This is a genomic window from Microbacterium sp. Leaf179 (assembly GCF_001423785.1).
Taxonomy (GTDB): Bacteria; Actinomycetota; Actinomycetes; order Actinomycetales; family Microbacteriaceae; genus Microbacterium.
Window position 1 is genome coordinate 282,594 of the sequence record NZ_LMPH01000003.1, and the last position, 110,099, is coordinate 392,692.

105 protein-coding genes, 5 tRNA genes and 1 pseudogene (1 of these 111 only partly in view) are annotated in these 110,099 nt (G+C 70.6%); 70 read left to right on the top strand and 41 right to left on the bottom strand.

Going from position 1 to position 110,099, the window contains the following annotated elements:
- Both ASF96_RS12835 and ASF96_RS12840 read right to left on the bottom strand, forming a co-directional pair.
- A protein-coding gene (locus ASF96_RS12835) for a hypothetical protein (protein WP_055836747.1) crosses the window boundary here: on the bottom strand, positions 1 to 175 show its beginning. 239 nt of this gene lie to the left of the window's left edge; the window shows 175 of its 414 coding nt (coding positions 1–175); its start codon is at positions 173 to 175; the stop codon falls past the left edge of the window.
- A gap of 120 nt (positions 176 to 295) precedes the next feature.
- A complete protein-coding gene (locus ASF96_RS12840) occupies positions 296 to 1,975 on the bottom strand; it encodes a long-chain-fatty-acid--CoA ligase (protein WP_055939870.1) in 1,680 nt (559 codons plus the stop codon).
- Positions 1,976 to 2,120: 145 nt separating this feature from the next.
- Here ASF96_RS12840 and gatC point away from each other — a divergent pair, with 145 nt between their 5' ends.
- From gatC to ASF96_RS12870, 6 genes are all read left to right on the top strand, one after another.
- Complete coding sequence (gene gatC, locus ASF96_RS12845) at positions 2,121 to 2,420, top strand: Asp-tRNA(Asn)/Glu-tRNA(Gln) amidotransferase subunit GatC (RefSeq protein ID WP_055836752.1); 300 nt, start codon at positions 2,121 to 2,123, stop codon at positions 2,418 to 2,420.
- Positions 2,417 to 3,937 (top strand): Asp-tRNA(Asn)/Glu-tRNA(Gln) amidotransferase subunit GatA, encoded by a 1,521-nt coding sequence (gatA, locus tag ASF96_RS12850; RefSeq protein WP_055939872.1) that lies wholly within the window; start codon positions 2,417 to 2,419, stop codon positions 3,935 to 3,937. Before gatC ends, gatA begins: the two co-directional genes overlap by 4 nt.
- Positions 3,937 to 5,454, top strand: coding sequence for an Asp-tRNA(Asn)/Glu-tRNA(Gln) amidotransferase subunit GatB (gene gatB, locus ASF96_RS12855; protein ID WP_055836760.1), 1,518 nt, complete (start codon positions 3,937 to 3,939; stop codon positions 5,452 to 5,454). The genes gatA and gatB overlap by 1 nt, the downstream gene beginning before the upstream one ends.
- Before the next feature lie 124 nt (positions 5,455 to 5,578).
- Complete coding sequence (locus ASF96_RS12860; protein WP_055836763.1) at positions 5,579 to 6,835, top strand: DNA polymerase IV; 1,257 nt, start codon at positions 5,579 to 5,581, stop codon at positions 6,833 to 6,835.
- 63 nt (positions 6,836 to 6,898) lie between these two features.
- Positions 6,899 to 7,219 carry a hypothetical protein gene (locus tag ASF96_RS12865; RefSeq protein WP_055836765.1) on the top strand — a complete coding sequence of 107 codons (321 nt, stop codon included), beginning with the start codon at positions 6,899 to 6,901 and terminating at the stop codon, positions 7,217 to 7,219.
- Positions 7,194 to 7,787: an aminobenzoate synthetase gene (locus tag ASF96_RS12870; RefSeq protein ID WP_055939874.1), complete on the top strand. Its 594-nt coding sequence runs from the start codon at positions 7,194 to 7,196 to the stop codon at positions 7,785 to 7,787. The genes ASF96_RS12865 and ASF96_RS12870 overlap by 26 nt, the downstream gene beginning before the upstream one ends.
- 95 nt (positions 7,788 to 7,882) lie before the next feature.
- On the opposite strand, the gene ASF96_RS12875 is transcribed toward ASF96_RS12870, so the two are convergent.
- The 6 genes from ASF96_RS12875 to ASF96_RS12900 all read right to left on the bottom strand — a co-directional run bounded on the left by ASF96_RS12875 (position 7,883) and on the right by ASF96_RS12900 (position 10,031).
- The gene (locus ASF96_RS12875) at positions 7,883 to 8,365 is read right to left on the bottom strand and encodes a DUF2017 family protein (RefSeq protein WP_235560608.1); all 483 of its coding nucleotides are present in this window, start codon (positions 8,363 to 8,365) and stop codon (positions 7,883 to 7,885) included.
- Positions 8,362 to 8,670, bottom strand: coding sequence for an ATP-dependent Clp protease adapter ClpS (clpS, locus tag ASF96_RS12880; protein ID WP_055939876.1), 309 nt, complete (start codon positions 8,668 to 8,670; stop codon positions 8,362 to 8,364). The genes ASF96_RS12875 and clpS overlap by 4 nt, the downstream gene beginning before the upstream one ends.
- Positions 8,661 to 8,942 carry a metallopeptidase family protein gene (locus ASF96_RS12885; protein WP_442922512.1) on the bottom strand — a complete coding sequence of 94 codons (282 nt, stop codon included), beginning with the start codon at positions 8,940 to 8,942 and terminating at the stop codon, positions 8,661 to 8,663. Before ASF96_RS12885 ends, clpS begins: the two co-directional genes overlap by 10 nt.
- 239 nt (positions 8,943 to 9,181) lie before the next feature.
- Positions 9,182 to 9,257, bottom strand: a tRNA-His gene (locus ASF96_RS12890).
- A gap of 36 nt (positions 9,258 to 9,293) precedes the next feature.
- Positions 9,294 to 9,920, bottom strand: a complete 627-nt coding sequence (gene orn, locus ASF96_RS12895) for an oligoribonuclease (protein WP_055836780.1) — start codon at positions 9,918 to 9,920, stop codon at positions 9,294 to 9,296.
- 35 nt (positions 9,921 to 9,955) lie between these two features.
- Positions 9,956 to 10,031 (bottom strand) — tRNA-Arg (locus tag ASF96_RS12900).
- 101 nt (positions 10,032 to 10,132) lie between these two features.
- On the opposite strand from ASF96_RS12900, the gene ASF96_RS12905 reads away from it, so the two are divergent.
- The gene (locus ASF96_RS12905; protein ID WP_055836783.1) at positions 10,133 to 10,345 is read left to right on the top strand and encodes a hypothetical protein; all 213 of its coding nucleotides are present in this window, start codon (positions 10,133 to 10,135) and stop codon (positions 10,343 to 10,345) included.
- 10 nt (positions 10,346 to 10,355) lie between these two features.
- Here ASF96_RS12905 and yczE read toward each other — a convergent pair whose 3' ends face one another.
- A complete protein-coding gene (gene yczE, locus ASF96_RS12910; protein ID WP_055939879.1) occupies positions 10,356 to 10,964 on the bottom strand; it encodes a membrane protein YczE in 609 nt (202 codons plus the stop codon).
- Positions 10,965 to 11,025: 61 nt separating this feature from the next.
- Here yczE and yczR point away from each other — a divergent pair, with 61 nt between their 5' ends.
- Positions 11,026 to 12,444 carry a MocR-like transcription factor YczR gene (yczR, locus tag ASF96_RS12915; RefSeq protein ID WP_055939881.1) on the top strand — a complete coding sequence of 473 codons (1,419 nt, stop codon included), beginning with the start codon at positions 11,026 to 11,028 and terminating at the stop codon, positions 12,442 to 12,444.
- 139 nt (positions 12,445 to 12,583) lie between these two features.
- On the opposite strand, the gene ASF96_RS12920 is transcribed toward yczR, so the two are convergent.
- The gene (locus ASF96_RS12920) at positions 12,584 to 12,841 is read right to left on the bottom strand and encodes a hypothetical protein (RefSeq protein ID WP_191914978.1); all 258 of its coding nucleotides are present in this window, start codon (positions 12,839 to 12,841) and stop codon (positions 12,584 to 12,586) included.
- A 205-nt stretch (positions 12,842 to 13,046) separates the two neighbouring features.
- Between ASF96_RS12920 and ASF96_RS12925 the strand changes: the two genes are divergently transcribed.
- The 4 genes from ASF96_RS12925 (at position 13,047) to ASF96_RS12940 (ending at position 16,581) form a co-directional block, all read left to right on the top strand.
- On the top strand, positions 13,047 to 13,601 hold the full coding sequence (locus ASF96_RS12925; RefSeq protein ID WP_055836792.1) for a single-stranded DNA-binding protein: 555 nt from the start codon (positions 13,047 to 13,049) through the stop codon (positions 13,599 to 13,601).
- A 67-nt stretch (positions 13,602 to 13,668) separates the two neighbouring features.
- Positions 13,669 to 14,181, top strand: a complete 513-nt coding sequence (locus ASF96_RS17270; RefSeq protein WP_055836794.1) for a DUF6993 domain-containing protein — start codon at positions 13,669 to 13,671, stop codon at positions 14,179 to 14,181.
- A gap of 170 nt (positions 14,182 to 14,351) precedes the next feature.
- On the top strand, positions 14,352 to 16,031 hold the full coding sequence (ettA, locus tag ASF96_RS12935) for an energy-dependent translational throttle protein EttA (protein WP_055836803.1): 1,680 nt from the start codon (positions 14,352 to 14,354) through the stop codon (positions 16,029 to 16,031).
- 67 nt (positions 16,032 to 16,098) lie between these two features.
- The gene (locus ASF96_RS12940; protein WP_055837884.1) at positions 16,099 to 16,581 is read left to right on the top strand and encodes an acyl-CoA thioesterase; all 483 of its coding nucleotides are present in this window, start codon (positions 16,099 to 16,101) and stop codon (positions 16,579 to 16,581) included.
- 13 nt (positions 16,582 to 16,594) lie between these two features.
- Here the strand turns inward: ASF96_RS12940 and ASF96_RS12945 are convergent, their stop codons facing one another.
- Positions 16,595 to 17,464: an acyl-CoA thioesterase gene (locus ASF96_RS12945; RefSeq protein WP_055836806.1), complete on the bottom strand. Its 870-nt coding sequence runs from the start codon at positions 17,462 to 17,464 to the stop codon at positions 16,595 to 16,597.
- 53 nt (positions 17,465 to 17,517) lie between these two features.
- Between ASF96_RS12945 and ASF96_RS12950 the strand changes: the two genes are divergently transcribed.
- Both ASF96_RS12950 and ASF96_RS12955 read left to right on the top strand, forming a co-directional pair.
- A complete protein-coding gene (locus ASF96_RS12950) occupies positions 17,518 to 18,186 on the top strand; it encodes a hypothetical protein (RefSeq protein WP_055939884.1) in 669 nt (222 codons plus the stop codon).
- Between the two features lie 170 nt (positions 18,187 to 18,356).
- A complete protein-coding gene (locus ASF96_RS12955) occupies positions 18,357 to 19,229 on the top strand; it encodes a hypothetical protein (protein WP_055939886.1) in 873 nt (290 codons plus the stop codon).
- Between the two features lie 283 nt (positions 19,230 to 19,512).
- Here the strand turns inward: ASF96_RS12955 and ASF96_RS12960 are convergent, their stop codons facing one another.
- From ASF96_RS12960 to pepN, 5 genes are all read right to left on the bottom strand, one after another.
- Positions 19,513 to 19,962, bottom strand: coding sequence for a globin (locus tag ASF96_RS12960; RefSeq protein WP_082509650.1), 450 nt, complete (start codon positions 19,960 to 19,962; stop codon positions 19,513 to 19,515).
- Positions 19,959 to 21,203, bottom strand: coding sequence for a mechanosensitive ion channel family protein (locus ASF96_RS12965; protein WP_055939888.1), 1,245 nt, complete (start codon positions 21,201 to 21,203; stop codon positions 19,959 to 19,961). Before ASF96_RS12965 ends, ASF96_RS12960 begins: the two co-directional genes overlap by 4 nt.
- A 70-nt stretch (positions 21,204 to 21,273) precedes the next feature.
- Entirely contained in the window at positions 21,274 to 22,083 is an 810-nt protein-coding gene (locus ASF96_RS12970; RefSeq protein WP_055939890.1) for an ABC transporter permease, read from the bottom strand.
- Entirely contained in the window at positions 22,080 to 22,991 is a 912-nt protein-coding gene (locus tag ASF96_RS12975; RefSeq protein WP_055939891.1) for an ABC transporter ATP-binding protein, read from the bottom strand. The genes ASF96_RS12970 and ASF96_RS12975 overlap by 4 nt, the downstream gene beginning before the upstream one ends.
- Before the next feature lie 132 nt (positions 22,992 to 23,123).
- Complete coding sequence (gene pepN, locus ASF96_RS12980; RefSeq protein ID WP_055939893.1) at positions 23,124 to 25,670, bottom strand: aminopeptidase N; 2,547 nt, start codon at positions 25,668 to 25,670, stop codon at positions 23,124 to 23,126.
- A gap of 150 nt (positions 25,671 to 25,820) precedes the next feature.
- Here pepN and ASF96_RS12985 point away from each other — a divergent pair, with 150 nt between their 5' ends.
- The 5 genes from ASF96_RS12985 to ASF96_RS13005 all read left to right on the top strand — a co-directional run bounded on the left by ASF96_RS12985 (position 25,821) and on the right by ASF96_RS13005 (position 30,844).
- On the top strand, positions 25,821 to 27,008 hold the full coding sequence (locus ASF96_RS12985; RefSeq protein WP_055939895.1) for a ferrochelatase: 1,188 nt from the start codon (positions 25,821 to 25,823) through the stop codon (positions 27,006 to 27,008).
- Between the two features lie 93 nt (positions 27,009 to 27,101).
- A complete protein-coding gene (locus ASF96_RS12990) occupies positions 27,102 to 27,644 on the top strand; it encodes a ribose-5-phosphate isomerase (protein ID WP_055836828.1) in 543 nt (180 codons plus the stop codon).
- Positions 27,644 to 28,636 (top strand): Fpg/Nei family DNA glycosylase, encoded by a 993-nt coding sequence (locus ASF96_RS12995; RefSeq protein WP_055939897.1) that lies wholly within the window; start codon positions 27,644 to 27,646, stop codon positions 28,634 to 28,636. Before ASF96_RS12990 ends, ASF96_RS12995 begins: the two co-directional genes overlap by 1 nt.
- Before the next feature lie 94 nt (positions 28,637 to 28,730).
- Positions 28,731 to 29,354: an FMN-binding negative transcriptional regulator gene (locus tag ASF96_RS13000; RefSeq protein ID WP_200934104.1), complete on the top strand. Its 624-nt coding sequence runs from the start codon at positions 28,731 to 28,733 to the stop codon at positions 29,352 to 29,354.
- On the top strand, positions 29,351 to 30,844 hold the full coding sequence (locus ASF96_RS13005) for an amidohydrolase (RefSeq protein ID WP_055939899.1): 1,494 nt from the start codon (positions 29,351 to 29,353) through the stop codon (positions 30,842 to 30,844). The genes ASF96_RS13000 and ASF96_RS13005 overlap by 4 nt, the downstream gene beginning before the upstream one ends.
- Before the next feature lie 108 nt (positions 30,845 to 30,952).
- Here ASF96_RS13005 and ASF96_RS13010 read toward each other — a convergent pair whose 3' ends face one another.
- The 5 genes from ASF96_RS13010 to ASF96_RS13030 all read right to left on the bottom strand — a co-directional run bounded on the left by ASF96_RS13010 (position 30,953) and on the right by ASF96_RS13030 (position 34,373).
- Entirely contained in the window at positions 30,953 to 31,438 is a 486-nt protein-coding gene (locus ASF96_RS13010; RefSeq protein ID WP_055939900.1) for a Dps family protein, read from the bottom strand.
- 110 nt (positions 31,439 to 31,548) lie between these two features.
- Positions 31,549 to 32,766, bottom strand: coding sequence for a signal peptidase I (locus ASF96_RS13015; RefSeq protein WP_055939901.1), 1,218 nt, complete (start codon positions 32,764 to 32,766; stop codon positions 31,549 to 31,551).
- The gene (locus ASF96_RS17185; protein WP_055836845.1) at positions 32,751 to 33,251 is read right to left on the bottom strand and encodes a hypothetical protein; all 501 of its coding nucleotides are present in this window, start codon (positions 33,249 to 33,251) and stop codon (positions 32,751 to 32,753) included. Before ASF96_RS17185 ends, ASF96_RS13015 begins: the two co-directional genes overlap by 16 nt.
- Positions 33,248 to 33,763, bottom strand: coding sequence for a hypothetical protein (locus tag ASF96_RS13025; protein WP_156458860.1), 516 nt, complete (start codon positions 33,761 to 33,763; stop codon positions 33,248 to 33,250). The genes ASF96_RS17185 and ASF96_RS13025 overlap by 4 nt, the downstream gene beginning before the upstream one ends.
- 13 nt (positions 33,764 to 33,776) lie before the next feature.
- The gene (locus ASF96_RS13030; protein ID WP_055939904.1) at positions 33,777 to 34,373 is read right to left on the bottom strand and encodes an alternate-type signal peptide domain-containing protein; all 597 of its coding nucleotides are present in this window, start codon (positions 34,371 to 34,373) and stop codon (positions 33,777 to 33,779) included.
- A gap of 161 nt (positions 34,374 to 34,534) precedes the next feature.
- Between ASF96_RS13030 and ASF96_RS13035 the strand changes: the two genes are divergently transcribed.
- On the top strand, positions 34,535 to 35,107 hold the full coding sequence (locus ASF96_RS13035) for a gamma carbonic anhydrase family protein (protein WP_055939905.1): 573 nt from the start codon (positions 34,535 to 34,537) through the stop codon (positions 35,105 to 35,107).
- 338 nt (positions 35,108 to 35,445) lie between these two features.
- Complete coding sequence (locus ASF96_RS13040) at positions 35,446 to 35,832, top strand: A1S_2505 family phage non-structural protein (protein ID WP_055939907.1); 387 nt, start codon at positions 35,446 to 35,448, stop codon at positions 35,830 to 35,832.
- 12 nt (positions 35,833 to 35,844) lie between these two features.
- Here ASF96_RS13040 and ASF96_RS13045 read toward each other — a convergent pair.
- Positions 35,845 to 35,918, bottom strand: a tRNA-Gly gene (locus tag ASF96_RS13045).
- Positions 35,919 to 36,173: 255 nt separating this feature from the next.
- Here ASF96_RS13045 and ASF96_RS13050 point away from each other — a divergent pair.
- The 7 genes from ASF96_RS13050 (at position 36,174) to ASF96_RS13080 (ending at position 42,874) form a co-directional block, all read left to right on the top strand.
- Positions 36,174 to 36,247: transfer RNA gene (locus ASF96_RS13050), tRNA-Pro, on the top strand.
- Between the two features lie 73 nt (positions 36,248 to 36,320).
- Positions 36,321 to 37,790 (top strand): trigger factor, encoded by a 1,470-nt coding sequence (gene tig / locus ASF96_RS13055; protein ID WP_055939909.1) that lies wholly within the window; start codon positions 36,321 to 36,323, stop codon positions 37,788 to 37,790.
- A gap of 427 nt (positions 37,791 to 38,217) precedes the next feature.
- On the top strand, positions 38,218 to 38,706 hold the full coding sequence (locus tag ASF96_RS13060; RefSeq protein WP_055939911.1) for a tetratricopeptide repeat protein: 489 nt from the start codon (positions 38,218 to 38,220) through the stop codon (positions 38,704 to 38,706).
- Between the two features lie 78 nt (positions 38,707 to 38,784).
- Positions 38,785 to 39,369, top strand: coding sequence for an ATP-dependent Clp protease proteolytic subunit (locus tag ASF96_RS13065; protein WP_055836866.1), 585 nt, complete (start codon positions 38,785 to 38,787; stop codon positions 39,367 to 39,369).
- Positions 39,370 to 39,392: 23 nt separating this feature from the next.
- Positions 39,393 to 40,055 carry an ATP-dependent Clp protease proteolytic subunit gene (locus ASF96_RS13070; protein WP_055836869.1) on the top strand — a complete coding sequence of 221 codons (663 nt, stop codon included), beginning with the start codon at positions 39,393 to 39,395 and terminating at the stop codon, positions 40,053 to 40,055.
- A 269-nt stretch (positions 40,056 to 40,324) separates the two neighbouring features.
- Positions 40,325 to 41,593, top strand: coding sequence for an ATP-dependent Clp protease ATP-binding subunit ClpX (gene clpX / locus ASF96_RS13075; protein ID WP_055939913.1), 1,269 nt, complete (start codon positions 40,325 to 40,327; stop codon positions 41,591 to 41,593).
- Positions 41,594 to 41,752: 159 nt separating this feature from the next.
- Positions 41,753 to 42,874, top strand: coding sequence for an epoxide hydrolase family protein (locus tag ASF96_RS13080; RefSeq protein ID WP_055939915.1), 1,122 nt, complete (start codon positions 41,753 to 41,755; stop codon positions 42,872 to 42,874).
- A gap of 69 nt (positions 42,875 to 42,943) precedes the next feature.
- On the opposite strand, the gene ASF96_RS13085 is transcribed toward ASF96_RS13080, so the two are convergent.
- Positions 42,944 to 44,995: a M3 family metallopeptidase gene (locus ASF96_RS13085; protein WP_055939917.1), complete on the bottom strand. Its 2,052-nt coding sequence runs from the start codon at positions 44,993 to 44,995 to the stop codon at positions 42,944 to 42,946.
- Positions 44,996 to 45,076: 81 nt separating this feature from the next.
- Here ASF96_RS13085 and ASF96_RS13090 point away from each other — a divergent pair, with 81 nt between their 5' ends.
- The gene (locus ASF96_RS13090) at positions 45,077 to 45,670 is read left to right on the top strand and encodes a winged helix-turn-helix domain-containing protein (protein ID WP_055939919.1); all 594 of its coding nucleotides are present in this window, start codon (positions 45,077 to 45,079) and stop codon (positions 45,668 to 45,670) included.
- The gene (locus tag ASF96_RS13095; protein WP_055939921.1) at positions 45,667 to 45,879 is read left to right on the top strand and encodes a hypothetical protein; all 213 of its coding nucleotides are present in this window, start codon (positions 45,667 to 45,669) and stop codon (positions 45,877 to 45,879) included. The genes ASF96_RS13090 and ASF96_RS13095 overlap by 4 nt, the downstream gene beginning before the upstream one ends.
- A gap of 1 nt (position 45,880) precedes the next feature.
- Here the strand turns inward: ASF96_RS13095 and ASF96_RS13100 are convergent, their stop codons facing one another.
- Together ASF96_RS13100 and valS are read right to left on the bottom strand one after the other, a co-directional pair.
- A complete protein-coding gene (locus ASF96_RS13100; RefSeq protein ID WP_055939923.1) occupies positions 45,881 to 46,129 on the bottom strand; it encodes a hypothetical protein in 249 nt (82 codons plus the stop codon).
- A complete protein-coding gene (gene valS / locus ASF96_RS13105; RefSeq protein WP_055939925.1) occupies positions 46,129 to 48,696 on the bottom strand; it encodes a valine--tRNA ligase in 2,568 nt (855 codons plus the stop codon). The genes ASF96_RS13100 and valS overlap by 1 nt, the downstream gene beginning before the upstream one ends.
- 244 nt (positions 48,697 to 48,940) lie before the next feature.
- Here valS and ASF96_RS13110 point away from each other — a divergent pair, with 244 nt between their 5' ends.
- The 8 genes from ASF96_RS13110 to ndk all read left to right on the top strand — a co-directional run bounded on the left by ASF96_RS13110 (position 48,941) and on the right by ndk (position 60,395).
- Entirely contained in the window at positions 48,941 to 50,554 is a 1,614-nt protein-coding gene (locus tag ASF96_RS13110; RefSeq protein WP_055836895.1) for an ABC transporter substrate-binding protein, read from the top strand.
- Between the two features lie 14 nt (positions 50,555 to 50,568).
- The gene (locus ASF96_RS13115; protein ID WP_055939927.1) at positions 50,569 to 51,546 is read left to right on the top strand and encodes an ABC transporter permease; all 978 of its coding nucleotides are present in this window, start codon (positions 50,569 to 50,571) and stop codon (positions 51,544 to 51,546) included.
- A complete protein-coding gene (locus tag ASF96_RS13120; protein ID WP_055836902.1) occupies positions 51,543 to 52,352 on the top strand; it encodes an ABC transporter permease in 810 nt (269 codons plus the stop codon). Before ASF96_RS13115 ends, ASF96_RS13120 begins: the two co-directional genes overlap by 4 nt.
- Positions 52,349 to 53,968: a dipeptide ABC transporter ATP-binding protein gene (locus ASF96_RS13125; protein WP_235560609.1), complete on the top strand. Its 1,620-nt coding sequence runs from the start codon at positions 52,349 to 52,351 to the stop codon at positions 53,966 to 53,968. The genes ASF96_RS13120 and ASF96_RS13125 overlap by 4 nt, the downstream gene beginning before the upstream one ends.
- An 834-nt stretch (positions 53,969 to 54,802) precedes the next feature.
- On the top strand, positions 54,803 to 58,216 hold the full coding sequence (gene ileS, locus ASF96_RS13130; RefSeq protein WP_055940048.1) for an isoleucine--tRNA ligase: 3,414 nt from the start codon (positions 54,803 to 54,805) through the stop codon (positions 58,214 to 58,216).
- Positions 58,213 to 59,565: a bifunctional folylpolyglutamate synthase/dihydrofolate synthase gene (locus ASF96_RS13135; RefSeq protein ID WP_055939929.1), complete on the top strand. Its 1,353-nt coding sequence runs from the start codon at positions 58,213 to 58,215 to the stop codon at positions 59,563 to 59,565. The genes ileS and ASF96_RS13135 overlap by 4 nt, the downstream gene beginning before the upstream one ends.
- Positions 59,562 to 59,975, top strand: a complete 414-nt coding sequence (locus tag ASF96_RS13140) for a DUF4233 domain-containing protein (RefSeq protein ID WP_308447287.1) — start codon at positions 59,562 to 59,564, stop codon at positions 59,973 to 59,975. The genes ASF96_RS13135 and ASF96_RS13140 overlap by 4 nt, the downstream gene beginning before the upstream one ends.
- Before the next feature lie 3 nt (positions 59,976 to 59,978).
- Positions 59,979 to 60,395, top strand: coding sequence for a nucleoside-diphosphate kinase (ndk, locus tag ASF96_RS13145; protein ID WP_055939933.1), 417 nt, complete (start codon positions 59,979 to 59,981; stop codon positions 60,393 to 60,395).
- 111 nt (positions 60,396 to 60,506) lie between these two features.
- On the opposite strand, the gene ASF96_RS13150 is transcribed toward ndk, so the two are convergent.
- Together ASF96_RS13150 and ASF96_RS13155 are read right to left on the bottom strand one after the other, a co-directional pair.
- The gene (locus ASF96_RS13150) at positions 60,507 to 60,743 is read right to left on the bottom strand and encodes a PLDc N-terminal domain-containing protein (RefSeq protein WP_055836914.1); all 237 of its coding nucleotides are present in this window, start codon (positions 60,741 to 60,743) and stop codon (positions 60,507 to 60,509) included.
- 81 nt (positions 60,744 to 60,824) lie between these two features.
- Positions 60,825 to 61,421, bottom strand: coding sequence for a vitamin K epoxide reductase family protein (locus tag ASF96_RS13155; RefSeq protein WP_055939935.1), 597 nt, complete (start codon positions 61,419 to 61,421; stop codon positions 60,825 to 60,827).
- Between the two features lie 279 nt (positions 61,422 to 61,700).
- Between ASF96_RS13155 and ASF96_RS13160 the strand changes: the two genes are divergently transcribed.
- Positions 61,701 to 64,370 carry an Rne/Rng family ribonuclease gene (locus ASF96_RS13160; protein WP_055939937.1) on the top strand — a complete coding sequence of 890 codons (2,670 nt, stop codon included), beginning with the start codon at positions 61,701 to 61,703 and terminating at the stop codon, positions 64,368 to 64,370.
- A gap of 81 nt (positions 64,371 to 64,451) precedes the next feature.
- On the opposite strand, the gene ASF96_RS13165 is transcribed toward ASF96_RS13160, so the two are convergent.
- A complete protein-coding gene (locus ASF96_RS13165) occupies positions 64,452 to 64,718 on the bottom strand; it encodes a DUF4031 domain-containing protein (RefSeq protein WP_055939938.1) in 267 nt (88 codons plus the stop codon).
- Between the two features lie 212 nt (positions 64,719 to 64,930).
- Here ASF96_RS13165 and rplU point away from each other — a divergent pair, with 212 nt between their 5' ends.
- The 9 genes from rplU to rsfS all read left to right on the top strand — a co-directional run bounded on the left by rplU (position 64,931) and on the right by rsfS (position 71,681).
- Positions 64,931 to 65,239, top strand: a complete 309-nt coding sequence (rplU, locus tag ASF96_RS13170) for a 50S ribosomal protein L21 (RefSeq protein WP_055836929.1) — start codon at positions 64,931 to 64,933, stop codon at positions 65,237 to 65,239.
- Between the two features lie 18 nt (positions 65,240 to 65,257).
- Entirely contained in the window at positions 65,258 to 65,518 is a 261-nt protein-coding gene (rpmA, locus tag ASF96_RS13175) for a 50S ribosomal protein L27 (RefSeq protein ID WP_055836932.1), read from the top strand.
- A gap of 95 nt (positions 65,519 to 65,613) precedes the next feature.
- A complete protein-coding gene (gene obgE / locus ASF96_RS13180; RefSeq protein WP_055836935.1) occupies positions 65,614 to 67,158 on the top strand; it encodes a GTPase ObgE in 1,545 nt (514 codons plus the stop codon).
- The gene (gene proB, locus ASF96_RS13185) at positions 67,155 to 67,991 is read left to right on the top strand and encodes a glutamate 5-kinase (protein WP_055836938.1); all 837 of its coding nucleotides are present in this window, start codon (positions 67,155 to 67,157) and stop codon (positions 67,989 to 67,991) included. The genes obgE and proB overlap by 4 nt, the downstream gene beginning before the upstream one ends.
- A 4-nt stretch (positions 67,992 to 67,995) precedes the next feature.
- Entirely contained in the window at positions 67,996 to 69,255 is a 1,260-nt protein-coding gene (locus ASF96_RS13190) for a glutamate-5-semialdehyde dehydrogenase (protein ID WP_055939941.1), read from the top strand.
- Positions 69,256 to 69,306: 51 nt separating this feature from the next.
- On the top strand, positions 69,307 to 69,531 hold the full coding sequence (locus tag ASF96_RS13195) for a hypothetical protein (RefSeq protein ID WP_055836944.1): 225 nt from the start codon (positions 69,307 to 69,309) through the stop codon (positions 69,529 to 69,531).
- Positions 69,532 to 69,541: 10 nt separating this feature from the next.
- Positions 69,542 to 70,138, top strand: coding sequence for a nicotinate-nucleotide adenylyltransferase (nadD, locus tag ASF96_RS13200; protein ID WP_055836947.1), 597 nt, complete (start codon positions 69,542 to 69,544; stop codon positions 70,136 to 70,138).
- Positions 70,135 to 71,304, top strand: a complete 1,170-nt coding sequence (locus tag ASF96_RS13205) for a hypothetical protein (protein WP_055939943.1) — start codon at positions 70,135 to 70,137, stop codon at positions 71,302 to 71,304. The genes nadD and ASF96_RS13205 overlap by 4 nt, the downstream gene beginning before the upstream one ends.
- Positions 71,301 to 71,681 (top strand): ribosome silencing factor, encoded by a 381-nt coding sequence (rsfS, locus tag ASF96_RS13210; RefSeq protein WP_055836953.1) that lies wholly within the window; start codon positions 71,301 to 71,303, stop codon positions 71,679 to 71,681. The genes ASF96_RS13205 and rsfS overlap by 4 nt, the downstream gene beginning before the upstream one ends.
- A gap of 100 nt (positions 71,682 to 71,781) precedes the next feature.
- On the opposite strand, the gene ASF96_RS13215 is transcribed toward rsfS, so the two are convergent.
- The 3 genes from ASF96_RS13215 to ASF96_RS13225 are packed head-to-tail and all read right to left on the bottom strand — an operon-like array spanning position 71,782 to position 74,743.
- The gene (locus ASF96_RS13215; RefSeq protein WP_055939944.1) at positions 71,782 to 72,705 is read right to left on the bottom strand and encodes a TAXI family TRAP transporter solute-binding subunit; all 924 of its coding nucleotides are present in this window, start codon (positions 72,703 to 72,705) and stop codon (positions 71,782 to 71,784) included.
- On the bottom strand, positions 72,702 to 74,090 hold the full coding sequence (locus tag ASF96_RS13220; protein WP_055939946.1) for a sensor histidine kinase: 1,389 nt from the start codon (positions 74,088 to 74,090) through the stop codon (positions 72,702 to 72,704). The genes ASF96_RS13215 and ASF96_RS13220 overlap by 4 nt, the downstream gene beginning before the upstream one ends.
- On the bottom strand, positions 74,087 to 74,743 hold the full coding sequence (locus ASF96_RS13225) for a response regulator transcription factor (protein WP_055939947.1): 657 nt from the start codon (positions 74,741 to 74,743) through the stop codon (positions 74,087 to 74,089). Before ASF96_RS13225 ends, ASF96_RS13220 begins: the two co-directional genes overlap by 4 nt.
- A gap of 193 nt (positions 74,744 to 74,936) precedes the next feature.
- On the opposite strand from ASF96_RS13225, the gene ASF96_RS13230 reads away from it, so the two are divergent.
- The gene (locus ASF96_RS13230) at positions 74,937 to 76,301 is read left to right on the top strand and encodes an MFS transporter (protein WP_055836964.1); all 1,365 of its coding nucleotides are present in this window, start codon (positions 74,937 to 74,939) and stop codon (positions 76,299 to 76,301) included.
- A gap of 286 nt (positions 76,302 to 76,587) precedes the next feature.
- Here the strand turns inward: ASF96_RS13230 and ASF96_RS13235 are convergent, their stop codons facing one another.
- From ASF96_RS13235 to ASF96_RS13265, 7 genes are all read right to left on the bottom strand, one after another.
- Positions 76,588 to 77,385, bottom strand: a complete 798-nt coding sequence (locus ASF96_RS13235) for an AraC family transcriptional regulator (RefSeq protein WP_156458861.1) — start codon at positions 77,383 to 77,385, stop codon at positions 76,588 to 76,590.
- A gap of 93 nt (positions 77,386 to 77,478) precedes the next feature.
- Complete coding sequence (locus ASF96_RS13240; RefSeq protein WP_055939950.1) at positions 77,479 to 77,865, bottom strand: hypothetical protein; 387 nt, start codon at positions 77,863 to 77,865, stop codon at positions 77,479 to 77,481.
- A gap of 956 nt (positions 77,866 to 78,821) precedes the next feature.
- Positions 78,822 to 78,894 (bottom strand) — tRNA-Ala (locus ASF96_RS13245).
- Between the two features lie 41 nt (positions 78,895 to 78,935).
- Positions 78,936 to 79,844, bottom strand: a complete 909-nt coding sequence (locus tag ASF96_RS13250; RefSeq protein ID WP_055836967.1) for a hypothetical protein — start codon at positions 79,842 to 79,844, stop codon at positions 78,936 to 78,938.
- Positions 79,841 to 80,551 carry an SOS response-associated peptidase gene (locus ASF96_RS13255; protein WP_055836970.1) on the bottom strand — a complete coding sequence of 237 codons (711 nt, stop codon included), beginning with the start codon at positions 80,549 to 80,551 and terminating at the stop codon, positions 79,841 to 79,843. Before ASF96_RS13255 ends, ASF96_RS13250 begins: the two co-directional genes overlap by 4 nt.
- A 178-nt stretch (positions 80,552 to 80,729) precedes the next feature.
- Complete coding sequence (locus ASF96_RS13260; protein WP_055939952.1) at positions 80,730 to 81,761, bottom strand: App1 family protein; 1,032 nt, start codon at positions 81,759 to 81,761, stop codon at positions 80,730 to 80,732.
- A gap of 5 nt (positions 81,762 to 81,766) precedes the next feature.
- A complete protein-coding gene (locus ASF96_RS13265) occupies positions 81,767 to 82,447 on the bottom strand; it encodes a DedA family protein (RefSeq protein ID WP_055939954.1) in 681 nt (226 codons plus the stop codon).
- A 41-nt stretch (positions 82,448 to 82,488) separates the two neighbouring features.
- Between ASF96_RS13265 and ASF96_RS13270 the strand changes: the two genes are divergently transcribed.
- The 5 genes from ASF96_RS13270 (at position 82,489) to holA (ending at position 90,791) form a co-directional block, all read left to right on the top strand.
- Positions 82,489 to 83,739 carry an anthranilate synthase component I family protein gene (locus ASF96_RS13270; RefSeq protein ID WP_055939955.1) on the top strand — a complete coding sequence of 417 codons (1,251 nt, stop codon included), beginning with the start codon at positions 82,489 to 82,491 and terminating at the stop codon, positions 83,737 to 83,739.
- 67 nt (positions 83,740 to 83,806) lie between these two features.
- Positions 83,807 to 86,380 carry a leucine--tRNA ligase gene (leuS, locus tag ASF96_RS13275; RefSeq protein ID WP_156458862.1) on the top strand — a complete coding sequence of 858 codons (2,574 nt, stop codon included), beginning with the start codon at positions 83,807 to 83,809 and terminating at the stop codon, positions 86,378 to 86,380.
- Between the two features lie 226 nt (positions 86,381 to 86,606).
- Positions 86,607 to 87,248, top strand: a complete 642-nt coding sequence (locus ASF96_RS13280) for a helix-hairpin-helix domain-containing protein (protein ID WP_055939959.1) — start codon at positions 86,607 to 86,609, stop codon at positions 87,246 to 87,248.
- Complete coding sequence (locus ASF96_RS13285; protein ID WP_055939960.1) at positions 87,245 to 89,593, top strand: ComEC/Rec2 family competence protein; 2,349 nt, start codon at positions 87,245 to 87,247, stop codon at positions 89,591 to 89,593. Before ASF96_RS13280 ends, ASF96_RS13285 begins: the two co-directional genes overlap by 4 nt.
- Positions 89,594 to 89,753: 160 nt before the next feature.
- On the top strand, positions 89,754 to 90,791 hold the full coding sequence (gene holA / locus ASF96_RS13290; RefSeq protein ID WP_055836989.1) for a DNA polymerase III subunit delta: 1,038 nt from the start codon (positions 89,754 to 89,756) through the stop codon (positions 90,789 to 90,791).
- 420 nt (positions 90,792 to 91,211) lie between these two features.
- Here the strand turns inward: holA and rpsT are convergent, their stop codons facing one another.
- Together rpsT and ASF96_RS13300 are read right to left on the bottom strand one after the other, a co-directional pair.
- Entirely contained in the window at positions 91,212 to 91,472 is a 261-nt protein-coding gene (rpsT, locus tag ASF96_RS13295; RefSeq protein WP_055836993.1) for a 30S ribosomal protein S20, read from the bottom strand.
- 117 nt (positions 91,473 to 91,589) lie between these two features.
- Complete coding sequence (locus ASF96_RS13300) at positions 91,590 to 92,312, bottom strand: alpha/beta fold hydrolase (RefSeq protein ID WP_055939962.1); 723 nt, start codon at positions 92,310 to 92,312, stop codon at positions 91,590 to 91,592.
- Between the two features lie 180 nt (positions 92,313 to 92,492).
- Between ASF96_RS13300 and lepA the strand changes: the two genes are divergently transcribed.
- The 16 genes from lepA to ASF96_RS17275 all read left to right on the top strand — a co-directional run bounded on the left by lepA (position 92,493) and on the right by ASF96_RS17275 (position 108,609).
- Positions 92,493 to 94,337 carry a translation elongation factor 4 gene (lepA, locus tag ASF96_RS13305; protein ID WP_055837006.1) on the top strand — a complete coding sequence of 615 codons (1,845 nt, stop codon included), beginning with the start codon at positions 92,493 to 92,495 and terminating at the stop codon, positions 94,335 to 94,337.
- 22 nt (positions 94,338 to 94,359) lie between these two features.
- Positions 94,360 to 95,004, top strand: coding sequence for a DUF1990 family protein (locus ASF96_RS13310; RefSeq protein WP_055939964.1), 645 nt, complete (start codon positions 94,360 to 94,362; stop codon positions 95,002 to 95,004).
- Positions 95,004 to 96,221 carry a radical SAM family heme chaperone HemW gene (gene hemW, locus ASF96_RS13315; RefSeq protein ID WP_055939966.1) on the top strand — a complete coding sequence of 406 codons (1,218 nt, stop codon included), beginning with the start codon at positions 95,004 to 95,006 and terminating at the stop codon, positions 96,219 to 96,221. The genes ASF96_RS13310 and hemW overlap by 1 nt, the downstream gene beginning before the upstream one ends.
- Before the next feature lie 140 nt (positions 96,222 to 96,361).
- Positions 96,362 to 97,402 carry a heat-inducible transcriptional repressor HrcA gene (gene hrcA / locus ASF96_RS13320; protein ID WP_055837014.1) on the top strand — a complete coding sequence of 347 codons (1,041 nt, stop codon included), beginning with the start codon at positions 96,362 to 96,364 and terminating at the stop codon, positions 97,400 to 97,402.
- Between the two features lie 49 nt (positions 97,403 to 97,451).
- Positions 97,452 to 98,579 carry a molecular chaperone DnaJ gene (gene dnaJ / locus ASF96_RS13325; RefSeq protein ID WP_055939967.1) on the top strand — a complete coding sequence of 376 codons (1,128 nt, stop codon included), beginning with the start codon at positions 97,452 to 97,454 and terminating at the stop codon, positions 98,577 to 98,579.
- A gap of 2 nt (positions 98,580 to 98,581) precedes the next feature.
- Positions 98,582 to 99,316, top strand: coding sequence for a 16S rRNA (uracil(1498)-N(3))-methyltransferase (locus ASF96_RS13330; protein ID WP_055939968.1), 735 nt, complete (start codon positions 98,582 to 98,584; stop codon positions 99,314 to 99,316).
- A gap of 210 nt (positions 99,317 to 99,526) precedes the next feature.
- A complete protein-coding gene (locus tag ASF96_RS13335; RefSeq protein ID WP_055939969.1) occupies positions 99,527 to 99,874 on the top strand; it encodes an HIT domain-containing protein in 348 nt (115 codons plus the stop codon).
- 49 nt (positions 99,875 to 99,923) lie between these two features.
- Complete coding sequence (locus ASF96_RS13340) at positions 99,924 to 100,946, top strand: PhoH family protein (RefSeq protein WP_235560610.1); 1,023 nt, start codon at positions 99,924 to 99,926, stop codon at positions 100,944 to 100,946.
- Positions 100,943 to 101,410: an rRNA maturation RNase YbeY gene (gene ybeY, locus ASF96_RS13345; RefSeq protein WP_055939972.1), complete on the top strand. Its 468-nt coding sequence runs from the start codon at positions 100,943 to 100,945 to the stop codon at positions 101,408 to 101,410. The genes ASF96_RS13340 and ybeY overlap by 4 nt, the downstream gene beginning before the upstream one ends.
- Complete coding sequence (locus tag ASF96_RS13350) at positions 101,407 to 102,717, top strand: hemolysin family protein (protein ID WP_055939974.1); 1,311 nt, start codon at positions 101,407 to 101,409, stop codon at positions 102,715 to 102,717. The genes ybeY and ASF96_RS13350 overlap by 4 nt, the downstream gene beginning before the upstream one ends.
- The gene (era, locus tag ASF96_RS13355) at positions 102,714 to 103,607 is read left to right on the top strand and encodes a GTPase Era (protein ID WP_055837036.1); all 894 of its coding nucleotides are present in this window, start codon (positions 102,714 to 102,716) and stop codon (positions 103,605 to 103,607) included. Before ASF96_RS13350 ends, era begins: the two co-directional genes overlap by 4 nt.
- Before the next feature lie 66 nt (positions 103,608 to 103,673).
- Complete coding sequence (locus ASF96_RS13360; protein WP_055939976.1) at positions 103,674 to 104,621, top strand: quinone oxidoreductase family protein; 948 nt, start codon at positions 103,674 to 103,676, stop codon at positions 104,619 to 104,621.
- Positions 104,622 to 104,807: 186 nt separating this feature from the next.
- Complete coding sequence (leuA, locus tag ASF96_RS13365) at positions 104,808 to 106,568, top strand: 2-isopropylmalate synthase (protein ID WP_055939977.1); 1,761 nt, start codon at positions 104,808 to 104,810, stop codon at positions 106,566 to 106,568.
- Between the two features lie 23 nt (positions 106,569 to 106,591).
- Complete coding sequence (locus ASF96_RS13370; protein ID WP_055939979.1) at positions 106,592 to 107,380, top strand: methyltransferase domain-containing protein; 789 nt, start codon at positions 106,592 to 106,594, stop codon at positions 107,378 to 107,380.
- 52 nt (positions 107,381 to 107,432) lie between these two features.
- Positions 107,433 to 108,218, top strand: coding sequence for an MOSC domain-containing protein (locus tag ASF96_RS13375; protein ID WP_055939981.1), 786 nt, complete (start codon positions 107,433 to 107,435; stop codon positions 108,216 to 108,218).
- A 70-nt stretch (positions 108,219 to 108,288) separates the two neighbouring features.
- Positions 108,289 to 108,609 carry a hypothetical protein gene (locus ASF96_RS17275; protein WP_055939983.1) on the top strand — a complete coding sequence of 107 codons (321 nt, stop codon included), beginning with the start codon at positions 108,289 to 108,291 and terminating at the stop codon, positions 108,607 to 108,609.
- Between the two features lie 426 nt (positions 108,610 to 109,035).
- Here the strand turns inward: ASF96_RS17275 and ASF96_RS17650 are convergent.
- Positions 109,036 to 110,094: pseudogene (locus tag ASF96_RS17650) on the bottom strand (RCC1 domain-containing protein); the annotation flags it as partial.
- Positions 110,095 to 110,099 lie beyond the last annotated feature (5 nt).

A 110,099-nucleotide genomic window follows, 5' to 3' on the forward strand; every position in this document is an offset into this window, starting at 1 on the left:
CGGACGAGCTCATCGACGAGCCCGCCTTGCTGACCTCTTCGAACTGCGTCTTGACGATGTCGCACGCGTCGGCCTTGGACTGATCGGCCGCCGGAGCGCCGCCTCCCGAACAGCCGGCCAGCAGCAGCAATGCCGACGCCGCCAGGGCGGCGAGCGGAGTGCGCTTGATGATCATGTGATCCCCCTCTGTCTCCCCGGGCGGATCGCTCCGGGTGGGGCTCACGATATCGAGGGCACGACGAGGGGCGCCATCTTGCACCGGGGACTTGTGTCGGAGCCGCGCGGGGCCTCTCGTTCAGCCGCCGAGCAGCTGATCGCGCACCTGCCGGCGCAACACCTTGCCGATCAGCGAGCGGGGCAGCTCGTCGACGACCACGAGACGCTTGGGCACTTTGTACGGGGTCAGGATGCCGCGCGCGAACGCCCGCACCGCCTCGGCGTCGAAGTCAGCCGGGGTGGTCGGCACGACGGCGGCGACGACGTCTTCACCCGAATGTTCGCTCGGCACGCCGACCACGGCCACATCGGCGACGGACGGGTGCTGACGCAGCACGTTCTCGACCTCGGTCGGTGCGACGTTGAAGCCGCCGGTGATGATGAGTTCCTTGATGCGGTCCACGATGCGCACGAACCCGTCGTCGTCGATTGTCACGATGTCGCCCGTGCGGAACCAGCCGTCGACGAACACCGACTCGGTCTCTTCGGGTTTGCCGTAGTAGCCCGAGAACACCTGGGGACCGCGCACGAGCAGCTCGCCCCGTTCGACGTCGGTGCGGGGGTCGTCGGGGTCGACGACGCGGCACTCGGTGCCCGGCAGGGGGAGCCCCACGGTTCCGGCGACCCGGTTGCCGGCCACGGGGTTCGCCATGAGCACGGGGGAGCACTCACTGAGCCCGTATCCCTCGACGAGGTAGCCGCCGGTGGCCTTCTCGAACGGCACGACAAGGTCGTGAGGCAGTGCCATCGCCCCCGAGATCGCGACGTCCGTTCCGGCCAGCGAGATTCCCTGGGCCTCGGCGGCGACGAGCAGCCGTTCGGCGATCGGCGGAACGAGGGGCAGGAACGTCGCGGGGTGCTTCTTCGTCACGGCGAGTACGAGGTCGGGGTCGAACTTCGGGAAGAGCACGAGCCGCGCGCCCATCGACATCGCGAAGGTCAGGCACAGGGTCAGCCCGTAGGCGTGGAACATCGGCAGCACCGCGTAGACGACGCACCCCTCGCCGCGCACGATCTGCGGAACCCAGGCGCGGGCCTGGGCGGCGTTGGCGAGCAGGTTGGCGTGCGTGAGCATGGCGCCCTTGGGGGTGCCCGTTGTTCCGCTGGTGTACTGGATGATCGCGAGATCGTCGGCGGTCGGTCGCGGGTGCGACTTGGGCAGCGGCGCGTGACGGACGAGCTCGGTCCAGGGGGTGGCATCCCGCGTCTTCTCGGTGAGCGCGGCGCGGGACTCGCGGGCCTTTGCGATCGGCAGCCGGAGTGCGAGACGCGTGAGCCGAGGCATCGCCAGGGTGACGTCGACCGACACCAGTGTGCTCACCCGCAGGTCGGCGGGGAACTCCTGCACCGTGCGCACGACCTTGCTCCAGACGATGGCGTGCTTCGCGCCGTGGTCCTCGAACTGCTTGCGCAGCTCGCGCGGGGTGTAGAGCGGGTTGTGTTCGACGACCACCGCTCCGAGCCGCAGCACGGCGTAGAACGCCACGATGTGCTGAGGGCAGTTCGGCAGCACGATCGCGACGGGGTCTCCGGCGCGTACGCCGTGGGCCGCCAGAGCGGCTGCCGCCCGCGAGATCTGCGCCGACATGTCGGCGTAGGTCGTCTCGCGTCCGAAGAACTGCAGCGCCGGGGCGTCGGGATAGTCGCGCGTCGAGGCATCGACGATGTCGACGAGCGAGCCGGTCTGGGCTCCGACGTTCTCGGGGACGCCGTCGGCGTAGCTGCGGGTCCAGGGACGGGGCGGGTCGAAGCGCGTCACGCGGCCAGCCTACGGCGAGGGGCGAGCGCCGTACCGTCGCAACCGGCCCGGCGTTCCGCACAGCGGGGATACGCGCGGCACGTCACCGGTCTTCGCCCGTCCATCGCGGCCCGGCGCGCGGCGCCGCGCGAACTAGACTCGACGGGTGTCTGAAATCACTCCTGATCTCGTGCGCCATCTCGGTGTGCTCGCTCGGATCCAGTTGAGCGACGAGGAGGTCCACAGCCTCACCGGCCAGCTGGATGCCATCGTCGACAACATCGCGAAGGTGTCCGAGGTCGCAACGCCCGACGTCGTCGCCACGAGCCACCCGATCCCGCTCGAGAACGTGTTCCGCCCGGATGTCGTTCAGCAACCGCTCACGCGCGAGCAGGTGCTGCAGAACGCACCCGACCAGGCCGACGGCCGATTCCGCGTGACCGCCATCCTGGGGGAGGAACAGTGACCGACCTGACCCGCCTGAGCGCCGCCGACCTGGCCGCCGCTCTCGCCCGTAAAGAGGTGTCGAGCGTCGAGGCGACGCAAGCGCACCTCGACCGCATCGCCGCCGTCGACGGCGACGTGCACGCGTTCCTGCACGTCAGCGACCACGCCCTCGAGGTGGCGGCCGACATCGATCGCCGCCGCGCCGCGGGTGAGCAGCTCCACGAGCTCGCCGGTGTGCCCCTCGCGGTGAAGGACGTTCTCGTCACGACCGACATGCCCTCGACCAGCGGATCGAAGATCCTTGAGGGCTACATGTCGCCCTACGACGCCACCGTCGTCGCGCGCTCGCGCGCCGCGGGCCTCGTGCCCCTGGGCAAGACGAACATGGACGAGTTCGCCATGGGTTCGTCCACCGAGTTCTCGGCCTACGGTCCCACGCGCAACCCGTGGGATCTCGATCGCATCCCGGGCGGCTCCGGCGGTGGCTCCGCCGCCGCCGTGGCGGCGTTCGAAGCGCCGCTGGCCCTGGGCTCCGACACCGGCGGTTCGATCCGTCAGCCCGCGCACGTGACCGGCACGGTGGGCGTCAAGCCCACGTACGGCGGAGTCAGCCGCTACGGCGCCATCGCCCTGGCATCCAGCCTCGATCAGGTGGGGCCGGTGACCCGCACCGTTCTCGACGCCGGTCTGCTGCACGACGTCATCGGCGGACACGACGCGAACGACTCGACGTCGCTCTCCGACGCGTGGCCCTCGTTCGCCGCGGCTGCCCGAGAGGGCGCCACCGGTCAAGTGCTCAAGGGGCTCAAGGTCGGCGTCATCCGCGAACTCGACGACCAGGGCTTTCAGAAGGGGGTCTCCGACTCGTTCCGCGCCTCGCTCACCGCGATGCAGGAGCAGGGTGCCGAGATCGTCGAGATCAGCGCCCCGCACTTCGAGTACGGTGTCGCCGCGTACTACCTGATCCTCCCCGCCGAGGCGTCGAGCAACCTGGCCAAGTTCGACTCGGTGCGTTTCGGCATGCGGGTGAACCCCCAGGGCCCCGCCACGGTCGAGAACGTCATGGCCGCCACGCGCGACGCCGGTTTCGGTCCCGAGGTCAAGCGCCGGATCATCCTCGGCACCTACGCGCTGTCGGCGGGCTACTACGACGCGTACTACGGCAGCGCCCAGAAGGTGCGCACGCTCATCCAGCAGGACTTCGACGCCGCCTTCGCCGAGGTCGACGTCATCGCGACGCCGTCGGCGCCGACCACGGCATTCCGTCTCGGCGAGAAGATCGACGACCCGCTGCAGATGTACCTCAACGACATCACCACGATCCCCGCCAACCTGGCGGGTGTCCCCGGCATCTCGGTGCCGAGCGGCCTCGCCGCCGAAGACGGCCTGCCCGTCGGCATCCAGTTCCTCGCTCCCGCCCGCGAAGACGCGCGTCTGTACCGCGTCGGCGCGGCGCTCGAGGCGCTGCTGGTCGACCAGTGGGGCGGACCGCTGCTGGACAGGGCCCCCTCTCTCACGAACGGAGCGTCGAGCTGATGGCGAAAGATGCGCTGATGGACTTCGACGAGGCGCTCGAGCGATTCGAGCCCGTCCTCGGTTTCGAGGTGCACGTCGAGCTGAACACCGCGACCAAGATGTTCTCGTCCGCGCCGAACCCGGCGAACGAGGCCCACCACGGCGCCGCGCCGAACACCCTGGTCGCGCCCGTCGACATGGGACTGCCGGGTGCGCTCCCGGTCGTGAACGCCGAGGCGATCCGCTCCTCGATCAGCCTGGGGCTCGCCCTCGGCTGCTCGATCGCGCCGTCGAGCCGCTTCGCGCGGAAGAACTACTTCTACCCCGACCTCGGCAAGAACTACCAGATCTCGCAGTACGACGAGCCGATCGCCTTCGAGGGCTCGGTCGAGGTCGAGCTGGCCGACGGAACGCTCGTCACGATTCCGATCGAACGCGCCCACATGGAAGAGGACGCCGGCAAGCTCACCCACATGGGTGGCGCGACCGGTCGCATCCAGGGCGCGGAGTACTCGCTGGTCGACTACAACCGCGCGGGTGTCCCGCTGGTCGAGATCGTCACCAAGCCGATCATCGGCGCCGAGCACTCGGCTCCCGACCTGGCGAAGGCGTACGTGGCCACGATCCGCGACATCGTGCGCGGTCTCGGCATCTCCGAGGCCAAGCTCGAGCGCGGCAACCTGCGGTGCGATGCGAACGTGTCGCTGCGTCCCCGCGGGCAAGAGAAGCTGGGCACGCGCACCGAGACGAAGAACGTCAACTCGATGCGTTCGGTCGAGCGCGCCGTGCGGTACGAGATCCAGCGCCAGGCCGCGATCCTGGCCCAGGGTGGCACGATCACGCAAGAGACGCGCCACTGGCACGAGGACACCGGTCGCACCTCTCCCGGGCGCCCGAAGTCGGATGCCGACGACTACCGCTACTTCCCCGAGCCCGACCTGCTGCCCGTCGTACCGGCTCCCGAGCTGATCGAGGAGCTGCGCGCGGCTCTTCCGGAACCCCCGGCCGCTCGTCGCCGTCGTCTGAAGGCCGAGTGGGGCTTCACCGACCTCGAGTTCCAGGACGTCGCCAACGGTGGTCTGCTCGACGCCGTCGCCGAGACGATCGCCGCCGGTGCCACCCCCGCGACCGCGCGCAAGTGGTGGACGGGTGAGATCACCCGCGTCGCCAACGCGCAGGAGCGCGACGCCGCCGACCTCGTCTCGGCCGCGCACGTCGCCGCTCTGCAGCAGCTGGTCGAGGCGGGCACCCTCACCGACAAGCTCGCCCGTCAGGTGCTCGAGGGCGTCATCGCGGGCGAGGGCACCCCGCAAGAGGTCGTCGACGCCCGCGGCCTGGCCGTGGTCTCCGACGACGGAGCGCTCATCGCGGCGATCGACGACGCCCTCGCGGCTCAGCCCGACGTGCTGGCGAAGATCCGCGACGGCAAGGTGCAGGCCGCCGGCGCCGTCATCGGCGCGGTCATGAAGGCGATGAAGGGCCAGGCCGACGCCGCGCGCGTGCGCGAGCTCGTGCTGGAGCGCGCCGCCGCCCAGTAGAACGCCCCGGATGCCACGGCACCGCCGCCCCACGAGGGGCCGGTGCCGTGGCATCCGTCGTTTCCCGTCGGAGTCGACGCCTCCACTCCGCCCGATGTCGGAGGTCGGGGGGAGAATGGATGCCATGGGACGAGGCGACGGCACCGGGAGGCTCGTCTCGCGTCCCGACGCCGACGACACCGGCGCGGGCATCCTGCACGTCGACATGGACGCCTTCTTCGCCTCGGTCGCCGTGCTCGACGATCCCTCGCTCGCGGGTAAGCCCCTGATCATCGGCGGCTCCGAGGGCCGCGGCGTCGTGTCGAGTGCGTCGTACGAGGCGCGTCGGTACGGGGTCAAGTCGGCCATGCCCGTGGCGATCGCTCTGCGGCTCTGCCCGACGGCGATCGTCGTCAACCCGCCGTACCAGCGCTACACCGAGATGTCTCGGCAGGTCATGGCGATCTTCCACGACGTGACCCCGCTCGTCGAGCCCCTGTCGATCGACGAGGCCTTCCTCGACGTGCGCGGAGCGCGCCGCCTGTGGGGGAGCCCCGCCACCATCGCCCGCGATCTGCGAGCCCGGGTCAAGGCCGAGACCGGATTGACGTGCAGCATCGGTGTCGCGGCCACCAAGCACGTCGCCAAGATGGCGTCCACCATCTCGAAACCCGATGGACTGCTGGTCGTCTCGGCCGCCGACACCGAGGCGTTCCTTCGGCCGCGCTCGGTCCGCGCCCTGTGGGGTGTGGGCCCGAAGGCGGCCGAGGCGTTGGAGTCTCGGGGGATCCGCCTGGTGTCCGACATCCTCGACACGCCGCGGCACGCGCTCGACCAGGTGCTGGGCGCCGCCATGGGCGAGCGCATCTGGCACCTCTCGCGAGGGGTCGACGCGCGCGAGGTGCACACGGGGCGCGCCGAGAAGAGCGTGGGGCACGAAGAGACGTTCCACACCGACATCTCCGACACGCGCACCCTGCACGTCGAGTTCCGTCGTCTCGCCGACCGCGTCGGGGCCCGCTTGCGCGCGCAGCAGTACGAGGCGTCGACGATCGCGATCAAGGTGCGTTTCTCGGACTTCACCACGCTCAGCCGTTCGCGCACGCTCGCCGAGCCCACCTCGGTCGGACAGCGCATCGGCGACGCCGCGATCGAGCTGTTCGATTCCATCGATCGCCGCCAGGCGGTGCGTCTGGTGGGCGTGCGGGGCGAGAAGCTCAAGCCCGCGGCCATGGCGGCGACGCTCTGGGACGACGATGCCGAGTGGCGTCGCATCGAGGGAGCGCTCGACGGGGCCACGGCGCGCTTCGGGCGCGGGGCGGTGACACGGGGGTCGCTCCTCGGCCCCACGCGCGGCGGGGGCGCTCTGCCCACCAACCCCCGGCCGTCGTACGACCACTGACACGCCGTCGGCGTCGACGCAACGCCCTTGGGCCGCGGATCCCCGGGCCGGTACGGTGGGCTCATGCCCAACATCGCTCTGGAACTCGGCCAGCAGTCCACCCACTTCGGCGTCACCTCCGCCTACGGCGAGCAGCAGGACGTCGACGGCGTGCGCATCGTTCCCGTCGCCCTGGTGTGGGCCGGGTACGGCGGCGGCTCCGACGAGCAGGGCAACGGCGGCGGTGGCGGCGGTGGCTACACCCTGCCGCTCGGTGCCTACATCCGCCGCGGCGACGACCTGCGGTTCGACCCGAACCTCGTGTCGCTGCTCGCCGTCGGCATCCCGTTCGTGTGGGTCGCCGGTCGCGCGCTCAGCCGTGTCATCCGCGCCCTCAAGAAGTAGCGCAGACCCCGTCGACGACGCCCTCGCCGCGGCGACGGTGTCCATCGTGGCGCGCGTCAGCGCCCTCGGCGTGGCGAATCCGGTGATCGTCGTCGACGGCCGCAGCGGCGCGGGCAAGAGTTCTCTCGCGCGTCGGCTCGTCGCCGCGTGGCCGGGTCGCGGTCGGGTGCAGCTCGTGGCCCTCGACGACCTCTATCCCGGCTGGGGCGGGCTCGCCGCGGGGGCGGAGTACGCCCGCGAGACCGTGTTGTCACCGCACGCGCGGGGCATGGTGGGCGTCTGGCAGCGGTGGGATTGGCAGAGCGACGCGCGCGCCGAGGCGCACGCCGTCGACCCGTCTCTTCCTCTCGTCGTCGAGGGCGCCGGGGTGCTCACTCCGGAGTCGGCGCGCCTGGCCGATGTCACGGTGTGGGTCGACGCTCCATCGTCCTCCCGCAAGCACCGCGCGCTCGACCGCGACGGCGACACCTACCGACCGCACTGGGACGGCTGGGCGGCGCAAGAGGAGCAGCACCTCGTCGCGCACGATCCGGTGTCGTTGGCGTCGGTGGTCGTCCGGGTGCCGTAACGCGCCGGCGAGTCCGGCGCCTGGTCGGCACGACGTGCAGAACGCCCCGTGACCGCCCGCGCGCCAGGGGCCACGGCATCCGGAACTCTCCGCGTTCAGCGCCGATCGAGAGCGGTGACGAGGCCGTCGAGACGGTAGCCGATCCAGTCGTAGATGCCGAAGCGCGGATCGTCGGGCTGGTGGTCGTCTTCGCTCTGGATGCCGAGACGCGTGGCCAGCACGAGCCGCACGGCCGAGAGGGTGCGCATCCACGCCAGGGCCTCGGTCTCACCGAGTGCGACCGAGATCGTGGCATCCGGATCGCCCTCGGCGTCGAGGTCCCCGCCGTCCATGCCCAACGTCCGCAGCACGATCGCGGCGTCGTCGGCCCGTCGTCCGAGCAGGTCGTCGCCGGTGAGGCGGCGGAACTCGCGCGTGGCGTCGTCGTCGTCGGGATAGGCGTCGGGCAGCAGGCGTGCCACGGCGGGGTCGTCGTCGCGTCGACTGTCGGCGATCACGTCGCGGAACTGACCCACGATGCCGGCCAGGTGGAGGGCTTCGAGACCACTGATCTCGAGCACCACGATCTGCTCGCTCACGCGGGCTCCTTCCGCACGGTGGCCCAGAGTCCGAAGTCGTGCATCGCGTGCGTGTGGGCTTCCATGACTTCGCGAGGACCGCGCGCCACGACGGCGTGCCCGTCGTGGTGTACGGCGAGCATCAGTCGCTCGGCCGTGGCGGTGTCGAAGCCGAAGTAGGTGCGGAAGACGTGGCGCACGTAGCTCATCAGGTTGACGGGGTCGTTCCACACGACCGTCTGCCACGACGACGGCGGCTGCGCGCGCAGGTCGGTCTCGTCCACGACGTCGAGGTCGGGTGTCGCGAGCCCGGCCATCATGCCCATCCCAGCTCGTGCAGACGCTCGTCGTCGATGCCGTAGAAGTGCGCGATCTCGTGCACGAGCGTGGTGTGGATCTCGTCGCGCAACTCGCCCTCGTCGTCGCACGCGGCGAGGTGGGGTTCGCGGTACAGGATGATCCTGTCGGGCAGTTCGCCGACGCCGTAGCGCTCGCGCTCGGTCAGGGCCCATCCGTCGTACAGGCCCAGCAGATCGAGGGAGCCGTCTTCGGGGCGGTCTTCGACGATGAACACCACGTTGTCGAGCCCGTCGACCATGTCGTCGGGCAGGCGGTCGAGTTCATCGACGACCAGGCGTTCGAACGCTTCGGCGTCGAGGTCGAGGGCCGCGCGCGTGTCGGCGTCGTCGTTCACGGCGGGCCTCCCGGGGTCGCAAGCCGATCGATGGATGCCGAGCCGGCGACGCCGGCGGACACAGACGATTCTACGGGCGCTGCGCCCGGGAGTCCGGGACGACGAAAGCCCGGCGAGAGGTCTCGACCGGGCTTTCGTGGGTGTGGGGTGGCTAACGGGACTTGAACCCGCGACCCCCGCGACCACAACGCGGTGCTCTACCGACTGAGCTATAGCCACCATGTGTCCGCCGCAGCAGACAACTGAACGATTATGTCATAGGTCCAGCGCGAACGACGACACGGCCGAGGCCGAGACGACCTTCGCCTCGTCGCTGGTGGGACCCGGCTGCGGCACGAAGACCGCGGCGCGGTAGTAGGCGAGTTCGCGGATCGATTCGCGGATGTCGGCGAGGGCGCGGTGCCCGCCGTGCTTCGCGGGCGCCTGGAAATACGCGCGTGGGTACCAGCGGCGCGACAGCTCTTTGATGCTCGACACGTCGACGTTGCGATAGTGCAGCCAGCGGTCGACGCGCGGCATGTACTTGGCGAGGAACATGCGGTCGGTGCCGATGGTGTTGCCCGCCAGCGGGGCCTTGCCCTCGACGGGCGCGAACCGCTGGATGTACTCGAGCGCCTGGAACTCGGCGTCGGCGAGGCTGACCCCGTGGGGGATCTCGTCGAGCAGTCCCGACGAGCGATGCATGTCGGTGACGAACTCGCCCATGTTGTCCAACGCGGAGTCATCGGGCTTGATCACGATCTGGAAGCCGGGGTCGAGCACGTTGAGCTCGAAATCGGTCACGACGACGGCGATCTCGACGAGCTCGTCGACCGCGAGGTCGAGTCCCGTCATCTCGCAGTCGATCCAGACGAGACGGTCGTTCTCGGAGGCGTTCACCATCCCCTCAGTCTAGTGAGGGGCTCCGACACGGCATCTGGTCCCCCAGACACGATTCGAACGTGTGACCGGCGGATTAGAAGGCCGCTGCTCTATCCACTGAGCTACTGGGGGTCCGCTCCAGGATATCCGTCGGGCCGTTCCGTCGACACCAGCCCCTGGTGCGGCCGGACGCGCGAGCGTAATCTGCCGCCATCGAGAGCGAAGGAGCACTCATGTCTGAGACCATCACGCACCGCCGTCTCTGGGTCGCGTACGGCCCCTCCGGGGTCGTCGGCAAGATCCAGAAGGATGCCGAGGGCTACGCCGTCCACATGGCGGGCAAGGACGAGCGGCTGGGGGTCTATCCGTCGATGGAGATCGCCAAGAACGCGCTGCATTCGCACCTGAAGCCCGGCAGCGATCGCCCCGAGTTCCGGGAGCACTGAGCGTTCGAGGTCACACCCGGACCGGGCGGCGCGCGCGTCGCGACGGTTCGGGCGTGGCCAGGAGCGGAAGCGCGAGGTGGACCAGGGGTCCGATACCGAGGGCGAACACGACGGTGCCGATCCCCACCGTTCCGCCCAGCATCCACCCCAGGACGAGCACGCTGCCCTCGACCCCGAGGCGGCAGGCCCAGATGGGCCATCCGAAGCGCGCGTGCATGCCCGTCATGAGGCCGTCGCGCGGACCGGGGCCGAAGCGCGCGCCGATGTACAGACCGGATGCCACGGCCACCAGGACGACGCCCGCCACGAGCATCGCCGCCTGGACCCAGAACACGTCGGGGTGGGGGAGGACACCGAGCGCCACCTGCATGCTCGTCCCCACGAGAAGGATGTTCGCGACGGTACCCACGCCCGGCTTCTGGCCGAGGGGGATCCAGAGCAGCAGGACCCCCAGGCCCACGATGTTGGTGATCCATCCGATGCCGATCCCGGACACCCGCGAGATGCCCTGCGCGAAGACCGTCCACGGGTCGACGCCGAGGCCCGCGGCGACGGTGAACGCGCAGCCCACGCCATAGAGCGCGAGTCCGACGATGAGACGGGTGATGCGGGAGAACATGAAGGAATCCAATCACGTGATTGGCTTGGTCGAATAAGGCCAATATGGATACCGTGGCCCCATGGATTCCCGCATCTCCGCCCGCGCTCTGGCTGAAGCACTCGGGGGGTGGCGGGGGGCCGGCCCGGCGTACGAGGCTCTGGCCGACGGCGTCAGACTGCTCTGCCTCGACAACCGCCTCGCGCCCGCGACCGCGTTGCCTGCCGAACGCGAACTCGCGACGGCGCTGTCGCTGAGCCGCACGACCGTCGCCGCCGCGTATCGCAGCCTGCGGGACACCGGCCACATCGAGAGTCTCCGCGGCAGCGGGAGCGTCACCCTTCCCGTGGGGCGCAACGATCCCGGACGCTACGAGGCCGACGACACGATCATCGACCTGCAGCAGGCCAGCCCGGCGGCGTGGCCGGGGCTTCCGGCCGTCGTCTCGGAAGTGGCCCAAGACGCCCCGGCGCTGGTCGCCCGGATCGGCTACGACGTGGTCGGCGATCCGACACTGCGCTCGGCGATCGCCGAACGCTATGTGCGGCGCGGTCTGCCGACGGACCCCGATCAGATCCTCGTCACGACCGGTGCGCAGAGCGCGATCCACCTGATCGCGTCGATCCTGCTGACGCGCGCCGACCGAGTGATGATCGAGACGCCGACCTATCCGCACGCCGCGGACGCCTTCCGTCGTGTCGGCGCGCGCCTGGTCGGCGTTCCCGTCGACCCCGAGCGCGGCTGGGACCTGGAGCGGGCGGCACAGACCTTCGCGCGTGCCCTGCCGACCCTGGCGTACCTCATGCCCGACTTCCACAACCCCACCGGCCGCACCATGACCTCGCTCGAGGCGGCGACCTTCGTCGAGGGCGCCCGTCGGGTGGGGAGCGTGCTGGTGCTCGATGAGACGACGGCGGAACTCGACATCGATCGGCGCGGGACGGCCGCGCCGTTCCCGGACGACGACCGGATCATCCGTGTGGCGTCGCTCGGCAAGACCGTGTGGGGCGGGCTCCGCGTCGGATGGATCCGCGCCGCGCCCGACATCATCCGACGGCTCGCCGTCGGTCGCCCGGTGCACGACCTGGGCACACCCGAGTTCGAGCAGGCCATCGCGGCGCGTCTCGTTCCCCGGCTGGACGAGATCTCGGTCCAGCGCGGCGACCTGTTGCGCGCCGGACGGGACAGCCTGGTCGCGGCGCTTCGCCGAACCTTCCCCGAGTGGGAGGTGCCCCAACCTTCCGGTGGCGTCTCGCTGTGGGTGGGCATCGGGCACCCGCTCAGCACCCCGCTGGTGATGAACGCGCGGGCGCGCGGGCTTGCTTTGTCGGCGGGTTCGCGTTTCGCGGTCGAAGGAGGCCACGATCGCCGGCTGCGGCTGCCCTTCACCGCGGCACCCCCGACCCTCGAGCGCGCGGTCGACATTCTGCGCACCGCCTGGGACGACGTGCGCGGCGGCGGCTCCGTCGCAGCGCGCGACGAGCTCTCGACGGTCGTCTGACGTCGGTCGAGCTGCCTCTGCGCGCGGAGCGCCGCGTCGGCGCGCGGGGCGCGGTCGCGCGGCTGAGCCGGGGGAGGGCGGTGTCGGCGTCTGAGCGCGCGGAGCGCGGTGCCGGCGGCTGAGCCCGCGGGGCACCGGGTCAGCGGCTGTACCGCAGGCACTCGAAGGCCTCGGATGACGACCAGAACGCGCCGAGCTCACGAAAGCGTCCCGACGCGGCATGGAAGCGCTCGGCGGTGTACCGCCAGCCCCCCTCGGCCGCGATCGCGCGAATGTGACCCACCACGAGGCCGCGTGGGTCGGCGACGCGCCACAGACCCGCGGCGACATGGGTCGCCGCGCCCCACCCGGCCGGACGCGGAGCCGGGGCGAGGTCGTTCCAGAGTGCGGTGCTCATGCGGACACGGTAGAACCAACCTCCGACATCGCCGCGGACGGGAGATCTCACCCGTCCTCCCCACGACAGGGATCGCTCGATCCCTCCCCGGATGTGCGGTTCGGGCCCGCGCGGACCAGGCGGGTGCGGTCATTCTGGCGGGGCTCCGGCATCCGTCGGGCACACGGATGCCGGAGCGCACCACACACACCGAGAGGACTTCATCATGAGCGACCACATCACCCTGGTGGGCAACATCGTCGGCGATCTCGAGCAGCGCTCGACGCGCGGAGGCGGGACCGTCGCGGCGTTCCGTCTCGCCGTCGGCGAGCGACGTCTCGATCGGGAACGCGGCGAATGGGTCGACGGGCACACCAGCTTCTATGCCGTGTCCGTCTTCGGCGAGTTGGGGGCGCACGCGCTGCGGTCGTTTCAGAAAGGGGAGCGCATCATCCTCAACGGTCGCCTGCGGCTGCGGGAATGGGAGACCGAGAGCAAACGCGGCGTCAGCGCCGACGTCACCGCCGAGGCGATCGGCCACGATCTGCGGTGGGGGATCTCGCGCTTCGAACGCACGCCGCGGCCGGAGTCGTCGAATGCTCCCGCGGGCCCCGCGGTCGTGGCGGCGGCATCGGCCGGACGAACGGCGGCGGCGGCCCACAGCGACGCCGACGGATGGGCACTTCCGGGAGGGGAGTCGCCCGAGGCGGCGACACGCGACGAGAACGAGTCCGGCGCTGCCGCCGACTCGTCGGCCGAGCCCGTCGACGCGCCCTTCTGAGACGGTCGGCGCGGGGGCGGAGGCCGTCGAGGCTGCGGTCGCGGGCCGCGTCCGTAGGATTGACCGCGTGTCCCGCTCCCACGGTCGTCCCCTCGCCGCTCTGACTCTTCTGGCCGTGCTGTCGCTGGCCGGCTGTACGGGCGGCCAGTCGCCGACGACGCCCCAGGGGTCCGCGACGCCTGCGGCCATCGCCACCGAGGGGACGACGCCCTCCGACGCCGGTGCCGCCACCAGCGCTCCGGCGCCGGTCGCACTCGTGCCGAACGGAACAGCCGCCGAGAACCTCCCGTACTTCGCGCAGATCGTCGGTGCGGTCTGGTCCGGACCCGATCAGGTCGCCGGTCGTGCCTACATCGACGCCCTCGCCGCAGCCGGGTTCGACAAGGGGTCGATGCAGGTCACGGCCGACCAGACCACGATCGGCAACCCCGCCGAGAGCATCGAGTTCTCGGTGCGCCTCGGTGGCGACTGCCTGGTCGGTCAGGTCGGTCCCTCGATCGGCAACCCCGTGTCGACGGTGCTTCCCGGGTTGTCGGCCGGGGGCTGTCTGATCGGACAGACGCGCACGATCGACTGGTGAGCCTTCGCGCCCGATCCGGGCGAGGCCCTTGGGTGCGCGTGCCCTCCCTCGGCGCCGGCGGTCCGACCTCCCCGCGCGACGCGGACCTCGAGCGACGGGCGTCCACCGATCGGCAGCAGCGGACCCCGGGCGTCGGCGCGGAGGCTCTGCGCCCCTAGACTGGAGAGGTTATGGCGGAATACATCTACTCCATGGTCCGCGCCCGTAAGTCTGTGGGCGACAAGCTGATTCTCGACGACGTCACGATGTCGTTCCTCCCGGGTGCCAAGATCGGCATGGTCGGGCCGAACGGTGCGGGAAAGTCGACGATCCTGAAGATCATGGCCGGTCTCGACGTCCCGTCCAACGGCGAGGCGCGGCTGAGCCCGGGCTTCACCGTCGGCATCCTCATGCAGGAGCCGGAGCTCGACGACAGCAAGACCGTCCTCGAGAACATCCAGGACGGCGTGGCGATCAAGCCCAAGCTCGATCGGTTCAACGAGATCTCCGCCCTCATGGCCGATCCCGACGCCGACTTCGACGCCCTTCTCTCCGAGATGGGCACGCTGCAGGAAGAGATCGACGCCGCCGACGGGTGGGACCTCGACTCCCAGCTGGCCCAGGCGATGGACGCCCTGCGCACCCCGCCCGCCGATGCGTCGGTGGTGCCGCTGTCCGGTGGTGAGCGCCGGCGCGTCGCGCTCGCGAAGCTCCTGCTGCAGAAGCCCGACCTGCTCCTGCTCGACGAGCCCACGAACCACCTCGACGCCGAGAGCGTGCTCTGGCTCGAGCAGCACCTGAAGGCCTACAAGGGCGCCGTCATCGCGATCACTCACGACCGGTACTTCCTCGACAACGTCGCCGAGTGGATCGCCGAGGTCGACCGTGGTCACCTGTACCCCTACGAGGGCAACTACTCGACCTACCTCGAGAAGAAGGGCCAGCGCCTCGAAGTCCAGGGCAAGAAGGACGCCAAGCTCGCCAAGCGCCTCAAAGAGGAGCTGGAGTGGGTGCGCTCCAATGCCAAGGGTCGCCAGGTCAAGTCCAAGGCTCGACTCGCCCGCTACGAAGAGATGGCAGCCGAGGCCGAGCGCACGCGCAAGTTGGACTTCGACGAGATCCAGATCCCCGCGGGTCCGCGTCTGGGCGGCATCGTCATCGATGCGAAGAAGCTCGAGAAGAGCTTCGGCGACCGCTCGCTGATCAGCAACCTCAGTTTCAACCTTCCCCCCAACGGCATCGTCGGTGTCATCGGGCCCAACGGTGTGGGTAAGACCACGCTGTTCAAGACGATCGTCGGTCTCGAGCCGCTCGACGGCGGCACGCTGAAGATCGGCGAGACCGTCAAGATCAGCTACGTCGACCAGTCCCGCGCCAACATCGACCCCGAGAAGACCCTGTGGGAGGTCGTGTCCGACGGACTCGACATCATCACGGTCGGCAAGACCGAGATCCCCTCCCGCGCGTACGTGTCGAAGTTCGGCTTCAAGGGACCCGACCAGCAGAAGAAGGCCGGCGTGCTCTCCGGTGGTGAGCGAAACCGCCTCAACCTGGCGATGACGCTCAAAGAGGGCGGCAACCTGCTGTTGCTCGATGAGCCCACCAACGACCTCGACGTCGAGACGCTGAGCTCGCTCGAGAACGCGCTGTTGGAGTTCCCCGGCTGCGCCGTGGTCATCACTCACGACCGGTGGTTCCTCGACCGCATCGCGACGCACATCCTCGCCTACGAGGGCACCGAAGAGCACCCCGACCAGTGGCACTGGTTCGAGGGCAACTTCGAGGCCTACGAGCAGAACAAGATCGAGCGCTTCGGTGCCGACGCCGCCAACCCGTCGCGGTCGTCGTACCGCAAGCTCACGCGTGACTGACGCGGCCGCCGCGTCGGCGGGCGCGGCATCCCCCGACGAGGGTCCGGTTGCGGCCGGACCCTCGCGGGTGCACGTCCCCATCCACCTGCGGTGGGGCGACCTCGATGCGCTCGGGCACGTGAACAACACCGCGATGCTGAAACTGCTCGAAGAGGCGCGCCTGCGGGCCTTCTGGTACAGCGACGGCGACGAAGAGCCCCTGCCGACCGCGGTGTTCGACATGGACGTCCTCGCCAGCGGCGGGGAACGCGCAACCCTCATCGCGCGGCAGGAGATCGAGTACTTCCGACCGACGCCGTACACCCAGCGCCCCTTGGACGTGCGGATGTGGATCGGCGCGATGGGCGGCTCGAGCGCCGACATCTGCTTCGAGGTCTACAGTCCGGTCGGCGATCCCGAGCGCGTGCTCTACGCGCGCGCCACGGCCGTCGTCGTGCTCGTCGACACCTCGACCGGTCGCCCGATCCGATGGACCGATGCGGAGCGCGCGGCATGGGCGCCCTACACGGGCGATCCGATCGAGTACCGGCGGCGAGCCGCCCGCGCCTGAGCCTTCGGCGCCGTCAGTCGTTCGGCACCCGCACCATGACCTCCTGGGCCACGCTCGCGACCAGCACGCCGTCGCGTGAGTAGATGCGCCCGGTCGACAGGCCTCGGCCGCCGCGGGCGTTGGGGGACTCCTGCACGTACAGCAGCCAGTCGTCGACGCGACCCGGACGGTGCCACCACATGGCGTGGTCGAGGCTGGCGACCTTCAGGTTCGGGACGTTCCACGCGACGCCGTGCGCGCGCATGATGGACTCCTGGATCGTGAGGTCGCTGAGATACGCCAGCGCCGCGCGGTGCACCGCCGGGTCGTCGGGCAGTGCGCGGCGTGTGCGCATCCACACGGCCTGTCGCGGCACCCGCGGGCCCTCGACCGAGGTGTAGATGGGCGACGGGACGTGCAGCACGTCGACCGGTCGCTCCGAGAACATCCGGCGGCTGAGCGGGTGGAGTCCCTCGGCGTCGAACGGCGCGAGGTCTTCGGGCTGAGGGATGCCGTCGGGCATCGGTTCGGCGTGCTCCAGGCCCGGGTGCTCGTCCTGGAACGAGGCGATCATCGAGAAGATCGGGACGCCGGCCTGGTAGGCCTGCGTGCGCCGGGTCGAGAACGAGCGTCCGTCGTGGATGCGGTCGACCGAGAAGGTGATGCCGTCGGCCGGGTCGCCCGGGCGGAGGAAGTACCCGTGCATCGAGTGCACCGCGCGTTCGGGCGGGAGCGTGCGCGACGCGGCCACGACCGACTGGGCCAGCACCTGGCCGCCGTACACCCGCCCGAACGGCATGGGCTGCGAGACACCGGTGAAGATGTCCTCGGTGGTGCGGGCGCCGGCGTCGCGCAGGTCGAGCACCGCGAGGAGCGAAGCCACGGGATCGAGGGCATCGGTCATGGCGACTCGCTTTCCGGCGCAGCGAGCCCGCGCCGCTTGATAGTTTAGGGCGGGTGTCCGCGCGCCTGTTGTTCCCCGACCCCCAGGCGGCAGCCGACCTGCTGACCTTCGCCTCCCGCACGATCCGTCTGGGTGACGGCACCGTGCGCTTGCGTGCCGACGGGGGAGTGCTCGTCGCCACCGCCGCCCCCCTCGCTCCCCGCGGGTTGCTCGACGCCACCCCGACGGTGCTGGGCCTGCGCGTCTCGGCGATCGATCCCGAGCTCGAGTGCGACCTCGTGGTCGACGCCTCCGCGCTGCTCCCGGCCCCCGACGACGCCTCAGCGGTCGTCCTTCCGGAGACCGCCACCTCGCCCGCGTGGGCGGGGATCTCGCCCCCGCGCAGCGGATGGGAGCAGAAGGATGCCATCGACGCCGCCGTTCTGGCATCCCGAGCCCAGTACGGGGTCGCCGCCGTCGCCGACGCGCTCCCCGCCGATGCGGGTGAGGACATCGTGCGGGTGATCCGCGCGCAGGTGTGGGGTCAGCCCGACGACGCCCTCGGGGGTCTTCCGCTCGGCACTGCCTTCGCGGCCTTCGCGCTGGGCTTCATCGCCGGCAGCGAGATGGCGCCCGTCCGCACGAGCGGCCCGTGGACGCGCGTGAGCCTCACTCGCGGTCACGTGCTCGTTCGAGGCCCCGTGCGCTCGGGGCTGACCGCCGTGCGCGCGACCGGGAGCTGATCCAGCCCGCGCATAGGTGGCCGCTTTACGCTGAGGGAAGCAAGGGGAGTACTCCCGTCGCGATGCATCCGTCATCACGAGCCCACCGTTGGGCTCCGGGTGCGTCGGTCCCGTCCGGGGCGGAGGAGACCTTGACGTCGCAGTTTCCGCTGCCCGTCGAGAGGTACCCCATGGTCTCGTTCTCCCGTCTGTTCGATCTCGCTTCGAAGGCCGTCGACAAGGCGTCTTCCTCCTCGTCCTCGCGGGACGGCTCCGCTCCCCACCCCTCGTCGGGTGCCTCCCGCGACTGGCGCACCATGGTGCGCTCCGCCGCCGATACCGTCACCGGTGACCGCCGGGCGGACTCCGCGCCCGCTCCCGCGCCCGTCGCCGATTCGCGCCGAGACACCGGCGTCGCCGGCCGATACGCTCCGCCGCCCGCGTCGGGCTCGGCCCCGGCGCTCTCGTCCGACGACCGCGCGGCGATCGCGCGGTACGACTACCTGCTGCGCACGGCCGACCCCGATCGCGTGGAGCAGATGCATCGCGAAGCCTTCGCGCGACTGACGCCCGAGCAGCGCGCGCACGTGCGCGAGCGCATGGATGCCGAGCTGCACCCGCACGAGCGTCCGCGCTCGGACGCCCCCGACGACCTCGCCCGCACGGCCGCACGCGCCGAGGCCACGCGTCCGGGTCGCATGTCGCAGATGCTGTCCCGCGCGGGCCGCGGCGGGCTGATCGGCGCGGGAGTGGTGGGTGCGGGCGGGCTGCTCGCCGCCGTGGCCGGCGGAGCGATCGTCAGTGCGGTCGCGGGGCCCCTGCTCGCCCAGGCGGGTCAGCTGGGCGTCGACTTCGCCGGGCTCGCCGAGGGCGTCGACCTCGACGCTCTGGCATCCGGTGTCGACCTCGAGACACTCGCGGGCGGCGTCGATCTGGGGGCGGCGGGCGACTGGGCCGGCGGCGCGCAGGACGCGGTGTCGGGTCTGGGCGATCAGGTCGGCGGGCTCGGCGAACGTCTGTCGAATTTCGACATCCCGGGCTTCGGCGACTTCCTCGGGCGCTGAGCGGCCCGACGACCCGCTGCGCCGCGTGAACGCGCGACGGTGCGCGGGCGGCCGGCTTCGGGCCAGCTGACGTGGAGCCGGTCGAGGTTGCGCCGGTCGACGTTGCGCCGGTCGACGCGGCAGGCCGGGCGACGCGGCAGGCCGGGCGACGCGGCAAGCCGGGCGACGCAGCAAGTCGGTCGACGCGGCAAGCCGGACGGCGCGGCCAACCCGACGGCGCGCGGGCCGGTCGACAACCGCGTCGAAGCGGCGGTGATCGGCACCCGCCGCCCCGTGACGTCGCTCAGTCGGCAGCGCGTACCGGCAGACCCGTGTCGGGGCGCTCGTTCTGCTGCGGCCCGATGCCGCGGGGCTCGAACGTGTTGACCATCGCGTAGGCGGCGCGCTCGAGGTAGTCCCAGAGGGGTGCCTCGAACGCGGGCGGCAGCGCGATCTCGTCGACGGCGGCGCGCATGTGCCGAAGCCACCGGTCGCGGGCGTCGGGGTCGACGTGGAACGGCATGTGCCGCATGCGCAGCCGTGGATGACCTCGGGTCTCGCCGTAGGTAGCCGGACCACCCCAGTACTGGGCGAGGAAGAGCGTCAGACGTTCGGCCGCCGGCCCGAGGTCTTCTTCGGGGTACATGGGCTTGAGCACCTCGTCGCCGGCCACGCCGCGGTAGAACGCATCGACCAGGCGACGGAAGGTGTCCATACCGCCGACCTGGTCGTAGAAGCTGATGGGCTCGGTCACGACTGCTCCTCGTGGTCGGCACGGACGGCCGGAGGCGTCGGCTTGGCGACGTCGGCCCCGGGCACCTCGGCGCCCGGGAGATCCAGGGTCGCCGTCGGGGTCTCGTCGCGCAGGGTCTTCTTCTTCGTCTTCGCGGGGACGGCGTCGTTGTGGTCGTCGGCGGTGTCGGACGCCTCGATGCGGCGCCCGCGGGGTTTCCAGCGGGGTCGGTCGGCGCCCGGCGCCACCGGCGTCTCTTTGGTCTTCGGCGGGTGCGCACCCCGCACGCTCTGCGCGCCCTCGGGCCCGCTGAGCATGATGGAGTTCAGCTGGGGCAGGGCGATGCCCATCGCGTCGATCGCGCGCTTGAGGCGCGCGCGCAGCTCGCGGGCGACGTCGTCCTTGGCGCTCGAGCGCGTCTTCATGACCAGGCGGATGACGAGAGCGTCACCGCTGATGGATTCGAGACCCCAGATCTCGGGCTGCTCGATGATGCGCGAGCGCCACTTGGACTCCTTCGACATCGTCTTCGCCGCGGCGAGCATCGCCGTCTCGACGTCGTCGATGTCGGCATCGGTGGGAACGGCGAGGTCGATGATGACGCGCGACCAGCCCTGCGACATGTTGCCGATGCGGGTGATCTCGCCGTTGCGCACGTACCAGAGCGTGCCGTTGACGTCACGGACGTGGGTGATGCGCACGCTGACGAACTCCACGATGCCGGTCGCCAGGCCCAGGTCGACGACGTCGCCGATACCGATCTGGTCTTCAGCGACGATGAAGATGCCGTTCAGCACGTCTTTGACGATGTTCTGCGCGCCGAAACCGAGGCCGGCGCCGATGGCGGCCGTGAGCAGGGTGAGCGAGGCCAGCGCGTTCGGCGCCACGATCGTGGCGATCCACACGAGCGCCACGATCACCAGGATGACGTTGACGATGTTCTGCAGGATCGTGCCGAGGGTGCGCGTGCGCTGCACGAGTCGCACCGCGCTGAGCGGGGACCGGTCGAGGGCCTGGGTGTCATCGACGCGCGCCTTGCTCTTCGCGCCGTTGACGATGCGGTCGACCACACGACGGATGATGACGCGCAGGATCCACGCCGCTATGGCGATCCCGACGACGATGCCGAGAATCTGCAGCAGCACGCCACCAAAGCCGAGCAGTTGGCCGCCGACCCAGGTCCAGAAATCGAGGCTGCCGATGTCGGCCGGGGGCGCGGTGGAAGACGGGCTCGGTTCGGGGACTTCGGCGAGAACAGACATCCGTCACAGCGTAACGACGGATGCCTCGGCGCTGGCTGAGCGTCGAGGCATCCGTGGTGGGGAGAAGGGGTCAGACGTCGCGCGACCGCAGGGCGATCCAGCCCAGCACCAGCGGCGCGAGGGCCCATGCCGCCAGGGTGAGGGCGCCTTGGCCGAGCTCCGTTCCGCCGGGGGTGGTGAGCTGCACCGCGGCGTTGACCGGCAGGTAGTCGGCCGCGTCGAGGATCCACTGCCAGCTCGGTCCCGCGAACGAGAACAGGCTGAACACGATGGGCAGGACGAAGAGCACCCCGACCGTAGCCGCGATGGCGCCGGCGCCGCTGCGGATGACGAAGCCGAAGCCGAGACCGATCAGCGTGAAGGCCGCCATCGACACGACCCCCAACGCGAGAGGGACCAGGGACTCCGAGGGCGTCGACCAGTCGAGGCCCGTGCTGACCAGCGGCGCGGTCACGGCGATCGCCACCGCGTAGATGACGACGGTGGTCACGGCCATGACGAGTGCGACGATGAGGGCCTTGGCCACCAGCACCGCCCCCCGACGGGGTTCGGCGGTGAGCGTCGAACGGATCATGCCGGTGGAGTACTCGCCCGTGATGACGATCGCACCGAGGATGCCGGCGACCAGCATCGTGAACTGCGTCGGCGCCAGGATCACGTTCGCCGCGGGGAAGCCGCCGCCGATGTCGCTCGAGGCCGCAGCGATCAGCAACGAGATCCCGACCGACAGGGCGGCGGTGACGCCGAGCGACCACCAGGTGGAGCGCAGGGTGAGCATCTTGATGCTCTCGCTCTTCATCAGGTGGATGAAGCTGAGGCGGTGCGCGGTCGAGGCGTGGGCGTGGGCCCGCGTGGTCGGCGCGGAAGCGACGGCGGTCATGCGATCTCCTTGGTCTTGTACTCGACCGAGTCGTCGGTGAGGGCGAGGTAGGCGTCCTCGAGCGAGCCCGCTCGCGGGGTCAGTTCATAGAGGGGGATGCCGCGAGCGGCGGCCAGGTCGCCGACCGTCTGCGCCGTGACGCCGGTGATCTGGGCGGCACCGGGCTCGGTGGCCGTCACCGTGGCATCCGGGATCTGCAGGGCCGAGACGAGGTCGGCCAGGCGCGGGGAGCGCACGAGCAGGGTCGTGGTGGTCCAGGTGCCGACGAGGTCGGCGAGCGGCGCATCGGCCAGGACGCGTCCGCGGCCGAGCACGATGACGTGGTCGGCGGTCTGCGCCATCTCGCTCATCAGATGGCTCGACAGCAGCACGGTGCGACCCTCGCTCGCCAGATGGCGGACGAACTGGCGCACCCACCGCACGCCCTCGGGATCGAGGCCGTTGACCGGCTCGTCGAGGATGAGGGTGTGGGGGTCGCCGAGGAGAGCGGCGGCGATTCCGAGACGCTGGCCCATACCGAGCGAGAACTTGCCCGCCCGCTTGCCGGCGACCGAGCCGATGCCGGTGAGCTCGATCACCTCGTCGACGCGGCTGCGCCCGATGCCGTGCGTCGCGGCCATGGCACGCAGGTGGTTGCGCGCCGAGCGCCCGGTGTGGATCGCCTTGGCGTCGAGCAGCACGCCGACCTCGGTGAGGGGGGAGCGCAGACGGCGGTAGTCCTGCCCGCCGACGGTGACCGAACCCGTCGAGGGACGGTCGAGACCGACGATCATGCGCATGGTGGTCGACTTGCCCGCGCCGTTGGGGCCGAGGAAGCCGGTGACGCGGCCAGGAGCCACGGTGAACGAGACGTCGTCGACGGCGGTCTTGTCGCCGTAACGCTTGGTGAGGTGCTCTGCAACGATCATGCCTTCACGCTACGGAGGCGCCCCGGGCGGGGGCATCCTCCCAGGGGATGATCCGGGTCCACCCGGGGATGACCCACGAATGACGAATGCCCCCTCCCGGTGAGGGAGGGGGCATTCTGAGGAGCTCGATTACTACGAGTCGCGCTCCTGGACCGACAGCGCACGCTCCACGCCGGCGAGGTTCTCGCCGACGAGGCGGCGCAGCGCCGGGGCGGCGTCGGCGTTCTGCGTCAGCCAGGCGCGGGTCGCATCGCGCAGGGCGGTGTTCGCGAGGGCGGCGGGGTACAGACCCACGATCAGGTACTGCGCGATCTGGTAGCTGCGCGACTCCCAGATCGGCAGCAGCATCGCGAAGTACGGCTCGACGAAGTCGGCCAGCACGTCGACCGTCGCCGGGTGCGTGAAGCCGAGGGCGGTCGAACGCACGATCGTGTTCGGCGCGTCGGCGTTGTCGATGAGCGAGTTCCACGCCTGCTGCTTCGCCTCGTGCGTGGGCAGCGAGGCCTTCGCCTGGGCGGCGAGCTCCCCACCCTTCGAGGTGTTGTCGGCCGCGCGGGCCGCGTCGATGTCGTCGGCCGACACCGCGCCGGCCGTGGCCAGCGAGATGAGCAACTGCCACGACAGGTCGGTGTCGATCTCGAGGCCGTCGAGCACCGTCTCGCCCGAGCGCAGGGCCCGCACCGTCTCGGCGTGCGCCGGAGTCGAGGCCGCCGAGGCGAACGCGGTGACGAACTGCAGCTGGCTGTCGCTGCCGGCCTCGGCGGCCTGGGCGAGCGCCCAGAGGCCGTCGGCGACGCGGGCGCGAGCCGCCTCACGCGACGCGGGCGTCACGTACGAGTTGGCGGCGAGCTGCAGCTGACCGAGCGTCGTGCGCACCGTCGTGGACTCGGTCTCGGAACCGATGTTGCGCAGCACGAGATCCAGGTAGTCGGTGGCCGAGGACTCGGCATCCCGGGTCTGATCCCAGGCCGCACCCCAGACGAGCGAGCGGGCCAGCGGGTCGGAGATGTCCTTGAGGTGGGCGATCGCCGTGGCGAGCGAGCGCTCGTCGCGGCGGATCTTCGCGTAGGCCAGGTCGTCGTCGTTGAGCAGCACGAGATCGGGACGACGGATGCCGCGGAGCTCGGCGACCTCGGTGCGGTCACCGTCGACGTCGATCTCGACGCGGTGCACGCGCTCGAGCGCTCCGGCGTCGTTGAGCGAGTAGAAGCCGACGCCGAGGCGGTGCGGACGGATGGTGGGGTAGTCGGCGGGCGCCGTCTGCACGATCGCGAAGCGCGAGATGGTGCCGTCGGAGCCTTCTTCGATGAGCGGCGAGAGCGTGTTGACGCCCGCCGTCTCGAGCCACTTCTTCGCCCAGTCGCCCAGGTCGCGGCCGCTGGTGGCCTCGAGCTCGACGAGCAGGTCGCCGACCTCGGTGTTCGACCACTGGTGCTTCTGGAAGTACGCGCCGACCCCGGCGAAGAACTGCTCGATCCCGACCCAGGCGGCGAGCTGCTTGAGCACCGACCCGCCCTTGGCGTAGGTGATGCCGTCGAAGTTGACCTGCACGTCTTCGAGGTCGGTGATCTCTGCGACGACCGGGTGGGTCGAGGGGAGCTGGTCCTGACGGTAGGCCCAGGTCTTCTCCATCGCGTTGAAGGTGGTCCAGGCGGCTTTCCACTCGGTGGCCTCGGCGGTGGCGATCGTCGACGCCCATTCGGCGAACGACTCGTTGAGCCAGAGGTCGTTCCACCACTTCATGGTGACGAGGTCGCCGAACCACATGTGGGCGAGCTCGTGCAGGATCGTCACGACGCGGCGTTCCTTGACCGCGTCGGTGACCTTGCTGCGGAAGACGTAGGTCTCGGTGAAGGTCACCGCGCCGGCGTTCTCCATCGCGCCGGCATTGAACTCGGGCACGAAGAGCTGGTCGTACTTGGCGAACGGGTACGGGAACCCGAACTTCTCCTCGAAGTACGCGAAGCCCTGGCGCGTCTTGTCGAAGACGTAGTCGGCGTCGAGGTGCTGCCAGAGGCTCTTGCGGGCGAAGACGCCGAGGGGGATGACGCGGCCGTCGGCGCTGGTCAGCTCCGAGAAGGTCGCCTCGTACGGACCCGCCACGAGCGCGGTGATGTACGACGAGATGCGGGGCGTCGGGGGGAAGTCCCAGCGGGCGGTGTCGTCGCCGACGGCGACGGGCTCGGGCGTGGGGGAGTTGGAGACGACCTTCCAGCGCGCGGGGGCGGTCACCGAGAACGTGAAGGCGGCCTTGAGATCGGGCTGCTCGAACACCGTGTACATGCGGCGGGAGTCGGGAACCTCGAACTGCGAGTAGAGGTAGACCTCGCCGTCGACGGGATCGACGAAGCGGTGCAGGCCCTCGCCGGTGTTCGTGTACTCGCAGTCGGCCTCGACGACGAGCTCGTTCTCGGATGCCAGCTCGTCGAGCGCGATGCGCGAGTCGACGAACACGGCGGCCGGGTCGAGGGATCGGCCGTTCAGCGTGACGGAGTGCACGGTGCGCGCGATGAGATCGATGAACGTCGATGCGCCCTCGGTGGCGGCGAAGGTGACGACGGTGCGCGAGGAGAAGACCTCGTCGCCGCGGGTGAGATCGAGCTGCACGTCGTAGGCGTGCGTGTCGACGACGGCGCGGCGTTCCTGCGCTTCGATGCGGGTGAGGTTCTCTCCTGGCACTGGCGTACTCCCTGGGATGAGGGTGGATCGTCGCAGATCGAGCGCTCTCGCGGGTGACGACGGACGCCGTCGGCGACGATGACAACCAGATAAGCCTAGTCACGAGATAACCCGCGCCCGGGCTCGCCATGCAGGTGCGAGGATGTCTGCGTGAGCACGACCGACACGGACACCACCCCTGAACCCGTCCTCTATGCCTCGCCCGCCGCGGCGTCGGGGCCCAAGTGGGTCGAGACGCCCGTCGCATACGACGGCATCCTCCTCGCCGGATTCGGCGGCCCGGAGGGGCAGGACGACGTCATCCCCTTCCTCCGCAATGTCACGCGCGGACGCGGCATCCCCGACGAGCGCCTCGAAGAGGTCGCCCATCACTACCGCCACTTCGGCGGGGTCAGCCCCATCAACGAGCACAACCGCGAGTTGAAGGCGGCTCTGGAGGCGGAGATCGCTGCGCGCGGGCTGGGCCTGCCCGTCTACTGGGGCAACCGCAACTGGGCGCCCTACCTCGAAGAGGCCGTGACCGAGGCCGCCGAGGCCGGCCACACCACTCTTCTGGCGATCGCCACGAGCGCGTACAGCTCGTTCTCGAGCTGCCGGCAGTACCGCGAGGACTACGCCCGCGTGCTCGAGTCGACGGGGCTCGGCGGGACCGTGACGATCGACAAGGTGCGCCAGTTCTTCGACCACCCCGGCTTCGTCGACACGTTCCTGCGCGGAGTGACGGATGCCGTGGCCGGCTTCGTCGCCGACGGGATCGCGCCCGAGAAGATCCGCGTGCTGTTCTCGACCCACTCCATTCCGATGGCCGACGCCCAGCGCTCGGGCCCCCGTGACGTCGAGTTCGGCGAGGGGGGCGCGTACGAGGCCCAGCACAAGGCCGTCGCCGAGGTCGTCATGGCCGCTGTCGCCGACGCCGTCGCCGAGGTCGAGTGGGAGCTCGTCTACCAGTCGCGCTCCGGCCCGCCCACGCAGCCCTGGCTCGAGCCCGACGTCAACGACGTGATCGCCGAACTCCCCGGCCGCGGGGTCGAGGCCGTCGCGATCGTGCCGCTCGGCTTCGTCAGCGACCACATGGAGGTGCTCTGGGACCTCGACACCGAGGCCATGGAGGCCGCCGAGGAGGCCGGCATCCGCGCAGTCCGCACGCCCACGCCCGGCGTCGACCCGGCCTACGTCTCGGGCCTCGTCGACCTCGTCGAGGAGCGACTGAACGGCACTCCGAAATCGGAACGCCCGCACCTGACCGACCTGGGGCCGTGGTACGACGTGTGCCGCCCCGGCTGCTGCGAGAACATCCGCGCCGGGTTCAAGCCCGTCGCCGCGGGCGTTCGCCCCTGACCCGATCCGACGCCGCCCGCTCTCTCTTCCGGGGAGCGGGCGGCGTCGTCGCGTCCGCCCCCTGATGTCGGCGGCCGTCAATAAGATGAGCGCATGCGCATCCACATCGGCACCGATCACGCCGGTCTCGAGTTCTCGACCCAGATCCAGCACCACCTCGCCGCCCAGGGGCACGAGGTCGTCGACCACGGCCCCCTCGAGTACGACCCGCTCGACGACTACCCGGCCTTCTGCATCCGCGCCGCTCAAGCGGTCGTGCGTGATCAGGCCGATGGCGTCGACGCGCTCGGCGTCGTCTTCGGCGGCTCGGGCAACGGCGAGCAGATCGCCGCGAACAAGGTGCTGGGCGTGCGCGCCGCGCTGGTGTGGAACGTGTCGACCGCCGAGCTCGCGCGCGAGCACAACGACGCCAACGTCATCTCGATCGGCGCGCGTCAGCACACGTTCGACGAGGCCGCATCGTTCATCGACCGCTTCATCGCGACACCGTTCTCGGGCGAAGAGCGCCACGCGCGCCGGATCGGCCAGCTCGCGGCGTACGAGCAAGACGGCGTGCTGCTGCCCGACCCGCGGGCGGCTCGCGGCGAGAACACCCTGACCGACGCCAGCGACTCGTTCGACCCCGAGGCAGGCTGATGCCCGAAGGGCATTCCGTCCACCGCATCGCGCGGCAGTTCGACCGCAACATCGTGGGGCGCGTCGTGGCGGCATCCAGCCCCCAGGGTCGTTTCGTCGAGGGAGCGTCGGTGCTCGACGGGCGCGAAGCGGTCGAGGTGCGGGCCGTCGCCAAGCAGATGTTCCTGCGGTTCGACGGTGACGTGTGGCTTCGCGTGCACCTGGGCATGTACGGCGCGTGGGACTTCTCGGGCGAAGTGGCGCTCGACGCGACGATCGCCTCGGCGAACGGCCGCATGGGGCACACCAACCAGCGCGGCACGACGTTCGACGACGCGCCGATCCTCGACGCCGCGGGCGAGAACTCCCTGAGCTCGATCGGCGCCCCGCGGCGCGCGCGGGTGCGCATGTCGGAGCAGACGACCGGTCTCGACGAACAGGTCGAGTGGCCGCCGCCGGTGGTCGGCGCCGTGCGGCTGCGTCTTCTCACCGAGACGACGTGCGCCGATCTGCGCGGCCCCACGGCCTGCGTGCTGCAGACGCCCGACGAGGTGGCGGCGACGATCGCGAAGCTCGGCCCCGACCCCCTCGTCGACGACGTCGCCGAGGGCGAGGAACGCTTCACCGCGACCGTCAAGAAGAAGCCCACCGCCATCGGCCTGCTCCTGATGGATCAGGCCGTGGTCAGCGGAATCGGCAACGTCTACCGCGCCGAGATCCTCTTCCGCGCCCGGCAGAACCCGCACACGCCTGGCCGCGACGTGCCCGAAGAGGTCGTCCGCGGCATGTGGCGCGACTGGGTGCGACTGCTGTCGATCGGCGTCGAGACCGGCCAGATGATGACGATGGACGACCTCGACCCCGAGGCGTATCGCCGTGCCATGGCCCATCGCGACGACCGGCACTGGGTCTACCACCGCGCGGGTCTGCCGTGCCGCGTATGCGGCACCGACATCGTGATGGAAGAGGCAGCGGGGCGCAAGCTGTACTGGTGCCCACGCTGCCAGGCCTGATCTGCCGGGGACGGTCCCGTCGACGAGCCCGGTGCCTCGCGCGCCGCGTGGGCGGATGAGCCTGGTGGAGCCCGCCGCGTTCTAGGCTGATCCGGTGCGCCAGAACCCCAGCTTCGCGATGACCGACGTCGGTGAGATCCGGCGTCTCATCGACCGCCACCCGTGGGTCACCCTCGTCGGTCAGGGCGACGACGGTCTCGTCGCCTCGCACTATGCGGTCATGCTCGACGACCAGCGCGACGACCTGACCATCGTCGGGCACGTCGGCAAGCCCGACGACGCGATCCTCGGTCTCGGCGACCGCGAGCTGCTCGTGGTGGTGCAGGGCCCGCACGGATACATCACTCCCCGGTGGTACGGCGACGTGCCCGCCGTCCCCACCTGGAACTTCGTGTCGGCGCACCTCTCCGGCATCCCGGAGATCCTGACGCTCGACGAGAACCTCCGCGTACTCGAACGTCTCGTCGAGCGGTTCGAGGGCGACGCCGACGACGCGCGGACCCTGTACGCCCTGCCGAACGACGCGACGTTCGTCGAACGCCTCGAGCGCGGCACCGTCGGCTTCCGCCTGACACCCACGCGGGTCACGGCCAAACGCAAGCTGAGCCAGAACAAGAGCGCCGAGGTGGTCGAGACCGTCATCGCGGGGCTGTCCGCGCAGCACCCCGAGCTCGCCGGCGAGATGCGCCGCGCCGAAGACGCCCGGGGACGCGCGTGATCGGCGAGCACGTCGGATTCGTCCGCGCCGTGCGGGTGGCGGGGCCGGGTCGTGAGTTCCTCCCCACCTCGGAGCCCGTCGACCTCGTCATCGCCGACGGAGTGATCGCCGACATCGCCCCCACGGGGAACCTCCGGCCCACCGGCGTGGTGGTGGACGGGGAGGGCGGCTGGCTGCTGCCCGGCCTCTGGGACCACCACGTGCACGTGCTGCAGTGGGCCCTGGTCGCCGAGCGCGTGCCGCTCGGCGAGGTCGCCTCGGCGCGCGATGCCGCATCGATCATGGCGTTCGCCCCCGAGAGCGACGGACGCCGCATCGGCGTCGGCTTCCGCGACGGGCTGTGGCCCGACGAGCCGAGTCTCGCCCTGCTCGACGCCGCGACCGGAGACGGGGCGACGTACCTCGTCAACGCCGACGTGCACAGCGTCTGGATGAACAGCGCCGCGTTCCGTCGCGAGGGCTTCGAGCCCGTGGCATCCGGGATGCTGCGCGAAGAGGACGCCTTCGAGATCTCGCGCCGACTCAACGCCATGGAGCCGGACCGTGCCGACGACGCCGTCGAGCGCATGGCTCGCGCCGCCGCGGCACGCGGGATCGTCGGACTCGTCGACCTCGACATGACGTGGAACGACGAGCCCTGGCAGCGGCGGGTCGCGCGGGGCTTCGATACGCTCCGCGTCTCGTACGGCACCTACCCGCAGCACCTCGACCGCGCGATCGCCGAGGGCCTGCGCACCGGCGACCGGGTGCGCGGGGCGGCGCACGACCTCGTGCGCGTCGGACCGCTGAAGGCCATCACCGACGGGTCGCTCGGAACCCGCACGGCGGCGTGCGCCCACCACTACCCGGGTGAGATCGGCAACCACGGACTGCTCACCGTGCCCCCCGACGCGCTCGTCGACATGATGACGCGGGCGACCGCCGCGGGGCTCGAGTGCGCGATCCACGCCATCGGCGACGTCGCGAACGCGCACGCTCTCGACGCGTATGCACGCACCGGCGCGGTGGGCACCATCGAGCACGCACAGCTCGTCGCGCACGCCGACATTCCGCGTTTCGCCCGGTTGGGCGTCGCGGCGAGCGTGCAACCCGAGCACGCGCTCGACGATCGCGACATGACGGATGCCATCTGGGCCGAGCAATCCGCGCAGCCCTACCCCCTGCGCGCCCTGGTCGACAGCGGGGCGAACGTGCGGTTCGGCTCCGACGCGCCCGTGGCGTCGCTGGATCCCTGGGCGGCGATGGCGTCGGCCGTGTTCCGCACGCGCGACGGGCGCGACGCCTGGCACCCGCACCAGCGGATCGACATCGACACCGCCATCGCGGCATCCACCGCCGGAGGATCGACGGCGCCGGCGCAGATCAGCCCCGGGGCCCTGGCGGATCTCGTCATCGTGGGCGACGATCCGCACGCCGCCGACGAGCGGGGCCTGCGCGCCATGCCGGTGCGAACGACGCTGCTCGCGGGGCGCGTGACGCACGGCGCGTGACGCACACGTCCTCGCCGCTTCGGATTCGCGCGCGACGACAGCCCCGGCGTTTCGCGCGGGGAACGACGAAGGGGGCGGTGCCGAAGCACCGCCCCCTTCGTGGAGGAATTACGCCGCGAGGTGCGCGAACAGGAACCAGCGGTCCTTGTCGAGACCGCGCTTGATCTCGATGGCGACGTCCTGGCTCGTCATGTCGAGCTCGTCGAGGCCCTCGATGGCGGCTTCGATGTCGAGCAGCACGGCGTCGATGTCGGCGATGACGGCGCGGATGACGACGTCGGACTGCGCGAAGCCGGCGGGGACCTCGGTGGCCTTCGCCTTGGCCGCGACCGTCGACAGGCGCGCGTCGATGGGCAGGCCCAGGGCGACGATGCGCTCGGCGGCCAGGTCGGCCCAATCCTGCGCGTGAGCCACGACGGTGTCGAGCAGCTCGTGCACGCCGATGAAGTTGGATCCGCGGACGTGCCAGTGCGCCTGCTTGCCGTTGACGACGAGCGCCTCGAGGCCGATCACGACGGGGGACAGGAACTGCGCGGTGCCGGACGCCATGGTGGAGTCGACGGTGGTGGCGGCGGGGGTGTGAACGGTGCTCATGTTTGCTCCTTAGGCGACGTTCGAAGTCTCGATGGATGCAACGCTACTCACTCGCGGACATTCCGCAAGCAAGATGAGGCTCGGCTAAATACCTGATGAATAGGCAATCCTCACCTATGCTCCCGCCTTCTCGTCGCGAGCGCGAGCCCCGCTCCCACGGCTCCGGCCGCGACGAGCGCGACGGCGGCGAGCGGGTCCGTGCCACGCCCCGTCCGGGGCAGAGCATCGCCGGGCGATCGGGGCGAGTCCGGGTCGGCGCCCTCGACGTGCTCGCTGAGCCGCACGACGGGCGTGGCGCTCGTCGCCGCCCGTCGCATGTCGTTGCCCGCCGCGGCATCCATCCGCACGCCGATCGCGATGCGCACCGTGCCGCCGGCCGGGATGACGGCGCTGCGCCATTCGGCGCCCGGCGCGACCGTCTGATCGTCGACGGCGAGTCGCAGGGCCCCCGCCAAGGTGGGGCGCGTCCCGTCGGCGCCCGGGAGGTCGAGGCGAACCGCAGCGCGAGCGGGATCACCGCTGACGTTGCGGATCCACACGGGCGTGGTGAGCGTGATTCCCGGTGCGAGACGGCCGAGGTCGTCGATCGGGTCGAGCGAGCCGTCGGAGACGAATCGGATGCCATCGGCGCTGAGCTGCAGGTTCGCCTCCGCCGCGTCGCGGGACGCGGCCGCCGGCTCCCCGGCTCTCGCGGGCGCTGGAGCGACGAAGGGGGTGAGAGCCGCGACGGCGACGAGCACGGCGAGCGTCGCCGCGGCAGCCCGCCGACGCCGGGTCCGCACCAGGTCGATGGCCAGCAGCGCGACGCCGTACCCGACGATGAGGACCCCGACCACGGCGACGATCGCCCCTCGGTCGTGCCCGCCCAGCAGCACACCCGGATACCCGAGGTACGGCACCGCCATGATCACCGTGCCGCGCAGTTGCTCGCGCTGCACGGGGGGATCGTCGACATCGTTGGCGTCGCCGCGTGTCACGAGCAGCCGGTCTCCGCCGGTGCTGCTCGTCGTCCCGACGACCCGGTGCGTGACGACCGCGGGGTCGCCCGAGCGGATCTGGTACGTCACGACGTCGCCGATCTGCACGTCGTCGATCGACGCGGCGCGCACCGCGATCATGGTGCCGGGCGGCATCCCGGGCTGCATGCTCCCGGTGAGCACGGTATACGTCTGAGCGCCGAGGAGGTGGGGGATGACGATCGTCAGCAGGGCGAACAGGGAGAGGACCAGGATGACGACCGTGCCGACGACCGAACGCAGACGGGGCCCGCGGGAGCGCGGGCGGGGGTGGGCCTCGCGCGTGGAGCGTCGGGTCAGGTTCCCTGACACTTCAGCCCTCCGGTCAGCAGACCACCGAGCAGGCTCGACAGCACGACGGGCTGTGCGTTGCCGGCCGCGGATTCCCACGCACCGACGCGGGCTTTGACGGTCACGAGGACCGACCCCCCGGTGAGGAGGGAACCGAGGGCCAGACCGAGGTTCTCGAGCAGCGAGCCGCGCACCTCGAAGAACAGGTTCGTCTGGTTCTGGCTGAGCGATGTTGTGCTGCTGTTGACGGTGTTCCCGAGCGTCACGTCGTAACCGGTCGCGCCCTCGACGCTCGCCCATTCGATGCGCGCGGCGCGGGGGCTCGACGTCACGTTCTTGCACTGCGTCACGGGTGCGGCGAGCGAGCCCGTCGACAGCGAGAACGCGGGCGCCGCGGCGGTCGACTGCCAGGCGGCCTCTGCGGGCGGAGCGGTCAGACCCCAGAGGAACGACAGGGCGACGGCGCCGGCGATCACCGACCGGCCCCCCGGCGACAGCCCCGTCACGAGAGCACCTGATCGGCCGTCACCGTCATCGACGGCGAGATGGCTGTGTTCTGCGCGGTAGACGGCGCGTCTGCGCGCAGCGTCACCCGCAGGCACAGGTCGACCGACTGTCCCGTCTTCAACCCTCCCGCCGGGGCGTAAGAACCCCCCGGCGGGATCACGGTGCCGCTCCCGCACGCTCCGACGAACACCTGCGTGGTGACCCACGTCGACTGGGTCGTCGGCGTCGCGCTGAGCTTCCAGCGGAGCGTCGTCCCGCTCCCCGTCGCGGTGACTCGCAGCGTCGCGGTGTCGCTCACGCCGCTCGGGTACAGCGGCTCCCACGCCGACCAGGAACCCGTCCACTGCGTCGCGAGGGCCAGGTCACCGGATGCCACGACCCCCGCGGCGAGGGGCACACGGCTCTGCCAGAACGCCTGTGCCGCGGTGGTCCCCCCACCGAGCACGAGGACCGTCGCCAGCATCGCTCCCCAGCGCAGCCTTCGCGGGACGCCGTCGTCACGCTGCGACATGCCGAGGCCCGTGTCAGGAGGTCGCCTGCGACAGTGCGAAGGCCACACCGTTGAGGTCGACGGTGCTGTTGACGCCGTTTCGCTGGTCGGTGGTGGAGCGGAATGTGATGGTGAGGGTGGCGGTCACCGTCGCGTCGGTGTCGCCCGTAATGCGGTAGGTGTTCGGGGTGGTTTCGGCGCCGAGGCCCGGCACGGTCAGGTCCACGTCGAGATAGGCCGCGAGCGCACCCGTGGTGAAGTCGTCGCCGAGGGCTGCCGTGAGGTCCGCGGCGATGGTGTCCCCCTCGAGCGTCACGGTGAGAGGCTGCGACAGCGTGAGCACGTCGCCCGGAACCAGTCGCACATCGCCCAGGTCTGCCTCGTCGACGGCCGTGGCCGGCTGCAGTGCGCCCGCCAGGGTCCACGAGCCCGCCCCCAACGTCAGGTCGAGGTCTCCCGACTCCACGGTGCCGGCGCTCAACGCGGTCTCGGTCGACCAGTACGCGTACGTGCCGGCGCCACCGAGCAGGAGGGCGGTGCCGGCGGCGATCGCGAGGATCGCGACGCCTCGAGGGTGGCGCCGAACCGAACGGGTGCGGGTGGCGGGGGATGTTTCAACGGTGCGGGACATGATGTTCTCCAGGGCGGGATGCGGCTGCGGTGCGGGACCGAACCTATGAGCGCCGCCCGTCCGCGGCGCTACCGGTTTCGCCTTCCCGGTAGGCGAAGCGGCGCTCGCCGGTAGTCGGGCCGTGCATGCGGCCAGTAGTCGCGGGTCGTTAGGGTCGGGCCATGACCATCGCTCGCGACGCCGTCGTGCTCGCCCTTCCCGATGCCGCTCCCGAGATCGACGACACCGCGTTCGTGGCATCCGGAGCCCGAGTCGTGGGGGACGTGCGACTGTCGACGAATGCGAGCGTCTGGTACAACGCGGTTCTGCGGGGCGACAGCGCGTCGATCACCGTCGGCGCCCGGAGCAACGTGCAGGACAACGTCTCGGTCCACGTCGACGCCGGACGCCCCGTCGTCATCGGCGCCGACGTCTCGGTCGGACACAACGTCGTCGTGCACGGGTGCACCATCGGCGACGGTTCGCTGATCGGCATGGGGAGCGTGATTCTGTCGGGTGCCGATATCGGTCCCGGCTGCCTCATCGCCGGGGGAGCGGTCGTGCTCGAGGGCACCGTCGTGCCGGCGGGATCGCTCGTCGCAGGCGTTCCGGCCCAGGTGCGTCGCGCGCTGACCGACGAGGAGCGCTCGAAGATTCTGCGGAACGCCCAGACGTACGTGGCGCACACGGCTCGGCATCGCGCCGCGTCGCCGGTCACGGACCTCGACCGAGACCTCGACGGGTGGACGGACTGACCCGGGGGAGCGAATCGACGCGTCCGACGGGTGAAGTTCCGCGGCTCTGACGGGGGTCCGCACCGGGACTGTGGTGTCGTGGCGAGCGGTGTCGCTGTCGGCGATGCCGTCGCCGCCCGGGAGCCGCCATCTGCGCAACCGCCTCGTCGATCCGCCGTGAGTGGGTCCGTCTCGCAGCGGCGCGCGGATCGTGGCCGCGCGGGTCGTGGCGGCGATCAGCGCTCTACGCCGCCTGCGGATTCGACGTACCCACGGAGGCGCAGGCGGGCCTCGAGCTCGATCTGTCGCTGGGCGGGTGGGCCGGCCCCGAGCAGCAGCGCGACGCGTAGTCTCGCGAGATGCACATCACGACGCTCGGCCCCGACGAGGTCTTCGTCTTCGGATCGAACGCGTCCGGGGCGCACGGCGGGGGAGCCGCGCGGTTCGCCCTCGACCGTTTCGGAGCGGTCTGGGGCCAGAGCGAGGGGCTGCAGGGGCAGGCCTACGGCATCGACACGATGTCGGGACTCACGGTGTTCGAGGAGCAGGCACGGCGATTCGTCGCTTTCGCGGCGGATCACCCGCATCTGCGGTTCCTCGTCACCGAGGTCGGGTGCGGGATCGCGGGATATCGACCCGCGCAGGTGGCGGGGTTCTTCGCGGGAGCCGGGCAGAACGTCGTGCTGCCGGAATCGTTCCGCGGAGAGGGTCGTCGGCGATCGGATGCCGATGCGGAGAATCCCTAGGCGCGGGACGGGTGGAGGGGCTGACGAGAATCGAACTCGCATCATCTGTTTGGAAGACAGAGGCTTTACCACTAAGCTACAGCCCCGAAATCCGGCGACTCGAGGAGCCGTGGAATCGGACTCCTCTACTCTACGACACCCGTGGGAGTGCCTCCGACACCATGCGGGGACACTCGTGCGCGGGCGGGTGGCTCCTCGGCATCCGTAGGACCGGCAGGAGGTGCCGCCCGCGGACGCATCCTGAGCGGATCGGACAACCCCGCCGCAGAGAAACCGGCGTGCCCAGGCCGATCGACTAGACTTTCCTCGGTCGTTTCGTCGGCGCGTGCCGCGCGTCGCCCCGGGGCGTAGCTCAGCTTGGTAGAGCGCCCGCTTTGGGAGCGGGAGGCCGCAGGTTCAAATCCTGTCGCCCCGACGTCACGGCCCCACAGACCACAGGCCCAATCGGCCCCCGCGTGCGCGCGGGCCACACGAGGAGAACGAACCGCATGGTCAACAGCACCGTCGAGAAGCTCAGCCCCACCCGGGTCAAGCTCCACATCACGGTCTCGCCCGACGAGCTCAAGCCGAGCATCGCTCACGCCTACGAGCACATCGCGCGCGACGTGCAGATCCCCGGCTTCCGCAAGGGCAAGGTCCCCGCCCCGATCATCGATCAGCGCATGGGCCGCGGCGCGGTCATCGAGCACGCCGTCAACGAGGGCCTCGACGGTTTCTACCGCGCGGCCGTCGACGACCAGGAACTGCGCGTCATCGGTCGCCCCAACGCCGAGATCATCGAGCTCCCCGAGCTCAAGGACTTCTCCGGTGACCTGGTCATCGACGTCGAGGTCGACGTTCGCCCCGAGTTCGACCTCCCCGCCTACGACACCCTCACGGTGACCGTCGACGCGGTCGAGGCCGATGAGGCCGGCATCGACGCCGAGCTCGACCGCCTTCGTGCGCGCTTCGGCACGCTCGTCACGGTCGACCGCCCCGCGACCACCGGTGACTTCGTCGAGCTCGACCTGGTGGCCACCATCGACGGCGCCGAGATCGACCGCGCCGAGGGCGTCTCGTACGAGGTCGGCTCGGGCGAGCTGCTCGAGGGCATCGACGAGGCCATCGAATCGCTCACCGCCGACGAGCAGACCACGTTCCGCTCGAAGCTGGTCGGCGGAGACCACGCGGGCGAAGAGGCCGAGGTCGCGGTGACCATCACCGCCGTCAAGGAGCGCGAGCTCCCCGACGCCGACGACGACTTCGCGCAGATGGCGTCGGAGTTCGACACGCTCGCGGAGCTCCGCGAGTCGCTGAGCGAGCGCGTGTCGCAGCAGGCCGTGTTCACGCAGGGCTCCGCCGCGCGTGACAAGTTCATCGAGGCCCTGCTCGAGGCCGTCGACATCCCGGTTCCGCCGGCGCTCATCGAAGACGAGGTGCACACGCACCTCGAGGGCGAGAACCGCCTCGAAGACGACGAGCACCGCGCCGAGGTCACCGAGGCGAGCGAGAAGCAGTTCCGCACGCAGATGGTGCTCGACAAGATCGCCGAAGACGCCAACGTGCAGGTGTCGCAGGACGAGCTCACGCAGTACCTGATCCAGTCGGCCGCGCAGTACAACATGGCGCCGCAGGACTTCGTCAACGCGCTCCAGCAGGGCAACCAGCTGCCCGCGCTCGTCGGTGAGGTCGCCCGCAACAAGGCCCTCGCGATCGCGCTCGGCAAGGTGTCCGTCGTCGACACCAACGGCAAGGCCGTCGACCTGACCGGCTTCGTCGCCGTCGAGGGCGAAGAGCCCACCGAGGGTGACGACGAGGTCGTCGAAGAGGCGCAGGAGATCGCGGATGCCGCGGCCGACGCCGACGCCATCGTCGAGGCCGAAGAGGCTCCCGCCGCGGAGGCTCCGAAGAAGGCTCCCGCCAAGAAGCGCGCGCCCGCCAAGAAGAAGGCAGACGACAAGGCCGCCGAGAGCGAGTAAGTCGTGACGAGGGGGCGGGTGCTACGGCATCCGCCCCCTTTCCCGTTCCCGCACTCTCTGTTGAGTGTCCAAGACACGCCGCGCGCCGCGCGCTCTGAGCGGCGAGTCTTGGACACTCAACAGGGGGTTTGCGCCCCGGAGGGATACGCGCGGGACGGCGCGCGGGCCGCGGGCCGAAACCCGGGAGTGCGCACGCGGGGCGTAAACCCGCGGACAAGCGGGCGTGCGGTGCGCCGCGCCGCGAGCCGGAGACCGGGGGTGCGCACCCTGCCCCGAACCCGGGGGTGCGCGCACGCGCGGGGCGGCGCGCCGGGCGCCGACGCCGAATGCTGTTGAGTGTGCAGGACACGCCGCGCCAGCTTCGGCGATGCGGCGTGTGGTGGACACTCGAGTGAGAAGGACGACGCCGAGAGGGCGGAGCGACGACATGGACGACTGGCAGAACCGCGTGGATGCCGTGTGGGCAGACGAGACGCTCGAACCCACGGCGGTGATCGCACGCATCGACGAGCTGGCCGCGGAGCGGCCCGACGAGGACGCCGTCGCGCTGTTCGAGCGGGCCGGCGCACGGGACTCCGCGGGCGTCGAGAACGAGGCGGAGGTGCTGTACCGCCGCGCGCTCGCCCTCGGCCTCGACGACGAGCGACGCACCCGCGCCACCATCCAGCTGGCGAGCACGATCCGCAACCTCGGCAAGACCGAGGAGGCCCTGGCACTGCTCCGCGCCGAGTACGAGCGCGAACCGCGCGGACCGCTGCACGATGCCGCTGCGGCGTTCTACGCCCTCGCGCTGGTGTCGACCGGTGCGCCCGAGCAGGCGGCATCCATCGCCCTCCGGGCCCTCGCGCCGCACCTGCCGCGCTATACCCGCTCGGTGATCGGGTACGCGCAAGAAATCGCCGACGGATCCCGCTGATCCGCCCGCGGCGAACACGGCATCCCGGCCCGCGGCCCGCCGGTAGATTCGTTGCAGATCACCGGAAGAGGAGCACACATGCCCGAACCCCTTATGGCAACGAGCGTCTTCGACAGGCTGCTGAAGGACCGCATCATCTGGCTCGGTTCCGAGGTGCGCGACGATAACGCCAACGAGATCTGCGCCAAGATCCTGCTGCTGGCCGCAGAGGACTCGCAGAAGGACATCTACCTCTACATCAACTCGCCCGGCGGCTCCATCACCGCCGGCATGGCCATCTACGACACGATGCAGTTCGTCCCGAACGACATCGTGACCGTCGGTATCGGCATGGCGGCGTCGATGGGTCAGCTGCTGCTGACCAGCGGCACCAAGGGCAAGCGCTACATCACGCCCAACGCGCGCGTTCTGCTGCACCAGCCGCACGGCGGCTTCGGCGGAACGTCGAGCGACATCCAGACGCAGGCGCAGCTCATCCTCGACATGAAGCGTCGTCTGGCAGAGATCACCGCCGCGCAGACGGGCAAGAGCGTCGAGCAGATCAACGCCGACGGCGACCGCGACCGCTGGTTCAGCGCCGCCGAGGCTCTCGAGTACGGCTTCGTCGACCACATGCGCGAGCACGCCACCGACGTCACCGGCGGCGGCGGGACCGCGGCCTGAGGCCGAGAGGAAAGGACACCGACATGAACATCCCCACTTTCGGCGGCGCAGCGTCGCACATGCCCAGCAGCCGCTACGTTCTTCCTCAGTTCGAGGAGCGCACGGCCTACGGCTACAAGCGCCAGGACCCATACAACAAGCTGTTCGAAGACCGCGTGATCTTCCTCGGCGTGCAGGTCGACGACGCGTCGGCCGACGACGTGATGGCCCAGCTTCTCGTTCTCGAGTCGCAGGACCCCGACCGCGACATCATCATGTACATCAACTCGCCCGGTGGCTCGTTCACGGCCATGACGGCGATCTACGACACGATGCAGTACGTCTCGCCGCAGATCCAGACCGTCGTGCTCGGTCAGGCCGCATCGGCAGCCTCGGTGCTGCTGGCCGCCGGTGCCCCGGGCAAGCGCCTGGCGCTGCCGAACGCCCGCATCCTGATCCACCAGCCCGCCATGGGCGAAGCGGGTCACGGGCAGGCGTCCGACATCGAGATCCAGGCGCAGGAGATCCTGCGCATGCGCACCTGGCTCGAGCACACGATGGCTCACCACACCGGCCAGGACGTCGCGAAGATCAACAAGGACATCGACCGCGACAAGATCCTGTCGGCGCAGGAGGCCCTCGAGTACGGCCTCGTCGACCAGGTGCTGACCACGCGCAAGCGCATGCCCGCGGCTCTCACCGCCTGACGCGCTTCTCGTCTCGAAGCCCCGCAGACCCGTTTCGGTCTGCGGGGCTTCGTCGTTCCTCGCGCGACTCGCCAAGAGTCGTCGCTCGAGGGTGGTCCGCAGCGACATATCTCGGCGACTCACGCGCGGGAAACGGGGGAGAGAACGGATGCCGGCGTCCGCCCTGGGCGATCACGACACCGCCGCGGGCCCAAATGCCCTTGGTTCGTACGGGCACGGGTTAGGCTCGGGTACACACCGGCGGGGGCCGGGTGACAGGAGGAACCGGCATGGTACGTATCGGTGAAAGCGCCGACCTGTTCAAATGCTCCTTCTGCGGCAAGAGCCAGAAGCAGGTGCAGCAGCTCATCGCCGGTCCCGGCGTGTACATCTGCGACGAGTGCGTCGAGTTGTGCAACGAGATCATCGAAGAGCGCATGGCCGAGTCCTCGGCGGGAGAAGTCGCCGAGTTCGACCTCCCCAAGCCCCGCGAGATCTTCTCGTTCCTCGAGGAGTACGTCGTCGGTCAGGAGGCCGCCAAGCGTGCCCTCGCCGTCGCCGTCTACAACCACTACAAGCGCGTGCGCTCGCACGGCACCCTGCAGCCCGCCGAGGCGCGTGCCGAAGAGATCGACATCGCCAAGAGCAACATCCTGCTGCTCGGTCCCACCGGCTGCGGAAAGACCTACCTCGCGCAGACCCTGGCCAAGCGTCTCAACGTGCCGTTCGCGGTCGCGGATGCCACGGCGCTCACCGAAGCGGGATACGTCGGCGAAGACGTCGAGAACATCCTGCTGAAGCTGCTGCAGGCCGCCGACTTCGACGTCAAGCGCGCCGAGACCGGCATCATCTACATCGACGAGGTCGACAAGATCGCCCGCAAGGCCGAGAACCCCTCGATCACGCGCGACGTGTCGGGCGAGGGCGTGCAGCAGGCCCTGCTGAAGATCCTCGAGGGCACCGTCGCGTCGGTTCCCCCGCAGGGCGGGCGCAAGCACCCGCACCAGGAGTTCATCCAGATCGACACGACGAACGTGCTGTTCATCGTGGCCGGCGCCTTCGCGGGGCTGGAAGAGATCATCTCCGCCCGCGTCGGCAAGCACGGCGTCGGTTTCGGCGCCCCGCTCCAGCGGAAAGAAGATGCGCCCGACCTCTTCAGCGAGGCGCTTCCCGAAGACCTGCACAAGTTCGGTCTCATCCCCGAGTTCATCGGTCGCCTTCCCGTCGTGGCATCGGTCTCGCCCCTCGACCAGGACGCGCTGATGGAGATCCTCACCGCCCCGCGCAACGCCCTGGTCAAGCAGTACCAGCGCATGTTCGAGCTCGACGGCGTCCAGCTGGAGTTTGACGAAGACGCGCTGCGCGCCATCGCCGACCTCGCGGTGCTGCGCAAGACGGGTGCCCGCGGTCTGCGCGCCATCCTCGAAGACGTGCTCGGACCGATCATGTTCGATGTGCCCTCGGCCGATGACATCGCCAAGGTGGTCATCACGCGGGCGTCGGTCGAAGACCGTGTGCCGCCGACGATCGTGCTCGCGCAGAAGCGCCGGAGCGCCTGAGCGCGAACGCCCGGCTCGTCTCGCCTGAGAAGATCGGGACGTTTCGAACGACGGCGGCGCCGTAGCGCGAGCGTCCGCACACGCGGTCCTGCACCGGCGGTGACCAGACGAGCCGCAGCGTCGGCGAGCGATGTCGGAGGTGGCCGCTAACCTCGCGACATGGTCAGCGTCACACCCTTTCGAATCTCCGTTCCCGAGCACGACCTCGTCGACCTCCGAGAGCGTCTGCGCCGTTCCCGGCTGCTCCCGGATTCCCCGGGCCGACCGGCCTCGGGCATGACGGCCGACTACCTCGCCGAGCTGGTGGAGTCCTGGGCCGACTTCGACTGGCGCGCCCGCGAGGAGTGGCTGAACGCGCACCCGCAGGTGCTCGTCGACGTCGAGGGGGCGACGTTGCACGCCGTCCACCTCCGCGCGCCCGACCCCGAGGCGCCGGCCCTGCTCGTCATGCACGGGTGGCCGCACACCTTCGCCCTGCAGCTCGACTTCGCGGAACGCCTGCAGTCTCGCATGCATGTCGTGGTCGTCAGCCTGCCCGGGTTCGGTTTCTCGACGCCCTATCGGGAGGGGCCGATGACCGATGAACGGCTGGTGCGGTCCGTGCACGAACTCATGACCGAGCATCTCGGATACGAGACCTACGTCACCTACGGCGAAGACGTCTCGGCGTCGATCAACGACCTTCTGGCGGTGCGGTATCCGAATCAGGTGACCGGCATCATCGCGACGCACCCCCACTTCGCCGCGCCGAGTGACGCAACCCTGTCCGCGGTCCCCGAGGTGCAGGAGTTCCAGGCTCACCTGGAGCGCGAGCGCGCATCGGGCGGTGCGTACAGCCACGCGCAGGCGACACGGCCCGACACCCTGGCGGTCGGCCTGAATGACTCGCCCGCGGCCCTGCTGGCGTGGATCGTCGAGAAGTTCGTCGAGTGGGCCGACGTCGACACCGACGATCCGCGCTCGCTCGAGACACGTATCTCGCGCGAGAGGATCCTCACCGAGGTGACCCTCTACTGGGTCACGCAGACGATCGCGACGTCGTTCCGGCCCTACTTCGACCATCACTCCGCCGACGCCGAGCCCGCCGCGACGACGACCGTGCCGGCTGCGGTCTTCATCCAGCGCCATGAGGCCGACTACCCCGAGGTGATGGCTCGGGCGTTCTATCGCGACCTGCGGGTGTTCGAGCGCCTGTCCGAGGGTGGGCATTTCACCGCGGCCGAGGTGCCGGAGGCGTTGGCGCAGCGCGTCGGCGACTTCGTCGAGTCGCTCGCCAGCTGAGCGTGCTCGATCACGTCCCGCCGTGGCCCCGCACACGCCCGTCGGCGGCGAGGGCCACGGCGGGACGCCTCAGCCCGTGAGACCGCGGCGCTCCAGCAGCGGCTGGATGTCGGCGTCGCGCCCGCGGAAGTCGCGGTAGGCCGCCAGCGGATCGGCCGAGCCGCCGACGCCGAGCAGGCGCTGCCGGAACCGATCGCCGTTCTCGCGGCGCACGCCACCGTTGGCGCGGAACCACTCGACCGTGTCGGCGTCGAGCACCTCGCTCCAGATGTACGAGTAGTAGCCCGCGCTGTACCCGCCCGAGAACACGTGGGCGAAGTACGTCGACGAGTACCGGGTCGGCACCGCCGGGATGTCGAGGCCGATGTCCGCCAGAGCGGCGGCCTCGAACTCGGCGACGTCGATCTCGGCCGCCGCCTCGTCGACGGACAGGCCGTGCCAGGCCTGGTCGATCCACGAAGCCGCCAGGTACTCGCTCGTGGCGAAGCCCTGGTTGAACGCCTCCGACGCGTGCAGGCGTTCGACGACGTCAGCGGGGAGGGGCTCGTCGGTGTCGATGTGGCGGGCGTAGTTCGTCAAGATCTCGGGCCAGAGGATCCACATCTCGTTCACCTGGCTGGGGAACTCCACGAAGTCGCGGTGCACGGCGGTACCGGCGAAGTGCGGGTACGTGACCGTCGCGAAGAGCCCGTGCAGAGCGTGGCCGAACTCATGGAACAGCGTGGTGACCTCGTCGAGGGTCAGCAGCGTCGGCGTACCGGGCGCGGGCTTGTTGACGTTGAGGTTGTTCACCACCACGGGCGCGGTGCCACGCAGCGCCGACTGCGTGACGATCGAGTTCATCCACGCGCCGCCCCGCTTGGTGTCGCGGGTGTACAGGTCGAGCAGGAACAGGCCCAGCTCGCTGCCGTCGGCGTTGTGCACCTCGAACACGCGCACGTCGGGGTGATAGCCCTGCAGGTCGTGTCGCTCGCTCACGCGGATGCCGTACAGCTGCTCCGCGGCGAAGAACACGCCGTCGCGCAGCACGCGCTCCGCCTCGAACCAGGGCCGGAGTGCCGCACGATCGAGGTCGTACTCGGCTGCCCGAACCCTCTCGGTGAAGAACGCCCAGTCGTGCGCCTCGATCTCGATACCGTCGGCGTCGGCGATGCGCTGGAGCGCGGCCTGCTCGGCGCGGGCGTTCGCCGCGGCGGGGGCGGCCAGGCGTCGCAGCAGCTCGTGCACGGCGGTGGGGGAGCCGGCCGTCTGGTCGGCGAGGATGGCCGCGGCGTGCGACGGGTACCCCAGCAGGGCGGCACGCTCGGCGCGCAGTCGCACGATGTCGCGCAGCACCGCACGGTTGTCGTGCGCGTTGCCGCGGGTCCCGCGCGAGCGGGAGGCCTCGAGCAGGCGTCGGCGACTCTCACGGTTGGTGAGCGACGCCAGGTAGGGGTGACCGGTGTACAGGGTCAGGGTGACGACGTAGCGGCCCTCGAGACCGCGGGCGGTCGCCGCCTGGGCTGCGGCCGACAGTTCGCCGGCGCCGAGACCGTCGAGCTCGGCGACGTCGTCGAAGACGACCGCGAGGTCGTTCGTGTCGGCGAGCAGGTTCTTCTCGAAGGCGGTGGTGAGCACCGACAGCCGCTGATTGAGGTCGGTCAGCTGGGCCTTCTGCGCATCGTCGAGACCGGCGCCGGCGAGGGCCATCTCGCGGTGGTGGCGTTCGACGAGGTACCGGCTCTCGGCATCCAGCTCGAGGTCGTCGAGGGAGGAGTGCACCGCCGCGATGCGGGCGAACAGGGCCGCGTCGAGCTGAATGGCGTCGCCGTGCGCGGCCAGGAGCGGCGCGAGTTCTTCCTCTACGGCCTGGATCTCGGGCGTTCCGTCAGCCGACGACACGGTGTAGAACGCCCTCGCGACGCGGTCGAGCAGGTCACCGCTGCGCTCGAGCGCCAGGAGCGTGTTCTCGAACGTCGGAGCATCGGTCTGCGCCGTGATGGCGTCGACCTCGGCCCGGTGGGCGTCGAACGCCGCGCGGAACGCGGGCAGGTAGTGCTCGGCGCGGATGCTGCCGTAGGGCGGCAGGTCGTAGGGGAGAGCGGGCGGTGAGAGGAGGGGATTGGTCACGGCATCCGTCATCTTTCCAGCGTAGTCACGCGTTCAGCGACCGGATGCAAAGAAGTGATTGCAAAGAAACCCCTGCAAAGGTATCTTTGCATCATGACCGAGCAGAACCGACCCCGGGAACGCGTCCTCGACGCCGGTGCCCTCCGCGCGCTCGCCCACCCGCTTCGCGTCCGCCTGTTCGACCTGCTCAGCCAGTACGGCGCCCAGACGGCGAGCGGCCTCGCGACGCTCACGGGGGAGTCCACGGGCGCGACGAGCTACCACCTGCGTGCGCTCGCGCGCCACGACCTCATCCGCGAGGTCGAGGGGCGCGGCACCGCTCGCGAGCGCTGGTGGGAACGCCCGGTGGGTGCGATCACGCTCACCAACCCCGAGCTGGCCGAGACCCCGGCCGGTCGTGCGGTGCAGGAGGCCGTCGCGAGCGAGACCCTCACCCTGCGGCAGCAGCAGCTCATGCGCTTCGTGCGCGACGGCTGGGAAGAAGCACCCGACTGGCGCGATGCCACGCTCATCGCGACCGCGAGCGCCCGACTGACGTCGGCGCAGATGGCCGACCTGAGCGCACGCCTGCAGGCGGTGATCGACGAGACGACCGACCGGTACCGCGATCAGACCGGCGACGACGTTCGCGTGGTGACCATGCGTGCCGACGTCTTCCCTCTTCCCGCCGACGGAGTCGCCTCATGACCGCCCTCACGACCACGGCGCCGCGCACGCTCGCCCCCACCGCCCTCGACCGCGCCCTGCTGGGTCTGTCCCGCATGCTCGCCCGAGCCGCGGAGTCCCGCATGCGGGCGCGGGCGATGAGGCCCGTGAACAGCGAAGCACGGCGCGCCGCCCGAGGCGAGGGGCGGTCGCCGTATGCCGAGGCGGAGTTCTACCTGCGCGTGCGCTGACTCAGGCGAACTCGTCGTCGTCGTCGTAGCGCACGACGACCTCGCCCGCGGCATCCTGGGTCACGACGACCCCGGTGTCGAGCTCGGCGACCGCACGCCCCTCGAGGAACGTGAGCGTCCACCGCGGGGCGGGGGCGCTCAGGCCGTCGGGGCTGAGTGCGGCCTCGACCGCGGCGATCTGCGCGTGCAGCGCCTCGGGCACGGCCTTCGGCGGCTGCTCGCGGGCGGTCCAACGGGTTCCGAGCTGCATCAGTCCTCCTGGGGTGCGAACACGATGTCGGTGACCGTGGTGGTCTCGGCCCCGACGAAAGAGATGGTCTCGATGCGGCCCACGGCGCGCAGATCGCCCTCGGCCAGACGCAGGGCCTCGACGTTCGGACCCGAGACGGTGAGCGAGGTGACCGCCGTCTTCTGCGAAGCCTTGGCCTCGGTCTTGGCGCGACGGATGCCGATCAGCGCGGCGCTGACGGCGGTGAGCACGGCGGGGTCGCCGTCGATGCCGAGCGGCTCCGGCCACGCGGCGGTGTGCACCGAACCCTCTTCGAACCACGACCACGTCTCTTCGGCCGCGAACGACAGCACCGGGGCGAACAGGCGCACGAGCGCCGACAGGGCCGTGCGCAGCGCGAGCGCTGCCGACGCCTGACCCACGTCGGACTGGTCGTACGCGCGTTCCTTGACCAGCTCGAGGTAGTCGTCGCAGAACGTCCAGAAGAACGACTCGGTGATCTCCAGCGCCCGCGCGTGGTCGTACGCCTCGAAGGCGGCGGTCGCGTCTCGGATGACGGCATCCAGGGTCGCGAGCATCGACGCGTCGAGGTCGTGCGTGACCTCGGCGCCCTCGGGCACGGGGAAGGACAGCACGAACTTCGCCGCGTTCAGCAGCTTGATCGCCAGGCGCCGACCGATCTTCACCTGCGTCGGGTTCTGCGGGTCGAAGGCGGCATCGGTGCCCAGGCGGCTCGACGCCGACCAGTAGCGCACGGCGTCGGAGCCGTGCTGCTTCAGGATGTCGGCGGGAGTGACGACGTTGCCCTTCGACTTCGACATCTTCTTGCGGTCGGGGTCGACGATGAAGCCCGAGATCGCGGCATCCGACCAGGGGCTCCGGTCGTCTTCGAGGGCGCTGCGCAGCATCGTCGAGAAGAGCCAGGTGCGGATGATGTCCTGACCCTGCGGTCGCAGGTCGAACGGTGCGACGAGGTTCCACAGCTCCTCGTCGCGCTGCCAGCCACCGGCCAGCTGCGGGGTGAGCGACGACGTCGCCCACGTGTCGAGGATGTCGAGCTCGGGGTCGAAGCCGCCGGCCACTCCACGCTGGCCCTCGGTGTACCCCGGGGGCACATCGACCGTCGGGTCGACCGGGAGCGCGGCGAGGTCGGGCGTCAGGACGCGCGCGTAGTCACGCTCCCCGTTCTCATCCAGCGCGTACCAGACGGGGATCGGCACCCCGAAGAAGCGCTGGCGCGAGACGAGCCAGTCGCCGGTGAGGCCGTTGGTCCAGTTCTCGAAGCGCACGCGCATGAAGTCGGGATGCCACGACATCTCGCGCCCGAGCGAGACGAGACGCTCGCGCAGCTCGGCATCCCGCGCACCGTTGCGGATGTACCACTGGCGCGTCGAGACGATCTCGAGCGGGCGGTCACCCTTCTCGAAGAACTTCACGGGGTGGGTGAAGGGCTTCGGGGCGCCCTCCATGGCACCCGCCTCCTGCAGCAGCTCGACGATGCGCTTCTTGGCGCTGAAGACCGTCTTGCCGGCGAGTTCGCCGTACGCCGCCTTTGCGGCATCCGTCACGATCACGTCGGGGGCGTCGGCGACGATGCGTCCGTCCTTACCGATGATCGTGCGGTTCGGAAGGTCGAGCTCGCGCCACCAGATGATGTCGGTCACGTCGCCGAAGGTGCAGATCATGGCGATGCCCGAGCCCTTGTCCTTCTGCGCGAGCGGGTGGGCGAGCACCGGCACCTCGACGTCGAAGAGCGGGGTGCGCACGGTCGTGCCGAAGAGGGGCTGGTAGCGCTCGTCGTCGGGGTTGGCCACGAGAGCGACGCACGCGGCGAGCAGCTCGGGGCGGGTGGTCTCGATGAACACATCGCCGGAGCCGTCGGTCTTCGCGAACCCCACGCGGTGGTAGGCGGCGGGCTGGTCGCGGTCTTCGAGCTCGGCCTGGGCGATCGCCGAGCGGAAGTCGACGTCCCACAGGGTCGGCGCCATCGACTGATACGCCTCGCCGCGCTCGATGTTGCGCAGGAACGCCAGCTGGCTCGTGCGGATCGAGTCGTCGGAGATGGTGCGGTAGGTCTGCGTCCAGTCGACGCTGAGTCCCAGCTCGCGGAAGAGCTCCTCGAACTGCTTCTCATCCTCGATCGTGAGCTGCTCGCAGAGCTCGATGAAGTTGCGGCGGCTGATCGGCACCTGGTCGGCGGCCTTGCTGCTCTTGTTGTCGCCGCCGGCGAACGGCGGGGTGAAGTCGGCGTCGTAGGGGAGCGAGGGGTCGCAGCGCACGCCGTAGTAGTTCTGCACACGGCGCTCGGTGGGCAGGCCGTTGTCGTCCCAGCCCATCGGGTAGAACACGGTCTTGCCGCGCATGCGCTCGAAGCGCACCTTCACGTCGGTGTGCGTGAACGAGAACACGTGACCGATGTGCAGGCTCCCGGATGCCGTCGGCGGCGGGGTGTCGACCGAGTAGACGCCCTGCCGGCCGCTCTCGGCGGCGCGCAGGCGGTCGAAGACGTACGTGCCGCGTTCTTTCCACGCGGCGTCCCACTTCTGCTCGAGGCCTTCCAGGGCGGGCTTGTCGGGAATCGTGGCCATGGGAGTACTCCTCGAGCGATATGGGCGGCACTGTGTGAGCGTGCCTGAAGGGTGTGGACTCCAGGATACCGGGGTCGCCGTGCGCGCGTGGCGCGGGCATGCGCGGGCTCGGCGATGTGCGCAAAGTCCGTGGGGTGGGGTGGATGCCGAGGTGCGCAACGGCCCACGGCGTCGAGGTTTCCGCACCGCGTCCAGGAACCCGGGTAGTCTGAAACCTCCCCATCGAAAACTCTGAGGTTCGTCCATGCCTTCTTCGCTCTCCCGTCGCGTGCTGTCGGCGGTCGCCGTCGCCGCGGTCGCCGCCCTTTCCCTGTCGGCGTGCTCCGGCTCCGACCCGGGCGCCTCGGGCGACGGCGAGATCGTCTGGGCGATCGAGGGCGCGAACCTCTCGGCCGGGCACATGGACCCGCAGACGAGCCAGCTCGACGTGTCGGCCATGGTGCAGCGCGCGGTACTCGACTCGCTCGTGTTCCAGGAGGCCGACGGTTCGTTCTCGCCGTGGCTCGCCGAGTCGTGGGACGTCGAAGACGGCGGCGCGAGCTACCTCTTCCGCCTCCGCACCGACGTCACCTTCCACGACGGCACGCCCTTCGACGCGGCGGCCGTGAAGGCGAACTTCGACCGCATCGTCGATCCCGACACGGCGTCGGCGCAGGCGGCATCCATGCTCGGCGGCGACCTGTACGCCGGCACCGACGTGGTCGACGAGCACACGGTGCGCGTGCGTTTCTCGCAGCCCTACGCCCCGTTCCTGCAGGCCGCGAGCACGGCGCTGCTCGGGTTCTACTCCCCGGCCGTGCTCGAGACGAAGGCCGACCAGCTCAAGGCCGGCGGCCCTGGCGTCACGGTCGGCACCGGCCCCTTCGAGCTCACCGAGTACACGCCCGATCAGGACATCGTCTACACCCGCAACGACGACTACACGTGGGGCCCCGACGGGGGCGGCAAGCCCGCGTTCCAGACCCTGCGCGTCGACATCCTGCCCGAGGCCTCGGTGCGCGTCGGCGCGCTGTCGAGCGGCCAGGCCGACGTCGTGACCAACCTGCCCCCGAACCTCGTCAGCCAGGTCCCCGCCGACGACACCGTGGAGTCGATCGAGTACCCCGGCCTGCCCTACTCGCTGTTCCTCAACGAGAAGTACGGCGTCTTCGCCGACGAGAAGGTGCGCCAGGCCTTCACGCGGGCCATCGACGTCGACACCGCCGTGCAGGAGATCTTCTTCGGCCAGTACCCGCGCGCCTGGAGCATCCTCGGCTCCACGACCCCCGGCTACGACGCGAGCCTCGAGAACTCGTGGCCCTTCGACGCGGCAGCCGCGGGCGCCCTGCTCGACGAGGCCGGATGGACCGGACGGGATGCCGATGGCATCCGCACCAAGGACGGCCAGCGCCTCACGGCCCGCTGGATCGCCTGGACCCCCGTGCCCGACGACCGCGCCGCACTCGCCAACGCCGTGCAGAGCGACCTCAAGGCGGTCGGATTCGACCTGCAGCGCGAGGTGCTGGAGCCCGGTGCGTACAACGAGCAGTACGGCCCGAAGACCTACGACGTCACCGACTGGGGCTTCTCGGGCGTCGACGCCGATCTGCTGCGCAGCCACCTCGCCACCGACGGCTTCCAGAACGCCTCGCAGGTGAGCGACCCCAGCGTCGACGCGCTGCTCGCCGAGGGCGCGTCGACCACCGACCCCACCGCGCGCGCCGAGATCTACGCCCAGGTGCAGCAGTGGAACGCCCAGCACGCCGCGATCGTGCCCCTGTACAGCCCCGCGCTCATCAGCGCCGTCCGTCCCGACGTGACCGGCCTGACGTTCGACCTCTACGGTCGGCCGCTGTTCGCCACGGCCGCCGTCGGCTGAGACACGGACCCGGAATGCCACGATCTCGCTCGCGCGCCCTGCTGAGGCGCATCGGCGGGATCGTGGCATCCGTCGTCGTGGTGCTGTGGGGGGCCGCGACGCTGGCGTTCGTGGCGTTCCGCATCATCCCCGGCGATCCCGTCGACGTCATGCTCGGCCCGCAGGCGCAGGTGGGCGACGCGGTGAAGGACGGGATCCGCAGCGAGCTGGGCCTCGACCGCCCGGTCTTCGAGCAGTACGGCGCCTTCCTCGGCCGGCTGCTGCGCGGCGACCTGGGGGAGTCGTACCAGTTGCGCCAGCCCGTGACCGAGGTGATCGGGCGTCAGCTCGGACCCACGCTGCAGCTCTCGGCCCTCGCACTCGTGATCGCGGTGCTGCTGGCCCTGGCCAGCGCCCTGCTCGTGCGCGGGCGGACGGGCCGAGCCTTGGCATCCGGGATCGAACTCGTCGTGCTCTCCTCGCCGGTGTTCTGGACGGGACTCGTGCTGCTGTCGGTCTTCTCCTTCCAGCTCGGGTGGTTCCCCGTGTCGGGGGCGAGGGATGCCGCGGCCCTCGTGCTGCCCGCGGTGACCCTCGCGCTGCCGGTCGCCGCGCTGCTGTCGCAGGTGCTGCGTGACGGCGTGGAGTCGGCCGAACGGGAACCGTTCCTCACGACCGTCCGTGCCCGCGGGGCGACGCCACTGCGCGAGAGCGTGCACCACACCCTGCGCCACGCGAGCGTCGGCGGCGTGACGCTCGCGGCCTACCTCGTCGGCTCGCTGCTGGGGGGTGCGGTGCTGGTCGAGACGGTGTTCGCGCGTCCCGGAATCGGCCGCGTGACCCTCACCGCGATCACCGATCGCGACCTGCCCGTCATCACGGGAGTCATCCTGCTGAGCGCCCTCGTCTTCGTCGTCGTGAACACGGTGGTCGACCTCGTCGTGCCCGTGCTCGACCCGCGGCTGCGGCGGGCCGACGCCGCCCTGCGCGCCCGGGTGGGGGTGCCGGGGTGAGGGGCCGCGTCGTCGCACTGAGCACGGCGGGCGCCGTTCTCGCCGTCGTCGCCCTCGCCGCCTTCGCGCCGGGGCTGCTGGCCACCCACGACCCGCTGCTGACCGACGTGCGGGCGGCGCTCCAGCCGCCGAGTGGCGCCCACTGGTTCGGCACCGACCAGAGCGGACGCGACGTCTATTCGCGCGTGGTCTTCGGCGCGGGACGCTCGGTGGGCATCGGACTGCTCGCGACGGGGCTCGCGCTGGTCGTGGGCGTGATCGTCGGGTCGCTGTCGGCGATGGCACCGCGCCTGGTCGACGCCGCGGCGATGCGCGTCGTCGACGTGCTGCTAGCGTTCCCCGAGTTCCTCGTGGCGCTGCTGGTCGTCGCCGTTCTCGGTCCCGGGCCGGTCAACGTCGCGGTGGCCGTCACGATCGCCGCCGTCCCCGTGTACGTGCGCCTGGCGCGCGCGCAGACGCGCACCTCGGCCGCCGCCGAGCACGTCGAAGCGGCGCGGATCGTGGGGGTTCCGGCGGTCACCGTGCACGTGCGGCACGTGCTGCCGGGGGTCCTCGGCGCGGTGAGCGTGCTGGGCACCATCGGCATCGGCACGAGCATCCTCGCCGCCGCGGGCCTGAGCTTCCTGGGCCTCGGACCGACCGAACCGACACCGGAGTGGGGACTCATGCTCTCGGCCGGACGCAACCTGCTGCTGCAGGCGCCCTGGGTCGCCGTGTTCCCGGGCCTCGCCATCACCGCGACGGTGGTCAGCGTGAGCGTCGTCGGTCGTATCCTGCGCGCGCGGGCCGAGGAGCGCGGCGCGTGAACGGGCGAGAGGGGCGGGGCGCGGCGGCGGCGGGTGTGAGCGGCGCGGGCGGGAACGGCGCGGGCGGCGTGCACGTGCGCGGGCTGCGCATCGCCGCCGGCGACACCGAGCTCGTCCGCGGACTCGACCTCGACGTCGCGCCGGGGGAGTGCGTCGCGATCGTGGGGGAATCGGGCACGGGCAAGTCGCTGAGCGCTCGCGCCCTGCTCGGACTGCTCCCGCGCACGCTGTCGTGGAGCGCCGACGCCCTGCGCATCGACGGCGTCGACGCGCGCGCGCTCGGCGAGCGGGCCTGGCGCGGGCTCCGGGGACGTCGCATCGCCCTCGTGTCGCAGGACGCCCTGGTCTCGCTCGACCCCCTGCGCCGGATCGGCGCCGAGGTCGCCGAACCCCTGCGCATCCACGAACCCGCCGTGCGCGGCGACGCCCTGCGCGATCGGGTGCGCGCGGTGCTGGAACGCGTGGCCCTGCCCGAACCCGACCGTCGCGTGCGGCAGTACCCGCACGAGCTGTCGGGCGGCCTGCGCCAACGCGCGCTGCTCGCCTCGGCACTGGCGGCGGATCCCGGCATCCTGGTCGCCGACGAGCCCACGACGGCACTGGATGCCACCGTGCAGGCGCGCGTGCTCGATCAGGTGCGCGCGATCGCCGACAGCGGCGTGGCCGTGGTGTTCATCAGCCACGACCTCGCTGCCGTCCGCCGTGTCGCCGACCGGGTGATCGTGCTGCACGACGGACGCGCGATCGAGACGGGGACCACGGCCGAGGTGATGGCCGCCCCCCGAGACCCCCACACCCGTGCGCTGGTCGATGCCACCCGGCATCCGCCGTTGCATCGCGCCCCCCGCACCGACGCGCCGCTGGCCTCGGGCACCTCTCTGACGAAGCGGTTCGGCGACCGCGCGGCGGTCGACGACGTCTCGTTCGCCGTGCGGCGCGGCCGCACGCTCGCCGTCGTCGGGGAGTCGGGCTCGGGCAAGACGACCCTCGCGCGCATGATCGTCGGCGTCGCCGAACCGGATGCCGGGACCCTGACCTTCGACGGCCGCCCGTGGTCGCCCCGCGCGGCGAAGGGCGTCGCCCGTCGTCGCGTGCAGCTCGTGCAGCAGAACCCCTGGGGCGCCCTCGACCCGCGTTGGAGCGTCGGACGCACGCTCGGCGAGGCGGTCGCCGCCGCGGGTGTGCCGCGGGCCAGCCGTCGGGCCGCGGTCGGCGACCTGCTCGACGAGGTGGGTCTCGGCCCGGCGTTCGGCCGACGGCTTCCGGCCCAGCTGTCGGGCGGTCAGCGCCAGCGCGTCGCGATCGCTCGCGCCCTCGCCGCCGACCCCGACCTGCTCGTGCTCGACGAGCCGGTGTCGGCGCTCGACGCGACGGTGCGCGAGCGGATCCTCGAACGGTTGCTCGCCCTCCAGCGCGAGCGCGACCTCGCGATGGTGTTCATCACGCACGACCTCGACGTCGTGGCCTCGATCGCCGACGACGTCATCGTGATGAAGGACGGCCGCGTGGTGGATTCGGGCACGGTGTCGTGCGTCTTCGCCGATCCCCGGCATCCGTTCACGAGGGAGTTGCTCGCCGCCGCGGGCGTGGGTACCGGCCCGTCCGCCGGCGGGTGAGCTGCGCGCGCCCGCCCGCACGCGCGACTGCGCGACTGCCGGCCGTCGGCAGCGGGCGGCCGACCGCGCGGGCGCAGCCCCGTTGAGTGTCCAGGACACGCCGCACCCGCAGAGCCTCACGCGGCGTGTCCTGGACACTCAACGCCTCTGGAGGCCCGCACGCGCCTGCCCGGCCCGCACGCGCCTGCCCGGCCCGCACGCGCCTGCCCGGCCCGCGCGCGCCACCGTCCGGCCCGCGCGCGCCACCGTCCGGCCCGCGGCATCGGGCGCCCGACCGCGCGGGCGCAGCCCCGTTGAGTGTCCAGGACACGCCGTGCCCGCACCGCTCCATGCGGCGTGTCTTGGACACTCAACGCCTCTGCCGACTCGGTCGCGCGCCCGCCCGGCCCGCGCCCGCCCGGCCCGCGCCCGCGCCCGCCCGGCCCGCGGCACCGGGTGCCGACCGCGCGGGCGCAGCCCCGTTGAGTGTCCAGGACACGCCGAACCCGCACCGCCACACGCGGCGTGTCTCGGACACTCAACGCCCTTGCTGCCCCACGCCCGCAACCGCCGCCCCACGCCCGCACCACCCCCCCCCCGACGCAACCTCAAGCCCCGCCGCACCCCACCGCACCGCACAACAGCCCGAGCGCGTAGACTGGGCGCATCAGCACCGATCCGGCCATCACCGGGGAGCTCTCGGAAGAAACGGGTCACGGCCCGCGGTAGAACCGAGCGGGGCAGGCCCGTCATCGCCGCAGTGAGAGAGGCGTCCTCGCGAGAGGGCGCAACGCAGGGTGGTACCGCGGTCCGCAAGGATCGTCCCGGCGAGTGAACCTCGACCCGCGGAGTGACATGACCTACCCACGCCCCTCATCCTTCGGCCCCGCCGCCGACGCGTCCGCGAGCCCGGATGCCATCACCCCGGCGTCCGCGGCATCGGTCGTCCCGAGCCCTCGCTTCCCGGCGATCGAGAACGACACCCTCGCGTTCTGGGAGGCCGACGACACCTTCCGCGCGTCGATCGCGAACCGCGACGGCGGCGAGGAGTGGGTGTTCTACGACGGCCCGCCCTTCGCCAACGGCCTGCCGCACTACGGGCACCTGCTCACCGGCTACGCCAAGGACGTCTTCCCGCGCTTCCAGACCATGCGCGGCAAGAAGGTCGACCGCGTCTTCGGGTGGGACACCCACGGTCTCCCGGCCGAGCTCGAGGCCATGAAGCAGCTCGGGATCACCGAGAAGGACGAGATCGAGCGCATGGGGGTCGCCACCTTCAACGCCAAGGCCCGCGAGTCGGTGCTGGAGTACACGCGCGACTGGCAGGACTACGTCACCCGCCAGGCCCGCTGGGTCGACTTCGACCGCGGGTACAAGACGCTCGACACGACCTACATGGAGAGCGTGCTCTGGGCCTTCAAGACCCTGCACGACAAGGGCCTCGCGTACGAGGGCTACCGCGTGCTGCCCTACTGCTGGCGCGATGAGACCCCCTTGTCGACGCACGAACTGCGCATGGACGACGACGTCTACAAGATGCGCCAGGACCCCTCGGTCACCGTGACCTTCCCGCTCGTCGGTGCGGAGGCCGAGGCGCTCGGGCTCACCGGCGTGCGGGCGCTGGCGTGGACGACGACGCCGTGGACCCTGCCGACGAACCTCGCTCTCGCCGTGGGTCCCGGCATCCGGTACGCGGTGATCGAGGGCGGTCCCCACGGTGCCGCCGACGTGCACCGCGCCCCAGACGGCACCCCCGACGAAGCGATCGAGGCCACCGCCCACCGCTATCTGCTCGCCGAAGACCTGCTGCCGGGCTACGCGAAGGACCTGGGGTACGAGACCCCGGATGCCGCCCGCCAGGCCGTGCAGACCACGCTCACCGGCTCCGAGCTCGAGGGAGTGTCGTACGACCGCCTCTTCGACTACTACGCCGACGCCGAGACGTGGGGGACCGGCAACGCCTGGAAGATCCTCGTCGACGACTACGTCACCGTCAGCGACGGCACGGGCATCGTGCACCAGGCGCCCGCGTACGGTGAGGACGACAAGCGCCTCGCCGACGCCGCGGGCCTGCCGACGATCATCTCGCTCGACGACGGCGGCCGGTTCCTCTCGGCCGTGACCGACGTGGCCGGCGAGCTGTGGATGGAGGCCAACCGGCCCCTCATCCGCCTGCTCACGCAGCAGGGCCGTCTGCTTCGCGAGGCGTCGTACGAGCACTCGTACCCGCACTGCTGGCGCTGCCGGAACCCCCTGATCTACAAGGCCGTGTCGAGCTGGTTCGTGCGGGTCACCGAGATCAAGGACGACCTGCTGGCGAACAACCAGCAGATCACCTGGGTGCCCGAGAACGTCAAGGAAGGTCAGTTCGGCAAGTGGCTCGAGGGCGCACGCGACTGGTCGATCAGCCGCAACCGCTACTGGGGCTCGCCGATCCCGGTGTGGAAGAGCGACGACGCGAACTATCCGCGCGTCGACGTGTACGGCTCTCTCGCCGACATCGAGGCCGACTTCGGCCGCCTGCCGGTGAACGGCGACGGTGAGGTCGACCTGCACCGCCCCTACATCGACGACCTCACGCGCCCGAACCCCGACGACCCGACGGGACGCTCGACGATGCGACGCATCGAAGACGTGCTCGACGTCTGGTTCGACTCGGGCTCCATGCCGTTCGCGCAGGTGCACTACCCGTTCGAGAACCACGAGTGGTTCGACGAGCACGCCCCCGCCGACTTCATCGTCGAGTACATCGGGCAGACGCGCGGCTGGTTCTACGTCATGCACGTTCTCTCGACCGCGCTCTTCGACCGCCCGGCCTTCACGGGTGTGTCGTGCCACGGCATCGTGCTGGGCAACGACGGGCAGAAGATGTCGAAGTCGCTGCGCAACTACCCCGACGTGCGCGAGGTGTTCGACCGCGACGGCTCGGACGCCATGCGCTGGTTCCTCATGTCGTCGAGCGTGCTGCGCGGCGGCAACCTCGTCGTGACCGAGGAGGGCATCCGCTCGGGGGTGCGCGAGTTCCTGCTGCCGATGTGGAACGCGTGGTACTTCTTCGCCACCTACGCGAACGCGTCGGGGGAGGGCTACACGGCCGAGTGGCGCACCGACTCCACCGACGTGCTCGACCGCTACATCCTCGCCCTCACCGGTGACCTGGTGAAGGGCGTCGCCGCCGACCTCGAGGGGCTCGACTCCACGACCGCGGCCGAGCGTCTGCGCGACTTCGCCGAGGTGCTGACCAACTGGTACATCCGTCGCTCGCGTGACCGTTTCTGGGTGGGCGTGACCGACGACCCGACCAGCCGTGAGGCCTTCGACACGCTCTACACCGTGCTCGAGACACTCACCCGCGTCGCCGCCCCGCTGCTGCCGCTGGTGACCGAGCGCGTGTGGCAGGGCCTGACGGGTGGGCGCAGCGTGCACCTGACCGACTGGCCCGACGCCGACGCGTTCCCCGCGGCCGCCGACATCCGCACGGCGATGGACACCGTCCGCGACGTCTCCAGCGTCGCCAACGCGCTCCGCAAGCGCGAGGGCAAGCGCGTGCGCCTGCCGCTGCCGCGCCTGACGGTGGTGACTCCGGATGCCACCGGCTTGGCGCAGTTCGACGACATCCTGCGCGAGGAGCTCAACGTGAAGAACGTCGAGCAGGTCACCCTGCAGGCCGGTACCGCCGCCGAGTACGGCATCACGCACCGCCTGTCGGTCAACGCCCGCGCGGCGGGTCCCCGTCTGGGCAAGCAGGTGCAGCAGGCGATCAAGGCCGCTCGCGAGGGCGACTGGAACGAGGTCGACGGACGGGTCGTCGCCGGCGGCATCGCGCTGGAGCCCGCCGAGTACGATCTCGTGGTCGAGACCGCGGGTCGTCCCGAGGGCGAAGCTCTCGCCGTGCTGGCGACGGGCGGCTTCGTGCTGCTCGACACCGTCACCACCCCCGAGCTCGAAGCCGAGGGCCTGGCGCGCGACATGATCCGCGGCATCCAGGACACCCGCAAGGCCGCCGGCTTCGACGTGAGCGACCGGATCTTCCTCTCGCTCACCTTCGTCGACGACGCCGACGCGCGGGCGGTCGCCCAGGCGTTCGACGTCGCCGGCGTGGCATCCGAGACCCTCGCCGAAGCCGTCGTGCTCGCCGGCCCCGAGGGAAGGCTCATCGAACGCGGGGCCATCGCCCCCGCCGAGTACGAGACCCAGATCGCCGCGAAGACCTACGCGAACGTGGGTGCCGTCACCGTCGCCGTCGCACGCATCGGAGGGACCGCATGAGCGACCGCACCCGAGCCGACGCCGTGTACAGCGCCCTGCTGGAACGCCAGGGGGAGCAGTGGGTGCAGCCGCGCGTCGAGCGCACCCGCCGAGTGCTCGAGCTGCTCGCCGACCCGCAGCGCACCTACCGCGTCATCCACGTCACGGGCACGAACGGCAAGACCTCGACCAGCCGCATGATCGAGAGCCTGCTTCGCGGCCTGGGACTGCGCACGGGCCTGTTCACGAGCCCGCACCTCGAGCGCTTCACCGAGCGGATCCTCATCGACGGCGAACCGGTGGCGGATGCCGCGATCGCCGACGCGTGGGACGAGATCACGCCGTTCGTCGACATGGTCGACGCCGAGCTCACCGCCGCCGACGATGCGCCGCTGACGTTCTTCGAGTTGCTGACGGTGCTGGCCTTCGTGGTCTGCGCCGACGCGCCGATCGACGTGCTGGTTCTCGAGGTCGGCATGGGCGGGGAGTGGGATTCCACCAACACCGCCGACGGCGACGTCGCGGTCTTCACGCCCATCGACATCGATCACACCGACCGCCTGGGCTCCACGATCACCGAGATCGCGACGGTCAAGGCGGGCATCATCAAGCCCGGCGCCGCCGTCGTCTCGGCCGCGCAGCCCGACGCGGCGCTCCGCGTCATCCGCGCACGCGCCGAGAAAGAGGGCGCGACCGTGTCGGTGGCCGGCGACGGCTTCGCGCTCGAGGCCCAGGCGCTGGCCGTCGGCGGGCAGATGCTGACGATCCGCGGGGTCGCGGGGTCGTACCCCGAGCTGTACCTGCCGCTGTACGGCGCCCACCAGGGCACCAACGCCGCCCTGGCGGTCGCGGCCGTGGAGTCGCTCATCGGCGGGGGCACGCAGCCCCTGGCCGCCGAGGTCGTGGCCGACGGCCTCGCGAACGCCACCTCGCCCGGGCGCCTTCAGCTCGTCGGGACGGCGCCGACCGTCTTCGTCGACGCGGCGCACAACCCGCACGGCGCCCGCGCGCTCGTCGCCGCCCTCGACGAGGCGTTCGACATCGACGAGTGGGGTGCCGTCGTCGGCATCCTGGACGGCAAGGACGCCCGGGGCATCATGTCGGCGCTCGTGCCCGCCGTCGCGCGCGTGTTCGCCACGGCCCCCGCGAGCGACCGCGCCAGCGACCCCGACGTGATCGCCGACGTCGCCGAGGCGGCCGACCTGCCCGTCACCGTGCACCCGACGCTCGAAGACGCCGCCGACGCGGCGCGCGCGTGGGCCGCCGAATCCGACCGGCGCGCGGTCATCATCGCCGGTTCCGTCGTGCTCGCGGGCGAGGCGCTGCGCCTGTCGGAGCTCGAGGACTGGAAGTCGGGGTGGCAGGCGTGAGCCCGCGCACCCCCCGGACCCCGCGCGTGCGGCGACGGCGCGGTGCGCTCGAGTCGCTCGGCGCCGTCGTGCTCGGCTTCGAGTCGATCGTGGTGTTCCTCGGCGGCCTGGTCGTCTACGGCCTCAAGGTGCTGCCCTTCGGCATCGAACCCTGGTGGGGCATCGTCGGCGGTGTCGTCATGGCGGTCGCCATGGTCGCCGTGGCGGGGCTCCTGCAGCACCGCGCGGCGATCGTCGTCGGCTGGGGACTGCAGATCCTGTTGCTGCTCGGCGGATTCCTCGTTCCCGCCCTCGCGGTGGTCGCCCTCATTTTCGGCGGCATGTGGGCGTATGCCACCATCAAGGGAGCGGCACTGGATCGGCAGAACGCCCGACGCGCCGCTCACCCCGACCTCTCGAACGGAGAATGACCCATGGCTACCGAAGAGACCCTCGTCCTGGTCAAGCCCGACGGCGTCGCCCGCGGACTGACCGGCGCCATCCTCGCCCGCATCGAGGCGAAGGGCTACGCGCTCGTCGACATCCGCCTCGTCGAGCCCGACCGTGACCGCCTCGCCCAGCACTACGCCGAGCACGAGGGCAAGCCTTTCTACGAGCCGCTGCTGGAGTTCATGCTCTCGGGCCCGTCCGTCGCGATCCGCCTCGCCGGGAACCGCGTGATCGAGGGCTTCCGCTCGCTGGCCGGCACCACCGACCCGACCACGGCCGCCCCCGGCACCATCCGCGGCGACTTCGGCCGCGACTGGGGCCTCAAGGTGCAGCAGAACCTCGTGCACGGCAGCGACAGCGTCGAGTCCGCCGAACGCGAACTGGCGATCTGGTTCGCCTGATCCCGGATGCCGAGATGGCCGCCGCCCCCGAGGGGGTGGCGGCCATCGTCGTCTGATCGGCCCGCGCGGCCGCGCGGTCTCTCGAATCGGACCCGTGCGGCAGCGCGTCGCTCAGCTGCGCGCCACCCCGCGCCCCGCACGACGACCGGCGGCGAGCCAGGCGACCGGTCCGAGAACGGGGACGAGCAGAATCACCACGGCCCACAGCACCACCGTCAGGGACGACAGGCGGGCCGCTCCGCGGGACAGGCTGACGATCGCCCAGACGGCGAGAGCGAACGCGACCAGTGCGACGACCGCCCACACGACGTCGTACGCGGCCGGCACCAGCGGGTTCATCGCATCCATTCCTGGAGGATAGGGCCCGCGAGGCGAGCCGCGCGACTCGGATGCCCATCGCCGGGCCGGCGGGTCGGGGCCGCCGTGGCCTCACAGCTGCGCGAGCACATCCAGCCGCAGCTGCGCGATCACCGCGATGACGGCGAAGGCCACGATGCTCATCAAGGGCACCCACACCATGAGACGGTCGGCGACCTCGCGCACCCGCGCGCCCGGAACGACGCCCTCGCGCAGCACGTGCAGGGTCACGACGAAGAACGAGGGGATGACGACCGACCACGTCACCATGCACCACGGGCAGAGAGTGGCCAGAACGAACAGGCTCTGCGCGATCAGCCAGATGACGAAGGTCAGCGCCAGAGCGAAGCCCAGCCAGAAGAGGGCCCAGAACCAGCGCGCGAATCGGGCGCCGGCCAGCAGCGCGACCCCGACCACGATGGGGGCGATCCACGCCGACAGACCGATGATCGGGTTGGGGAAGCCGAACACGCTTCCCTGCGACGACTGCAGATTGGCCGAGCACTGCACGAGGACGCTGAAGTCGCACGACGCGGCGGCCGTGGGATCCATGAGCTGGTGGAACCGCTCCATCGTCAGCGAGAACGCCGCCCACCAGCCGACGATCCCGGCGAAGATGAGCCAGACCGCCGTGACGATCGGACGACGGGTCGTGACGGTTTCGCTCATGCCGCGATTCTGCCACCGCTGACTTCTCCGCCGGCTGAAGACGGCTCGTCGTCGACCTTCTGCGGGCGAAACGCGTGGTCCGTGCGATAATGAAAGCTGATGTGACCGCGGCCGCGCCGCAGGAACATCACCCAGAAGACTTCGGGCGATGACCGCCCATCGCAGCAAGCGCCACAGGCCTGCTGCAGACCGAGTGAGTTCGCGGCCCCGCCGGGTGCGGCGCCGCATGAGATTTCGCCGGGTGACGCGCGGTGTCGCCCGCTAGGGAGTATCCCCGATATGGCCGACAAGACCGACGATCAGACCCCCGCTGACCAGGTGACGCCCGAGACCGAGGCTCCGGAATCCGAGACCCTCGCGTCCGAGACGGAGGCCGCCGCGGGATTCGTGCCCCCCGTCGACGACGAAGAGGCCGCGGTGCAGGATGCCGAGCAGGCCGCCGCCGACGACGTGGCACCCCCCGCCGTGCTCGACGAGGGATCCGGCGACGCACCGGCTCAGGCCGCTGCCGGTGACGACGTTGCCGGTGATGACGTTGCCGAGGCGAACGCCGCGAGCGTCGAGGAGCCCACCGTGGACGCCTCCGTGGCGGACCAGGGCGCCGACGCCACGGCATCCGCTGCCGAGGTCGCCGCCCCCGACGTCGCTGAGCCGGAGGCTCCGGCTCAGCCCGAGGTCGCCGGTCAGCCCGAGGCTCCCGCTCAGCCGGAGGTCTCCGCACAGCCCGAGGCCGCCACCGAGTCCGAGGCTCCCGCGCGTCCCACGGCCGTCTCGCTCGGACTGCTGCCCGAGGTCTTCGTCTCGGCCGTGTCGACGGCGCTGCACTTCTACGCCCCCGCGCTGCCGGCCTTCCCGGTGCGCGACGACGTCGATGACCGCGACGACCGTGACGAGCGCGACGACCGCGACGACGACGGCCCCCTCGAGCGCGGCTCCGCCAACGCCCGTCGCCGCAACCGCCGACGCGGCGGTGTCGACGTCGCCCCCGCCGAGCAGCACGAGGCCCCCGCAGCCCCGGTGCGACAGCGCGCGGTCGAGCTCATCACCGAGCCGCAGCGCATCAAGGGCTCCACGCGCCTCGAGGCGAAGAAGCAGCGTCGCCGCGATGGCCGCGAGGCCGGCCGTCGCCGCCCCGTCGTCACCGAAGCCGAGTTCCTCGCCCGTCGCGAGGCCGTCGACCGCGTGATGGTCGTGCGGTCCAAGGCCGGCCGCATCCAGATCGCCGTGCTCGAAGACAACGTGCTCGTCGAGCACTACGTCGCCCGCAACCAGGACGCCTCGCTCATCGGCAACGTCTACCTGGGTCGCGTGCAGAACGTGCTTCCCAGCATGGAGGCGGCGTTCGTCGACATCGGCCGCGGCCGCAACGCCGTGCTGTACTCCGGTGAAGTCGACTGGGACGGCGTCGAGACCAACAATCAGCCGCGTCGCATCGAGCTCGCGCTCAAGTCGGGCGACCGCGTCCTGGTGCAGGTCACCAAAGACCCCGTGGGACACAAGGGCGCCCGCCTGACGAGCCAGATCTCGCTGCCCGGCCGTTACCTCGTCTACGTGCCCAACGGCACGATGAACGGCATCTCGCGCAAGCTCCCCGACACCGAGCGCGCGCGCCTGAAGAAGATCCTCAAGGAGGTGCTCCCCGAATCGTCGGGCGTCATCGTCCGCACGGCCGCCGAGGGCGCCACCGAAGAGCAGCTCACGCTCGACGTGCAGCGCCTCACCTCGCAGTGGGAGCACGTCTCGAGCCAGATCAAGACCATCCAGGCCCCCGCTCTGCTGCACTCCGAGCCCGACCTGCTGGTCAAGATCGTGCGCGACGTCTTCAACGAGGACTTCACGCGCATGCTCATCCAGGGCGACGAGGCGCTGCAGACCATCTCGAGCTACCTCCAAGGCGTCGCCCCCGACCTGCTCGAGCGCGTCGAGAAGTACGAGGGCGAGCAGGACCCGTTCGACGCGTTCCGCGTCACCGAGCAGATCGAGAAGGCTCTCGACCGTAAGGTCTGGCTGCCCTCGGGCGGCTCGCTCGTGATCGACCGCACCGAGGCCATGACGGTCGTCGACGTCAACACCGGCAAGTTCGTCGGCTCGGGCGGCAACCTCGAAGAGACCGTCACCAAGAACAACCTCGAGGCGGCCGAAGAGATCGTGCGCCAGCTGCGCCTGCGCGACATCGGCGGCATCATCGTCGTCGACTTCATCGACATGGTGCTCGAATCCAACCGCGATCTCGTGCTGCGTCGCCTGATCGAATGCCTCAGCCGCGACCGCACGAAGCACCAGGTCGCCGAAGTCACCTCGCTCGGCCTCGTGCAGATGACCCGCAAGAAGCTCGGACTCGGCCTGCTCGAGACCTTCAGCGAGGCGTGCGACGTGTGCGCCGGTCGCGGCGTGGTCGTGCACCACGACCCCGTCGTCAAGCACCGCCCGGCCGGGAACGGCAGCAGCAACGGCGGCGGCAACACCGGCTCGTCGAACCGCCGCGGTCGCGGGGGCAACACTCCCGCGAACGGCAACGGATCGAACGGCCACGCCGCACACGGCGGTGGCGCGTCGGCCGGAGCTTCCTCCACCGGCAACGGGGGAGCGGCGCCGACCGGCGGCACCCACGTGATCACCGAGGGCGTGAAGTCCGCTCTCGCTCAGATCGCGGCATCCACCGTGAAGCCGACCCTCGATGACCCCGCCGTGGTCGAGGCGGCCGTGGTCGCGTCGGTGGAGGCCGTCGTCGAGGCCCAGGCCGAGGCACCCGCACCGGTCCGCGAGAAGCGTCCGCGCAAGAAGCGCGAGCCCAAGGCGCCCCGTACCGAGAAGGACGCCCTTCTCGAGTCGGTGCTCGAGGCCCTCCCCGAGCCCAAGGCGCCCGGACAGGGCCGCTCACGGCGCCGTGTGACGACCGCGGCGCTCACCGGCACCCCCGTCAACGCCCAGCCCTCCAGCGAGGCCTGAGTCCGCTCCCTCGTGCGTGTGGGGCCGCGACCCATCGTTCCCGACTTCGGTTGGGCGACGGGTCGCGGTCCCACACGCGTGTCAGCGGCGTTCGCGCGCCGTGATCCGCAGGCCCGAGGCCCGCAGGCGTCGAACGAGCTCTTTGCCGCCGACGTGCTGGGCTCCGGCGGCGACCAGGTCGGCGTGCCGCTCATCGGGGACGTCGTAGTGGTCGAGATCGAACGCGCGGCGGGGGATTCCGGCCGCGGCGGCGAAGGCGTGCAGTTCGTCGAGGTCGCTGTCGCTGACCAGGTGCGCCCACAGTCGTCCGTGCGCGGGCCACTGCGGATCGTCGATCAGAATCACCATCCCGCGATCCTAGGTCGACACGCGGGCCGAATGCTTTTGCCGGATGCCGCCCGGTGAGCTAAACTTGACCCTTGGTGCGTCGCGTCCGCCCTTACTGGAGCGTGACCCCGCGGGCTTTGCTCGCCGGATCGCACCGAGACTTGGGTCGCCAGACCCTCCCGACGTCATCAGACAACCGGAGCTCCGCGCTCCCGAACGAAAACAGGTGTGAAGTGGTTTACGCAGTTGTGCGCGCCGGCGGCCGCCAGGAGAAGGTCCAGGTCGGCACGGTCGTCGTGCTCGACCGCCAGAAGGCGAAGATCGGCGAGAGCATCCAGCTGCCCGCCGTCCTGTTCGTCGACGGCGACGCGGTCACGACCGACGCCGACAAGCTCGCGAAGGTCTCGGTCACGGCCGAGGTCCTCGGCGAGGAGCGCGGTCCGAAGATCGTGATCCAGAAGTTCAAGAACAAGACCGGCTACAAGAAGCGCCAGGGCCACCGCCAGGACCTCACGCGCGTCAAGATCACCGGCATCAAGTAAGAGCCAGGAGACGCAGAGATGGCACACAAAAAGGGCGCAAGCTCCACCCGTAACGGTCGTGACTCCAACGCACAGCGCCTCGGCGTGAAGCGCTTCGGCGGTCAGGTCGTCCTCGCCGGCGAGATCATCGTCCGCCAGCGCGGCACGCACTTCCACCCCGGCGCCAACGTCGGCCGCGGTGGCGACGACACCCTGTTCGCCCTGGCCCCCGGTGCGGTTCAGTTCGGCGCCAAGGGCGGCCGCAAGGTCGTCAACATCGTCACCGCAGCAGCGGAGTAATACCGAGCGCTCAGCGCTTCAGAGGGGGTGGGCACACAGCCCGCCCCCTCTTCTTTTCTTCCCGGCACCCGCCGGTCCGTCCTGAAAGGACACTCATGGTCACCTTCGTCGACCGCGTCACCCTGCACCTCCGTGCGGGCAAGGGCGGCAACGGCTGCGTCTCGGTGCGCCGCGAGAAGTTCAAGCCTCTGGCCGGCCCCGACGGCGGCAACGGCGGCAGCGGCGGCGACGTCGTGCTCGTCGCCGACCCCCAGGTCACCACGCTGCTGTCGTACCACCACTCGCCGCACCGCACCGCCGGCAACGGTGGTTTCGGCATGGGCGACCACCGCTCGGGCGCGATGGGCGAAGACCAGGAGCTCCCGGTGCCGCTCGGCACGGTCGTGAAGGACCCCGACGGCACCGTGCTCGTCGACATGCTCACCCCGGGCATGCGCTTCATCGTCGCCCCCGGTGGTCTCGGCGGCCTCGGCAACGCCTCGCTGTCGTCGCCCAAGCGCAAGGCCCCCGGCTTCGCCCTGCTCGGAACGCCCGGGTGGGAGGGCGACGTCGTCCTCGAGCTCAAGACCGTCGCCGACATCGCCCTCGTCGGCTTCCCGTCGGCGGGAAAGTCGAGCCTCATCGCGGCCGTCTCGGCGGCGCGACCGAAGATCGCCGACTACCCCTTCACCACGCTGCACCCCAACCTGGGCGTCGTGCAGTCGGGTGACATCCGCTTCACCATCGCCGACGTCCCGGGTCTCATCGAGGGCGCGAGCGAGGGCAAGGGCCTGGGCCTGGAGTTCCTCCGCCACGTCGAACGCTGCACGGCTCTCGTGCACGTGCTCGACTGCGCGACGCTCGACCCCGGTCGCGACCCGCTCACCGACCTCGACGTCATCCTCGCCGAGCTCGGCGCCTACCCCGTGCCCGAGGGGCAGACCCCGCTCCTCGAACGCCCGCAGATCATCGCGCTGAACAAGATCGACGTGCCCGAGGCCCGCGAGCTCGCCGACTTCGTGCGTCCCGACCTCGAGGCCCGCGGTTTCCGCGTGTTCGAGATCTCCACGGTCAGCCGCACGGGCCTGCGCGAACTCACCTTCGCCCTGGCCGACGTGGTCGAGCAGCACCGCCTGGCGTCGATCGACGAGGCTCCGGTGGAGCGCATCGTCATCCGCCCGCAGGGCACTCGCAAGGACTTCGAGATCAAGGTCGAGGGCGGTACCTACGGTCCCGTCTACCGCGTGCTCGGCGACAAGCCGGTCAAGTGGGTGCAGCAGACCGACTTCCAGAACGAAGAGGCCGTGGGCTACCTCGCCGACCGTCTCGCGCGCCTGGGCATCGAAGAGGGCCTCTTCCGCGCCGGTGCGGTCGCCGGTGCGACCGTCGTCATCGGCCCCGGCGACGGGATCGTCTTCGACTGGGAGCCCACGCTCACCTCGGCGGCCGAGCTCATGACGGCCCCCCGCGGCACCGACCCCCGTCTCGTGCAGAACCCGCGCCGCACCTCGTCGGAGCGCCGCGAGCGGTACCACGAGCGCATGGATGCCAAGGCCGAGGCCCGCGCCGAGCTCGAGACCGAGCGGCGTGCCGCCCGGGCCGTGGGCATCGGCGCCGACGGGGATCCCTCGTTGTCGTCCGCCGAGGACGAGGAGCGGTGAGCGCGACCTCGCGCTCCGCGATCCCGGGAGCCGGCCGCGTCGTGGTGAAGGTGGGCTCGTCGTCGATCAGCGGCGACGGGGCGCACCGGATCGACACGATCGTCGAGGCTCTCGCCCACGCGCGCGGCGCGGGGACCGAGGTGGTGCTCGTCTCGTCCGGGGCGATCGCGACGGCCCTGCCGTTGCTCGACCTCGGCGGCCGACCCAACGACCTGGCGACGCAGCAGGCCGCGGCCGCCGTCGGTCAGAACGTGCTCATGTGGCGCTACCAGACCTCGCTCGACCGCTTCGGCCTGCTCGCCGGGCAGGTCCTGCTCACGGCGGGCGACCTCGAGAACGCCACGCACCGTTCGAACGCGCGCCGGGCGATGGAACGGCTGCTGGGTCTCGGCATCCTGCCCATCGTCAACGAGAACGACACCGTCGCGACCCACGAGATCCGTTTCGGCGACAACGACCGGCTCGCCGCTCTCGTGGCGCAGCTGATCGGTGCCGACGCACTCGTGCTGTTGAGTGACATCGAGTGCCTGTACACGCTGCCGCCGAGCGAGCCCGGAGCGCGCCCGATCGTCGATGTGGCGTGGGGCGACGACCTGTCGCAGTTCGAGTTCGGCGCCGGCGTCGTCAACGGCGTGGGGACCGGGGGAGCGGCGACCAAGGCGTCGGCCGCGAAGCTGGCCTCCACCGCCGGCGTCGGGGTGCTCGTCACCAGCGCCGACCTCGTCTCATCCGCTCTCGCGGGCGATGCGGTGGGCACCTGGTTCGCCCCGAATCCCGACCCCGTCACCCTCGCCACCGGCCCGGTGGGCGCCGTGGGCGCGCCGGTACACTGAGCGCATGACCACGATCGCCGCCTCCGTCGATGAGCGCTTGCGTCTGGCCAAAGACGCCGCGCGCGAGATCGGTCTGCTCGATTCCGAGCGCAAGACCGCTCTGCTGAACGCGGTCGCCGACGCGATCGAAGCGGCGTCGGCCGAGATCGTCGCGGCCAACGCCGACGACCTCGAACGCGGACGAGCGGATGCCATCGGCGACGCCCTCCTCGACCGCCTGCGCCTCGATGCCGGACGCATCGCAGCCCTGGCGGCGGCGGTGCGCGATGTCGCCGGCCTGCCCGACCCCGTCGGCCGCGTGCTCGACAGCCGAACGCTCGCCAACGGACTCGCCCTCGAGAAGGTGGCGGTACCGTTCGGGGTCGTCGGGTCGATCTACGAGGCGCGCCCGAACGTCACGGTCGACATCGCCTCTCTCGCCCTGCGTTCCGGAAATGCGGTCGTGCTGCGCGGTGGTTCCGCGGCGCAGAGCACCAACGCGACCCTCGTCTCGGTCATGCGCGCGGCGCTGCAGGCCCAGGGCGTCAGCCCCGAGGCCGTGCAGAGCGTCGACGACTTCGGCCGTGACGGCGCGCGTGCGCTCATGAACGCGCGCGGACTGGTCGACGTGCTCGTGCCACGCGGAAGCGCGTCGCTGATCGAGACGGTCGTGACCGAGTCGACCGTTCCGGTCATCGAGACCGGGGCCGGCGTGGTCCACGTCTTCCTCGACGCCACGGCCCGTGACGACTGGGCGCGCGACATCGTGCTCAACGCCAAGACCCAGCGGCCGAGCGTGTGCAACGCCGTCGAGACGGTGCTCGTCCACCGCGACGCGGCCGATCGCCTGCTGCCCGAGCTGCTGGCGTCACTGTCCGATGCCGGGGTGACCGTGCACGGCGACGACGTCACGCGGGCACACGACGCGCGCGTCGTCACCGCGACCGAAGACGACTGGGCGCGTGAGTACGGGACGCTCGACCTCGCCGTGCGTGTCGTCGACGACCTCGACGACGCCCTCGCCCACATCCGCCGTTACTCGACCCACCACACCGAGTCGATCATCACGGCCGATCAGGCCTCGGCCGACCGGTTCCTCGCCGAGGTCGACTCGGCCGTCGTCATGGTCAACGCCTCCACCCGCTTCACCGACGGGGGAGAGTTCGGCTTCGGCGCCGAAGTCGGCATCTCGACCCAGAAGCTGCACGCCCGCGGTCCCATGGGCCTCGCCGAACTCACGAGCACCAAGTGGCTCGGGCGCGGCGACGGCCAGGTCCGCGCCTGACCGCCTAAAATGGGCTGCGCGCCCCGCGCAGACCTCTCGAACGGAGCACAGATGACTTTCGTCTCACTTCTCGCCCACGCTGCAGAAGAAGGCGCCCACCACGGCGGCAACGTGCAGGCCCAGACCTTCTGGTTCGGCGCCGTCGCGTTCGTCGTGTTCGTGTCGCTGAGCCTGGTCACGCTGTCGTACCGCAACGTCGCCAACCGCCACGCGCACAAGGCCGACGCTTACACGAAGAAGCACGGGACGCCCACCCCCGAGGCGCACGGCCACTGAGGCCCACCGTATGTCGGTGACGCGCGCCCCTCGGATCGGGGTCATGGGTGGGACGTTCGATCCCATCCATCATGGTCACCTCGTCGCGGCCAGCGAGGTGGCGCAGTCGTTCGACCTCGACGAGGTCGTCTTCGTGCCCACGGGTCGCCCGTGGCAGAAGGACGACGTCACCGAGAGCGAGCACCGCTACCTCATGACGGTGATCGCGACGGCCTCGAACCCCCAGTTCACGGTGAGCCGCGTCGACATCGATCGGGAAGGCCCCACCTACACGATCGACACGCTGCGCGATCTGCAGGAGCAGCGCCCGGGAGCCGAGCTGTTCTTCATCACCGGCGCCGACGCCGTGGCGCAGATCCTGGGGTGGCGAAACCACCAGCAGCTGTGGGATCTCGCGCATTTCGTGGCCGTCTCGCGGCCCGGACACGTGCTCACCACCGAAGGCCTGCCCACCGAAAACGTGAGCCAGCTGGAGATCCCGGCGCTGTCGATCTCGTCCACAGACTGCCGCGCCCGTGTGCGCCGAGGACACCCCGTGTGGTACCTCGTGCCCGACGGCGTCGTGCAGTACATCGCGAAGCACCACCTCTACCGGAGCAATGCATGAGCACTTCCGAGAACCCCGAGACCCCCGCGCTGACCCGCCGTCAGCTGCGCGAGCTCCGTCACACCGGCGCGACGCCGATCATCGCGCCCGAGACGGATGCCGAGTCCTCGGCGCCCGCGACCGACAGCACCGCCGAGACCACGGCGTCGAGTGCACCGGTCGTCGACGATGCCGCCGCGTCCGACGCCACGGTGGACGATGCCTCTGCCGACGTCGCGGCTGCCGACGTGCCTGCTGCCGAGACCCCGGCGGTCGACGATGCGGCCCCGACCGCGTTGTTCCCCGCGGCGAAGTCCTCCGACGAGCCCGCGCCCGCGGCATCCGGTGCCGACGACACCGCACGTGAAGACAGCGCACGCGAAGACACCGCGCGCGACGACACTCCGGCCGCCGCGCGCCCCTCGGCCTTCGAGCCTCCGTTCGGCGACCACGGCGCCGACTTCGGCGTTCCGGGACTCACGCGCCGCCAGGCGCGCGCGCAGGAGAAGATCCGCACTGCCGCGGTTCCGGTCATCACGCCCGACCTCGAGCCCGCCCTGCCGCGCCAGAACTCCCCGTTCGCTCCTCTGCCCCAGGCCGAGCCGACGCGTCCGGCGATCTTCCGCCCGTCGGCGCCCGACACCGCCGAGACGCCCGCCGCGGCCGATGACGCCCCCGGCGCGTCGGTGGTGAACCCGGCGCTCGGTTCCGAGCTGCTCGACGGCGCCAAGCCCGACGTCACCCTGCCCGACTCGTTCGACCAGCTCATTGCGCGCAACGCCTCGGCGAGCGGCGCGGTGTCGACGCCGAACGCGCTGATCCTCTCGCAGACGCCCTCGGGCGTGCCGCTGGTCGGCCCCGTCACCGCGACGGGCGAGGTCATGATCACCGGCACGTTCGAGCTGCCCGAGGGCCTCGGCTCCGTCGGTCACGCCCCGGGCACGACCGACGGTCGCGACGCCGATGCCGTTCTTCTCGACGGCGAGCTCCCGCCCGCCTCGTCTCCCACCCCGATCGCGGCCAGTGCCGCCATCAGCACCGTCAAACAGCCCGGCGAAATCATTCGCCCCCCGGCGCCCGAGAAGGGGAGCAAGCTCCTCATCGGCCTCATCATCACGACCGGCGCGCTGGCGCTGGCGGTGGCCGTCACCCTCGTGCTCGCCTTCACGACAGGAGTCTTCCGATGACCGCCACCGCCAACGGACGGGAGATGGCGCAGATCGCCGCTCTCGCCGCCGACGCCAAGAGCGGCGACGACATCGTCGCCCTCGACGTCTCCGAGCCCCTTCCGCTCGTCGACATCTTCCTGCTCGTCACCGGTCGCAATGAGCGCAACGTCGCCGCGATCGCCGACGAGATCGAAGACAAGCTGCTCGAGCACGGCCACAAGCGTCTGCGCCGCGAGGGGCGTCAGGAGTCGCGCTGGGTGCTGCTCGACTTCGGCGACCTCGTGGTCCACGTCTTCCACGAGGAAGAACGTGTCTACTACGGCCTGGAGCGCCTCTGGAAGGACTGCCCCGTCGTTCCGATCGAGCTGCCGACGCCCGCGGGCGCGCCCGAGTAACGACCCCCACGACAACGCCCTCGGCCCTCACGGCCGGGGGCGTTCTGTGTGCGTGGGGCGTGTTCGCGCCGGCCTGTTCGCGCTGTGCCCGCCCGATCACTCACCCGTAGCGTTCGCGATACCGCCGCTCGGCCGCCGCGTGCAGGGCGATCGGCAGGGTGTCGATGAGGCTCGCCGGAGTCAGGTACTGGATGCCGAGGGCCCCGGGCGCCACGAGGCGCGCCGCGTCGTCGATGAGCACGTCGACGACGCGCTCCACGAGCGTGTCGTCGAGGTCGGGGCGGGCGAGCAGCAGGTTGGCGACGCCGATGGCGGGGACCGGGGAGTCCGCGCCGTACACGCCGGCGGGGATGGTCGTGGCGACGTACGCGTCGGGGTAGCGCTGCAGGAGCGTCGGCAGCACGGGCGTCGTGTCGAGCACCGCGATGGGGGTGCGGGCGGCGAGCTCCGCGATCTGGGGCGTCGGCACCCCGCCCGACCAGAACAGCGCGTCGATGCGGCCCCGCTCCAGATCGACGACGGCATCGCGGAGCGGCCGCTCGGTCGCCGACGCGGGCGAGAGTCCCGCGGCTTCCATCACCCGGCGCGCGGTCGCGGCCGCACCCGAGCCGGGGGCGCCCAGCGAGACGCGCGTTCCTGCGAGCTCCGCGAGCGAGCGCGGGCCGTCGGGTGCGCGGACGAGGCACTGCAGGTAGTTCTGGTAGACCCGCCCGATCGCGACCACCTCACCGCTCGTCGCCGCCGCCGCCGCCGAATCCGCCAGCGAGAGGGCGAGCTCCACGCGGCCCTGCGACAGCAGGGCGAGGTTGTCGACACTGCCCTCGGTCTGCAGGGCGGTGATCTCGAACGCCCCGGAACCTCGGGCGACGTCGCTCAGCAGCTGGCCGAACTGCAGGTAGCTGCCACCGGGTTCGCCGCAGCCCAGCGTCAGCACGGTCGGCGCGGTGGGCACGCACCCCGCCAGCACGACGGTGCCCGCCGCGGCACCCGCCCACAGGAAGCTGCGACGCGAGACCCCCGTCACGTTCTGTCCCAGATCAGGTGCGCCGCGAGTCCGCCCTCGCGCGAGCGGCGCAGCTCCAGCCGTCCGCCGGCGGCCCGCATCAGCTGCGCGACGATGGCGAGCCCGAGGCCGGTGCCGGTTGTGCCGCCGTCGAGACCGGCGCGCCAGAAACGCGTGCCCAGGCGCGGAAGGTGCGCGTCGTCGAGCTGCGTGCCCGAGTCCTCCACGCGCACCTCGAGGCGTCCGGCATCCTGTTCCACGCTCACCCGCACCCGCGCGCCCGCACCGGCGTATTTCGCCGCGTTGTCGAGCAGCACATCGAGCATCTCGTCGAGGTCGGCGCGGCCGCAGGGGACCACGACCGCCGGGGAGTCGTCGATGCTGAGCGTCAGTCCCGCGGCGTGCAGGCGCGCGCGGTGGCGTTTGACCAGATCGGCCGCGGTGACCGAGCATTCGCGCGGAGCGCCCTCGTCTCGGGCGTCGTCGTGACCCTGGGTTCGCGCGGCAGCGCGGTGCTCCGCGTTGGCGAGAGTCAGCATGCGCTCCACGGTGTGCTCGAGGCGATCGAGGTCGTCGTCGACGGCGGAGAGGTCGTCGGCCGCGTCACCGTCGCGGGCGAGGCCGTCCACGCGCAGTCGGATGGCGGCGAGGGGCGTCCGCAATTGGTGCGAGGCATCGGCGACGAAACCGCGCTGCTGCTCGAGGCTGTTCTCGACCTCATCGGCCATCGTTGCGAACGCCCGGCTGAGGCGGCGCAGCTCGGGCGGTCCCGAGGGACGCAGCGGTGCGGGACCGCGGTGGGCGGTGAGGTCGGCGACCGCGGAATCGAGCGCGCGCACCGGGCGCAGGATCCAGCGGGTCCACAGCAGCGAGGCGACCATGAGGGCGCTGAGCAGCAGCACCCCGATCGCGGCGATCACGGCCCACGCGCGCGAGACGTCGGATTGCGCGCCCCGCAGGTCGACCGCGAGCACCACGACGCCGGCCGACAGATCACCGGCCGCGATCACGGGCACCGCGACGAGGGCGCTGCGGGGTCCCCAGGGGGTGACCCGGGGGAGCGACAGCTGGGGAATGGCCCGCGAAGCCGCGGTGACGAGCTGATCGACGTCGGCATCGCGGTGCAGCTCGCCCGCCGAGGCGACCGGTTCCCCGCTCTCGTCGAGGACGAGCACGGACTCCGCGTAGACCGCGTGGAAGCGCTCGAGGTACGACTGCAGTCCCTCGGCGTCGGACTGCACCAGCGCCGTCCGGGCGCGCTGCACGACCTGGTCGAGCGCCGCGGTGCGCTGCAGGGCGACCTGCTGCGTGCGGGAGTCGGCGAGCGACTGCGCCACGGGGATGAGCACGGCGATCACGGCGATGAGACCGAAGACGAGCAGGGGGAGCAGCACCCGCAGCTTCACGCGGCATCCTCGAGGCGGTAGCCCAGGCCGCGGATGGTCGTGATCGTCACCTCGGGGAGCTTCTGGCGCACCTGCCCCAGGTGCACGTCGAACGATCGCGACGATGCCACGTACGCGTCTCCCCAGACTTCGTCGAGGATCTGCCGACGGCTCACCGCCTGCCCCGCGCGTCGGGCGAGGGCGTACAGGATGCCGAACTCGTTGGGCGTCAGCGCGACCTCGCGGTCGGCGGCGTGCACGCGGTGGGCGTCGATGTCGATCTCGACCGACCCGACCCGCACGCGCTGGGGCTCGTCGGGTGGGCTGTAGCGGCGGGTGACGGCCAGGAGCCGCGCCAGCAGCTCGTGCAGCCGCACCGGCTTCACGAGGTAGTCGTCGGCGCCGAGCGACAGGGCCCGGACGGTGGAGCGCTCGTCGCCGCGGGCGGTGACGACGATGACGGGGAGTTGGCTCACCTCGCGCAGTTGGCGCAGCACGTCGAGCCCGTCCATGTCTTCCAGCCCGAGATCGAGCAGCACGACCTGGGCGTCGCGATGGCGCAGCAACACGTCGCTGCCCCGCGCGACACGGGTGCACGCGTGCCCGGCGCGCGTGAGCGCCGAGACGAGCGCCGCGGCGACCGAGCCGTCGTCCTCGGCTACGAGTACGTGCATGGCCCCATCGTAGGCTCACGCGCCGGGGTCGCCCCCCGGCGGCGGGCCGGGGCCAATGTAAGGCGCATGTAAGGATCTCGGGACGGGCCCCCGCGCGCCGCCACGATAACGGGATACGACTCGTCGCCGCCGCCGGGCCCCGTCTTCGACGGCGTACGAGACGAGAACCGTCCATCGACCGATCGGATTACCCATGTCAACGACGACGACGATCCCCACGAGCCTGCGACGCTCGATATCGAACACGCTGAAAGGCTCGGCCGGCAACCTGGTCGAGTGGTACGACGTCTACGTCTACTCGGTGTTCGCGGTGTACTTCGAGTCGCAGTTCTTCGACTCCGACGACAAGAACTCCTCCCTCTACGTGTGGGCGATCTTCGCCGTCACCTTCCTCATGCGTCCGATCGGATCGTGGTTCTTCGGCCGCTTCGCCGACCGCCACGGACGCCGCCTGTCTCTCACCGTGTCGGTGTCGCTGATGGCGTTCTGCTCGCTCGTCATCGCCCTCGCCCCCACGGCCGAGGCGATCGGCGCCGGAGCCGTCGTCATCCTGGTCTTCGCCCGCCTGGTGCAGGGCTTCGCCACCGGCGGCGAGTACGGCACGAGCGCGACGTACATGTCCGAGGCCGCCATGCCCGGTCGTCGTGGCTTCCTGTCGTCGTTCCACTACGTCACGCTCGTCGGTGGGCACGTGCTCGCCCAGACGACCCTGCTCGTCATGGTCCTCACCCTCGACGACGAGGCCATCTCGGCGTGGGGCTGGCGCGTTGCCTTCGCCATCGGCGGGGTCGCCGCGGTGGCGGTGTTCTGGATGCGCCGCACGATGGACGAGTCGCTCGAGCAGAGCGTCATCACCGACAACAAGTCGGGCCGCTCGAAGGAGTCGGGCTCGATGCGCGACCTGCTCGTCAACAACTGGCGTCCGCTGCTGCTCTGCTTCGCCGTCACCGCGGGCGGGACCGTCGCGTTCTACACCTACTCGGTCACCGGACCGAACATCGTCAAGACCGCCTTCTCGGGCGGCGACGTCGTGGCCGGCACGATCATCAACCTGGTCGCCCTGACCGCACTCATGCTCATGCAGCCCATCGGCGGCTGGCTCTCCGACAAGGTCGGCCGCAAGTCGCTCCTGGTGTTCTTCGGCGTCGGCGGCGTGCTCTACACGTGGTTCCTGATCACGATGCTCCCGCAGCAGACGAACGAGTTCGCGGCGTTCGCGATCCTGCTCGGAGGCTTCATCATCCTCACCGGGTACACCTCGATCAACGCGCTGGTGAAGGCCCAGCTGTTCCCGACCCATGTGCGGGCGCTCGGAGTGGGCCTCGGCTACGCGCTGGCGAACTCGCTGTTCGGCGGCACGGCCCCCCTGCTGTACGCCGGGGCGCAGAGCGCCGAGCAGGTGCCCGTGTTCATCGTCTACGTCACGGTCATCATCGCGGCCTCGCTCGCGGTGTATATCTTCGCCCTGCGCAACAAGGCCCCGAACTGGCTCGACGATGAGCTCCTCATGCGCGAGGCCCAGCAGGCCAAGACGCGCGTACCGGTCTCGTCGCGCTGAGTCGTCTCACCGGATGCCCCTCCCGCACGGGAGGGGCATCCGTCGTGTGGCGAAGGGCCGGGAACGGATGCCGGGAGCCCGCCGACGCGGCCGGAACTCGCCACCGACCGGAGCGGGGCTCTCGTTGTCGGAGGTGAGGTGTCGCTCGTGTCTCGACAGAGGTCGCGGTGCGGGTGCCGTTGTGGTCTGGAAAGATCGTCGCGGGGCAGCTCACCGTGGCCGTAGCGGCCGAGCAGCGCGGGCGGTGGAAGCCGGGCGACCCACGAGCCCCCGTGTGACGGTGATGTCACAACCGTCTCGATTGGGAGCGAACGACGCTGGCGGGATTCGCGTGGATGCGGCTCATGTGCTCGCGGAGGTGCCCGGTCGACTCGAGTCCGACCGCGTGGGCTGCGGCCGTGAAGGTCATGTTGCTGTCTGTGACGAGCTGTTCGAATCGGCTGATCCGGAGGCGCCGCAGGTACTGCATCGGCGTCACTCCGAGGTCGCTGCGGAAAGCCCGCCGGAGGGTGGATACCGACATGTTCGCCTCCCCGGCGAGGCGGTCCATCGTCCACCTCTCCGTATACCGCGCGTGCAGGAGACGGCGCATGCGCTCGACCTCGCGCCGGGGAATGAGCCCCGTGACGGGCCCCTCGCCCGGCGCCTCCAAGACCACCCGATCTGTGGCGAGGATGTAGGGGTGCACGGCGTCGATGACGCCGAGGGCGAGACGCATGCTGGTGAAGATGGGGGTGTCTGCCGGAAGGGTGGCCACTTGCTCGATGAGGGAGCCGATCTTCGCGCGCGCGCGGCTGGGAAAGCGGATGCGTTGGACCGCGGGGGAGTGTGCACGGACATCACGCGCGAGCGCCCGTTGCCCGCCGACGATCGGATATCGCCAGTAGAGCACCTCGCTCACGAATCGTTCGTGCAGCAGGAGAGCGACGAATTCTGCGTGCGGGTCAGGACGGGCCCCGAAGGGGGTCGAGGGGCGGATCACGATGAGATCGCCGGTGCCGGCGCGGACATCGGGGAATCGTCCGACGATCGTCACGCTCCCCGACTGGACCAGGAGGAACGTGTGCCGCAGGGTCGCATCCACCGGGACGGCATTCCCCGAGTCGTGGCGCACGCCCACGACCGGGAGGGCGGACCTGGCGTGATCAGTCCGTGTGCGTTCGAACACCCGCGACCGCTAGACCGACGCTGCGCGGTGGGGGAAGTTCCTCCGGCGGGGCGAAACGACGATCGCGTCGTTCTCGTCTCGGTAGAGTCGGCCCTCGCCGTCTTGTGCGACGAAGGCGAACGACGCGATCACGCTGTCTGCGCTCGAAAGGTCGCGAGCACGGATTCGATAAGTCGCGGCGAGAACCGCACATCCGGTCCCCGCCTCCAAGCGAGTCAGTCTCCCCTGAGTGAGGGTGAGATCCGTGTCGTAGGTCAGATCGTCCATATGCCCATTCGTGAGTCGTCGAGCAATGACCGTCGCGTCGTACAGATCGACATCGGTTTCGTTCTTGATCACCACGACGAAGGTGATCGTTTCGCCCTCCTCCGCGCCGGCGACGGTGCCGTAGGCCACGAAATGGACGCGCTCCTCCGGAACGACCAGCAGTCCGCCGAGCCTCGGTACGGTGACGACGGCCTCGTTTCGGGGTCGTACCCGTCGGAGGAGGTGGGAGAGAGGGTACGTCCACTTTGCAGACCAAGAAGTGCACGTGTCGGATCTCAATTCAGGTCCTCCCGCCTTAGCTCGAGGTCTTGCGCGCTGCCTTATCGCGCGGGGTGAAAGGGACGTGTTCGGGCGTACCAGCACGGTAATGAGCGTGGTTGCGACGGCTCAAATCGCCGTACGTGGTGGGTCGAGGACGACCCCGGCCTGCCGAATGGGCGGCTCCCGACGCCGCGAAGCGCGCAGTTCCCGCATTCGTGCGGAGCCCTCCTCGCTTCGCCCGCGGACATGTCTCGCCACTACGGCCTGCAACCCGACGTGGAGGATGACGCGTGGGGGACGGATTACGACGCCGATGGAGTGGCGACATGTGCGATGTCGGCGGATTGCACGGCAACCCGTCGCGGCCGCGCGGCACGGGCATTCTCGCTGCAATAGACGGGCCTCGGCGGGGGTGCGATGAAACGCGGGAGGCGTCGATGAGATTCGCCGGAGTGAGGTACCGCATCCCGAGGGCGCCGGAGCCGTCGTCACCTTGGTCTTCGCCCGGTGATGCAGGGCTTCGCCCCCGGTGGCGAGTACGGCGTGAGCGCGACGTACATGTCCGAGGCCGCCATGCCCGGTGATCGTGGCTTCCCGTCGTCGTCTTGCGACGTCGTGTTCTGGGGGATCACGTGCTCGCCCAGACGACCCTGCTCGTCCTGGTGCTCACCCTCGAGGACGAGGCCCTCTGGGCCGGGGGCTGGCAGGTCACCTCCGCGATTGGAGGGCCGGGAACGGATGCCGTGAGCCCGCCGACGCGACCGGGATCCGCCACCGACCGGAACGACGAAAGCCCCCGCCGAAGCGGAGGCTTTCTCTCTGGGTGGACCTGAGGGGACTCGAACCCCTGACCCCCTGCATGCCATGCAGGTGCGCTACCAGCTGCGCCACAGGCCCGGATATTTTGTTTCCGCCCCCTTCGAGGCAACTCCATGAGCTTACAACACAGATCGCGGGCGTAAGAAATCGGCGCGGCCGGGCGTGTCGTCGGTGCCCGTGACCGCGCGGATGACGTCGCGCCGCAGACCCTGACCGCGCTCGCTCAGGCTCCTCTGACGGGCCACGTATTCGGCCTTGCCCTCGGCCGTTTCGATGGGGACGGGCAGGTAGCCCCAGTCGCGCAGGTCGTAGGGCGAGGCCTGCATGTCGAGGGTGCGGATGTCGCGGGCGAGCTCGAACGTCGCGAGCAGCAGGGGGCCGGGAACGAGAGGACCGAGCTTCACGGCCCACTTGTACACGTCCATGCCTGCGTGCAGACAACCGGGCTGCTCGCGCTCGGCCTGGTCGTCGCGTGAGAGGGGCGTGCGGTTCAGCGGCACCGCATCGGGCGTGAAGAAGCGGAACGCGTCGAAGTGCGTGCAGCGCAGGTCGTGGGCGTCGACCACCGCGTCGGTCCCGTCGCGGCCGAGCCGCAGCGGCACCGCGTGCCGCACCTCGTCGGCGCGGTAGGCCATGGCCCACTCGTGCAGCCCGAAGCAGCCGAACTGCGCCGGTCGGTCGGCGGTGGCCCGCAGCAGCGAGACGATGCCGCGATACAGGGATCCGCGCTCGGTGCGGAAGCTCTCGGCATCCACGCGCACGCCGTCACGGTCGCTGCGGTACCAGCGCCAGGCGGCGCGCTCGTCGGCGTCGCCGAGCACGACATCGATGCCGGGGTGCCAGCGCCGCAGGATCGCCGGCTTGTACGAGTAGTAGGTGAACAGGAAGTCTTCGACCGGGTGCTTCTCGGCCCGACTCGCCCGCGCGCGATGGTCGGCGGTCAGCGCGTCGGCGCGTGCGGCGTGCGCATCGGCGAGAACGCTCCACTCGGCGCGCGAGAGCGTCGTCGTGTCGAGGACGGCGCTCACTCGACGGCGTCGATCAGCGCGGGGGAGTCGTTGCGCACATTGCCGACGTCGGACGACACGACGTGGTCGTCGAGCGTCTCGGCGACGTCGGGTGCCGCGTCGATCGCGGCGTCGAGCACGTCGCCGACGTTCTCGGTGGTCGGGTCGAGCCAGGCGTCGGCGAAATCGGGGTCGAGGAACAGCGGCATGCGGTCGTGGATCGATCCCAGGCGGCCGATGGCGTCGCGGGTGAGGATCGTGCAGCTGAGCACCCACCGGGCGGGGTCGTCGTCGGCGAGCGAGGGGTCTTTCCACCACTCGTACAGCCCGGCGAAGAACAGCGGCGAGCCGTCGGACGGGTGGATGTAGTGGGGGGTCTTGCCCTCGTCGGTGGTCTTCCACTCGTAGTACCCGGATGCCGGGATCACCGCGCGCCGCTTGATGAGCGCCGTGCGGAACATGGGCTTGTCTTCGACCTCTTCGGCGCGGGCGTTGAACGCGCGGGCGCCGATCTTGACGTCTTTGGCCCACCCGGGCACGAGCCCCCAGCGCGCGACCTCGAGGCGTCGGACGGGGGGTTCGCTCTTGATCGAGTCGAGCACGATGCCCACGCGCGACGTGGGCGCGATGTTGTACGACGGCGGGGGCAGCTCGTCGGCCTCGACGTCGACGCGCAGCACCCCCACGAGCTGGGAGGCCACGTTGGCTACGACGAAACGACCGCACATGCTTCCACCGTACGCGCCCCCTCCGACATCGAGCCGTGTGCGGCGTCCGGAGCCGATGGCCTTCGCCCCGCGTGCGTGCGTGAGGTCAGCGATGCGCGCATCCTCCGCCCGAACGGCCCGGATGCCGCGGAGGTTGTGCGCATCGCGGAGGCTACGACCAGCGTCGCCCCGCCCGCGCTCAGCCCTCTCGCGAGATGACCCCGGCATCCTGCAGTCGCTCGAGCAGGCCCGCGCCGTCGGACTCGCTCACCCACGGCACCTCGGCGGCCGAGTGATCGTCGACCACGGTGCGCCCACCGGCCAGCACGGCCTCGGCGGGCAGCAGCCGGCGGATGGCGACGGCGGCGACACTTCGCGGATTCTCGATGGCGAAGCCGGTGTAGATGGCGTCGTCGTGTTGACCGTCGTCACCGACGAGCAGCCACTTCACCTGGGGGAACTCCCGCGCGAGACGGCGGAGGTTCTGCTCCTTGTGGTCGCGACCGCTGCGGAACCAGCGGTCGTGCGTGGGGCCCCAGTCGGTGAGCAGGAACGAGCCCGCCGGGAACAGGTGCCGACGCATGAAGCGCGTCAGGGTGGGGGCGACGTTCCACGCACCGGTCGACAGGTAGATCACCGGCGTACCGGGGTTCTCCCGCGTCAGCCGCTCGAGCATGACCGCCATCCCCGGAACGGGCTGGCGGGCGTGTTCGTCGAGCACGAAGGAGTTCCAGGCCGCGAGAAGCGGACGCGGAAGGGCGGTGACCATGACGGTGTCGTCGATGTCGCTCACGACGCCGAAGCGCACGTCGGAGCCGACGATGAACACGCGGGTCTCGGTGGGCTCGCTGCCCTCGACCGACATGGTGATGTCCTGCCAGCCGGGCGCGAGCGTCGCGGGGAGCTTGGCGTCGATCACTCCGCCACGGTCGGCGGTGACCTCGTGCGTCACCCCGTCGATGACGATGTCGACGCGCGCCATCCCCACCGGAACGGCGGCGAACGCACGCCAGCCGCGCAGGCTCGCGGACTCTCCGGTCGACGTGCGCTTGATCGGCGGGGCGATCAGCACGCGACCGAGCACGCGCACCCACTCCTCGGTTCCGTAGCCCGGGAAGCCGGTGACGACGGGACGCAGGTGGCGGGCGCGCGCCCGACGTTCGCGCCAGCGGTGGAACCGGCGCTCGAGTCGGGCGAACCAGAGCACTTTGACGCGAGAGGAGCGAGACATTCCGCTCAGTCTTTCACGTCGCCGTCCGCTGGTCCGAGGGAAGTCGTCTCCTCGGCCAGATGGCGACGTTCCGCGCGTTCGATCAGCTTCTTGGCGACGAAGACCAGCACGAGGAACGCCACGAGGATGCCGACGAAGAGGTAGCCGGCGTAGTGCAGCTGGTCGGCGAGCTCGCGGTAGGTGCCCGCGGCGGTGGCCGCGACCGAGATGTACAGGCCGGCCCAGATCAGGCACGCGGGGGTCGTCCAGGCCAGGAACCGGCGGTAGCTGTACTTGCTCATCCCCACCGTCAACGGCACGAGCGAGTGCAGCACGGGAAGGAAGCGCGAGAGGAAGATCGCCGGTCCGCCGCGTCGGCGCAGATACCGGTCGGCGCGATCCCAGTTGCGTTCGCCGAGCTTCTGACCCAGCCGCGAGGCGCGGATGCGGGGACCGAAGTACCGGCCCAGCCAGAAGCCGAGGCTCTCGCCGATCAACGCGCCCAGGACGACGGCTGCGCCCAGCAGCACTCCCTCGAGGGGAGACGCGATCGCGGTGCCCGCCACGATGACCATGGTGTCGCCGGGAACGATCAGACCGACCAGCACGCTCGTCTCGAGCACCATCGCGACACCGGCGACGATCGTGCGCAGCACGGGGTCGACGTTCTGAACGACGTCGAGCAGCCACGTGAGGATCTCGTTCACCCCGTCACCCTATGGCCGTCGGCCACGCCTAGCCTGGGAGCGTGCCGCACTCCTCCGCTCCGGTCGCCCTCCCCGCGTGGGCCGACCCCGAGGCGGTGTTCCTGCACCTTCTCGCCGACGCCGATCACGCATTCTGGCTCGATGCCGGGGTCGACGCGTCGACCGGGTGGAGCTGGATGGGAACGGGAGTTCCCGACTCGTCGTCGGCGCCGATGGATCAGGATGCCACCTCGCCCGGCCGCGCCCCCGGATCACCCGGAGAGGAAGCCGGGGCGTTCCGCGGGGGATGGGTCGGCTGGCTCACTTACGAGGGTGAGCCGGTCTGGCTGCGGGTGGAGACATTCCTCGCGTTCGACCACGCCGCACGCCGCGTGTGGGCCTTCGGCGACGCCGAGATCGCCCGGCGCGCCGCCGAGGCCCCCGTGCCGCCGCCGGTGCCCGTCGCGGAGCGTCGGGGTGCGGCATCCGGTCGCGTGACACCCACCCGCTACGCGGAACTCATCGAGGCCTGCCGCGCGCGCATCCGCGAGGGCGACGCCTACCAGCTGTGCCTCACCACGCGATTCACCGTGCCCGGAGCCGTCGACCCCGTGGCGGTGTTCCGGCGCCTCCGCCGCGCCTCGACCTCGCACCACGCCGGCTTCGTGCGCTCCGGCGACACGGCACTGGCGAGCGCGTCGCCCGAGCGCTTCCTCGAGGTGCGCGGCGGGGCCGTGCACACCCACCCCATCAAGGGCACGCGTCCGCGCTCGACCGACCCGGTGCGCGACGCCGCCCTGGCCGACGCCCTGCGGACGGATGCCAAGGAGCGTGCCGAGAACGTCATGATCGTCGACCTCATGCGCAACGACCTGTCGCGGGTGTGCGAGCCGTCGACCGTCGGCGTCGACCGTCTGCTCGAAGTCGAGAGCTACCCGCACGTGCACCAGCTCGTCAGCGAGGTGTCGGGGCGCCTGCTCCCCGGCACACGCGTCGGTGCGCTGCTCGAGGCGACCTTTCCGGCGGGCAGCATGACGGGCGCCCCCAAGCAGTCGGCGATGCAGATCCTCGCCGGCCTCGAAGAAGCCCCGCGCGGCGTCTACTCCGGCGCCTTCGGGTGGATCGGCGACGACGGCGCGGCCGATCTCGCCATGGTCATCCGCAGTGTCGTCGTCGAGGCGGATGCCGCCTGGGTCGGCGCCGGCGGGGGGATCACGTGGCGTTCGGTCGCGGCATCCGAAGTCGCGGAGGTGGGGATCAAGGCGCGGGCGCCCCTCGCCGCCCTCGGCGCCGAGGTACCGCCCGGGTGGTGACGTCCGGGTCCGATAGCCTGGACGCTGGCCCCCGCGGCCTCCCCGACCTTCACGATTGGCTTCACCCGTGTCTCAGAATTCCGCACCCGACCCCCGCGAAGGTGGCTTCGACACCCACGCCATCCAGGCGAAGTGGCAGCGAGCGTGGGCCGACAAAGATCCCTTCCGTGCCGGCGGCGACGATGACACGCGCCCCCGCAAGTACGTGCTGGCGATGTTCCCGTACCCCTCGGGCGACCTGCACATGGGTCACGCCGAGAACTACCTGTACTCCGACATCGTCGCGCGCTTCTGGCGTCACCGCGGCTACAACGTGCTCAACCCCATCGGATGGGACTCGTTCGGCCTGCCGGCCGAGAACGCCGCCATCAAGCGCGGCGCCGACCCGGTCGAGTGGACCTACGCGAACATCGCGCAGCAGAAGGAGAGCCTGAAGGACTACGGCGTCTCGTTCGACTGGAGCCGTGTGCTGCACACCAGCGACCCCGAGTACTACCGGTGGAACCAGTGGCTGTTCCAGAAGCTGTACGACAAGGGCCTCGCGTACCGCAAGGACGCCCTCGTCAACTGGGACCCGGTGGATCAGACCGTGCTCGCCAACGAGCAGGTGCTGCCCGACGGCACCAGCGAGCGCAGCGGTGCCGTCGTGGTGAAGAAGAAGCTGACGCAGTGGTTCCTGCGCATCACCGACTACGCCGACCGCCTGCTCGACGACCTGAACCAGCTCGAGGGCTTCTGGCCGAGCAAGGTCATCCAGATGCAGCGCAACTGGATCGGACGCTCGATCGGCGCCGACATCGAGTTCGAGATCGAGGGCCGCGACGAGAAGATCACCGTCTTCTCGACCCGCCCCGACACGCTGCACGGTGCGACGTTCTTCGTCGTGGCGCCCGAGTCCGACCTCGCGGCCGAGCTCGCGGCATCCGCGGATCAGGGCGTGCGCGAGAGCTTCGAGGCGTACCTCGCCCAGGTGCAGCGTGCGACCGACATCGAGCGCCAGGCCACCGACCGGCCGAAGACCGGCGTGTTCCTCGGGCATCACGCGATCAACCCGATCAACGGCGAGAAGCTGCCGATCTGGGCCGCCGACTACGTGCTCGCCGACTACGGTCACGGTGCCGTCATGGCCGTGCCCGCGCACGACCAGCGCGACCTCGACTTCGCCCGCGCCTTCGACCTGCCCGTGCGGGTCGTCGTCGACACCCTCGCGCCCGTCACCGGGGCGATCCCCGTCATCGAGCTCGACGATGACGGCGTGCCGATCGACCCGCTGGGCGACGTCGACGAGACCGACCCGGTGAAGACCGGCATCGCGCTCACCGGAGATGGCCGCATGGTCAACTCGGGTTCGCTGAACGGCCTGTCCAAGCGCCACGCCATCGCGCGCATGATCGAGGAGCTCGAGGCCAAGGGCGTCGGCCGTGCCGCCAAGACGTACCGCTTGCGCGACTGGCTCATCTCGCGCCAGCGCTACTGGGGCACGCCCATCCCCATGCTGCACGGCGAAGACGGCTCGATCACGCCGGTCCCCGCCGACCAGCTGCCCGTCACCCTGCCGTCGGTGGAGGGCCTCGACCTGAAGCCCAAGGGCACCTCGCCGCTGGGGGCCGCGACCGAGTGGGTCGAGGTCACCGACCCCGAGACCGGCCAGACGCTGCTGCGCGACCCCGACACGATGGACACCTTCGTCGACAGCTCGTGGTACTACCTGCGCTTCCTGTCGCCGGACAGCTCGACCGAGGCGTTCTCGGCTCGCGAGGCCAACAAGTGGGGCCCCGTCGACTTCTACATCGGCGGCGTCGAGCACGCCATCCTGCACCTGCTGTACGCGCGGTTCATCACCAAGGCGCTGTTCGACATGGGCCTGGTGGAGTTCACCGAGCCGTTCTCGAGCCTCATCAACCAGGGCATGGTCATTCTCGACGGCACCAAGATGTCGAAGAGCAAGGGCAACCTTGTGCTGTTCCAGGAAGAGCTCGACGCCCACGGCGCCGACGCCCTGCGTGTCGCGCTGGCCTTCGCCGGCCCGGTCGAAGACGACAAGGACTGGAACGACGTCTCGACCACCGGAGCGGCGAAGTTCCTCGCCCGCGCCCTGCGCATCGCGCACGACGTCGACAGCGACACCGACGTGGTGTGGGCCGAGGGCGACCCCTCGCTCCGCCGCGTCACGCACCGCCTTCTGGCCGAGGCGCCGAACCTCGTCGAGCAGACGAAGTTCAACGTCGTCGTCGCCCGCCTGATGGAGCTGGTCAACGCCACCCGCAAGGCGATCGACGGAAAGGCCGGCGCGAGCGACCCCGCCGTGCGCGAGGCGGCCGAGGTCATCGCGATGACCCTCGACCTGTTCGCCCCGCACACCGCCGAAGAGATGTGGCAGACGCTCGGCTACACCGGCTTCGTGGGGCTCGCGACCTGGCGCCAGGCCGACCCGACGCTGCTGGTCGAAGACACCGTCACCGCCGTCGTGCAGATCGACGGCAAGGTGCGCGCCACGCTCGAGGTGTCGGCCAAGATCGGCGGCGACGAGCTCGAAGTCCTCGCCCGGGGCGACGAGCGCGTGCTCCGCGCGCTCGGTGAGCGCGAGATCGTGCGCGCGGTCGTGCGTCCGCCGAAGGTGGTCAGCTTCTCGACGAAGTAGGTTGTCGCTCCGGATGCCACGTCCCCGGCGCTCCACGGAGCGCGGGGGCGTGGCATCCGTCGTTCCGATCCGACCGTTCGTCCGCCGGCGGCGGCCTCGGGCCGCCGTCTGCGTTCGTCAGGGCATATGAGACGCCGCTCCTCCCCAGGGAGGCTTTCCGCGCGAGCGTTCACCGATCGACGTGGGAGGGGCACGAGCGGGTGGGGGTGCTGCCTACTGTCGCGGTGTGACCGAGAACGTCGTCCTCCCCGCCGAGGACCGGCCTCCCCACGCGGGGGAGCCTCTGCCGGCGCGGGCGCGGCTGGGGGTCGGGGCGGTTGTCGTGCTGGTGCTGCTGGCGTTCGCCGTCACCATCGGGATCGGCATGGTCCGGGGCGCGACCGGGACGGAGGTCGTCGAGCCCGCCGTGTCGGCGTCACCCCCCTCCGCCGCCGACCCGCAGGTCGGTGTCTACGTGCACGTGGCGGGCGCGGTGCGCGAGGCCGGGCTCTACCGGCTCGAGGTCGGCGACCGCGTCGCCGATGCGGTCGCGCGCGCGGGCGGCTTCGCCGAAGACGCCGCACGAGACGGGGTGAATCTCGCGCGGCCCGTCGCGGACGGCGAGCAGATCGTCGTCCCGGTGACGGGGGCGGAGGTCACCGCCGGGGGAGCCGCTCCGGCCGCGGGCGCCTCGGACGGCGTCGTCGATCTGAACACGGCCACGCGCGAGCAGCTCGACACGCTCCCGCGGATCGGCCCCGCTCTGGCCGACCGCATCATCGCGTGGCGCGACGAGAACGGCCGCTTCACCAGCGTCGACGACCTGTCGTCGATACCGGGGTTCGGCGACAAGATGATCGAGGCCCTGCGCGACCTGGTGCGGGTGTGAGCGAGCGGCGTGCGCTGCGGCGACGGGCACTCCGGCCGATCTCGGTGGCCGTCACCACCTGGGGCTTCGCGGGGCTCGCCACCGGGCTCCCCGACGCCCGCGTCCTCGCTCTCGTCCTCGCCGCGGGGGCCGGTCTCGCCGCCCTCGCCTTTCTGGGCAGACGGCACGCGGTCCTCGCCGTCGCCACCATCGCCGTCGCCTGCGCCGCGGCATCCGTGTCGAGCGTGGCTTTCGTGGACGCCGTACGCGAGCAGGTCGACGCCCTGCGGGTGGAGGGCGGCCGGCAGCTCGTGCTCGAGCTCACGGTGACCGGACGCATCGACGGCGCCCCGGACGGCGGGGCGTGGTTCGACGCCGTCGCCACGGAGGTCCGCGCCGGGAGCGTGCAGCTCTCGGGAGACATCCCGGCCCGCATCGGAGTGGATGCCGAGGGGCGCCGGGTCCTCGCCGAGGCCGCGATGGGCAGCGAGGTAGAGGTCGTCGGTCGGGCTCTGCCCGCCGAGCCGGGAGAGCGGGCGGTGCTCGTCGTCCGGGCCGAGGAGGTCGCGAGAGCGGCACCGCCGGGCGGGGTCTGGGGATGGTTGGAGGGGCTCCGCAGCCGCCTCGTCGCATCGACCGACGGACTCCCGCAGCCCGGTGCCGGCCTCGTGCCGGGCCTCGCGGTGGGCGACACCTCGAGCCTCGACGCGGCGACCGAGACCGCGATGACGGTCTCGTCTCTTTCGCACCTCACGGCCGTGTCCGGTGCCAACTGCGTCATCGTGGTCGGGGCGGCCTTCGCCCTGCTCGCCCTCTGCCGCGCACCACGGGGAGCACGTATCGTCGGGGCGCTGCTCGTGCTCGCCGGCTTCGTCGCGCTGGTCACCCCCGAACCCAGCGTCGTGCGCGCCGCGGCCATGGCGTCGGTTGCGCTCCTCGCCCTGGCCCTGGGCAGACCGGCGGTCGGGATCGCCGTGCTGTCGCTGGCGACGACGGTGCTGCTGATCGTCGACCCCTGGCTCTCTCGGTCCGTGGGTTTCGCGCTCTCGGCCGCGGCCACCGCCGCCCTGCTCGTCCTCGCGCGGCCCCTCGCCGCCGGCCTCGAGCGCTGGATGCCGCGGGCTCTGGCGCTCGCGATCGCCGTGCCGGCCTCGGCGCAGCTCGTCTGCGGCCCGCTGATCGTGCTGATCGATCCGCACGTGCCGCTCCTGGGCATCGTCGCGAACCTCCTCGCCGATCCGGCGGCCGCCCCCGCCACCATCGCGGGCGCTCTCGCCGCCATCGCCCCGTTCCGCTGGCTGCAAGACGGACTCACCGCCCTGGCGTGGATCCCCGCCTCGTGGATCGCCGCTGTCGCGCACACGACCGCGGGGATCTCGGCGCAGAACATTCCGTGGCCCGACGGCCTGCTCGGCGCCGGGCTGCTCGGGCTGGTCGGTGCCGCCGTGTTCGTCGCGGTCGTCCGCCCCCGCCGTCTGCCCCGCACCGCAGCCCTCGCCGCCGTGGCCTCCGCCGTCAGTCTCGGCCTGATGCTCGGTCAGTCGGCCGTCCGCACGCTCGCGGGGCCGCTCACCGTCCCGGCGGCGTGGCAAGTGGTCATGTGCGACGTGGGGCAGGGCGATGCCACGCTCTGGCGCTCCGGAGCGGCGGTCGCGCTCGTCGACACCGGGCCCGACCCGGCGAGCCTCACCGGTTGCCTTGAGAAGTTCGGGGTGGAGCGCCTCGACCTCGTCGTGCTGACCCACTTCGACCTCGACCACATCGGCGGTGCGTCTGCGGTGCTCGGGCGCACCGACCTCGTGCTCCACGGCCCGACCGACGGGGGCGCCGACCAACGGCTGCTCGAGCGCTTCGCAGTCGCCGGTGCCTCGCTCACGCAGGCGACGGCCGGGACGACCGGCTCGCTGGGTGCCACGCACTGGCAGGCTCTGCACCCGCCGCCGCGAGCGGAGCCGGGCAACGACGCCAGCGTCGCCATCGATATCGCCGGCCCGGGCTTTCCCCGCACGACGATGCTCGGCGATCTGGGCGAGGACGCGCAGGAATCCCTGCTCCGACGCGCCGACGTGACGCCGGTGCAGGTCGTCAAAGTCGCGCACCACGGCAGCGCCGACCAGGACGCCGACCTCTACCGGCGACTCCACGCGGCGATCGGACTGATCGGCGTGGGTGCCGACAACCGCTACGGCCATCCCACGGCATCCCTCCTGTCGATCCTCGAGAGCGAAGGCACGACCGTGGGGCGCACGGATCGCGACGGCGCTCTCGCCGTGTGGATCGACGAGCAGGGCCGTCTGTCCCTCTGGCGCGAGAACGGTCCCGCCGTCGACAGCGTTCCGAGCCCGACATCGTCTGTGCCCCGGTAGTCGTGCATGCTCCGGTTCAGGTGGTGTCGGTGGCTGGCCGCACCGGGAAAAGAGCGTCGCACCGGGCCACGCGGGGCGACGCAAGTTGCCGCGTCGTCGTCACGTTCCCGCGCCTCCGCACCGCGGCTTCGATGTCGGACCCGGTCGGTAGGCTGGGGGAGTGACCCCGGCACCCCGACGCTCCGCCCCCGCGAAGACCAAGTCGGCCATTCCCCAGGTGTCCTGGCGCACCCCGCAGCCCGCGCCCGTCGTGCTGATCTCCGGTCCCGAAGAGGTGTGCGCCGAGCGCGCGACCGCCGGCATCCGGGCACTTCTCAAGAGCGAAGACCCGAGCCTCGAGGTCACCGACATCCGCGCCGACGATTACGCCGCGGGCACCTTGCTCGGCGTCACGTCTCCCTCGCTGTTCGGCGAGCCCCGCCTGGTCCGCGTGAGCGGCGTCGAGAAGTGCAGCGACACGTTTCTCAGCGAAGCCGTGTCGTACCTCTCGCAGACGCAAGAGGGCGCCACCGTCATCCTGCGCCACACCGGGGCGAGCGTGCGCGGCAAGAAGCTCCTCGACGCCATCCGTGCCGGGCAGGGCGCCGGCATCGAGATCCCGTGTGCGGCGGTGAAGCGCGACTCCGACCGCTTCGACTTCGCCGTGGGCGAGTTCAAGGCCGCGCACAAGCGCATCGCCCCCGTCGCCCTCCGCTCCCTGGTCTCGGCGTTCGCCGACGACCTCACCGAGCTCGCCGCCGCGTGCCAGCAGCTCATCGCCGACGTCCCCGGCGATATCGACGAGCGCATCGTCGAGCGGTACTACGGCGGGCGGGTCGAAACCTCGGCGTTCACGGTCGCCGACACCGCCATCGCCGGGCACTACGGCCCCGCCATGTTGGCGCTGCGGCACGCGCTGGCATCCGGAGCCGACCCCGTGCCCCTCGTCGCCGCGGTCGCCATGAAGCTCCGCACCATGGCCCGGGTCGCCGGAACCCGTGAGTCCTCGTCGGCGGCCGCTCAACGCCTCGGCATGAAGGATTGGCAGGTCGACCGTGCGCGGCGCGACCTGGTCGGGTGGACCGGCAACACCCTCGGCATGGCGATCCACGCCACCGCCCGCGCCGACGCCGAGGTGAAGGGCGCGTCGCGCGACGCGGTCTTCGCGCTCGAGCGAATGATCACGATCATCGCCACCCGCGCACCGTACGGCGGCTGACCGCGCACGGTCGTCTCGCCGGCCTTGGGCTCGCAGGGCAGATCCGTGAGCAGGGGAGGGCGTGGGCTGAGCGGAGGACCGGATCGAGGCCGCACCTCCTCCGCTCGGCCCCGCCCCTCCGCTCGCCCCCGACTCACCGACCCGCGCGCCGCACGGCGGCTGATCGCGCGAGGTCACCTCGTGGGCCGGGCGCACTCGGCGCAGATCCGTGTCGAGGGGAGGGTCCGAGCTCAGCGGAGGACCGGATCAAGGCCGCGCATCCTCCGCTCCCGCCCGCCCCCATCCATCGACCCACGGGCCCCGGCGCCGTGCGCAGTCCACAGCACCCACCCCGACGCCCCCTACGCTCTCGCGCCCCCACCCCGGAAACGACGAAGCCCGCCCCGCGTGATGCGGGACGGGCTGTCGAAAAGGTGCGACTCAGAGAGCGGCGACCGACTTCGCGATGGCCGACTTGCGGTTCGCGGCCTGGTTCTGGTGGATGACACCCTTGCTCACGGCCTTGTCGAGCTTCTTGGTCGCGGTGGCGAGCGCCTTGAGAGCGCCTTCCTTGTCACCGGCCAGCACAGCCTGCTTGGTGCGACGTACGTGCGTCTTCAGCTCGCTCTTGACGGCCTTGTTGCGCTCGTGCGCCTTGTCGTTGGTCTTGTTGCGCTTGATCTGCGACTTGATATTCGCCACGTCGACGGTCTTTCGTTTGAAGTGAATATGGAAGAGCCGGGCGAGCGGTAGAGGGACGCTGCACCGGCATCGTGGAGGTCGGGAAAAACCCCACACGCAAGCCAAGGACCAACTCTATCAGGTCGCCGCCTCGACGGTGGTGAGCGCCACGTCGACCAGCGCGTTGAACACGCGGGGCCGCATCGCCGTCACCAGGTGCGTGGTGCGGGGGACGACGATCAGCTCGGCCTCGCGCGCCACCGACACGAACAGCTTCTCGTTGGCGCGCAGTTGGTCCCACTGCCCGTTGATGAACCACAGCGGAACCTCGATGCGGCGCAGCGACGCCAGAAGGTCGAGCACCGACAGGCTCGCCAGGGCGGTGTCCTGCGCCTCGAAGGCGTATCCGCCCGCGCCGAAGTCGGGCCGCGTCTCGGGCGGGAGCGTGCGGTTGAGCACGCGGTTGGTGAGCCCCAGGCCGCGGTCGGGCAGGCTGTCGAATCGCCGCGCGAGAAAGCGGTAGGCCGCGAGGCCCACACCCCGCGGGATCGAGGTGCACGATGCGGCGATGAACGCCGCGACCGGCGGCGGGTCCTCGCGCCCGACGTACTCGATGCACAGCAACCCGCCCATCGAATGGCCCACGAGCAGCACGGGGCCGCGGGTCGCGGCATCCTGCACCGCCCGGTCGATCGTGGCGAACGCCTCGTCGAGAGTGAACTCCTCGCCGCGGCGGGTGCCGTGTCCGGGCAGGTCGACGGCGACGGCCGGGTTGCCGCGCTCCTCGAGGTGGGCGAGCTGCGCGCGCCACATGGTCGCCGAGGTGCGGATACCGTGCACGAACACGACCTGGACCGTCATGGCATCCAGGGTAGAAGCCGTCCGCTGCCGACCGGCTGTGCGTCCGCGTCCCCGACGCGCCGCGCGGCACGCTCCAGCGCGCGGAACGGGTGTTCACGACCCGCGGGGGGACCCCCGGATGCCGGACCCCGGGCACCCGCGGACGGCGATGTCGGCGCGCCACCGTAGAATCGACGGAACATGTCACCGCGCGCCCTGAAGCCCCTCGAGCCGTCTGCCACTCCGCCGGAGCAGATCCGCAACTTCTGCATCATCGCTCACATCGACCACGGCAAGTCGACGTTGGCCGACCGCATGCTGCAGATCACCGGCGTCGTCAGCGACCGCGATATGCGGGCGCAGTACCTCGACCGCATGGACATCGAGCGTGAGCGCGGCATCACGATCAAGTCGCAGGCGGTGCGGATGCCGTGGGCCACCGCCGACGGCACGTTCGCCCTCAACATGATCGACACGCCCGGTCACGTCGACTTCACGTACGAGGTCAGCCGTTCGCTCGCCGCGTGCGAGGGAGCGATCCTGCTCGTCGATGCCGCGCAGGGCATCGAGGCGCAGACGCTGGCCAACCTCTACCTCGCGCTCGAGAACGATCTGACGATCATCCCCGTGCTGAACAAGATCGATCTGCCGGCCGCCGACCCCGAGAAGTACGCGGCCGAGCTCGCCGGCCTCATCGGTGGCAAGCCCGAAGACGTGCTGCGCGTCAGCGGCAAGACCGGCATGGGCGTCGAGGAACTGCTCGACCTCATCGTCGACAAGATCCCCGCCCCGGTCGGCAAGCCCGACGCCCCGGCACGCGCCATGATCTTCGACTCGGTCTACGACGCCTACCGCGGCGTGGTCACGTACGTGCGCATGATCGACGGCTCGCTGCAGCCGCGCGAGCGCATCCAGATGATGTCGACCACCGCGACGCACGAGCTGCTCGAGATCGGTGTGTCGAGCCCGGAGCCCGTGCCCACGCGCGGTCTCGGCGTCGGCGAGGTCGGCTACCTCATCACCGGTGTGAAAGACGTGCGCCAGTCGAAGGTCGGCGACACGATCACGACGCACCGCAAGCCCGCCACCCAGGCGCTGCCCGGGTACACCGATCCGAAGCCCATGGTCTTCTCGGGTATCTACCCCATCGACGGCAGCGACTACGCCGAGCTGCGCGAAGCCCTCGACAAGCTCAAGCTGTCCGATGCGTCGCTGCAGTACGAGCCCGAGACCTCGGTCGCGCTGGGCTTCGGCTTCCGCGCCGGGTTCCTCGGCCTGCTGCACCTCGAGATCATCACCGAGCGCCTCTCGCGGGAGTTCGGTCTCGACCTCATCACCACCGCCCCGTCGGTGACCTACGAGGTCACCACCGACACGGGCGACACCGTCTCGGTCACCAACCCCAGCGAGTACCCCGACGGTCGCGTCGCCTCGGTCTCGGAGCCGATCGTCAAGGTCGGCATCCTGCTGCCCAAGGACTACGTCGGCACCGTGATGGAGCTCTGCCAGTCGCGCCGCGGAACGCTCCTGGGCATGGACTACCTCAGCGAGGACCGCGTCGAGCTGCGGTACCACATGCCCCTCGGCGAGATCGTGTTCGACTTCTTCGACCACCTCAAGTCGCGCACGCAGGGCTACGCGAGCCTCGACTACGAACCCGCCGGTCAGCAGACCGCCGACCTCGTGAAAGTCGACATCCTGCTGCAGGGCGACAAGGTCGACGCGTTCAGCTCGATCGTGCACCGCGAGAAGGCGTACGCCTACGGCACGCTCATGGCCGAGCGCCTGCGCAAACTCATTCCGCGCCAGCAGTTCGAGGTACCCATCCAGGCTGCGATCGGCGCCCGCATCATCGCGCGCGAGACGATCCGCGCCATCCGCAAGGACGTCCTCGCGAAGTGCTACGGCGGTGACATCACCCGAAAGCGCAAGCTGCTCGAGAAGCAGAAAGAGGGCAAGAAGCGCATGAAGATGGTGGGCCGCGTCGAGGTGCCGCAGGAAGCCTTCATCGCCGCCCTCTCGGGCGACGTCGAGGCCAAGAAGTAACGACCGATTCGAGAGGAAGATCATGCGCCGGCAGAACTTCACCGACGACACGGTCGACTACGCGGCGGTGGGCGCCACTCAGGCCCCCGACCTCATGCAATATCCGCCCGAGCGTTCCGTGCCCGCCGAAGATGCGTGGCGTATCGGCAGCGGCGAAGAGCGCTTCGTCGCCGCGGGCGAGTTGCTGCTCGCGTGGGCGCCGCTGCGCAGCGAAGAGTTGAGCATCACCGACGTGCGTCCCGCGTCGGGCGCCGGCTACGCGGGCGTCGGCTTCGACGCCGAGGGCGCTCCGGTCGCCCCCAGCCGCCTCGAGGCCGAGCAGCGATTCGCCGCCGACGGCACCCCGTTCGTCAGCCCCGGCACGGGTGTGCGCCTGCACGGCAAGGTCGATGGCCACCGCGCCGACGCCGAGCTGCGGGTCATCTCGGTGTTCGAGGAGCCGCGCCGCGTCGGATTCATCCTCGGCACGGTCGGACACTCCATCGTGAGCGGCGAAGAGCTGTTCTCGCTCGAGTGGCGCGACAACGACGAGGTCTGGTTCGTCGTGCGCGCGTTCGACCGCCCCACCGCGCCGTCCTACAAGCTCCTCACCAGCCGCGTGCGTCGTCGCCGCAAGGCGCTGTTCACGCGGTACCTGCGCGCGATCTCGCCGCTGTACACGTCCTGATGGGCGGACCGCTTCCCCTCGGAGACCCCGCGCCCACCGACGGTCGTCTGCCCGACGACCTGACCATCGACCCGTCGGTCGACTTCGGGGTCTACCTGCACGTGCCGTTCTGCCGCGTGCGCTGCGGCTACTGCGACTTCAACACCTACACGGCCAGCGAACTGCGCGGCGCCCGGCAAGACGACTTCGCCGACACGCTCGCCGCCGAGGTACGCCTGGCGGGTGGGGTGATGGATGCCACGGGCGGCCGCCGCACGGCATCCACGGTGTTCTTCGGCGGGGGTACGCCGACGCTCCTGCCTCCCGGCGATCTGGCGCGCATGCTCGACGCCGTGCGCGCGGAGTTCGGCATCGCCGAGGGGGCCGAGGTCACCGTCGAGGCCAATCCCGACACCGTCGACGACGCCGTGGTCGAGACGCTGGCCGCGGCGGGCGTCACGCGCGTGTCGATCGGCATGCAGTCGGCCCGCCCGCACGTGCTCGCCGCCCTCGACCGCACCCACGACCCCGCGAACGTCGCGACCGCCGTCGCCGCGGCCCGCCGCGCCGGGCTCGACGTGTCGCTCGACCTCATCTACGGCGCACCGGGGGAGTCGCTCGACGACTGGCGGTCGTCTCTCGAGACCGCCGTCTCCCTCGCTCCCGATCACATCTCGGCCTACGCGCTCATCGTCGAAGACGGTACGAAGCTCGCCCGCCAGATCCGCTCGGGCGCGGTCGTGGAGCCCTCCGACGACCTGCAGGCCGACATGTACGAGCTGGGCGACGAGCTGCTCGCCGACGCCGGGTACGACTGGTACGAGGTGTCGAACTGGTCGCGCGGCGTCGCCCACCGTTCGCGGCACAACCTCGCCTATTGGCGCGGCACGGACTGGTGGGGGTTCGGGCCGGGCGCCCACAGCCACGTCGCGGGGCTACGCTGGTGGAACGTCAAGCACCCGGCCGCCTACGCCCAGCGCCTCGCGGCGAACGAGTCGCCGGCCGCCGCGCGCGAGCGCCCCGACGAGACGGCCCGACGACTCGAGTCGGTGCTGCTGCGCAGCCGCATCCGTGAGGGTCTCGCCGTCGGCGAGCTGCACGGCGAGGGCCGCAAGGCCGTGGCGTCGCTCATCGCCGACGGGCTCATCGAGGGGGCGGATGCCATCCGGGGCCGCATCGTGCTGACCCGCCGCGGACGCCTGCTGGCGGATGCCGTGGTGCGCGCTCTCACGGTCTGATCCACGCCGCCGCACCTGGCGGCGAGACCCCCGGCACGCGCGGGGGATCCGGCATCCGCGAGCCCCCGACGGGGCACGCCGTCGATCGGCGTAGAATTGGCACTCAGTCAAGTCGAGTGCCAGACGGGGAGGAGCAGCGCATGGTGTCGGAACGCGGCCTCCAAGTACTCCGCGCGATCGTGCAGGACTACGTCGACACGCGTGAACCCGTCGGCAGCAAAGCGATCGTCGACCGGCACGCGTTCGGTGTGTCGGCGGCGACCATCCGCAACGACATGGCGCTGCTCGAAGACGAAGACCTCATCGTCGCCCCCCACACCTCGTCGGGCCGCGTGCCCACCGACAAGGGCTACCGCGTGTTCGTCGATCACCTCGCCGAACTGCGCCCGCTCTCGGGAGCGCAGCGCAGCGCGATCACCTCGTTCCTCGACGAGGCGGGCGATCTCGACGACCTGCTCGCCCGCACGGTGCGTGCCCTGACGCAGTTGACCGGCCAGGTCGCGATCGTGCAGTACCCGTCGTTCGCGCGCGCCAACCTCTCGCACGTGGAGCTCGTCGCCCTCGGCGGCCCGCGCGTGCTCGTCATCCTGGTCACCGACACCGGCCGCGTCTCGCAGCGGATCGCGCTCGTCCCTGCCGAGCCGGTCGAGGCCGACATCGTGCAGCTGCGCGCCCGCGTGGGCGCGGTGCTGGTCGGGCGCTCCGTCGCCGACTGCGCTCAGCAGGTCGCCGCGGTCGTCGCCGACGGACCCCGCCCCGGCATCGCCCTCGACGCCGTCGCCGACGCCGTGTTCCGCGTCGTCGGCGAGGAGCTCGAGGAGTTCCGTCAGGATCGCCTCGTCATGGCTGGGGCGGCGACCCTCGCCAAGCGCGAATCCGACTTCCGCGGCAGCATCTACCCGCTCCTCGAAGCCATCGAGGAGCAGGTGACCCTGCTGCGGCTCATGACCGAGATGGTCGCCGACGAGAAGGGCTTGTCGGCCAGCATCGGCCGCGAGAACGAACCCTTCGGACTGATCGAGGCCTCGGTGCTCGCCAGCCGGTACGACGGCTCGACGGGCGGTGCCCGCGTGGGCCTGCTCGGCCCCACCCGCATGGACTACTCCTCCAACCTCGCGGCGGTTCGCGCCGTCGCGCACTATCTGACCCGGATGCTCGAAGACGACGACAGCGCGCGCTGACGAGCACCCCACCGAGAACGACCCCGCACCAGCGGACAGGAAGGCGATTGTGGCTGACCACTACGAGGTCCTCGGCGTCGAACGAGACGCCAGCGCCGACGAGATCAAGAAGGCGTACCGCCGTCTCGCTCGTCAGTTGCACCCCGACGTGAACCCCGGTGACGACGCGTCCGAACGCTTCAAGCTGGTCACGCACGCGTACGACGTGCTCAGCGACCCCGAACAGCGTCGCCGCTACGACATGGGCGGCGACCAGAACCCCTTCGGCGGGGGCGGGGGAGCGGCCGGCTTCGGCGGCTTCAGCGACATCTTCGAGACGTTCTTCGGCGGGGCCCAGGGCGGCGGCGGCGGGCGTGGACCGCGTCCGCGTTCGCGTCGCGAGCGCGGTCAGGACGCCCTCGTGCGCGTCACGCTCGATCTGGGCGACGTCGTCTTCGGTACCCACCGCGACCTCGACGTCGACACCGCCGTCCTGTGCGAGACCTGCCAGGGAGCCTGCACGCAGCCGGGCACGAGCGAAGTCACCTGCGACATCTGCCACGGCTCCGGTCACGTGCAGCGCACGGTGCGTAGCCTTCTCGGCAACGTCGTCACCAGCCAGCCCTGCAACGTGTGCCACGGACATGGCACGACCATCCCCTACCCCTGCGGCACCTGCCAGGGGCAGGGGCGCGTACGCGCCCGCCGCACCGTGTCGGTCGACATCCCCGCCGGCGTCGAGTCGGGCCTTCGCCTGCAGCTTCCCGGTTCGGGTGAGGTCGGCCCCGCCGGTGGCCCCAACGGCGACCTGTACCTCGAGATCACCGTCGATGCGCACGAGGCTTTCAGCCGCGAGGGCGACGACCTGCTCGCCACCCTCGAGGTGTCGATGCCGGATGCCATCCTCGGCACCACCACGACGATCGACGCCCTCGACGGAGCCGTCGAGCTCGAGGTGCGCCCGGGCGTGCAGTCGGGCGACGTGCTCACCATCAAGGGCCGCGGCATCACGCCGCTGCGCGGAAGCCAGCGCGGGGACCTGAAGGTCGGCGTGCACGTCGTGACGCCCACGCGCCTCGACCACAAGGAGCGCGCCCTCATCGAGGAGTTCGCCAAGCGCACGAAGGCCCCCCAGCCGCGCCTGGCCGAGCACCAGCAGGGCATGTTCTCGAAGTTCCGCGACCGCTTCCGGCACTGACCGTGGCGCTGCACTTCGTCACCGACGACGCGGCATCCGCTCAGCCGGGTGAGGTCGTGGTGCTCACCGGAGCAGAGGCGCACCACGCCGCGGCCGTCCGCCGCGTGCGCGTCGACGAGGCGGTCACCCTGGGCGACGGACGCGGGGCGTGGCTGTCGGGCCTCGTCACGGCCGCGACGCCCAAGCAGGTCGACGTGCGGGTGACGGGCCGCGAGGAGCATCCGGCCCCGTCGCCGCGCTTCGTGCTCGTGCAGGCGCTCGCGAAGGGCGACCGTGACGAACTCGCGGTGCAGGCGGCGACCGAACTCGGTGTCGACGCGATCGTGCCGTGGCAGGCGGCGCGCAGCGTCTCACGCTGGGATGCCAAGGCCGACAAGGGTCTCGGCCGCTGGCGCACCATCGTGCGCGAGGCGGCGAAGCAGGCGCACCGCGCGTGGATCCCCGACGTCGAGGGCATCGCCCGCACGGCCGACCTCGTGCGCCGCGCCGGCACCGATCTGGTGCTGGTGCTCGAGCCCTCGGCATCCGATCGCCTCACCGCGGTCGCCGCAGAAGCCTCGGACGGTCGCGACGTGGTGCTGGTGGTCGGGCCCGAGGGCGGGATCGCCCCCGAGGAGCTCTCCGCGCTCGAAGGCGCCGGTGCGCGGCTCGTGCGCCTGGGCGACACGGTGCTGCGCACCTCGACCGCGGGGGCGGCGGCCCTCTCGGTGCTGTCGGCGGCGCACGGGCGCTGGTGACCTCCCGCCGCGTTCCGATCCTCCCGTCCGGGGCGCGAAACGTCCCGCCCCGCCCGTCCGGGGCGCGGAATGTGCACCGGGGCGCACGACAACCGCCCCGATGCACGGTTCACGCCCCGTCCACGAGTCGCACGGCTCGACGCACCACCTTGCCCGTCGAGCCCGCACCCCCCGACCTGCGTGTCGGAGCCCGTCACTAGACTGGATGCCATGAGCGAACCGTCGATCTTCACGCGCATCCTGCAGGGCGAGATCCCCGCCGAGATCGTCGCCGAGACCGAGAACGCCTTCGCGATCCGCGACATCGCCCCGCAAGCGCCGGTGCACCTGCTCGTCATCCCCAAGACGCAGCAGTACCGCAACGTCGTCGAGCTGGCGGCGGGCGACCCCGACCTGCTCACCGAGCTCGTGGGACTCGCGAACAGCGTCGCCGCCGAGCATGCCGACGGCGACTTCCGGCTGATCTTCAACACCGGCGAGGGCGCCGGCCAGACCGTCTTCCATGTGCACGCCCACGTCCTCGCGGGTGGCCTGAACGAAAAGAGCGTGGGTGCCTGACTCCGCCGAAGAATCCGTCGTCGACCGCATCGAGGTCGACGGCGTGGCCATGGTCCAACTCCTCGGACCGCAGGATCGCCTGCTGCGCGTGGTCGAGAAAGAGCACCCCGAGGTCGACGTGCACGTCCGCGGCAACGAGATCACGCTGTCGGGCACCGCTGCGGCCGTCGCCGCGGCGCGCGGCCTCGTCGACGAACTGCTCGCGATGACCCGCTCGGGCCATGGCCTCGACCCCTCCGACGTGAAGAGCTCGAACCGCATGCTCTCCGACGGCGGTCCCCGTCCGTCCGAGGTCATGGGCGAAGCGATCCTGTCGTCGCGCGGAAAGGTCATCCGCCCCAAGACCGCCGGGCAGAAGGCCTACGTCGACGCGATCGACGAGAACACCATCGTGTTCGGCATCGGCCCCGCCGGTACCGGCAAGACCTACCTCGCCATGGCCAAGGCCGTGCAGGCGCTGCAGCGCAAAGAGGTCGCCCGCATCATCCTCACCCGGCCGGCCGTCGAAGCCGGCGAGCGTCTGGGCTTCCTGCCCGGCACGCTCACCGACAAGATCGATCCGTACCTGCGGCCGCTGTACGACGCGCTCAACGAGATGATGGACCCCGACATCGTGCCGAAGCTCATGGCGACGGGCACGATCGAGGTCGCTCCTCTCGCGTACATGCGCGGACGCACGCTGAACGACTCGTTCGTCGTGCTCGACGAGGCTCAGAACACCACGCCCGAGCAGATGAAGATGTTCCTCACGCGCCTCGGCTTCGGCACGCGCATGGTCGTCACCGGAGACATCACCCAGGTCGACCTGCCCCAGGGTGCGTCGGGTCTGCGTCTCGTCACCCGCGTGCTCGACGACATCGACGACATCCACTTCTCGCGTCTCACCAGCGAAGACGTGGTGCGTCACAACCTCGTCGGTCGCATCGTCGACGCGTACAGCGAGTACGACGAGAAGCGTCTCGTCGCCCGCCGTGAGCGTGACGAGGCCTCCGAGTTCGCCACCCGTGCGGAGCGACGCGGCTCGAGTGCCGCCGGTCCCCGCGATCACCTCCCGAGACGAAACCGCTCATGACGATCGAGATCAACAACGAATCCGACCACCAGATCGACGAGCAGGTGCTGCTGCGCCTGATGGAGTACAACCTCGCCGAGCTGCACGTCAGCGGCGACGCCGACGTGGCCATCGTGCTCGTCGACGAGGGCGCCATGGAGTCCTTGCACGTGCAGTGGATGGACGAACCCGGCCCGACCGACGTGCTCAGCTTCCCGATGGACGAACTGCGCCCCGGGTCGGAAGATGCGCCCACCCCGGCGGGTCTGCTCGGCGACATCGTGCTGTGCCCCGCCGTCGCCGAGACCCAGGCAGTCGCGGCGAAGCACTCCACGCAAGACGAACTGATCCTGCTCACCACCCACGGACTGCTGCACCTCCTCGGCTTCGATCACGCCGAGCCCGATGAGGAGCGCGAGATGTTCGGTCTTCAGCGCGAGCTCATCGCCGGCTTCCAGGCCGTCGAGCGCCAGCGCCGCGCATGACCGAAGCGCTCCTGCTCGTCGCCGCCGTGCTGCTCGTCGCCTTCGGCGGGCTGATGGCGGCGTCCGAGGCCGCGCTCGGGGTCACCTCGCGCACCGACCTGCTCGAGCTGGGCGCCTCGGGGCGCAACGCCACGTCGCTGCGTCGCATCGCCGACGACACCAGTGCGCACGTGACGGCGGTCGTGTTCATCCGCGTGCTCGCCGAGACCACCGCCGCGGTGCTCGTGACCGCGGCGTTCATGCTGCTCTTCGACGACATCTGGCTGGCCGTCGCGGCCGCCGCCGTGCTCATGACGGGCATCTCGTTCGTCGCCGTCGGTGCGAGTCCCCGCTCGGTTGGCCGCCAGCACGCCCGTGGTCTGCTGCGCGGCGGGGCACCCGTTATCCGGGGCATGCGCATTCTGCTCGGGCCCCTCGCGCACGGCCTCGTGGCCGTCGGCAACCGCGTGACCCCCGGAGTGCCGCACTCGACGTCGTTCGCGTCGGAGGAACAGCTGCTCAGCATCATCGACGAGGCGGCCGAGAACGAGCTCATCGAGCAGGACGACCGTGAGCTCATCCACTCGGTGTTCGACTTCACCGACCGCTACGTCCGCGAGGTCATGGTCCCGCGTACCGACATGGTGACCGTCGGGGCCGCCGCCACCTCGCGTGAGGCCCTCGCTCTCTTCCTCGAGAAGGGCGTCTCGCGCGTTCCCCTCGCCGACGACGAGGCCGACGACGTGGTGGGGATGCTGTACCTCAAAGACCTCGTGCAGTTCGGCTTCCGCGACGAGGCGGGGTGGCGCGACGCACCGATCCGCCGCATCGCCCGACCGGCGGTGTTCGTGCCCGAGTCGATGAAGGCCGAGACCCTTCTGCAGCAGATGAAGAAAGACGCCGTGCACGTGTGCCTGGTCGTCGACGAGTACGGCGGCGTCGCCGGCCTCGTGACCCTCGAAGACCTGATCGAGGAGCTCGTGGGCGAGATCGCCGACGAGTACGACGCGCCCACCAACGAGATCGTCGAGCTCGACGACAACCGGTACCGCGTGAACGCGCGCTTGGGCCTCGACGAGGTCGGCGACCTCTTCGGTCTCGAGCTCGACGACGAAGACGTGGACTCGATCGGCGGACTGCTGGGCAAGGCCCTCGGCCGCATCCCCCAACCGGGGGCCACGGCCGAACACTCCGGTCTCGTCATGACCGGCGGGGCATCGCGCGGCCGCAACCGCGGCATCGCCACGGTGATCGTGGAGCGCGCCGAGACTCCGAACGACGACAACGCCGAGGCCGATGGCCCCGCGCGTGAGAGGAACGACAGATGACCGACACCCGATCCGGTTTCGTGACCTTCGTGGGCAGGCCGAACGTCGGCAAGTCCACCCTGACCAACGCCCTCGTGGGCGAGAAGGTCGCGATCACCAGCGAGAAGCCGCAGACCACGCGTCGCGCCATCCGCGGCATCGTCAACCGCCCCGGCGGTCAGCTCGTGCTCGTCGACACCCCCGGCATCCACCGCCCGCGCACCCTGCTCGGACAACGTCTGAACGACCTGGTCGAACAGGTGCTGGGCGACGTCGACGTCATCGCCTTCTGCGTTCCGGCGACCGAGAAGGTCGGCCCGGGCGACCGTCGTATCGCCGAGTCGCTGTCGGGGTACCCCCGCGCCAAGAAGGTTGCTCTGGTCACCAAGACCGACGCCGCCTCGCGCGATCAGATCACGCAGCGCCTCGTCGAGGTCGACGCGCTGCGCGAGGACTGGGCCGCGGTCATCCCGCTCTCGGCCATCACCCACGACCAGCTCGACGTGCTCAGCGACGAGCTCCTCGCGCTCATGCCCCAGGGGCCCGCGCTGTACGACGCCGACATCGTCACCGACGAGACGCTCGAAGATCGCATCGCCGAGATCATCCGCGAAGCGGCGCTGCACGGCGTGCGCGACGAGCTCCCGCACTCCATCGCGGTCACGGTCGATGACGTCGCCGCGCGCGAGAACAGCGACCTCACCGACGTGTGGGCCAACATCGTCGTCGAGCGCGACAGTCAGAAGGCCATCATCATCGGCCACAAGGGCTCTCGCCTGGCCGACGTCGGTGCGCGTGCGCGCGCGGGCATCGAGCCCCTCGTGGGCAGCAGGGTGTATCTCTCGCTGCACGTCCGCGTGGCCAAGGAATGGCAGCGCGACCCGAAGCAGCTCGGGCGCTTGGGCTTCTGACACCCACCCGCCCGCGCCGCGTTTCCGGGCGCACATGAGACGAACGACACGACGAAAGGTGCAGCCATGGCGATGAGGTGGACGGCTCCGGCCGCAGGACCGATCGAGACGTGGGTTCTCGGCGAGGTCGAGGTGGCTCCGCCCGGCGTCGGCGAGGTCACGGTGCGCGTGCACGCCGCGGGCATCAACCCCGCCGATGCCAAGCACGTCGCCCAGGCGCGCCCGGGCGCTGAGTTCCCCGTCGCGATCGGCTACGAGCTCTCCGGCGAGGTGACGGCCGTCGGCCCCGATGCCGTCGGTGGATCCGGCGCGCTGCACGTCGGCGACGAGGTCGTGGCGTTCCGCGTGCAGGGCGCGTACGCGACCGAGATCACGGTGCCCGCTCGCGACGTCTTCGCCAAGCCCGCACGGCTCTCGCACGCCGAGGCGGCCAACCTGCTTCTGGCGGGAACGACGGCGGCCGAGATGATCCAGGTCACGCGGGTGACCGCGGGTGACACGGTGCTGCTCCACGCCGCCTCGGGCGCGGTCGGCGTGAGCCTGCTGCAGCAGGCGCGCGAGCTCGGTGTGCGCGTCATCGGCACGGTGGGACCGGATGCCGACGACTCGGAGGCGCGCGTCCGCCACTACGGCGGTATCCCGGTGGCCTACGGCGAGGGCCTCGCCGAACGTGTCGAGACCGCAGCCGAGGGTGCTCCCGTCGTCGCCGCGTGGGATGCCGCGGGCACCGACGAGGCGATCGACGTCTCGCTCGCGCTGGTGTCGGAACGCGACCACATCGTCACGATCGTGCGTCCCGACCGCGCCGAGGCCGACGGGTTCCTGTGGATCGCAGGTTCGCGGCCGGAGAGCGCCCGGTTCCGCGACATCGCCCGTGCCCGCGTTCTGGAGCTGGCGGCATCCGGGGCTCTCGAGGTGCCGGTCGCGCGCACCTACCCGCTCGCCGATGCGATCGACGCCGTGGGCTTCGTCATGACCGGCCACCCGGGCGGCAAGGTGGCGTTGCTGGCGTAGTGGCGGCGCGGCTGGGGTACAGACGCCAGCGACGCGGGGCCTTCGCGTGGGACTGCTACGATCGCTCCATGCGCTTCGGTGGCCTTCTTCTTCTTAGTTGCCGCGACGAGTCCTCGTTCTAAGGGCCTTCCTCGTCGCGGAGATCGTCGTCGGCCCCACCGAACGAATCTAAAGAAGCGACACATCATGAAGAACACCCAGAAGCCCACGTCCGCTCCGGTGCACAAGTACCGTCCGTTCCACGAGCAGATCCGGGTCGACATGCCCGATCGCACGTGGCCGTCGAAGCGCATCGAAGTCGCCCCCCGCTGGTGCGCCGTCGATCTGCGCGACGGAAACCAGGCCCTCATCGATCCGATGAGCCCCGAGCGCAAGCGCGTGATGTTCGACCTGCTCGTGAAGATGGGCTACAAGGAGATCGAGGTCGGCTTCCCCAGCGCCAGCCAGACCGATTTCGACTTCGTGCGCCAGCTGATCGAAGAGGACCTGATCCCCGACGACGTCACGATCCAGGTGCTGACCCAGGCGCGCGAGCACCTGATCGCCCGCACGTACGAGTCGATCGCCGGCGCGAAGCAGGCCATCGTTCACCTGTACAACTCCACGAGCGTGCTGCAGCGCGAGGTCGTGTTCCGCACCGACCAGCAGGGGATCGTCGACATCGCGCTCGAGGGCGCCCGTCTGTGCAAGCAGTACGAGGCGACCATTCCTCAGACCGAGGTCTACTACGAGTACTCGCCCGAGAGCTACACCGGTACCGAGCTCGAGTTCGCCCTGCGCATCTGCAATGAGGTGCTGGAGGTCTTCCAGCCGACGCCCGAGCGCAAGGTCATCCTGAACCTGCCCGCCACGGTCGAGATGGCCACCCCGAACGTCTACGCCGACTCGATCGAGTGGATGTCGCGCCACCTCAACCACCGCGAGAACGTCATCCTGTCTCTGCACCCGCACAACGACCGCGGCACGGCCGTCGCGGCGGCGGAGCTCGGGTACATGGCCGGCGCCGACCGCATCGAGGGCTGCCTGTTCGGCAACGGGGAGCGCACCGGAAACGTCGACCTGGTCGCCCTGGGCGTCAACCTGCTGACGCAGGGCATCGACCCGCAGATCGACTTCAGCGACATCGACCAGGTCAAGCGCACCGTCGAGTACTGCAACCAGCTGCCCGTGCCCGAGCGCAGCCCCTGGGCCGGCGACCTGGTGTTCACCGCCTTCAGTGGTTCGCATCAGGATGCCATCAAGAAGGGCTTCGAGGCGATGGAGGCCCGCGCGGCGTCCGAGGGCAAGAGCATCGACGACATCGAGTGGGCGGTTCCCTACCTGCCGATCGACCCGAAGGACCTGGGCCGCTCGTACGAGGCGGTCATCCGCGTCAACTCGCAGTCGGGCAAGGGCGGCGTCGCCTACCTGCTGAAGGCCGACCACGCGATCGACCTGCCCCGGAAGCTGCAGATCGAATTCTCGGGCGTCGTGCAGACCCGCACCGACGCCGAGGGCGGCGAGGTGTCGAGTGCCCAGATCTGGGACATCTTCACCGACGAGTACCTGCCCGCCGAAGACCAGGACCAGCGCTGGGGTCGTTTCGAGCTGCTGTCGACGCGCTCGTCGAGTGACATGTCGGGCGACGTGCACCTCGATGTCGCCCTGCGCGACGGCGACGAGACCCACCCCGCCTCGGCCGTCGGAAACGGCCCCGTGGCCGCGTTCCTCGAGATCGTGCGCGCGCAGGGCTTCGACGTCACGCTCTACGACTACGTCGAGCACGCCCTGAGCTCGGGCGGCGACGCCCAGGCCGCGGCGTACGTCGAACTGCAGGTCGACGACCAGCGCCTGTGGGGCGTCGGCATCGACGGTGACATCTCGACGGCGTCGCTGAAGGCGATCGTCTCGGGAGTGAACCGCGCGATCCGCACCCGTCAGTCGGCCGACGCCCTCGCCGGCGTCTGACCTCGAGGCCGAAGAACACGGCCGTGGCCTACGCCCACGGACACCACGAGAGCGTGCTGCGTTCCCACGCCGCACGCACCGTCGCCGACTCAGCGGCGTACCTGGTGTCCTCGTTGTTCGCCGGCGCCCGCATCCTCGATGTGGGCGCCGGCCCCGGCACCATCACCGTCGACCTCGCCGACCGGGTCTTCCCGGGGCGGGTCGTGGGAGTGGATGCCGCGCCCGACGTCGTCGAGGTCGCCCGCGTCACCGCGGGGGAGCGCACGAACGTCGAGTTCCGCATCGATGACGCGTACGACCTCGATGCGCCCGACGGGTCGTTCGACATCGTGCATGCGCATCAGGTCCTTCAGCACCTGGCCCGACCCGTCGACGCCCTGCGTGAGTTCCGCCGCGTGGCGGGGCCCGAGGGCCTGGTCGCGGTGCGCGACGTCGACTACGGCGGGGTGATCTGGCATCCACGGATCCCCGCCCTCGACGAGTGGCTCGAGATCTACCACGGGGTGCACCGCGGGGTGTCGGGCGAGCCCGACGCGGGCCGGCGGCTCAAGGCGTGGGCGCGCGAGGCGGGGTTCGCCCGCATCGAGGCGAGTGCGAGCGTGTGGGTCTTCGACACGCCCGAGAAGCGGGCCTGGTGGGGCGGTATGTGGGCTGACCGCGTGCTCGCCTCGGCGTTCGCGGGGCACGCGAAGAGGCTCGGCCTCGCCGACGACGCCGCGCTGCAGCGCATCTCCGATGCGTGGCGCGAGTGGGCGGCGCACCCCGACGGGTGGATCCTGCTGCCGCACGGCGAGGTGCTCGCCCGGGCCTGACCCGCGGCTGACCCGCGCGGGGGAGCGGAGCGATGGGTGCGAGGATGAATCCGTGCCCACCGTCTCCGCTCTGTACCGCTATCCCGTGAAGGGCTTCACCCCCGAACGGCGCGACCGCCTCGTCATCCAGGACGACGGGCGGGTGCAGGGCGACCGTGCCCTCGTGTTCCGCTTCGCCGACGCGCTCGAGCCCGAAGACGCGACGTTCCCGAAGAGCCGCGGCCTGGCGCTGATGACCTTCCCCACGCTGGCGCGCGTCGATCTCGCGTATGACGACGAGAGACAGACATTGCGGCTCCAGGTCGACGACATCGACGTCGAGGCCGACCTCAGTCCCGCGGGCCGCGCGCGTCTCGCCGACGCCGTGACGGCGTATCTGCGCACGACCAGCGACGCGAAGCTGCTCGATGCCGACGGCATCCTTCCCCTCGGGCTGCTCGGCGACGGCCGCACCGCGAGGTTCCAGGACCGCCCGCGCGGATACGTCTCGCTGCACGGCGCCGCGTCGGTCGACGCCCTGGATGCCAGGGTGCCCGCGCCCGTCGACGACCGGCGATTCCGCTCGAACATCGTGGTCGGCGACACCGCCGCGTGGGCCGAGCTCGACTGGCGCGGTCGCGTGCGCATCGGCGAGGTGGAATTCGAGGTGCAGAAGCCGATCGAGCGCTGCGCCGCGATCACCGCCAACCCCGACACCGGAGTGCGCGACGCGCGACTGCTGCGCGTGCTGACGACGGAGTTCGGCCAGGACGAGCCGACGCTCGGCATCCTGCTGCTCCCCGCCGAGGGCGGTGGCACAGTCCGGGTGGGCGACGCGGTGGTGGTGGAGGGCGACTGACGAGGGCGCCGACGAGGCACCCCGACACCCTCGAACCACCCGCCTCGTGTGCCGACGGGCCGGCGCCGGCATGCGCGATGCGCCGTCGACGATCACGCGGCCCGCGGTTTCACTGGCGGTGGTCGACGGCCTCGTCAGCGACGTCGACCTCAATGCCGTCTCGGGCGATAGGCAGGTGCGCGAACTCTCCATGCTCGAAGAAGACGGCCTGGTTAAAGAGGCCGTCGACGGCCTCAAGACCGTGTACGAGATCACGGATGCCGGAGGCGTCGAGGTCTCGAATCGCACCGGGGACCTGGAGGGCATCCAAGCGCGTCTGGCCGACAGCGTTCGCCCAACCGCCGACGAGGCGCGGAAGCGTGCGGGATGCCGTGCGCAGTCTGCGTGCTGACCTGGCCGCCATCTCCCGCGAGGCGCGTGAGCAGGCGCACGCGGCTCCCGTCGACGATCCGCGCTCCCGCAGCCCGAGCAGTTGTCCCGCGCCGATGCTGCGACCAGCGAGTTCCGTGGGTGCACGCGCTCGGAGTTGCGGGCTCACGTCTCGCACGGCGGCGGGCTCTCGGCATCCGGAGTTGACGAGATCGAGGCGGCCCGGCGTCAGGCGTCCGATGCCGTCGCGCCCTCGATGCGCAGCTGACGCTCCGGCCACACGCCTCGGGTCCCCCTCACTGTGCGGCGAGGGGGACCCGAGGGGCGTGAATCAGCTGGTCTTCATCACGATCATCGCGGTGCTGGAGACAGTCGAGTTGGTAGCCAGCCGCTGCGCGACCTGGCCCGCCGGCAGGCTCACCGAGACCGGAGAAAGTCGGTCGGCTGNGATCATCGCGGTGCTGGAGACAGTCGAGTTGGTAGCCAGCCGCTGCGCGACCTGGCCCGCCGGCAGGCTCACCGAGACCGGAGAAAGTCGGTCGGCTGTGGATCCATCACCCACCTGACCGGCGCTGTTGAATCCCCAGGCCTTTACTGACCCATCCGACAACAACGCAAACCCGTTGTAACCGGCACCCGCGACCTGCGTCACACCCGAGGTCAACCCCGACACCTGAACCGGCGACGACCGATTCGTGCTGGACCCATCGCCGACCATGCCAGTGCCGTTGAGCCCCCAGGCCTTTACCGACCCATCCGACAACAAGGCATAGCCGGTGTGAAGGCCGGCCGCGATCTGCTTCACAGCCGACGTCAAACCCGACACCGGAACCGGCGTCAACCGCCCCGTCGTCGACCCATCACCTACCTGACCACTGCCGTTGAACCCCCACGCCCTCATCGAACCATCCGACAACAACGCGAACCCCGTATGACCGGCAGACGCGATCTGCGTCACACCCGAGGTCAACCCCGACACCTGAACCGGCGACCACCGGTTCGTCAACGACCCATCGCCTACCTGACCAGCGTCATTGAAACCCCACGCCCTCACCGACCCATCCGCCAACAACGCAAACCCCGTGGCGGCGGCGGCCGCGATCTGCGTCACACCCGAGGTCAACCCGTACACCTGAACCGGCGACCACCGGTTCGTCAACGACCCATCACCCACCGCACCATTGCCGTTGAACCCCCACGCCTTCACCGACCCATCCGCCAACAACGCAAACCCCACGGCAGCGGCAGCAGCAATCTGCTTCACACCCGAGGTCAACCCCAACACCGGAGCCCAGGTCGACCGACTCGTCAGAGAGCCATCACCCAACTGACCGTAATTGTTGCTCCCCTTCGTCCACACGGCACCATTCGCCAACAGCACCATGAACCACGAATTCTCGCCCCCCACAGCGACCGCATCAACAACCGGAGACGGAAACACCAACTCCGACTGCGCCAACACCGACGAATACCCGAGCCCCGCCACAACCACATTCGACCCCAACACCGAGA

Excerpts from the sequence above, each read along its gene's own strand:
- gatB (WP_055836760.1), top strand. The coding sequence starts at position 3,937 with ATGGCGAAAGATGCGCTGATGGACTTCGACGAGGCGCTCGAGCGATTC.
- ASF96_RS12860 (WP_055836763.1), top strand. The coding sequence starts at position 5,579 with ATGGGACGAGGCGACGGCACCGGGAGGCTCGTCTCGCGTCCCGACGCC.
- ASF96_RS12865 (WP_055836765.1), top strand. The coding sequence starts at position 6,899 with ATGCCCAACATCGCTCTGGAACTCGGCCAGCAGTCCACCCACTTCGGC.
- clpS (WP_055939876.1), bottom strand. The coding sequence starts at position 8,670 with ATGGGCATGATGGCCGGGCTCGCGACACCCGACCTCGACGTCGTGGAC.
- ASF96_RS12885 (WP_442922512.1), bottom strand. The coding sequence starts at position 8,942 with ATGGTCGACGGGCTCGACAACGTGGTGTTCATCGTCGAAGACCGCCCC.
- orn (WP_055836780.1), bottom strand. The coding sequence starts at position 9,920 with ATGGTGAACGCCTCCGAGAACGACCGTCTCGTCTGGATCGACTGCGAG.
- ASF96_RS12905 (WP_055836783.1), top strand. The coding sequence starts at position 10,133 with ATGTCTGAGACCATCACGCACCGCCGTCTCTGGGTCGCGTACGGCCCC.
- yczE (WP_055939879.1), bottom strand. The coding sequence starts at position 10,964 with ATGTTCTCCCGCATCACCCGTCTCATCGTCGGACTCGCGCTCTATGGC.
- yczR (WP_055939881.1), top strand. The coding sequence starts at position 11,026 with ATGGATTCCCGCATCTCCGCCCGCGCTCTGGCTGAAGCACTCGGGGGG.
- ASF96_RS12920 (WP_191914978.1), bottom strand. The coding sequence starts at position 12,841 with ATGAGCACCGCACTCTGGAACGACCTCGCCCCGGCTCCGCGTCCGGCC.
- ASF96_RS12925 (WP_055836792.1), top strand. The coding sequence starts at position 13,047 with ATGAGCGACCACATCACCCTGGTGGGCAACATCGTCGGCGATCTCGAG.
- ettA (WP_055836803.1), top strand. The coding sequence starts at position 14,352 with ATGGCGGAATACATCTACTCCATGGTCCGCGCCCGTAAGTCTGTGGGC.
- ASF96_RS12945 (WP_055836806.1), bottom strand. The coding sequence starts at position 17,464 with ATGACCGATGCCCTCGATCCCGTGGCTTCGCTCCTCGCGGTGCTCGAC.
- ASF96_RS12955 (WP_055939886.1), top strand. The coding sequence starts at position 18,357 with ATGGTCTCGTTCTCCCGTCTGTTCGATCTCGCTTCGAAGGCCGTCGAC.
- ASF96_RS12965 (WP_055939888.1), bottom strand. The coding sequence starts at position 21,203 with ATGTCTGTTCTCGCCGAAGTCCCCGAACCGAGCCCGTCTTCCACCGCG.
- ASF96_RS12970 (WP_055939890.1), bottom strand. The coding sequence starts at position 22,083 with ATGACCGCCGTCGCTTCCGCGCCGACCACGCGGGCCCACGCCCACGCC.
- ASF96_RS12975 (WP_055939891.1), bottom strand. The coding sequence starts at position 22,991 with ATGATCGTTGCAGAGCACCTCACCAAGCGTTACGGCGACAAGACCGCC.
- ASF96_RS12990 (WP_055836828.1), top strand. The coding sequence starts at position 27,102 with ATGCGCATCCACATCGGCACCGATCACGCCGGTCTCGAGTTCTCGACC.
- ASF96_RS12995 (WP_055939897.1), top strand. The coding sequence starts at position 27,644 with ATGCCCGAAGGGCATTCCGTCCACCGCATCGCGCGGCAGTTCGACCGC.
- ASF96_RS13010 (WP_055939900.1), bottom strand. The coding sequence starts at position 31,438 with ATGAGCACCGTTCACACCCCCGCCGCCACCACCGTCGACTCCACCATG.
- ASF96_RS13025 (WP_156458860.1), bottom strand. The coding sequence starts at position 33,763 with ATGTCGCAGCGTGACGACGGCGTCCCGCGAAGGCTGCGCTGGGGAGCG.
- ASF96_RS13030 (WP_055939904.1), bottom strand. The coding sequence starts at position 34,373 with ATGTCCCGCACCGTTGAAACATCCCCCGCCACCCGCACCCGTTCGGTT.
- ASF96_RS13035 (WP_055939905.1), top strand. The coding sequence starts at position 34,535 with ATGACCATCGCTCGCGACGCCGTCGTGCTCGCCCTTCCCGATGCCGCT.
- ASF96_RS13040 (WP_055939907.1), top strand. The coding sequence starts at position 35,446 with ATGCACATCACGACGCTCGGCCCCGACGAGGTCTTCGTCTTCGGATCG.
- tig (WP_055939909.1), top strand. The coding sequence starts at position 36,321 with ATGGTCAACAGCACCGTCGAGAAGCTCAGCCCCACCCGGGTCAAGCTC.
- ASF96_RS13060 (WP_055939911.1), top strand. The coding sequence starts at position 38,218 with ATGGACGACTGGCAGAACCGCGTGGATGCCGTGTGGGCAGACGAGACG.
- ASF96_RS13065 (WP_055836866.1), top strand. The coding sequence starts at position 38,785 with ATGCCCGAACCCCTTATGGCAACGAGCGTCTTCGACAGGCTGCTGAAG.
- ASF96_RS13070 (WP_055836869.1), top strand. The coding sequence starts at position 39,393 with ATGAACATCCCCACTTTCGGCGGCGCAGCGTCGCACATGCCCAGCAGC.
- clpX (WP_055939913.1), top strand. The coding sequence starts at position 40,325 with ATGGTACGTATCGGTGAAAGCGCCGACCTGTTCAAATGCTCCTTCTGC.
- ASF96_RS13080 (WP_055939915.1), top strand. The coding sequence starts at position 41,753 with ATGGTCAGCGTCACACCCTTTCGAATCTCCGTTCCCGAGCACGACCTC.
- ASF96_RS13085 (WP_055939917.1), bottom strand. The coding sequence starts at position 44,995 with ATGACGGATGCCGTGACCAATCCCCTCCTCTCACCGCCCGCTCTCCCC.
- ASF96_RS13090 (WP_055939919.1), top strand. The coding sequence starts at position 45,077 with ATGACCGAGCAGAACCGACCCCGGGAACGCGTCCTCGACGCCGGTGCC.
- ASF96_RS13095 (WP_055939921.1), top strand. The coding sequence starts at position 45,667 with ATGACCGCCCTCACGACCACGGCGCCGCGCACGCTCGCCCCCACCGCC.
- ASF96_RS13100 (WP_055939923.1), bottom strand. The coding sequence starts at position 46,129 with ATGCAGCTCGGAACCCGTTGGACCGCCCGCGAGCAGCCGCCGAAGGCC.
- valS (WP_055939925.1), bottom strand. The coding sequence starts at position 48,696 with ATGGCCACGATTCCCGACAAGCCCGCCCTGGAAGGCCTCGAGCAGAAG.
- ASF96_RS13110 (WP_055836895.1), top strand. The coding sequence starts at position 48,941 with ATGCCTTCTTCGCTCTCCCGTCGCGTGCTGTCGGCGGTCGCCGTCGCC.
- ASF96_RS13115 (WP_055939927.1), top strand. The coding sequence starts at position 50,569 with ATGCCACGATCTCGCTCGCGCGCCCTGCTGAGGCGCATCGGCGGGATC.
- ileS (WP_055940048.1), top strand. The coding sequence starts at position 54,803 with ATGACCTACCCACGCCCCTCATCCTTCGGCCCCGCCGCCGACGCGTCC.
- ASF96_RS13135 (WP_055939929.1), top strand. The coding sequence starts at position 58,213 with ATGAGCGACCGCACCCGAGCCGACGCCGTGTACAGCGCCCTGCTGGAA.
- ndk (WP_055939933.1), top strand. The coding sequence starts at position 59,979 with ATGGCTACCGAAGAGACCCTCGTCCTGGTCAAGCCCGACGGCGTCGCC.
- ASF96_RS13150 (WP_055836914.1), bottom strand. The coding sequence starts at position 60,743 with ATGGATGCGATGAACCCGCTGGTGCCGGCCGCGTACGACGTCGTGTGG.
- ASF96_RS13155 (WP_055939935.1), bottom strand. The coding sequence starts at position 61,421 with ATGAGCGAAACCGTCACGACCCGTCGTCCGATCGTCACGGCGGTCTGG.
- ASF96_RS13160 (WP_055939937.1), top strand. The coding sequence starts at position 61,701 with ATGGCCGACAAGACCGACGATCAGACCCCCGCTGACCAGGTGACGCCC.
- ASF96_RS13165 (WP_055939938.1), bottom strand. The coding sequence starts at position 64,718 with ATGGTGATTCTGATCGACGATCCGCAGTGGCCCGCGCACGGACGACTG.
- rpmA (WP_055836932.1), top strand. The coding sequence starts at position 65,258 with ATGGCACACAAAAAGGGCGCAAGCTCCACCCGTAACGGTCGTGACTCC.
- obgE (WP_055836935.1), top strand. The coding sequence starts at position 65,614 with ATGGTCACCTTCGTCGACCGCGTCACCCTGCACCTCCGTGCGGGCAAG.
- ASF96_RS13190 (WP_055939941.1), top strand. The coding sequence starts at position 67,996 with ATGACCACGATCGCCGCCTCCGTCGATGAGCGCTTGCGTCTGGCCAAA.
- ASF96_RS13195 (WP_055836944.1), top strand. The coding sequence starts at position 69,307 with ATGACTTTCGTCTCACTTCTCGCCCACGCTGCAGAAGAAGGCGCCCAC.
- nadD (WP_055836947.1), top strand. The coding sequence starts at position 69,542 with ATGTCGGTGACGCGCGCCCCTCGGATCGGGGTCATGGGTGGGACGTTC.
- ASF96_RS13205 (WP_055939943.1), top strand. The coding sequence starts at position 70,135 with ATGAGCACTTCCGAGAACCCCGAGACCCCCGCGCTGACCCGCCGTCAG.
- rsfS (WP_055836953.1), top strand. The coding sequence starts at position 71,301 with ATGACCGCCACCGCCAACGGACGGGAGATGGCGCAGATCGCCGCTCTC.
- ASF96_RS13225 (WP_055939947.1), bottom strand. The coding sequence starts at position 74,743 with ATGCACGTACTCGTAGCCGAGGACGACGGCTCGGTCGCCGCGGCGCTC.
- ASF96_RS13230 (WP_055836964.1), top strand. The coding sequence starts at position 74,937 with ATGTCAACGACGACGACGATCCCCACGAGCCTGCGACGCTCGATATCG.
- ASF96_RS13255 (WP_055836970.1), bottom strand. The coding sequence starts at position 80,551 with ATGTGCGGTCGTTTCGTCGTAGCCAACGTGGCCTCCCAGCTCGTGGGG.
- ASF96_RS13260 (WP_055939952.1), bottom strand. The coding sequence starts at position 81,761 with ATGTCTCGCTCCTCTCGCGTCAAAGTGCTCTGGTTCGCCCGACTCGAG.
- ASF96_RS13300 (WP_055939962.1), bottom strand. The coding sequence starts at position 92,312 with ATGACGGTCCAGGTCGTGTTCGTGCACGGTATCCGCACCTCGGCGACC.
- lepA (WP_055837006.1), top strand. The coding sequence starts at position 92,493 with ATGTCACCGCGCGCCCTGAAGCCCCTCGAGCCGTCTGCCACTCCGCCG.
- ASF96_RS13310 (WP_055939964.1), top strand. The coding sequence starts at position 94,360 with ATGCGCCGGCAGAACTTCACCGACGACACGGTCGACTACGCGGCGGTG.
- hemW (WP_055939966.1), top strand. The coding sequence starts at position 95,004 with ATGGGCGGACCGCTTCCCCTCGGAGACCCCGCGCCCACCGACGGTCGT.
- hrcA (WP_055837014.1), top strand. The coding sequence starts at position 96,362 with ATGGTGTCGGAACGCGGCCTCCAAGTACTCCGCGCGATCGTGCAGGAC.
- ASF96_RS13335 (WP_055939969.1), top strand. The coding sequence starts at position 99,527 with ATGAGCGAACCGTCGATCTTCACGCGCATCCTGCAGGGCGAGATCCCC.
- ASF96_RS13340 (WP_235560610.1), top strand. The coding sequence starts at position 99,924 with ATGGTCCAACTCCTCGGACCGCAGGATCGCCTGCTGCGCGTGGTCGAG.
- ybeY (WP_055939972.1), top strand. The coding sequence starts at position 100,943 with ATGACGATCGAGATCAACAACGAATCCGACCACCAGATCGACGAGCAG.
- ASF96_RS13350 (WP_055939974.1), top strand. The coding sequence starts at position 101,407 with ATGACCGAAGCGCTCCTGCTCGTCGCCGCCGTGCTGCTCGTCGCCTTC.
- era (WP_055837036.1), top strand. The coding sequence starts at position 102,714 with ATGACCGACACCCGATCCGGTTTCGTGACCTTCGTGGGCAGGCCGAAC.
- ASF96_RS13360 (WP_055939976.1), top strand. The coding sequence starts at position 103,674 with ATGGCGATGAGGTGGACGGCTCCGGCCGCAGGACCGATCGAGACGTGG.
- leuA (WP_055939977.1), top strand. The coding sequence starts at position 104,808 with ATGAAGAACACCCAGAAGCCCACGTCCGCTCCGGTGCACAAGTACCGT.
- ASF96_RS17275 (WP_055939983.1), top strand. The coding sequence starts at position 108,289 with ATGCGCGATGCGCCGTCGACGATCACGCGGCCCGCGGTTTCACTGGCG.